Here is a 115,343-nt window from a genome sequence, read left to right on the forward strand (position 1 = left end):
CGTTCTCACGGCCGCGACTGCCATGGCGCAATTGCTGTCCAAAAACAGCGGATAGCAGCACGAACACAAAACACAGTTAGGTAAAGAAAACATGGAAGTCATCGCAGGAATCGATGTCGGCGGCACATTCACAGACGTGGTGCTGCACGACACCAAAGAAAACCGTCTCCGCATAGCCAAGGTCTTCTCGACCACGGGGCAGCAGGCAGAAGGGCTCGTGGCGGGTCTGGAGCAACTTCCGGTACCCGTCGCCGGGATGGACGCAGTCGTCCACGGCACGACCGTGGCTACCAACGCCGTTCTCGAACGAAAGGGAGACCGCTGTGCGCTGGTGACCACAAAAGGATTCCGGGACGTCCTCGAGCTGCGCCGAAGGGACCGGCCCGCCACCTACGGGCTGACAACTGGCTACACACCGATAATTCCCCGGAGCCGATCCATCGAAGTCGATGAGCGCATTGACTCTCAGGGACGTATCCTGACGGTGTTGTCCGATGATGCCATTATTCGCGTGGCGGACAAACTCCGGAACCTGGACATCGAGAGCGTCGCTGTCTGTCTGATCAACAGCTACGCGAATCCGGCCCATGAACAGCTCCTCATTGAGAGGCTCACCGCCCTGCTCCCCGGTGTCAGTTTCAGCGCTTCACATGAACTGTGCCCCGAGTCAGGGGAGTTCGAGCGAGCAAACACAACCGCAGTCAATGCCTTCGTCAGCGCCACAATGGGCCGCTACCTGCACAGCGTCCAAGACCGGCTTGAAGCAAAAGGTTTCCAGCATGAGGTCCAGGTGATGCAGTCCAACGGCGGGCTCATCCCCGCCCGGCGCGCAGGACGGCTGGGAGCACGAACCCTGCTGTCCGGGCCCGCTGCCGGAACGGTAGCGGCAGCCGACTTCGGTGCGGCAGCCGGCCTCGCCGACGTCATCTCCTGCGACATGGGCGGTACCAGCTTCGACGTCGCACTGATACCCTCCGGCGCCCCCTCCATCACTTCCGAAAAGAACATCGACTACGGCATGCCCATCAAACTGCCAATGATCGATATCACCACCATCGCTGCCGGCGGCGGCTCGCTGGCCTCCCTCGACCGGGCAGGAATCCTCCAGGTAGGACCCGAGAGTGCCGGCTCAACACCGGGACCCGCCTGCTACGCCCGAGGTGGCACCAAACCCACAGTCACCGACGCCAATGCTGTCCTGGGCCGCATAGCCCCAGACCAGCAACTAGGAACCGAAGCCGGATTCACCATCGACGTCGACGCCGCCAGGAACGCCATCCAAACGGAAATCGCCGATCCCCTGGGCCTCAGCATCGAGGCCGCAGCCTTGGCCATCATCCGCATAGCCAACGAAAAGATGGCCGGCGCCATCCGCAGCGTCAGCGTGGACAAAGGCCACGACCCCAGAAGATTTGCCCTGGTTGGCTACGGTGGTGCCGGACCAATGCACATCGCCGAACTGGCAAGGACGGTCGGAGCGACCACCGTCCTCATTCCACCGTACCCAGGGGCCCTTAGCGCCTACGGATGCCTCATCGCCGATGCCAAGTACGACTACGTAAGCGCCCTCAACATCAACGTTGAAGGCCCGGAGCTAAGCCACAAGGTCCAGGACATCCTGAGCCAGCACACCTCCGAGGGCACAGGCCTGCTCACCTCAGACGGTTTCACGTCCGAAACCATCGTTGTGGAACACTTCGCCGACATGAGTTTCAGCAAACAACGCTACACGCTGCGCATCCCGCTCGGGGACCGGCAGCAGGGATGGACCTCCGACGAGCTCGCCGATGCCTTCCTGCGCGAACACGCCAAAACTTACGGCGGCCGGCACCCGGCACGAAACATCAAGCTGATCAACCTGCGGACCGTCACTACCGGACGACGATCCCTTTCGCCGCTGGCACCAACCCAGGCCAAAAAGACGCAGCAGCAAAGCAAACGGAGCATCAACTTCACCGGCGAACCACAAATGGTCGATGTCCTGTCTCGGGACTCCCTGATAGCCGGTCAATCACTGGAAGGACCCCTCGTGATCGAACAAATCGATACCACCATCATCCTGCCCCCGGGAACCCGGTCCACCGTCCATGACACCGGCTCGATCATCGTGGAGGTGGCACGATGAGCCGGGTTGAGGTTGATCCGCTGTCCTTGGCCGTGATCCGCGGACGTCTCGAACAGATCGCCGACGAGATGGACACAGTATTCGAACGGATGGCCTTCTCCCCCGTCATTTCGGACGCTTGGGATCGCGCTGACGGAATCTACTCGGCTACGGACGGATCCATGATCGTCCAAGGCGTCAGGGGTCTGCCCATATTCGTGGGCACCATGCAGTACACGGTCGCCAGCGTCCTGAACATCGTGAAGGAACCACGACCCGGAGATACCTACCTCGTCAACGACCCCTTTGCCGGCGGTACCCACATCATGGACACCAAGCTCGTCAGGCCCTACTTCTACAAGGGAAAACTGTTCGCCATGCTGGCCAACACCGGACATTGGACCGACCTTGGCGGCCGCGTCCCCGGTGGCTTCGCTGCCCAGGCAAGCGATTGCTACCAGGAGGGCCTGCGGATCCCGCCCGTTCGCCTCTTCACCCAAGACACCCTGAACACCGACATCCTGGCGATACTGCAAACCAATTCCCGGCTCCCCGACGACATCATGGGCGACGTCGAAGCCCAGTCCACTGCACTGCGCGTCGGCGATGAACGCCTTACGGAGCTGCTCGACGAATACGGACCAGAACTCGTCTCCAGTGTCATTGACCTCCTCCGGGAACGCTCCGCTCTCCAAATGCGCAGCTATATCGGTGACATACCGGATGGCTCGTACAGCTTCACCGAGCGCATGGACAACGACGGTATCAACGACGCCCTCCTGGACGTAGCGGTCCGCCTCACCATCAGCGGCGACGAAATGACCATCGATTTCAGCGAGTCCTCCCCACCGTGCGAAGGGCCAATGAACTCCGTCTACGCGGCTACTGTCTCGAGTGCCATCGTGGCCATAAAGCACGTCTTCCCGGACATCCCCATCAACTCGGGGATTTTCGAGCCCCTGTCCTTCATCATCCCAGAGTCCGTCTTCCTCAATGCCAAGCCACCACGTCCGGTCGCAGGCTGCGCAGCAGAAACCAGCCAACGCATCATCACTGCCGTCATGGGTGCCCTCGCTGGTGCATTGCCGGACCGCGTCCCGGCCGGGTCCTCCGCCACTTCCAACAATCTGTCCATCGGCGGCGTCGACGAGGACGGCGAGCAGTTCGTCATGTACACCTTCCTCGGTGGAGGATACGGCGGACACCAATCCGGCGATGGTTTGTCCAACGGCTGTTCCCTGATGAGTATCGGTCTGATCCAGTCGGTTGAAACGCTGGAGCAGCGCTACCCCATCCTCGTACGCCAATACTCCCTCAGGGACGGATCTGCGGGCACCGGCACTTTCCGAGGCGGGCTTGGCGTCCACTTCGAATTTGAGTACCTCGGCAAGCACGGCCGGGCCAGCCTTCTCGGCGACCAGTCCAAGACAGCACCTGTGGGCCGCATGGGCGGCCAACCCGGCGCGGCATCTGCCCCCTGGTTCCGGCTGCAGGGAGAAAAGATCACCCTGCCCATGGTCAGCAAGGGCGAAAACGTCCGGATCACACAGGGTGACCTCATCTGCATGCTCACCCCGGGTGGGGGTGGCTACGGGGACCCGGCGCAACGATCCAAACAGGCCATCGCCGAAGACATCGAAGCCGGTTACGCCACCTCCGACTGAACAAGTCCACCCGACAACACCAAACAACTCATGCACTTCGGATCCACTATGGAGGCACCATGCCTAGCACCGAGCAACACAACCTGGGGGAAACAAAAGCACTTCGACGGGCCATCACGGGAAGTCTCGTGGGGACGTCACTGGAATGGTATGACTTCTTTCTGTACGGCACGGCCGCGGCACTGGTATTCGGAGAGGTCTTTTTTCCGTCCTATGAGCGGCTGACCGGAACGCTGCTGTCCTTTATCACCTTTGCCGTGGGCTTCGCAGCACGGCCTGTCGGCGCCGCCATCGCGGGACACTTCGGGGACAGAATCGGACGCAAGAAGGTCCTCCTTGCAACGATTATGCTGATGGGAACCTCCACAATTGCCATCGGGCTATTGCCCAGCTATGCCACAGCAGGCATCCTCGCCCCGATCTTGCTGGTCATTATCCGGCTTATCCAAGGGCTCGCCCTGGGCGGAGAATGGGCCGGCGGCGCGCTGATGATCGCCGAGCGAGCACCTGCGACCCGTCGCGGCTTCCTGACAAGCTTTGTCCAGGTCGGAGCCTCCATTGGAAACCTTCTCAGCACAGGCATCCTGCTCCTCATGTCCGCGCAGCTCAGCCGTGAAGAGTTCGTGGCCTGGGGCTGGCGGGTGCCGTTCCTGCTCTCTGCGATCGTCGTAATAGTCGGCATCTACATCCGCCTGAAAGTCACCGAAACCCCGACCTTCAACGCCCTTCAGCAAGAGGGGAAAGTCAGCCGCTCCCCTGTCCTGGAACTGTTCCGGCGTCAACCGCTCGACATCCTGCGCGTCATTGGGATCCGGGCCGGCGCCGACATCATGTTCTACCTCCTGATTACATTCCTGCTCACATATCTGTCGCAGACCCTGAGCCTGCCAAGCAGCATCGGTCTCACCGCAGCAATGCTCGGCGCCGGCATGCAGCTGATCACCTACCCCCTCTCAGCAGCGCTGAGCGACAAATTTGGCCGCAGGCCAATCACCATCATCGGCGCCATTGGGGCGACCATCTGGATGCTGTTCTTCTTCTTCCCGCTGGTTGACACCAAATCAGTGGCGCTCATCATCGCAGCGGTCCTCGTCGGCCTCGTGTTCCACTCAGCGATGTATGGAGTCCAGGCCGTCTGGATCTGCGAACTCTTCGACGCCAAACACCGTTACAGCGGCGCATCCCTTGGCTACCAGCTCGCCGGCATCGTCGGAGGCAGCCTCGCACCAACCATCGCCATCGCACTGCTTCAAATCTTCGGAACAACCAGCTCCATCACCGTCTATGCGGCCGCTGCCCTGGCGATCGTCGCAATCACCGCGGCCCTAACCCGTGAAACACGCGGAATCAAGATGAACGAAGCCGACGCCGACCACGAAACGGCATCCGTACACACCTAACGACGTTGGGGGCTCCCAAACGAGCCCCCAACCAACAAAGGAAACTACATGAGCACCAGCTACCTCGACGCGCTCGAAGTCCAATGGCTTGAAACCTACAACCAACGCAACGTACGTTCCCTCGTCGCCAACCAAACCGCCCAACAGCTCATCGCCAAGGGCCAGCGCACCCGCTTCAACTCAGGCATGCCCTACCCCATCTACGTCGCCTCCGGAAGCGGATCCCGCTTCACGGACCTGGACGGAAACTCCGTCCTGGACTGCAATGCGGGATGGAACGCAAGCTTCGTTGGCAGGGCCCACCCCGCCGTAACTGCAGCCGTCCACACGGCGATGAGCACCATCGGGGCGCCCGGCGGCGCCATGCACCCATCCCCTATCCGCGACGAATTCGCCCAGCTGCTGTGCGCACGGATCCCCGGAGCTGAAAGGATCGTGTTCGCCCCCTCAGGTTCCGAAGCCAACACTTATGCACTGCGATTGGCGCGGGCTTTCACCGGGAATCAGATAATCATCCGGGTGGCAGGAGGATTCCACGGCCAGCACGACGCTTTGCTTGGCGAGCAATCCTCGAAAATCGGGCTCTCCCCAACAGCCCACGACAACGTCATCACGGTGCCTTACAACGACTTGTCCGCAGTCCGGGATGTTCTGCAGAGTCGCCATGATTCAGTCGCGGCCGTCATAGCTGAGCCTATGATGACCATCCCCGGAGCCATCCATCAACGCGACGGCTATATCCAGGGCCTACGGGACGAAACCCACAAACATGGGGTCCTGCTGATTCTGGATGAAGTCATCACAGGCTGCCGCTTCGCGGTCGGCGGAGCAACCGAGTACTACGGGTTATCTGCTGCCCCGGACCTCATCGTCATGGGCAAGATGCTTGGCGGCGGCCTTCCAGTAGCCGTCGTCACCGGTCGGGCCGACATCGTAGAACAGCAGATCAGCGCCTCCAATACGCACGCGCAAAACCCCGTAGCCCTGGCAGCAGCCGTCGCAACCATGAAGGCCACCACCCCCGCCGACTTCGCCGGTGCTGCTGCCATGGGCGAAAAGCTACGCCAAAGACTCCGGGAAATCGCCGAACGGCTCGAGTTCTCCCTTGCAGTGACCGGGGACGGCCCCTGCGCCGGGGTCCACTTCTCCAGTGAGGAAATCGTGGACTACGCGAGTGCAGAACGCGCCGATCACAGGCTCTGGCGCCTCATGTGCCTCGGGTTGACAAACCAAGGGCTGGGCTTGACCAGCCGGACTTTCGGCCCGACCGCTGCCTGGACCGACGATGATCTCAACACCGCCATCGGCGGCTTTGAGGCGACCCTGTCAGCCATGGCCAAAGCGCACCAACTCGACCATGAGAGGGCAACGGCATGACAATCACGGACGCCATCAGAACGGAGATAACCAGCGCATCCGTCCCAGCCCCCCGCGGGCACTTCTCCCATGCCGTCACGGCAGGACAGTTCGTCTACGTCTCCGGCCTCCTCGCCTTGGATGGCAGCGGAGCAGTCCAGCACCCAGGCGACATCGAAGCACAGACAACCACCATCCTTGAAGCGTTGGAATCAATCCTCAACGCCGCCGGGTCATCGCCGGCGGACCTCATCAAGCTGACCGTCTTCGTCACCGACATCAAACAACGCGCAGCAGTCAGCACGCTGAGGGCCCGACGATGGCCCGACATCAGGCCAGCAAGCACGCTTGTCGAAGTGAGCGCTCTGGCTGCCGACGGAGCAGTCATCGAAATCGACGCAGTAGCCCTCCGCTAAAGCCGATGATGCTGGCGCCGCATGCAGGGGCCAGCACATCCGCCGACCTACAAAGAAATGAAACAAAAATGCCAACCACCTCTGCCGAAAAAACACCACTAGCGCTGAGAGCCTCAAAAGTCATGCCCGGCGGCAACACCAGATCAACGGTCCATGTCCCTCCCCATCCCCCATACGCCGCCTTAGGGCACGGCGCTGTGGTGGTCGATGCAAACGGGCATTCCGTTATCGACTGCAACAACAACTACACTTCACTGATCCACGGGCACGCCAACGCAGAGATACTCGACGCAGCTTTTGGCGCAGCCCGCCAAGGAACGGCCTTTGGCTTGCCCACCCGGTACGAAGTGGACATGGCCGAATGTCTGGCAGAACGGACCGGGATCCAGCAATGGCGCTTCTGCAATTCCGGAACAGAAGCCGTACTCATGATGCTGCGCGCAGCCAGAGCCCATACAGGCCGGGACCTCATCATCCGGTTCGAAGGCAGTTACCACGGCACCGGCGACGAAGTCTCCGATCAACATTCCCTCGGACTGGCCGTCTCAACCCGGCAGTCCGTCATCGTGCTACCCCAAGGAGACATTGAGGCACTAACTGACACCATGCGCCGCGTGGGAGATAAGACGGCCGCCATCCTGATCGACCTGATGCCCAACAGGGCAGGACTGCGGCCGGCCGAGCCTGAATTTGTCAACGAACTCCGCAAGCTTGCTGATCAGCACGGCGCCCTCCTGGCCGTTGACGAGGTCATCAGCCTCCGGCTCCACTGGGGAGGTTTCCACAAACACTATGACGTGGAACCGGACTTGATATCAGCCGGCAAGATTATCGGCGGAGGCTTCCCCGCAGGAGCCATCGGCGGCAGCTCCGCGATCCTGAAAAGCTTCCGACCAGGCGACGACCGAAGTGTCATGTGGGGCGGCACCTTCACGGCAAACCCCGTCACCATGGCAGCTGGCCTCACTGCGATGCGACTCTATGACAAGGCCTCAGTGGCGGCCCTGAACGCCGCCGGCGATCGTCTCCGAGGAGAGCTCCAGTCCGCTGGGGTAGCTGTCAACGGTTTCGGCTCCCTCCTGCGGATATCAACCACAGGCATGCCGTCACTGTGGTGGAAGCTCTACAACCAAGGTGTACTCGCAGGAACCAACGGCCTGCTGGCACTTTCAACCGCAATGTCCGAGGAACACCTTTCAAGGATCCAGGACACCGTCGTCAAAAGTATGACGCAGATACATGACGAATAGCGTTGCGAGAGCTTTCGGGGCCGCCGTCGCGGCACTTTACCGCGACGGCGACCCCCCGTGTAAGGGCTAGGCCGCTGTGTAGGCTCCGTCTACGACGACTTCGCTGCCACTCATGTACGAGGACTCATCCGAGGCGAGGAATAGCACGGCTGAGGCGATCTCCTCCGGTTTGGCCCACCTCCCTAAGGGGAAGCTTTCGGGAGGGAGGGCTGTGCCGGGTTCACTGCTATTTAGAAGCATGGGTGTTTCGGTCTCACCGGGGCAAACAGCGTTGACCCGGATGCCATCGGCAGCCAGTTCCAGGGCTGCAGCCTTGGTCATCCCCCGCACTGCCCATTTGGAGGCGACGTAGGCGAAGTTGTCTTCGAAAGCCACCAGCCCGGAGGTGGAGCAAATGTTGATGATCGAACCTCCGCCGGCGTAGCGCATCGCTGCGATGAACGACCTTGGTTCCCTCGCACTGTTCCTTATAGCTGCGGCGAAGAGGTCCGCGAGTGATTCTGCAGTCGCCTCTAGCTCGTCACTGAAGCTCGTACGGGCCAAGACGCGACGGACTAGACCCGCCGGAAGGTTCGGGAAAAGAACGCCTACGTAGTCCAAAGGAACGGCGAGTTCGTCGTGTCGCAGGACCATGTGGCCGAGCTCGTGAAGCACGAATTGCTGCCGGTGCAAGCCGGACGGGCTCACTGCGTGCAGGATCACTTCGACTTCATCTGTGGCAAGCCACAGACCGCACACAGACCCGCCACTCAGGAACCCGGCGGCTTCGATCGCAATGGGACGTCGCCGCAGACCTTCGATCACACTGACCAAGCGTTCCAGGCTCAGGTGAGTTGGCAGCGTCAAGGAATTGAAGGCAACCGCGGCGCGCTCCCCCGGCGTTGGCCCTTTTAAATATAGGCCTGTGTCCATGGGGTATCCCTAGTAGTACGTACCCTCAGGTTGGCACTCCGGTCGCGGCCCAACCCCAAAACTATTGAACCCCTGCACTCTGGACATGTCCAGAGTGCAGGGGTTCAATAACCTGCTTGGCACCAAAAACTTCAAGTCAAAGCAGATAAATCCAAGGGCGGCAACGAGAGAGGAGGGCGCTGTGCTATGCCTCGATTCTGTGCCGTCAACCATCATCGACGGCGTCTTCAAACAAACCAACAGCCCAGCGACGCTCCGCGACCCAGATCACGTGCGCTAACCTGGCAGCTCGAAAGGGATTCAGAGGAGTGAGGCGAGACAGTCAAATCGCCTCACCGAAACCGCCAGGTGAGCGTACTCCAACGCGTGGCAGAATCCTTTACACCCTAGGCTGTCGTGCTGCCCAGACGAACCTGGTGGCAGCACAGGCGAAAATCCTAAACTAATCCGGGAAGCCCACCAGGAAAGTTGACGAGGCATCAACCTTCAGGTATGCATAAGGCCAAACCCGCTAATACGAGGTTCTAATTATCTTCTTGATCCCTGCGTTGCGTAATCGTCAATGGCCTTTTTCCGGACTTTCGATTTCGGGCCTCAGCGCGATGAATACTAGCAAGCGCGACCTTCCGATCCGGCAGGGGCTCATTGATCTCCGGAACCGTTGATGGTCGCTTCTTCTTGAGAATACCCGGGTAGTACCATCCAGCATCAAGTACGACAGGACGCAAGTTATCGTCAAGCGACTCGTACTTTTCTACTCTAGCCATGAGCAACTCTCCGTTTAGATTACTGAATAAATATTGTACCAGATGAATCTTTGGCAATCAATCATAATTGCTAAAGCCCATCGACAAACTTTCGCTGCAGATAGGATCTATACATCCAAGAGAGGCTAATACCCACCGCATTGAGTGAGGCAATGGAAGCTAGAAATATCCAGATATCCAAGTTAGATAGGCGAAAGAACCATACATCGACTAATTCAATATGAGAGATATTATGCCAAGCCGCAAAAGTTGAGATAACAATGGTGAAAAGGATAGTTACTCTCGATATGAGGACCCCTTCGGAGAGGGTTTTACTCTGCTCCATGCCGGTCCACAATGCAATTGCAGAAGGGAAAGCAAGCACTAAAGCCGCAAACTCCCAGCTTGGAATCAACGCCGAATTCGCATCATCGACGGAAGCCAGGCTGGCGAAAAACCCGAGCCAGATTAGGGTAGCAGCCGAAAGTGCGGACATGCTTGCTCTTCCGATCGACCCAGGCATGCGCTCATAGAATCGAGCCCTGAAAAACGAGCCGTCCGGAACGTCGCCCCCGCGAACATAGATGTGGGCATGGCGTTGACCAAGCCTTGATTGCGCGATTGCGCTCGTTTTGCGAAGCTGCGCGTACTCGCCGGACGTCGTTGTCGTGAGGAGTTCTTGGCGAGCCAAGTACGTGTATTCGGGGCCAACGACCTGCATATGATAACTGGATGTCATCTGCGTGGACTCGAGCGGGATCATAAAGCTCAGGGGTCGGATCCCGAACGAATGCCTCACAACGCTCTCGACTTTTTTCCAGAAGGTCAGCTTCACGGTCTGATCGTTGTAGTCAAAAATGACACGCTCCCTGAGGCTGAGACGCGCTGAAATCTCTTCTCGCTCGTCTTCTTCCTTCCTCCGACGAATGCCCCTTGATTGCTCTTTCACCGAGCCCTTCAGCTCAACACAAACTGGGTACTTTTCAGCGCATAGGGACACAAGCCTCCCAACGTAACTCCGAACCCAGCGATCATCTTGATTTGATAAGGGCAGAGACAGGATCTCTGCTTGCACCTGAGTCACTTCATTTTCGTCATTGGAACCGCTGCGGAGGAGTATGTTCGCAACACGGGACTCTATATTATCAACGTAATATTGGATTGCTGAATAGCCACACAGTTCGACACCAACCCGTATAACGGCCATAAGCTCAGCGATAGTTCTTCGTCGAGAAACAGACGAAATTCTTCGCCCCTCTGAGTCAGTCAGACGAAGTCCGTTCATTATTTCTTGTCCCGACTGCAGCTTGAGTGGAAGAATTATGGAGTTATTCGTCCGCACCGAAACAGAAACCGTGTAAGTCCTGGTAATAGAAACCGATCGCGTTAGCGGCTCAACAGTCTCACTGATCCTTTCGAAGAAAACTTTGGGCTCAAAGAAGAAGCGCATATACTGGTCAAAGTCATCGCCATTTAGTTGTGACCACCGCGCTTCGGCCATAGAAGTCAGTTGACGTGGATTAATATCGGTGCCGTCAATTCCGAATGTCGTTGGAGTACTGGTGTGCTCCTTATATGACAGTCGAAAATACACACACAGCCCGACGGCTAGGAAACCCACGAACGCAGCCCATCCAGGTATCGACGGAAGTTCGGCGCCCTTCAAAGACACCGAAATGGCGAACACGATACTGAGTGTGGCTAGGATCAGGAGCGTCACCCTGCGTAGTGATCTCACGTCGCGCTTGCCTCTTGTTGGATAGATCCGCTCATAGGCAAATAATAAAAGGGAAGCTATCAAGGCTGCTGAAATTATGAAGAGTTACGCTAAGCGTGTCGGACTGTGGCGCCTTTCCGGCTGCTTCGGACCCCAACTCGGACCGGATTCTGGCTGCCCAGGTGATTGGCCAATCCTTGCGGCCGCGCTGTATTGAGCCGCTAACTCATCGGCGGCCCTCCAGACGCTACATCGTCAGAACCGCCCTCAAAGCCGTGGAGCGACTTGGATCATGTTCTACTTGGTGACGCCATGCATGAAGAACCAAGGCATAAACGACACTGAGCAGACGGACATGGATTTGGAATTCTTTGAACCCGCAGAGGCTGCAGCCCTAATGCGCTGCAGCGAAGGGTGGCTGCGTGACGGCGCAGCGGCCGGCCGGTTCCCACACGCGTGCTGGGGAAAGGGCAAGATCGTCTTTACGTCTGAGCACATCGCAGAAATAGCGAGGCTCAGCGAAATCCTGCCAACGTCGCATAAGTCACCCGCGGTACCTGGCGCGAGCCCAGCCAGCACCCGCCTCATCGGCACACGTGCACGCAGCCGCCTGGTCTCCTGATAGACCGAGATCTCTCGTCACCGCATGAACGCGGCGACCTGACGCTCGGTCGCATCGGCACCGACCTGAAGAGCCTCGGGCATGAGGTGGCCGTAGACCTGCTCAGTCGTCTTTATGGAAGCGTGCCCCAAACGCCGTGAGATCGTGAAGATCGGCACGCCATCCTGAATCAGCCAGGAGGCATGCGTATGCCGCAGGTCGTGGATACGGGGATCTTTGCGCAGCCCACGGAGCTGAGCAGCCTTCACGGCAGGCACCCAATAGTGATGCCAGTACAGTTTGTGCACGATCCTCTCGCCCTTGGGCGTCGCAAACAGAAGATCGCCGCTCGGCCGCCCAGCCACCAGTGGGACCAACAGATCAACCAACGCCGGATTCAACCCGATGGTCCGCTTCCCCGCACCCGTCTTCGTCGGCCCAATGTAGAACTGATTCTGCCCATCCCGCTTCCATGCCTTGTTGATTCGGGCAGTGGCCGGCCTACCCAACAAATCAATGTCCGCCACCGTCAGCGCCGTGGCTTCCCCAAAGCGCGTCCCTGTCATCACCAGGAAGTTCGTGAAATCGCGATACCGCTCCCCCATGCCCTCCATGATCAGCCCGAACTCAGCATGCGTGAGGAACATCATCTCGTCCTCGGCCTTTTCAACGCTCGGCAGCTGCACCCCGCGGCAAGGATTGCGTGTGATGTACCCCAGCATCTCCGCGGTATTCATCGACGCCGAGATCAAGCCGTGCACATTCTTGATCGTCTTGGGCGCCGGTCCCTTGGCCATCATCGATTTCACCCAGTACGCGATCATCCGGTAGTCCAGCTTGTCTACAGGCACGTGGCCGATGACCTTCTGCACATGGAGATCGAGCATGGTTTGGTACGTCTTCACGGTCCCGCTCGACGGCCGGACCAGCAGGTCGATGTGTTCCTGAATCACTTCGCCAACAGTCGGAATTTTCGCCCTGTTGTCCAGCAGAGCTTGCTGCGCGATTTCGAAAGATTGGCCATTCGCATCGAGCAACCGTTTCAGAGTTTCGGCCTCGTGCTCGGAGTCGACAGTGATGCCCTGCTGCTTCCGGATCTTGGGGTCGCGCCAGACCACCATGAAGGACGAAGAGCCGTCCTTTTTGACGCGTTTCCGGATACTAGCCACATAAAGATGCTAGATCCGTGTCAACAGATTTGGGGGTTTTGTCAACAGTCAGGGGCCATATAGGCCCCTGACCTGCGACAATACAGTGCCCGAGGTGGGACTCGAACCCACACACCTTTCGATACTGCATTTTGAGTGCAGCGCGTCTGCCAATTCCGCCACTCGGGCGCGGATTACCGGGAAGTTAAATCTCGCTGACCGCTCCCATCTCTGTGAGCAACGCGATCCTTTCCCAGCACGCGAAATTACTATACATGCAGATAGGCTGATTCAAAGAACCGGGCGCGCTGATGCAACAAAAACCAGCCATCAAAGAGTCCACACTAAGATGGACATGAACCCGCCGAACCTTTTCAAGGAGATCCCGTGACCGAACAGACGGAGTCCACGTCCACAAGCCAGCCGGCCCGCCGCGTTGTCGTAGCCGAGGATGAGACCCTCATCCGCTTGGACATTATCGAGATCCTGAAGGGCGAAGGGTACGACGTCGTCGGCGAGGCAGACAACGGCGAAAAGGCCGTGCAGTTGGCTGAGGAGCTCAAGCCTGACTTGGTCCTCATGGACGTCAAGATGCCCGTGATGGACGGCATCTCGGCTGCCGAGAAGATCGTCAAGGCACGCATCGCCCCTGTGGTGTTGCTGACGGCTTTCAGCCAGAAGGAACTGGTGGAGCGTGCACGCGACGCCGGTGCCATGGCGTACGTCGTGAAGCCGTTCTCCCCCGCGGACCTCATCCCCGCCATCGAGATTGCCTTGAGCCGCCATGAGGAGATCAAGGCGCTTGAGAACGAGGTATCCGACCTCCAGGAGCAGTTCGCGACGCGCAAGCTTGTAGAGCGCGCCAAGAGCCTCTTGACCACCAAGATGGGCCTGACGGAGCCGGAAGCTTTCCGTTGGATCCAGAAGACCTCCATGGACCGTCGCCTCAGCATGCGTGAGGTTGCCGAGACCATCATCAACCAGGTCAACTAGCGCCACACCAGCAGCAAAACAACGACGTCGGCCGCGCACCCCACAAAGGTGCGCGGCCGCTGTCGTACCCGCCAAAAAGCAAAACAAAAGCGGGCCCCGCCAAACGGCGGGGCCCACTTTCACAACCGAGGAACTATGCCTTGGCTTTGGACTTCTTTTCGGGCCACGGGCCAACGGGTTCCTTGCGTGAACCTTCGTCGGTCTTGGACGTGTCAGCGAGGTCGCCTACCTTGTGGACCTTCAGCGAGTTGGTGGAACCGGCCTGTCCTGGAGGGGAACCTGCTGCGATGACAACCAGGTCGCCTTCGTCAACGAGCTCCATTTCCAGCAGGCTCTTGTCCACCTGTGCGGTCATCTCGTCGGTGTGACCCACGGACGGGACCAACACCGGCTGGATGCCCCACGTGAGGGCGAGCTGGTTCCAGACGTGCTCAACGGGTGTGAACGCGAAGACCGGCTTGACGGGCCGCAGGCGCGAGAGGCGTCGTGCCGAGTCGCCAGACTGGGTGAACGTACAGATGTACTTTGCGTCCAGCTGGTCGGCGATTTCGACGGCGGCACGGGTGATGGCGCCACCGCGGGTCTTGGGCTTGGTGCCCAGCGGGGGGACGCGCTCGAGGCCGTGAACTTCGGTGGACTCGATGATCCGTGCCATGACCTTGACGGTTTCGATGGGGTACTGGCCCACGGAAGTTTCACCGGAGAGCATCACTGCGTCGGCGCCGTCGAGAACTGCGTTGGCGCAGTCGGAAGCCTCGGCGCGCGTCGGGCGCGGGTTGTCGATCATGGATTCGAGGACCTGGGTGGCCACGATGACCGGCTTGGCCCAACGGCGTGCCAGTTCGATGGCGCGCTTCTGGACAATCGGCACCTCTTCGAGCGGCAGCTCGACGCCGAGGTCTCCGCGGGCAACCATGATGGCATCGAAGGCGTCGATGATTTCGTGGAGCTGGTCCACGGCCTGCGGCTTTTCGATCTTGGCGATCACCGGCACGCGGCGGCCTTCTTCGTCCATGATCTCGTGGACGCGGGTGATGTCCGAAGCATCACGCACGAACGAGAGTGCGATCAGGTCCGCGCCGCGCTTGAGTGCCCAACGGAGGTCGTCCTCGTCCTTTTCGCTCAGCGCGGGAACGTTGACCGCAACACCGGGAAGGTTGATGCCCTTGTTGTTGGAGACCTTGCCGCCAACGGTAACGGTGGTGACGACCTTGACGTCGTCAACCTCGATGGCGCGCAGCGCCACCTTGCCGTCGTCGATGAGGAGGGAGTCGCCTACGTTGACGTCCTCGGTGAGGCTCTTGAGCGTGGTGGAGCAGATGTCCTTGGTGCCGGGAACATCTTCGGTGGTGATGGTGAAGGTGTCACCGACGGCCAGCTCGTGGGGGCCATCAACAAAGCGACCCAGACGGATCTTGGGTCCCTGGAGGTCGGCCATGATGGCCACGGGCTTGTGCAGCTGCGCCGCAGCCTTGCGGACGTTTTCGTAGGTGTTGTCGTGAACGGAGTAGTCGCCGTGGCTCATGTTCATGCGGGCAACGTCAACGCCGGCTTCCAGCACCGCGAGGGTGTTGTCGAAGCTGGAGATAGCCGGGCCGAAAGTTGCCACAATTTTCGCGCGTCTCATATACCTACCCTAAGTAGTTCATGCTGATTGAGTAAAAGAAACGTTCCTGCCGGCGCTATAAGACCGCTATCGCCCGGTCGGTGGGGGCGACCGGTGCCGGGAGAATGGTGCTTCCCATCAGGAACTTGTCCACTGCGGCCGCGCATGCACGGCCTTCCGCAATGGCCCACACAATCAGTGACTGGCCACGTCCGGCATCGCCGGCGACGAACACACCTTCGGTGTTCGTCATGTAGTAGCCGTCGCGGGCAACGTTGCCCCGACCGTCGAACTCTGCGCTGACCTGTTCTGTGATCCCTGCCGGCTCAGCACCGGTAAAGCCAAGGCTCAAGAACACAAGATCAGCAGGAATAACCCGCTCAGTACCGGCCTTGGGCAGGCGTTTGCCGTCCACGAACTCGGTTTCAGCAACCTTGACGCCGGTGAGTTTGCCGTTTTCTCCGACAAATTCAACGGTGGATGCAAGGTAAGTACGTTCGCCGCCCTCTTCGTGGGCGCTGGCGACCTCGAACAGGGTGGGGAATGTTGGCCAAGGCTGGTGGCTGGCACGTTCCGACGGCGGCTGCTTGCCGATCGCGAGCGTGGTCACCGATGCCGCCTGGTGGCGGTGGGCGGTACCGATGCAGTCAGCACCAGTGTCGCCACCACCGAGGATCACCACGTGCTTGCCGCGTGCGTCAATGTGGTTCTCGGGGGTCTCCCCCGCAACCGCACGGTTCGACGGGACAAGGTAATCCATGGCGAAGTGCACGCCGTCAAGGTCACGGCCGGGGATGGGAAGATCCCGCGGAACGGTCGCGCCGGTTGCAACAACCACCGCGTCGTAACGGCGGCGCAGCTGCTCCCAGGTGACATCGGTGCCAACTGCGACTCCGGTACGGAAACGGGTTCCCTCTGCCTTCATCTGCTCCAGGCGGCGGTCAACCTGTTCCTTCTCCATCTTGAAGTCGGGAATGCCGTAGCGAAGCAGGCCACCGATTTTGTCATCGCGCTCATAAACGGCAACCGTGTGGCCCACGCGGGTCAGCTGCTGTGCAACTGCCAGGCCGGCAGGACCCGAGCCAACCACGGCCACCGTCTTACCGGTGAGGCGCGTCGGCGGAAGGGGCTGGACCCAGTCGTTCTCGAAGGCCTGGTCGATGATCGAAACCTCAACCTGCTTGATGGTGACGGCGGGCTGGTTGATCCCCAGCACGCACGAGGCCTCGCAGGGTGCCGGACACAGGCGGCCAGTGAACTCCGGGAAGTTGTTCGTGGCGTGGAGGCGCTCAATCGCTTCTTCACCCTTGTCACGCCACACGAGGTCGTTCCACTCGGGAATGAGGTTACCCAAGGGACAGCCCTGGTGGCAGAACGGAACGCCGCAATCCATGCAACGGCCGGCCTGGCTCTTCAGGACACCCTTTTCCTGGGCCTCGTACACTTCTTTCCAGTCCATGATGCGGACGGGAACGGGACGGCGTGGCTGCGTTTCGCGCTGCCGGACTTTCAGAAATCCGCGTGGATCAGCCACCGGTTACCTCCAGGATTCGGGACCATACTTCTTCGCCATCGGGGTCAAGGCCCTCTTCAATGGCGTCGAGACGGGTCTGCAGGACTGCGGCGTAGTCGCGCGGCAGTACTTTGGTGATGCGGGCGGCGGTGTCGTCGAAGTTCTCGAGCAGACGGCCGGCCAGGACGGATTCGGTTTCCTCGACGTGCTTGGTGAGCAGGCCGTGGACAATGTCGCGGTCCTCGGCGTCGAGCTCCAGGAGTTGGAGTTCGCCGGTGTCGAGGGCCAGCTTGTTGACGCGCTCAGGCTGGAGGTCCAGGACATAAGCGGTACCACCGGACATGCCGGCACCGAAGTTACGGCCGGTGCGGCCGATGATCAGCGTCTGGCCACCGGTCATGTACTCGCAACCGTGGTCGCCAATACCCTCGACGACGGCGGTCGCGCCGGAGTTGCGGACCAGGAAGCGTTCGCCCACCTGGCCACGCAGGAACATTTCGCCGCTGGTGGCACCGTAGCCGATGACGTTGCCGGCAATGACGTTGCGCTCAGCCTGGAACACGTTGGTGCGGTCCGGACGGACGATGATGCGTCCACCCGAAAGGCCCTTGCCAACGTAGTCATTGGAATCGCCGAACATGCGCAGCGTGATTCCGGCAGGCAGGAATGCGCCGAGGGACTGGCCCGCGGTGCCGTTGAGCGTGATGTCGATCGTGTCCGTTGCCAGCACATCGACGCCGAAGGTCTTGGTCACTACGTGGCCCAGCATCGTGCCCACGGAACGGTCCGTGTTGATGACGTCCAAGGTGATCTTGACGGGCATGCGGTCGCTGAGCGCTTCCTGGGCCATGGTGATCAGGCGCTGGTCAAAGTGCTTGTCCAGCTCATGGTTCTGGCCGGTCATGTTGCGCAGCGGCACGTCGTCGTCGAACTCGAGGCCGTGCAGGATCGGTTCCAGGTCCAGTCCTTCGGCCTTCCAGTGGTTGATCGCTTCCCGGGTATCCAGGACCTCGGCGTGGCCGATTGCCTCTTCAAGGCTGCGGAAACCAAGCTCGGCGAGGATTTCGCGGACTTCTTCTGCGAGGAACTCGAAGAAGTTGACCACGAACTCGGGCTTGCCGTTGAACCTGGAGCGAAGCTCGGGGTTCTGCGTGGCAACGCCCACCGGGCAGGTATCGAGGTGGCAGACGCGCATCATGATGCAGCCCGAAACCACCAGCGGAGCGGTTGCGAAGCCGTACTCCTCGCCACCGAGAAGGGCGGCAATGACGACGTCGCGCCCTGTCTTGAGCTGGCCATCGACCTGGACCACTACGCGATCACGGAGACCGTTGAGCATGAGGGTCTGCTGGGTCTCGGCCAGGCCGAGTTCCCACGGCACACCCGCGTGCTTGAGCGAGTTCAGCGGTGAGGCGCCCGTACCGCCGTCGTGACCTGAAACAAGCACGACGTCGGCCTTCGCCTTGGTGACGCCGGACGCCACCGTGCCGATCCCGACTTCCGAGACAAGCTTCACGTGTACACGGGCCGAAGGATTCGCGCGCTTGGCATCGTAGATGAGCTGCGCGAGGTCTTCGATCGAGTAGATGTCGTGGTGCGGGGGCGGGGAAATGAGCCCCACGCCGGGAGTGGAGTGACGGGTCCGGGCTACCCAGGGGTAGACCTTCTGTGCCATCAGCTGGCCACCTTCGCCGGGCTTGGCGCCTTGGGCCATCTTGATCTGGATGTCCTCGGCGTTGGTCAGGTAGAGGCTGGTCACGCCGAAGCGGCCTGATGCGATCTGCTTGATCGCCGAACGACGTTCCGGATCGAGCAGGCGGTCAACGTCCTCGCCGCCTTCACCCGTGTTGGACTTACCGCCCAGACGGTTCATGGCGATGGCCAGGGTCTCGTGCGCTTCCTTGGAGATGGAGCCGTAGCTCATGGCCCCGGTGGAGAAACGCTTGACGATGCTGGAGACCGGCTCGACTTCTTCGAGCGGGACCGCCGGACGGACGCCGTCCTTGAACTTGAGGAGCCCGCGAAGGGTCATCAGGTTTTCGGACTGGTCATCGATGCCCTTGGTGTAGGACTTGAAGATGTCGTAGCGGCGTTCGCGGGTTGCGTGCTGCAGGCGGAACACCGTCTCGGGGTTGAACAGGTGCGGTTCGCCGTCGCGGCGCCACTGGTATTCGCCGCCGCCAAGCAGCGGCTGGTGCGGGTGTTCGATGCCGCCCTCCGGGTACGCCATCTGGTGGCGTGCCGAAACTTCGGCGGCGATAACGTCCAGGCCAACACCACCGAGCTGGGAGTGCGTGCCGGAGAAGAACTCATCCACCAGTTCCTGGGACAGGCCCAGGGCCTCAAAGGTTTGTGCGCCCGTGTAGGAAGCCACCGTGGAGATGCCCATCTTGGACATGATCTTCAGGACACCCTTGCCGAGGCCCTTGATGAGGTTGTAGACGCCGTCTTCAGGCGTGACGCCAACGACGTCGCCGTTGGAGATCAGCTGTTCCACCGATTCCATGGCCAGGTACGGGTTCACGGCCGACGCGCCGTAGCCGATCAGCACAGCCACGTGGTGCGTCTCGCGGACGTCGCCGGCCTCGACCACCAGGGCGGTCTTGGTGCGGTTGGCGCTGCGAAGCAGGTGGTGGTGGACAGCGCTGACAAGGAGCAGCGACGGAATCGGCGCCCACTGGGCGTTCGAGTCACGGTCGGACAGCACGACGTACTGCACGCCGCGGTTGATCGCACCGGAAACCTGCTCGCAGATTTCGGTCAGGCGGGCACGCAGGGCCGCTTCCCCGCCCTCGGGGCGGTACAGGCCGCGGACCTTCATGGCGATGCGGTCGCCGTCGGGCGTTTCAATGTTGGCGATCTTGGCGAGCTGATCGTTATTGATCACCGGGAACGGCAGCGAAATCTGCGGCTGGCGGACCTGCTTGCCATCCAACAGGTTGCCGTTCGGGCCGATGGCACACTTCAGTGAGGTGACCAGTTCCTCGCGGATGGCGTCCAGCGGCGGGTTGGTGACCTGGGCGAACGACTGCACAAAGTAGTCGAACAACAGCCGCGGTCGCTTGGAGAGCACGGCGACGGGCGTGTCCGAACCCATGGCACCAAGCGGCTCGGCACCAGTGCGGGCCATCGGACCAAGCAGAATCTTCAGCTCTTCGGTGGTGTAGCCAAAGGTGCGCTGGCGGATGTTCACCGATGCCGCGGTGTGGAGCACATGCTCGCGCTCGGGGAGCTCGTTGATGTCGATCAAGTTGTCCTTGAGCCACTCGGCCCACGGATTGGCTGCGGCAACCTCGGCCTTGACCTCGGCGTCGTCGATGATGCGGCCGGCTTCGGTGTCCACCAGGAACATCTTGCCGGGAGCAACACGGCCCTTCTTGACCACGTTGGAAGGCTCAACCTCGATCACGCCAACCTCGGAAGCGAAGATGACCAAGCCATCTTCGGTGATCCAGTAACGTCCCGGGCGCAGCCCGTTGCGGTCAAGGGTGGCCCCGACCAGGCTACCGTCGGTGAACGACACGGCTGCCGGACCGTCCCACGGCTCCATGAGCAGGGAGTGGTACTCGTAGAAAGCACGGCGGGCCGGATCCATGGTGGCGTGGTTCTCCCAGGCCTCCGGGATCATCATCATGATCGAGTGCGTGATGGGGCGGCCGGAAAGCCAAAGGAGCTCAGCCACTTCATCGAAGGAGGCCGAGTCCGAGGCGCCCGGGGTACAGATCGGGTACAGCTCTTCAGGCACGGAGCCCAACAGGGGGCTGGCCAGCTGTGACTGGCGGGCACGCATCCAGTTGCGGTTGCCCTTGACCGTGTTGATTTCGCCATTGTGGGCGATGGTGCGGAAGGGCTGCGCCAAAGGCCACGAAGGGAACGTGTTGGTGGAGAAGCGCGAGTGCACGATCGCAAGCTTGGTCTTGAAGCGCTTGTCCGAAAGGTCCGGGTAGAACGGCTCAAGTTGCGCGGTGGTGAGCATGCCCTTGTAAACGATGGTGCGCGAGGACAGCGAGGGGAAGTAGACGCCGAACTTGTTCTGCGCCCGCTTACGGATACGCCAGGCACGGGAATCCAGCTCATTGTGATCGAGCTGTTCACCGTTGGCAGAGGCGAAGAACGGTTGTGAGAAGTACGGCATGCACGCACGAGCCATGGCACCGACGAGGTCGGCGACAACGGGAACCTCGCGCCAGCCGAGAACCGTCAGGCCCTCGTCAGCGGCAAGTGCTTCGATTCCGGCCTTCGCGTTGTCGGCTTCGCGTGATTCAGCGGGGAGGAAAGCGGTGCCCACCACGTATTGGCCGGGGGCGGGCAGCTCGAATTCTGCAACTGCCCGGAAGAACTCGTCCGGGACCTGCATGAGCAGTCCGGCGCCGTCTCCGGTGCCTTCATCGGCGCCAACAGCGCCGCGGTGTTCGAGATTGCGGAGGGCGGTCAGTGCCGCTTCCACGATGTCGTATCCCGGTTCCCCGCGGAGCGTGGCAATAATTGCCAGGCCGCAGGCGTCCTTCTCCTTGTCAGGGTTGTAAAGACCCTGGGCCTCCGGGAGCGCAGCAAAGCGCTTGAACGGAGACATGGCACCCTGAGGTTCGATATTTTCGGACCAACCGGGGTTATGAAGATGGGTCATGGGAGACGTCCTTCCTCGAGATCGTGCGTATGGAAGGGACAACGTTGGCCCCACCTTGCCTACCCTGTGACGGGCATAACAAAGCGCTAGTACTTGGAATTGTAGGCCAGCCGATCCAGCGCAACGAACAGTTACGCAGACCACTGGCCCCGGCTTGACCAGCGAACATCGGTATGCTGCGGTCCGGTTTCCGGGGTGCCACGACGCTGTGGACTGGGCCCTACGAGCGGTGACTCTGTTGCCCCTGTACCGACGGCGACTACTTGGTGTCGTCTGCCTTCGGCGAGGATCCGGGGGCCTTCCTTACGGCAGTTGCGGCAGGTGTCGCATCCGCGGCGGACATGGTGTCCTTGGCGGCGTGCCCTGCAGCATCCTGCGGCTCGTCAACGTGGCCCGGATCGCTTTGGTTATCACGGAGATTATCACGCGAACCAGTATCTGAGACAGATGCGTCCACATCATGACTGGTGACGCTCGTCACCGCGGCCGGTTCCTTTTCGACGCTTTTTTCCGGCTCCCGGCCCTTCAAATACGGCGAGTCCGGCACCGGACGAGCCCGTCGTCCGAGGGCGACGAAGATCAGCAGCGCCGCGATGAAGACAAAAATACTGGTCCAGACATTGAGCCTGGTGGTAATGCCAAAGAGGGTGATCTGTTCGGCATCGTCAATCCGGAGGGCTTCGATCCACACCCGGCCGAGGGTGTAGTAGACGGCGTAAAGCCAGAACAGGCGGCCCCAGCGGAATTGGAACTTCTTGTCGAGGAGCAGCAGGATGCCGACGCCGGCGAGGTTCCACAGCAGTTCGTAGAGGAATGTTGGGTGGAACAGGGTGTCCGCAGGCATGCCAGCCGGGAAGTTGGCGTTTGCGGGATCAATCTGGAGACCCCACGGGAGCGTGGTCGGGGCCCCGAAGAGCTCCTGGTTGAACCAGTTGCCCAGGCGGCCGATGGCCTGGGCCAGGAGGAGACCGGGAGCTGCAGCGTCCAGGAAGGCCGTGAGTTTCACCCCGGCGCGACGGCAGCCGATCCAAGCACCCACAACACCGAGAATCACGGCACCCCAGATCCCCAAACCGCCCCGTTGGATCTGCGGAATCAAGGAAAGGTCGCCAGTGCCGTCAAAACCAGGGCCGAAGTATGCATCCGGCGACGAGAACACATGGTAGAGGCGGCCACCGATGATACCGAAGGGGATCGCCCAGATGGCAATATCCCACAGGCTTCCCTCCGGAGCACCCCGCCGCTTCCAGCGCACCGACGTCAGCCAGAGGCCAACGATGATGCCCGCAAGGATGCACAGGGCGTACGCGTGGATACGCAGCGTCCCCCACGGCAGCGGAATGTCGAATCCGGACCACGAAGGGCTCGGGATACTCAGGGGGACTATTGCCGCTGCGTGGAGGACGGTCTGCATTCGGTTCGCTGTTTCCTTTTCCTAGGCTTCTGCAGCCGCGCGGCCCAGGCCGGCGCTGAGGTTCTTGGTAAGTTGGCCGACGGCGTCAACTCCGCCGTCGCGCAGTGCCGCCACCAACGCGGTACCGACGATCACACCGTCCGCGTAGGCGGCGATCTCGCGTACGTGATCCGGATTGGAGACTCCGAGACCAACGCAGACCCGCTCGGCTCCGGCGGCGTGGGCCCGGGCCACCACGTCCTCGGCACTGCTGCTGACCGAGGTGCGCGTTCCAGTGACACCCATGATCGAGACAGCGTAGACAAAGCCCCGGCTTGCCTTGACAGTCATGTCCAGGCGTTCCGGCGTGGATGAAGGTGCCACAAGGAACACCCGGTCGAGGCCGTACTTGTCGGAGGCTTCGAACCACTCATGAGCCTCGTCCGGGACGAGGTCCGGCGTGATAAGCCCCGCTCCCCCGGCTTCCGCCAGGCGACGCGAGAATTCATCTACGCCCATGCGCATGACGGGGTTCCAGTACGTCATCACCAGGACGGCCGCATCGGTGGCAGCGGTAATGCCGGCCACGACGTCGAAGACGTTGGCTACACGGAATCCGTTGGAAATCGCCTCGGTGGTGGCGGCCTGGATGACCGGGCCGTCCATCACGGGATCAGAGTAAGGGATGCCGATTTCGATCAGGTCGGCGCCGTTGCGGGCCAGGGCGATGCCGGCCTCAATGCTCTCCTGCACGGTCGGGTAGCCCGCCGGAAGGTAGCCTACCAAGGCCGCACGGCCCTCAGCTTTGGCGCGGTCAATGGCTTCAGCCGATTTGCTGGCGAATTGTTCAGTCATTACTTCTGGTCCTCGTTTCCGTCCGCATCAGCTTCGGCGGCCCGTTCGCTGGGCCCCTTCGGCTTACGTGTGGACAGGGTGGTGCCCTTGACATGCCCTTCCTCGTCCAACATGTTGAACCAGGCAGCGGCGGTCTCCACGTCCTTGTCACCACGGCCGGAAAGGTTGACGATCACGGTCACCTCGGACGGGTTGTCCTTGCCCTCGGTGAGCCGGTGGCCAATCTTGATGGCGCCAGCCAAGGCATGCGAGGACTCAATGGCAGGGATGATGCCTTCGGTCCGGCACAGAAGGCTGAACGCGTCCATGGCTTCGGTGTCGGTGATGGCTTCGTAGGTAACGCGCCCGATGTCAGCAAGGTAAGAGTGCTCCGGACCCACGCTGGGGTAATCCAGGCCCGCCGAGATGGAGTGGGACTCGATGGTCTGGCCGTCCTCGTCCTGCATGAGGTAGGACCGGGCACCGTGCAGCACGCCGGGACGTCCCAGGGAGATGGCAGCCGCGTGACGGCCGGTTTCGACACCTTCTCCGCCTGCTTCAAAGCCATAGATCTTCACGGATGAATCATCCAGGAAAGCGTGGAACAAACCGATCGCGTTGGAGCCGCCGCCGATACAGGCAGCAATGGCATCCGGCAGCTTGCCGGTCTGCTCAAGGATCTGGCTGCGGGCCTCTTCACCGATGACTTCATGGAAGTAGCGGACCATGGCAGGGAACGGGTGCGCACCGGCAGCGGTACCCAGCAAGTAGTGGGTGTGTTCCACGTTCGAAACCCAGTCACGGAGGGCGTCGTTAATGGCGTCCTTCAGCGTCTGGGATCCGTTGGTCACGGGCACCACAGTGGCACCGAGCAACTGCATGCGGGCCACATTGAGCGCCTGGCGGCGGCAGTCCTCAGCCCCCATGTACACAACGCATTCAAGTCCCAGCAGGGCCGCGGCTGTAGCGCTGGCTACGCCGTGCTGTCCGGCACCCGTCTCTGCGATGACACGGGTCTTGCCCATGCGCTTGGCAAGCAGGGCCTGGCCCAGGACGTTGTTGATCTTGTGGGAGCCCGTGTGGTTGAGGTCCTCGCGCTTCAGGAAAATCCGCGCGCCGCCTGCATGCTCGGAGAAGCGCTTGGCCTCGGTCAGCAGCGACGGGCGGCCGGAGTAGTTCTTGTTGAGGTCCTTCAGCTCCGCGATGAAGTCGGGATCAGCCTTGGCCTTCTCAAAGGTGTCCTGGACTTCATCGAGGGCGGCGATGAGAGACTCGGGCATCCAGCGTCCGCCGTAGCTGCCAAAGTAGGGCCCCGATGCGTTGCGCAGCGAAGGGCCACCTTGCAGGAATGCGTCAGCCACATTCTCTTCTGAGCCGGCTGTTGGCGCGTCGACCATCAGTCTCACCGTCCTGTTCCAGTTAGTTCATTGGGTAGTTCTACTTGCCACAAGGCAGCCGCAGGCACATGCCCGGGCTGCCCTATGACTGTTCGCCGTGATTCAGTGACTGCCTCAGTTCCTGACGGCGATGGCGGCAGCTCCCGCTGCCTTGAATTCAGTAATGCGTTCGCGCGGCGTGGAGTCGCTGACCAGCGCCTCCCCCACCAGGATGGCGTTGGCTCCACCCGCTGCGTAGTGCGATACGTCATCGGCGCCTCTGACACCTGACTCGGCGACAATGACGGACTCAGCCGGAATCAGACCGGCCAGCGATCCGAAAACCGAGCGGTCGACGTCGAGCGTCTTAAGGTTGCGGACGTTGATGCCAATAATCCTGGCCTGTGCCGCAACAGCACGCTCAATTTCTTCCTCGGTGTGCGTTTCCACCAGCACGTTCATGCCAAGCTCGTGGCTCAACGCACTGAACTCTGCGAGTTCGGAGTCGGACAGGGCTGCAACGATGAGCAGGATGAGGTCGGCGCCATGGGCACGGGCTTCCCAAATCTGGTACTCGTCAACGGTAAAGTCCTTGCGCAGCAAGGGTGTCCCGACGGCCGCACGCACGGAATCGAGGTCGGCCAGCGAACCGCCGAAGCGGCGCTGTTCGGTCAGGACGCTGATAACGGAAGCTCCGCCGTCGGCATACTGGACCGCGAGGGACGCCGGGTCCGCAATGGGCGCAAGATCGCCTTTTGAAGGGCTGCGGCGCTTGATTTCAGCGATGACTTTGAGGTCGTTGCGAACAGATGAGGTACCGCCGAGGGCAGCCCACGCGTCACGTGCCGGAGCTGCGTCGGCAGCACGTTCCTTCAGCTCCACAAGGGATACGTGACGGCGACGGCCGTCCATGTCCTCCTTGACGCCAACAATGATGTCATCAAGAACGGTCACGGTTAGTGGCCGTTGTTCTGCAGCTTGCTGCCACCAACTCCATAGCCCGCGCGGCGCATTACCAGGCCCACGATGAGGCCAATGACCATGACGACCAGGCCGCCGACGAAGATCGGGGTGCTGGCAATCACGAAAGCGATGGAGGAAACCAGGGCACCAACCAGCATCACAATCACGCAGGTCCAGGCAGCCGGGCTATTACCGTGGCCGATGGCGTCAGCGTGGCTCGCCATCTTGGATTCAGCTTGGTGTGCGGACACTGTGGTTTTGCTCATGTGAAATCTCCTCAGGATGAATACTGCTTACATTCTGCCATTTATTGACGGCGGCCGGGACATCGTCCGACGCCATGACGCGCTACGTGGGATCTTCACCCCGCGAGAGGCTGTCCCAGCTGTCGATCTCGTCCACCGGTCCGCTACCGCCTTGCTGACCGCCAGTACGGGTGTCGTACTTGGTCCGCGACTTCCAATGGCGCCCGGCAACGGGCAGCACTACAGCGCAGACCGCCAGGAGCGCCCCCGCCACGACAGCCAGGATGGGGAATGCCGTGGTGGTGACACTGGCCTGCCCGCCGGAGATGCCTGTTGCTGCAGCGATCGAACCCTGCGCCGCACCGAGCGGATCCACCGCCACCGTAATAGCGGCCAGGATGATGCCCACTGCGGACAGCCCGATGATTGCGGCAATCACCAGTCGCGCGATCTTCCCGGCGATGGAAGCAGCCAAGCCGCCCGCCAAGGCCACCAGGGCCAATGCCGTCACGGCAGTAGCCGCTTTGTTTCCTTGGACGTGGAGGTTGCTGTTGGATGCTCCGTTAGGGTCCAGCCGGACCTCAACCCAGGTCTGGGTGGTGGCCCCAAAGACCAGGAGGGCGAGCACCGTCATGGCCAGGACCAAGGTTGCCTTTCGCGCCCAACGGGGTGTCGTCGCCGTGCTCATGGTGCGGTTGTCCCGCCGTCGACCTTGTCAGTGTCGAGCACCGAGTCACCGGAGATATTGTGCAGCGAGCCGGCTGTGTGGACGGCCCGCAGGGGTGCTGCTGCCTTGTTCACTGTTTCCAGCGCTTCTGAGGGTTTGTGCGAATCCGCCACGATCCCGCCGCCGGCCTGCACGTAGGCGCGTCCTTCGCGCAGCAGGGCGGAACGGATAGCGATGGCCATATCCATGTCACCGGCAAAGTCCAGGTAGCCTACGACGCCACCGTAGATGCCGCGCCGGTGTGGTTCAAGCTCGTCCAGGAGGCGCAATGCACGCGGCTTGGGGGCGCCGGAGAGCGTACCCGCCGGGAACGTGGCCTTGAGGACGTCGTATGCCTTGGCGTGCGGAGCAAGCTCACCCACCACCGTGGACACCAGGTGCATGATGTGGCTGAACCGCTCCACTTCCATGAACTGCGTGACGTCCACTGTGCCTGCGACGCACACCTTTGAGAGGTCGTTCCGCGAAAGGTCAACCAGCATCAGGTGCTCGGAGCGTTCCTTCTCGTCGGCCAACAGTTCAGCAGCCAGGGCCTTGTCGGCCTCAACCGTCTTGCCACGGGGGCGTGAGCCGGCGATCGGGTGGGTGATGACTTCCTCAACGGTTACCGTCACCAGGGCCTCGGGCGAAGAACCCACAATCGAGTACTCACGGCCGTCGGCATCCTCAAGGCTGAAGAGGTACATGTACGGGCTGGGGTTGGTATTGCGCAGGACCCGGTAGACGTCCAGGGGGTCGGCCGCGCAGTCCATTTCGAAGCGCCGCGAGATCACCACCTGGAAAACTTCACCGTCGACGATCGCTTCCTTGCCGCGATCAATCGCTTCAAGGTACCGGGCTTCGTCCCACCGTTCCTGCACGCTCGAGCCGAAGTCCAGGGCTGCTTTTTCCAGCACGGAGACGGGCTGGGCCACCGGAGTGCTGATCTGGTCAAGCAGCCCCTTCACCCGCGCTACGGCGTCGTGCCAGGCGTCGTCCACGCGCTCGGAGCTGTCGTCAAAGTTGATGGCGTTGGCGATCAGGAGGACTGTCCCATCCACGTTGTCGTGGACTGCCATGTCGGTAACGAGGTTCAGGGCCATCTCGGGCAGCTGCAGGTCGTCCTCCGGCGGGGAGGTCAGCCGCTCCCAGTGGCGCACTGCCTCCCAGCCCAGGAAACCAACCAGGCCGGACGTGAACGGAGGCAAGCCATCAAAACGGTCCGTCTGGAGCGCAGCGATGGTGTCCCGGACGGCTTCAACCGGGTTACCGGTGACCGGCACGCCGACGGGTGGTTCGCCGATCCAGTGGGCCTGGCCGTCCTTGGTGGTCAGCGTGGCCCGGGATTTGGACCCAATAAAGGAGTAACGGGACCATGCCCCGCCTACTGCTGCCGATTCCAAAAGGAATGTTCCGGGCTGCCCCTTGGCAAGCTTTCGGTACAAACCAATAGGGGTCTCGGCGTCGGCCAGGACTTTGAGTCGGACGGGTATGACACGGCTGTGGACGGCGAGTTCGCGGAACTCTTCCAGGCCCGGGCTGATGATTCCAAGGTCCTGCATGGCTATTTTCTCCGCCTTTTGGTCTGAGATAGTGCGTCAGTGGAAAGTGGTGGGTGCCTTAGTCGCGGTGGCCCGTAACGACGCTGAAGTCGCGGCCGTCGAAGCACGTCCGGGTACCGGTGTGGCAGGCTGCGCCGATCTGGTCCACGCGGATCAGGAGGGCATCGCCGTCGCAGTCAAGGGCGACTGACTTCACGAACTGAACGTGTCCGGAAGTGTCGCCCTTGCGCCAGTACTCCTGCCGGGAACGGGAGTAGAAGGTGACGCGTCCGGAGGTCATGGTGCGGTGCAGCGCTTCGTCATCCATCCAACCGAGCATGAGGACCTCGTGGGTGTCGTGCTGCTGGATGATGGCGGCTACCAGGCCAGCGGGATCGCGCTTGAGGGCGCGTGCTATCTCCTGGGGCAAGGGGCCCGTGGGGTCGCTGGAAAGCTCCGCGGCGGGAGAGGGGCTGGGGGCGGACTGCTCTGACATCAGATCAAGTCTAGTGCCTTTGGCGGGACCCGGATTCTACGGCGGTTCCACTGCGCAAGAGCGCCCTGATCGTGCTAGTTTCACAAGTGATGCATTTCGTCGATCCTTCCCGAGAAGTACTGGCCGAGACCCTGCTTGCGGCCGGCCCTGACTCCCCCACGCTCTGCGAAGGGTGGCAGACACGGGATCTTGCTGCGCATTTGTATCTGCGCGAGCGGAAGATCGCCGTAGGACTGGGGCTGTTGATCCCCAGCCTTGGCAAGGCCTCCGAGAAGGCAACATCCACTTTGGCCGCCAAGCTGAAGGACTCCGACGCGTATGCGGAACTTGTGAAGACGTTTCGGGCGGGTCCGCCGGCCCTCTCCCCTTTGAGGATCAAGGCGCTGGATGAGACGTCAAACCTCATCGAATACTTCGTCCACACCGAGGACATCCGCCGCGCCAGTGACCGCTGGGCTCCCCGCGCACTCGACGAAGCCTACTCTGACGCACTTTGGGACGAGCTGATCAAACGCGCCGCCTTCCTTTATCGCGGCGTGGACCTTGGAATCGTCCTGGTCCGGCCCACCGGACCCCGACACGTGGCCAAGCGCGCGCCTGTTTCCGTTGCCATTGTTGGCGACCCCGGCGAACTCCTGATGCACGCCCACGGACGCACCAGCCAGGCCCTGGTCACCTACGAGGGCCAGCCGGACGCCGTCGCGCTTTTGCAGTCAGCGGACATCGGCCTTTAAGCAACAACGCGGGGTCACTTCCGGCCCATCCTCAAGGGGATCATGGGCCGGAAGTGACCCCGCGTTCGTGTCTGGAGAAGCTAGCGGACCTCGAAACCGGCCTCGCGGATGGCGGCTTTCACCTGGGCAATCATGTCGTCCGGGCCAAAGTGGAACACCGAAGCCGCCAGGACAGCGTCCGCGCCTGCTTCCACCGCAGGCGGGAAGTGTGCGGGTTTTCCCGCGCCGCCGGAAGCGATGATCGGAATGTTCACCGCTGAGCGGACCAAGCGGATCAGTTCGAGATCGAATCCGTCCTTGGTGCCGTCAGCATCGATGGAGTTGAGCAGGATCTCCCCGACGCCCCGGTCGGCCGCTTCCTTTGCCCAGGCAATCGCGTCGATGCCGGTCCCCGTGCGGCCACCGTGGGTGGTGACTTCAAAACCGGACGACGTCGGGACGTCGCCTTCCCGGGTCCGGCGGGCGTCCACGGAGAGCACCAGGACCTGCGAACCGAAGTGCCGGGTGATCTCATCGATGACGTCGGGCCGCGCAACGGCAGCGGTGTTGATGGAGGCTTTATCCGCACCAAAGCGCAGGAGCTTGTCCACCTCCGCAACGCCACGGACCCCGCCGCCCACGGTGAGGGGAATGAAGACTTCCTCGGCGGTCCGGCGGACCACGTCAAAGGTGGTCTCGCGGTTGCCCGATGAGGCCGTGACGTCGAGGAACGTGAGTTCGTCTGCTCCGCCATTGTCATAGCGGTGTGCCAGTTCCACGGGATCACCGGCATCCCGGAGGCCTTCGAAGTTGACGCCCTTCACGACGCGACCGGCGTCGACGTCCAGGCAGGGAATGACGCGTACGGCTACAGCCATGTGCTGCTCCTCAATTCTGCTGGGTCTGCTCGATGAATGCGGTGATCAGATCCGGCAGGCGTGGATGCTGCTGACCAGGATGGCGCGGGCCCCGAGGTCGTAGAGCTCGTCCATGATGCGGTTGGTTTCCTTCTTGGGAACCATGGACCGCACCGCAACCCACTCGGAGTCACGCAACGGCGATACCGTGGGCGATTCAAGCCCCGGGGTCAGCGCGGCAGCGTCTTCCACCAGATCCTTGCGGATGTCGTAGTCCATCAGCACGTACTGGCGTGCCACGAGGACACCCTGCAGGCGGCGGATGAGGATGTCGATTTCCTTGGCGGTCCCGTTGGCGGCACCACCCGAACCGGAGCGGCGGATCAGGACGGCTTCGGACTTCAGGATAGGGTCCCCGAAGATCTCCATGCCGGCAGCTTTGAGGGTGTTGCCCGTTTCAACGACGTCGGCAATGGCGTCGGCGACGCCGAGGCGCACCGACGATTCCACAGCACCATCGAGGCGGACAACCGTGGCGTTTACGCCGCGCTCGGCGAGGTAGTCGCGCAAGAGGCCGTCGTAGCTGGTGGCCAGGCGTTTGCCTTCAAGCTGTTCGACGCCGGTGAAGTCACCGACAGGGCCGGCGAACCGGAAAGTGGACGGCGCAAAGCCCAAAGGAAGCAATTCTTCGGCTTCGACCTTGGCGTCGAGCAGGAGGTCCCTGCCGGTGATGCCAACGTCCAAGGTTCCCTGGCCGACGTAAACAGCAATGTCGCGGGGACGGAGGAAGAAGAACTCGATGTCATTGTCGGGGTCCACCATGACCAGTTCGCGGGAATCGCGGCGCTGGCGGTAACCGGCCTCGGACAGCATTGCCGAGGCGGCTTCGGACAGGGATCCCTTGTTGGGGACTGCTACACGGAGCATTGGGGAGACTTTCTTTTGGAATGGAGGTTTCAGGCACATCGGCCACGCAGCTGACTCCGCGACTGGGTCGCGGAGTGGCGTGGCTAGAGATGCTTGTAAACGTCTTCCAGGCTGAGGCCCTTGGCGAGCATGAGGACCTGCAGGTGGTACAGCAACTGGGAGATTTCCTCAGCGGCGGCTTCGTCCGATTCGTACTCCGCGGCCATCCACACTTCGGCGGCCTCTTCGACCACTTTCTTGCCGATTCCGTGGATTCCGGAGTCCAGTTCGGCAACCGTGCGCGAACCTGCCGGGCGGGTCGCTGCTTTCTCACTCAGTTCTGCGAACAGCGTCTCGAAATTCTTCACGCCCTCCAGACTACTTGCTCTGAGGCGGCCACCGCTTGTTGGGGCGTTGCATGACGAAGGGGATGTGAGTGAAGACACACCCACATCCCCTCCAGTCCGCGGTTCTAGCTGAACTGCTTCAGCGTCACTGCCGTTGCGAGGGCAGCAGTTACTGCTTCGTGCCCCTTGTCCTCCTGCGAACCCGGCAGGCCGGCCCGGTCCAGGCCCTGCTGCTCGGTGTCACAGGTGAGGACGCCGAAGCCCACAGGCACTCCGGTGCGGACACTGACGTCGGTAAGTCCCGACGTCGCTGCCTGGCAGACGTAGTCGAAGTGCGGGGTTCCGCCGCGGATGACCACGCCCAGCGCCACTACAGCGTCAAAGTGCGGAGCGAGCCTGGCCGCTGCGACGGGAAGCTCGAAACTGCCCGGAACGCGCACCAGGGTGGGCTCTGCGATGCCGGCTTCCTTGGCGGCGCGGAGGGCACCGTCCACCAGGCCGTCCATGATCTGGGTGTGCCAGCTGGCCGCGACAATGGCGAGCCTGAGCTGCGAGGTTTCCTCGGGGTTGAGGGTGGTGAGGTCGATAGTGGGCGCGCCGTGTCCGCTCATGGTGTTCCGTGGATCCGTTCAGTCGTGGTTCTTGTCAATGGGGCGTGCTGCCGGGGTTTTACCGTTGCTGACGGGCTCTACATCAAGGGCCAGCAGGTGGTCCATCCGGTCTTTCTTGGTCTGCAGGTACCGCAGGTTCTGTTCGCGGGATGGAACCTCGGTGGGAACCATCTCCACAACTGACACTCCGGCCTGGGCAAGGCGGTTTTGCTTGTCGGGGTTGTTGCTCAGCAAGCGGACCTCGTGCAGGCCCATCTCGGCCAGGATCTGGCCTGCCGCACTGTAGGAGCGTGCATCCACCGGGAGGCCGAGCTGCTCGTTGGCCTCGACGGTATCGAAACCGGCTTCCTGAAGGGCATAGGCCTTGATCTTGTTGGCCAGCCCAATCCCGCGGCCTTCCTGCCCGCGCAGGTACAGCAGGGTTCCACCCTCGGCGTGGATGAGCTCCAAAGCGAAGGCGAGTTGCTCACCGCAGTCGCAACGGTAGGATCCGAACACGTCTCCGGTGAGGCACTCGGAATGAAGGCGCACCAGGGGCGCCTTGCCGCCCTTGGGCGGGTTCGGTGAGCTCACGGCCAGGTGTTCATGACCCGTCTCATGATCGGTCCAGGCCTGGGCGATGAACTCGCCGAAAGCCGTAGGCAGCTGCACGATTGGCCCGCCGCTTACAGAAGGCGGAACGGGGTCCGTGTGGTCGCTGCTGCGTGTTGTCGATGCGGTCATCGCTTCTCCTCGTCTGCCTGTGAATGATGTGCCGTGCCGGACTCCGCCTTCCCAACATATGACACCAGGTCCTCAATGGAGATGAGGGGGCATCCATGTTCGGAGGCGAAGTCGCGCAAGCTGTCCAAGCGCATCATTTCACCGTCGTCATGTACCAACTCTGCGATCACACCCACCGGGGCAAGCCCGGCGAGACGACATAAGTCCACGGCAGCTTCCGTATGTCCCGGACGTTCACGCACTCCTCCCTTAACGGCCCGCAGCGGGAAAATATGCCCGGGCCGGGTGATGGAGGCCGGGGAACTGCCCGGGTCAGCCAGGATCCTGGCGGTAAGGGCGCGGTCGGTCGCCGAAATGCCCGTGCTGACACCGATGGCGGCGTCACACGAAACGGTGTAGGCGGTGCCTTTGGCGTCTTCGTTGATTTCCACCATGGGCGGCAGGATCAAGGCATCAGCCCGTTCGCCTTCCAAGGGGACGCAAATGACGCCCGACGAATACCTGATGGTCCAGCCCATCAGCGCTGGCGTGGCGTGTTGGGCAGCGAAGATGATGTCGCCCTCGTTCTCGCGGTCTTCGTTGTCCACCACAATGACCGCCTTGCCTGCGGCCATGGCAGCGACAGCGGCCTCCACCGGATCGAGGCCGGTACGACGGTTCGCCGGGGTTTCGGAGTGCGTGGGGACGCTCATCGCGCACTCCCCTGCTGGGGCGCGAAAGACAACAGGCGTTCGGTGTACTTGGCGAGCACGTCCACTTCCAGGTTGACGCGGCCACCCACGGGCTTGGCCCCCAGTCCGGTCTCCTCCAACGTGGTGGGGATGAGTCCCACCTCGAACCATGGCGCGGTCTCTGCCGCCGCGCTGACGGCGGTCACCGTCAGTGAAACACCGTCGACGGCGATCGACCCCTTCTCCGCGATGTACCGTGCCAGCGGGGCAGGTACGCCGAAGCGGAGGCGGTCCCAGTTGCCCAATGCTTCACGTTCGACGAGCTCGCCCACCCCATCCACATGGCCTTGCACCACATGGCCGTCGAGGCGGCCGCCGGCGGGAACGCAGCGTTCCAGGTTGACCGTGTCTCCCGGTGCCAGCTCACCAATGGTGGTGCGGACGAGGGTCTCGCCCATGACGTCGACGCTGAAATCCTGGCCGTCGATCCGGGTGGCGGTCAGGCACACCCCGTTGACGGCAATGGAACCGCCCAAGGCGAGGCCGTCGGTGGTGGTGGGTGCCTTCAAGCGAAGGGTCGCGCTGGCATCGCCTTCATGCTCAATGCCCAGCACAGTGCCTTGTTCGGCAACGATTCCGGTAAACATCAGTGTCCTCCTGTGACATATTCCGCAGCTTCCCTGCGCGGAACTGAATTCTTGGTGGTGACGGCCCGGGTGGGCCGCAGGTGAAGGCGAAGATCATTGCCCAGGGTTCGGACGGCTCCGCCGCCGGCGTCGTCCCACGACCACTGCTGGGCGTCGGCCAAGGTGGTGATCCCCAGGTCATTCAGCGCGGCCGTTCCGGAACCCAGCAGTGTCGGCGCAAGGTAGATGATCAATTCATCCACCAGGCCGGCAGCCAGGAAGGTGCTGAGGATGCTCGAGCCACCCTCCACCATCACGTGCCGGGCGCCGTCAGCGAAGAGCCGGTCAAGGGCCTCGGCTGGATCCCTGGTGGGCAGGTGCACGAATCGTCCGTCGCTTCCCCGTACTGCGGCGTCCTCGGGAACATCCCTCAGTCCCATGACTGCCCGCAAAGGCTGGTGCTGCGACAACTCCCCGTCCGGTGCGCGCGCCGTGAGCCGCGGGTTATCAATCAGCACCGTTCCGGTGCCCACCAGGATCGCGTCAATCAACTCCCGGAGGCCGTGGTTGTCCGCCAGTGATTCGGGGCTGGAGATCCATTGGCTGGTGCCGTCCACGGCGGCGATCCGGCTGTCCAGGGTCTGCGCAATATGCAAGGTGACGAAGGGACGCTTGGCGGCAACGGCGTCGAACCATTCGCGGTTCAGGTCCCGCGCCCGCTCGGCCGCCAGACCTGAGTGGACCTCAACGCCGGCGGCGCGCAACGTCCGGGCGCCGCCCGCGGCGGGGTCGTGGGGATCGTCGACGGCGTAAATCACCTTGGCGATTCCGGCGGCGATGATGGCCTGCGCGCAGGGGCCGGTGCGGCCTTCGTGGTTGCACGGCTCGAGGGTCACCACCATGGTGGTCCCGGCCGTGTCGATGCCCTGCCGGCGGGCTTCGGAGATGGCGTCGGCTTCGGCATGCGCCGTCCCGGCGCCACGATGGTAGCCGGTAGCCAGGTGCTCGCCTTCCGGGCTGAGGATCACTGCACCCACCAGCGGGTTCGCTCCCCTTGGGCCGCGAAGCGCGGCGGCCAGTGCGGCCTCCATGGCCTCCTGCCCGGCGGCGTTTTTGAGCATGTCCGCGTGGTTCATCGGGCCGCTCCCACCGGGGCAGCCCCGGGTTGAAGGAGTGTACGTTCGCGCTTCTCGGCACGCCACCACACGAAGAATCCGGTAAGGGTGAAGAATCCGTAAAAGAGGTACATGACCGCGCTGGCGTAGTAACCGGCACTAAACAGAAGCGGTACGCCCACGATGTCCACGGCCACCCAGATAAGCCAGAATTCGGTCCACCCCTTGGCCATGCCGTAGGTAGCCAGCAGCGAGCCCATGAAGGTCCACGCGTCGGCCCACACCGGCGGGTAGGAACCCAGGGAATCGAACAGCGGTGTCAGGGCCGCGGTTCCGGCGATCATCGCGGCCACCAGAGAGAGGCGGACCTTGTTGCTGGCCCACCCGGGAACTACGGCACGCCCCATGCTGCTGGACTGCCGACCCTGCCTCCACCGCTGCCAGCCGTAGATGGCCACGGCAATGAACATGATTTGACGCCCCGCCTGTCCCCACAAGGTCGCGGGCGCAGCGGCACCAAAGACATTGCCCAGGAAGACCGTCAGCAAAAGAAGGTTGCCGATAATGCCGATCGGCCAGGCCCAGACTTTCCGGCGCATTCCGCCGAGGGCGCTGAGCAGCCCAAAGATGTTTCCAAGCACTTCGCGTAAGACAAGAGCAGATCCTCCAACGGGGATCTGAGCTTCGAAGAGCCATCGCAGTAAGTCCATGCCGTTCCTTCCCAGTAGGCCGCGATGACTCCGGGGGTGTACGACAGCGCAATGCCGGGCGTTCACGGATGGAACGCCCAAGGCATGACTGTACGTGCTTCTCCCATCCAGACTTTAACTGTCGGTACCGGAATTTCACCGATTCAACCGTTCGCCTCCAAGGCCCAACAATCTGGGCCGTGACGGCTTGCGGGTCGCGGACTATAACCGCCGGTTCGGACTTACACCGACCCCGGAGCACGTATGTGTGTTGTTATTCTGCCACAACTACGAAGAAGCCCAGGCTATTCCCAGCCATCTTCGTAACATCCGTGACAGGTGTCAGATGCTCACTGCAGCGGCCTGGCCGGCAGCCCGGAGACGGTCAATGGCTTCCGCCGGATCCTGGTGTCCGTAGACGGCGGATCCCGCTACGAAGACGTTCGCGCCGGCCTCAGCCGCGCGGACGATGGTCTCTTCGGTGATTCCGCCATCCACCTGGATGGCCACGCCAATGCCCGATCCCTCAATCGCCGCCCGGGCGCGCCGGATCTTGGGCAACGTGATGTCGAGGAACGACTGACCCCCAAATCCCGGCTCCACCGTCATGATCAACAGCATGTCCAGCTCACTGAGCATGTCCAGATAAGGCTCCACCGGGGTGGCCGGGCGCAACGCCATCCCCGCCTTCGCCCCACGGGCGCGCAGCTCGCGCGCCAGCTTGACCGGCGCCATCGCCGCTTCTGCGTGGAAAGTCACTGAGGCGACGCCTGCATCAGCGTAGGCAGGGGCCCAGCGGTCGGCGTCGGAGATCATGAGGTGGGCATCCAGCGGAACCGGGCTGACTGCCTGGATCCTCTCAACCACGGGCAAACCCAGAGTCAGGTTGGGCACGAAATGGTTGTCCATGACGTCGACGTGAACGGCGTCGGCGTTGCTGATGCGCTTCAGCTCCGACTCAAGGTTGACGAAGTCCGCGGACAGGATGCTCGGGTTGATACAGCACTGGGACAAGGCAGGCCCTTCGGGTAGATGGTGAACGGGCTGCCGCAACGGAGACATCGTCCGTCGCGGCTGCATGTATGCGACTAGGCTTTCTTGCGGATAACCGCCATGAACATCGCATCCGTCTGGTGGATATGCGGCCACAGTTGGGCCGTCTGTTCGTGGCCGGCCCCGAGGCTGCCGGTGAGGCTGACATGGTCGAGGGCCAGTCCGGCGTCGAGCAGTTCAAGATCCTCCCGCTTGCCCAGCACATCGCCCACAACAGCGGTTGTTTCCGCCGGGTGCGGCGAGCATGTCACATAAGCCACCACACCGCCGGGCCTGACCGCGTCAATTGCCGACTTTAAGAGGTCGCGCTGCAGCGGGCCGAGGTCGCCGATGTCCTTCGGTGAACGGCGCCAGCGCGATTCCGGCCGCCGTCGCAATGCTCCCAATCCACTGCAGGGAACGTCCACCAGGACACGGTCGAAGGCCTCGGGCTGCTCCGTACCGACCTCCCGCCCATCGCCGGTCCGCACAGTCCAGCTCTCACCGGGGACGGCTGAGAGCGCTTGTTGGACAAGCTTCGCGCGGTGCGGTGCGGGTTCATTAGCCAGAAGGGTGGCGCCGTCACGGTGGGCCAAGGCGGCAAGCAGCGCAGCCTTGCCTCCGGGGCCGGCACACAAGTCCAGCCACCGTTCCCCGCCCTGCGGAGCACCGTCGAGGTCTACGCCGGCCAAGGCGCGGGCAACCAACTGCGAGCCGACGTCCTGGACACGGGTGGTGCCGCGGCGGACAGACTCGAAGCGGCCCAGGTCGCCACCGGCCGAGAGGGCAGAACCTTCCACCAGCTCGCCTGCAGTGGCACCGTTTTCAAATGCTTCGTCCAGGTCTCCCAGTCCGGGCAGCGCCACCAAATTGACCACGGGCGCCGCATTGTCGGCCTCAAGGAGTGCGTCAATCTCGGACTTTGGACGTCCATGGTTCACCAAGGACTGGCGCAGCGCACGCACAATCCACTCCGGGTGTGCATGGCGCAGGGCGGCGATCCGCGTCTCATCCGTTTCCTGGTCGAGGAGCGTATCCAGCCATTCATCCCAAGTGTGTGCCGTGACCTTGCGGAGCACGGCATTGATAAGCGCCGACGGACCGGCACCGATGACCGCACGGGCCAAACCAACTGTCTGGTCCAGAGCTGCGTGGGCAGGCACCCGCATGGACAACAGTTGGTGCGCGCCAATTCGCAACGCGTCCAGGATGGCCGGATCAAGCTGTTCTAGTGGCCGGTCCACGCAGCGGGCCAGGATGGCGTCATACGTACCCTGGCCTCGTAGCGCCCCGTAGCTTAGCTCGGTAGCGAAACCGGCATCACGCCGATCCAGGCGGTGCTCGCGGATACGGGCAGGGAGGACAAGATTCGCATAGGCGTCCTCGGAAGCAACAGCTCGAAGGACTTCGAATGCCACCAGGCGGGCGGGATCAGCGCGGCGCGTGCGCTGCGCAGGAGCACTGGTGGAGAACCCGCGCTGCGGGCCCCTGTTCCGCTCCCTGCCCTGGGCATTGCGCTTACTCCCCTGCCCACCCCGGTTGCCTTGCCCTCCACGGTCGCTTTGTCCGCCACCGTCCCGGCTCCCGCTGTTGTTGGGGCCTCGCCGGCCGGACTCGCTCATTCGAATACCACTCTCTCAGGTGCTGCCAAGCCGCGGGCCCAATCGGCCGGCGACATCATTTTCTTACCGGCCGGCTGAATGCGGCCAAGCTGGACGGCGTGGGATCCGGTTCCCACCAGTACGGATTGGGCTTCCACGCGGATGGTTCCCGGCGCAAGGTCCTTCACGTCGGGCCTTGGCAGCACGGGTTCAAGTTTGACCCGCTGGCCGTCCAAGATGGTCCAGGCCCCCGGTTCCGGTGTGACACCCCTGGCCCTTCGATTGAGGGCAAGGGCGGGCTGGCTCCAGTCCAGACGCCCATCATCCAATGTCAGTTTGGGAGCCAACGACACTTCACCGGTCTGCGGTTGAGCCACGGCCTGCCCGGCTTCAATCGCGGAAAGCGTCTGGCTGAGCAATACGGCACCGCTCACGGAGAGCCGGTCCAAAAGGTCGCCGGCGGTGTCTTCCGGGCGGACGGTTTCAGTGAGCGTCCCGAAGACGGGGCCGGTATCCAGCCCTTCCTCGAGTTGGAATGTCGCCGCCCCGGTGATGTCGTCGCCGGCAATGATGGAACGCTGTACAGGTGCGGCACCGCGCCACGCAGGCAGCAAGGAGAAGTGCAGGTTTATCCAACCGTGGGTGGGTACGCCCAACGCTGCGCGGGGGACGATTCCACCGTAGGCCACAATGGCGGCCACATCGGGAGAAAATTCCGCGATGCGGGCCGTTGTATCTGCGTCTACCTTCGCCGCCTTGATGACGTCCAGTCCCAGTTCCGCGGCACGGGCCGCCACCGGTGATGGAGTCAGGATGCGTTTGCGGCCCACCGGCGCGTCGGGTCGCGTCAGGACTGCCACGACATCGAACCCGGCTTTGATAAGTGAATCCAATGACGGGACGGCTACAGCGGGCGTGCCCGCGAAAAGAACCCTCACTCGGAGACCCCGAAGCTGCCGCCACCAAAACTGGAACCAACCGAGTTGGCACGCTTGGACGTGGTTTGCTCCGTGATGGCGTGGTAGTTGGCGTTACGGATGGCCCTGAGGGCCGCTTTCCGGTCTTCGCCCTCCAGCCGGTCGGTGTACAAGATACCGTCCAGGTGATCGGTTTCATGCTGGAAGCACCGGGCCAACATACCTTCGGCTTCCACCGAAACGGGGTTGCCATTCAGGTCCACGCCGGTTGCCCGGGTGGTCCGGTACCGACGCACCGGGAAGCCCAAACCGGGGATGGAGAGGCACCCTTCAACTTCGTCGGGCTGGAAATCCTCGCTGTTTTCCAGGACGGGGTTGATGATGTGGCCCTCCACGCCACCGATGCGGTACGTGAAAACGCGCTGACTAACGCCAACCTGGGGTGCGGCCAGGCCTGCGCCCTCAACATCCTCCATGGTTTCGGTCATGTCTGCTACCAGCTTGGCGAGCTCCGGACCGAATTCAGTAACGGGATCAGCTACGGTGCGCAACACCGGATCCCCAATGATTCGGATACTCATAATTGCCATGTGCTGTCAGTCCTCACGTTTGTCAAACCCGGCTCCGGGTGATGCGGAGCCTAAGCCAGTTTAGTTGAGGTCACCGTGCCGCTGCTGTTTCCTGCCCTGCTCCGGCCGTCGCGAACACAGGCGGGGCGACGGGCAGCAACGCCTGTCCGGCGTCAGCAACTTCCGCCGACATCTCCCACACCCGGCGCAAAGCGCAGAACTTCCACCAGTGGTGCTTGAGAATCTCAGGGTTGGCCCGTTGCGGCCGCACTTCAGTTTCGCCCACTGCGACAGCGAGCAACATGGGATTGTCACCATACTTCCAGGGCTCCCATTGTCCGGTCACGGGGTCCACCAGGCTTTCTTCGGCCTTCATTCCGGCCGTGAGCTGCATGACCACCTTGTCGTCAAGGGCTTTGACAGTTCCATCACGGGTTGTCCCCTTGGTCTTGTAGTCGATGAGGCAAATGCGCCCATTGATCCGGGCAACAAGGTCCAAAGTCCCCGCGTAGCCCACGGTCGAGTTCCATACCGTAATCTCGGGAGCCAGCGGCTCAACCTGGTAGAGATCCCACCACTCGTCGAACCGGGCCGCGAAGGCCTGTTCGCCGTGTGCTGCCAGGTCTTCCCGGCATTCCTCCATGCGATGCGGCCGCCCCATCGCCCTCAACGCCACCTGCTCGCAGTATGTATGCACCCTGTCACCGCGGGCAGCGGCCTGGTCGCGGTAAAGCTCTGCAGACTTCGATGCCTTGTTGATCGCTTGCCGGATTTTGGCCGGACTTCCGAGTATGGCGGGAAGCTCAGGGTCGGCAGCCAGGCTGCTTGCGCCCATGTAACTGAACCATCCGTCCAAGGTGTGGGCCTGTTGGCCGATCACTGTGGTGATGGATGGCACGGAGAATTGCCCGGTGGTTGAGCGGGCGTACATCCGGCCGTAGTCAGTAGCGTGGGCAAGCAGTGGAGCAGTCATATAAAGACTGTGTCATAAAGGACCGACATTCTCCGAGGGGAAGAGAATGGCGAGCTGCTCCGGCGGCAGTCGCCGCAGCTTTGCGGCAAGGATCGGGGCAGTCAGGGCCAGGTCGCCCAGGCATAGGGAAGACTCTGGATCTGGGTGGGACTCATCGGGTACTTCTTGTATGCGCACGTTGGGGAAGTGCTTCCGGCGCGTATTTCGTGACGCAGCTGTCCGGACTACAAAGAGACCCAAGACAGAAAGAAACCCCCCGGACAAAAGTCCAGGGGGTTTCTCTTGGTGGGCGATACTGGGTTCGAACCAGTGACCTCTTCGGTGTGAACGAAGCGCGCTACCACTGCGCCAATCGCCCGGGTGCATAGAAAACACTAACGGACCAGCGCCGGAATGCAAAACGGGTCCGGCATTCGCCGCCCCACCCTAACTACAGCCGTGGAATTACAGCGGTGAAACTTGTCAGTATCCGCGTAGTTGCAGGGATCCGGCCACCTCCGAACCCGAAAGCGAGCAATCGATTTGGAGTTTGCAGGAACCTCCTATAGAGTTTTTACTCGTCGGAAAGCGACGGAATGCCTGAAGGGCTGCCCGCCGAAACGACACTGCGGACGTAGCTCAGCTGGTAGAGCACCACCTTGCCAAGGTGGATGTCGCGAGTTCGAATCTCGTCGTCCGCTCGCAAGGCACTGTCAAGGCAAGAATTCCCCGGAATCCTGCTTACACGGTGGGTTGGCCGAGAGGCGAGGCAGCGGCCTGCAAAGCCGTATACACGGGTTCGAATCCCGTACCCACCTCGGTGAAAACCATGTCTTCCGGCTTTTGTCGGATGCATGGGCGATTGGCGCAGCGGTAGCGCGCTTCCCTGACACGGAAGAGGTCACTGGTTCGATCCCAGTATCGCCCACCAGAACAAGGCAACTTGTTTGTTGTTGAAAGCCACGCATCAGCATGGCAGGCAACATGTGCGGACGTAGCTCAGCTGGTAGAGCACCACCTTGCCAAGGTGGATGTCGCGAGTTCGAATCTCGTCGTCCGCTCTCCTTCAATGAAGGACCCGGTAACGGGCGATTGGCGCAGCGGTAGCGCGCTTCCCTGACACGGAAGAGGTCACTGGTTCGATCCCAGTATCGCCCACCAGAACAAGGCAACTTGTTTGTTGTTGAAAGCCACGCATCAGCATGGCAGGCAACATGTGCGGACGTAGCTCAGCTGGTAGAGCACCACCTTGCCAAGGTGGATGTCGCGAGTTCGAATCTCGTCGTCCGCTCCACATAAAGAAGCAGCTCTTCGGAGCTGCTTTTTTTGTGCCAATTTTTCGTTGAATTCCCATTCATCATTTGAAGTAACCGATACACCTCAGAAGAAGTCGCTTTATCTAATGTGATTGGGCTCGCATAATGTACTGCGAGCTCATCACCGTTCCACGCCAACCGGCAGGAGTACCCCCATGAACCAACTGACGGCATCCAAGTCCGTCCTGAGGCGCAAGCCCATTGACGATATCGAAGAAGAAAGCAAGCACAGCGGACTCTTTAAAAGTCTCGGCCTCTGGCAACTGACTGCCATCGGCGTCGGCGGAATTATCGGCGTCGGGATTTTCTCCCTGGCGGGCCTGGTGGCCCACGGCAGCGAGGGAAACCCGGGTGTCGGTCCTGCCGTCCTCTTTTCCTTCCTGATCGCCGGGCTGGCCTCGGGAGCGGCAGCGCTCTCCTACGCCGAATTCGCCGGCATGATTCCCCGCGCAGGCTCGGCCTACACGTACGGGTATGTAGCCCTCGGGGAGATCATCGGCTGGTTCATTGGCTGGGATCTTTTGCTTGAATACATTGCCATTGTGGCCGTTGTGGCCATCGGCATTTCCGGCTACTTCGACGCCTTCCTTTCGGGCATCGGAATCCACATGCCCACGTGGATGACCTCCACCGCAGACGAAGGCAAGGGCGGAATCATCAACCTGCCGGCCATCCTCGTCTGCCTCCTCGTCACCTGGATCCTGAGCCGGGGAACCAAGGCGTTCGGCAGGTTCGAGCTCGTGGCGGTCGCCATCAAGGTGATCCTGATCCTGTTCATCATCGGCCTGGGCATCTTCTACGTGAACACCGAGAACTACAACCCGTTCATGCCCAGTGGCTTCGGACCTGTCGTTGCGGGCGCCGCGACCGTCTTCTTCGCGGTGTTCGGCTACGACGCCATGAGTACCGCCGCTGAGGAGGCCAAGGACGGCAAGAAGCACATGCCCAAGGCCATCATCCTGTCCCTGATCATCGCCATGCTGCTGTACGTGGCCGCAACCCTGGTCCTCACGGGCATGCAGAACTACAAGGACATCAACCCCACGGCCGGCTTTGCCTCCGCCTTCACCGGCGTGGGACTTCCGGTCATCGCAACCATCATCTCGGTGTTCGCTGTCCTGTCAATCCTGACCGTGATGCTGACCTTCCTCCTTGGCGTCACCCGCGTGTGGTTCTCCATGAGCCGCGACGGACTGCTGCCCGGATGGTTCGCCAAGACCGACCGGAACGGCACTCCCCAGCGTGTTACCTGGATTGCCGGCATCGCCTCGGCATTCCTGGCTGGCGTCTTCCCCATCAAGGAAGTCGCCGACCTCACCAACATCGGCATCCTGGCCGCCTTCGTGGTGGTCTGCGTTTCGGTGATCGTGTTCCGCTACACCAAGCCGAATGCACCCCGTACGTTCCGTCTGCCGCTGATGCCCCTCGTCCCGGCATTCGGCGTCCTGGCTTCGGCCTTCCTGATGTTCCAGCTCCACTGGGAAACCTGGGTTCGGTTTGGGGTGTGGCTGGTCATCGGCTTGGTGATCTACTTCTCCTACGGCCGTAAGCACTCACTCATGAACCCGGACAGCCCCCGCCACAAGACGGTAACTACGCCCTCGGCGTAGTTTGTCCACAGGCCTGCGTTGAAGCCTTGGCACCTCTGTCAACTGGTGTTAGGGTCGGACGCGGAGGAGCGAACTGGCTCCGCGAAGGAAGGGAGGTGCCCGTGGGTTTAATTGACGACCTGAAGGGCAAGGCTCAGGGTCTCATTCAAGGCAACGAGGAAGCCATCAAGAATGGCATCGAGAAAGCCGGGGACTTCATCGACGAGAAGACAGGCGGCAAGTTCGCCGGTCAGGTCGATTCGGTCCAGAATGCCGCTTCCGACTTCGTGGCTAAAAATGACGGCGAGCCACAGGCTCCCGTCGCGGATGAGCCGAAGCAGCCGTAGCTGCCTGAGCCGCCGTACCAGATACGTCAAGGGGGCACCGGTCCCGCCGAGAGGCGCCACCGGTGCCCTTGGCGTTTAACAACTCCGATGGTCGGGTATTTTTGTGCCTATGCCTTCCCCTTCCCCGTCGACCACCGAACGCCTCGTCCGCAAGGAGGCCCTCGGTCCGCCCGTGACCGCAGGAATCGTGACGGCACTGGTTGGTTTCACCTCATCATTTGCCGTCGTCCTGGCAGGGTTGAAAGCCGTCGGCGCCAACCAGGGGCAAGCGTCCAGTGGCCTGCTGGCGCTGACACTGACTTTCGGACTCGGTATCCTGTGGCTCTCCTGGCGGTCCAAAATGCCGGTCACCCTGGCCTGGTCCACGCCCGGAGCAGCGCTTCTCGCCTCCGCTGGGATGGTCGACGGCGGCTGGCCGGCAGCCGTGGGAGCGTTCCTGCTGGTGGGGGTGCTGATCCTCCTGACCGGACTGCTCCCAGTCCTTGGCAGGACCATGGCAAAGATCCCCACGGCTCTGGCACAGGCCATGCTGGCCGGCGTTCTACTTCCCCTCTGCGTGGCCCCTTTCAAGTCCTTGGGCTCGGCGCCGCTGCTGGTCGCCCCGGTGCTCCTGTGCTGGATCGTCCTGATGAAGTTTGCACCCCGCTGGTCTGTTCCAGGGTCGCTGCTGGTGGCCTTGGCCGTCATCGGCATCCACATCGCCTCCAGCGGTGCCAACATCCCCGCTGAGGGCCTCCTCCCCCGGCTTCAGTGGACAACGCCCGCGTTTACCGTGGAAGCTGCCGTGGGGCTGGCCCTGCCACTCTTCATCGTGACCATGGCCTCACAGAACATCCCGGGGGTGGCCGTCCTGAAATCGTTCGGCTACACCACGCCGTGGCGGCCGTCCATGCTGGTGACGGGGGCCGGAACCGTTATTGGAGCCCCTTTCGGTGGCCATGCCATCAACCTGGCAGCCCTCAGCGCAGCACTGGCAGCCGGCGAGGAAGCCGGAAAGGACCACGATCGGCGCTGGATCGCGGCCTTTGTCTCGGGACTGGCCTACCTGGCCCTGGCAGCTGGTTCCGCGGCACTCGTCACGATCGTCGCGGCGGCCCCGCCTGGATTGCTTGAAGCGGTGGCAGGGCTTGCGCTCCTGGGCACGCTTGCCTCCTCGATTTCTTCGGCACTGGCCGCAGCCGAGGAACGCATACCGGCGTGCATCACGTTCCTGCTCGCAGCGTCAGGCTTGAGTTTCGCGGGTGTGGGCGCCGCGTTCTGGGCACTGGCCGGTGGCATCCTGGTGCGGTGGATGCTGAAGAGCCGGACACGGCTTCCGAAGGACTGACTCAGGCAGGTTCGTGGTTTTGTGCCTCACGGGCCAGCGCCGTGAGCCTGGAGACCGCCCGGAAGTACTTCTTCATGTAACCGCCGGTCATCATCTCTTCGGTAAAGAGCTGATCGAACGGGACTCCGCTGGCGAGAATCGGAACATCCTTATCGTAGAGACGGTCCGCGAGCACCACGAACCGCAGTGCAACGGCCTGCTCCGTGATGGTTTCGACATCGCTCCACACCACTGCCTCCACCCCGGAAAGCAACTGGCGGTACCGGCTCGGGTGGACCGCGGCCAGGTGGTTGACCAGGGTGCGGAAATCGTCGACAGCCACTGTCTTGCCGTCGAATTCGGCACGCATGCGGTGCTTGAGCTCTTCGGTCTTCAGAGGAGCAGGTGCCGCAGGGAGGCCGCGGTGGCGGAAGTCCTCGCCGTCGATCCTGACGACGTCGAACTGGTCGGCGAGCACCTGGATTTCGCGCTGGAAGTCGACGGCGGCAAAACGGCCTTCACCCAGGGAACCGGGCAAGGTGTTCGACGTCGCGGCGAGCTTGACCCCGGCGTCCGCCAGTTCACGCATAAGGCGCGACATCAAGACAGTGTCGCCCGGATCGTCGAGTTCGAATTCGTCAATGCAGACAAGTTTGTAGCTGCTCAGCGCTTCCACGGTCTTGCGGAACGAAAGAGCGCCAACAAGGTTGGTGTACTCCACAAAGGTTCCGAAAGCCTTCGGCCCCGGTGAGCGGTGCCACAGCGACGCCAAGAGGTGTGTCTTGCCAACACCGAACCCGCCATCAAGGTAGATGCCCGCCCTGGTGGCAGGGGCCTTTTTGGCGAACAACTTCTTGAAAAGCCCGCCACTATCGTCCGAGCCCACGCCATCGGCGAAGGCGGACAGAAGTTTCACGGCGTTGGCTTGGCTCGGCTGCGAAGGGTCCGGCCGGTAGCTGTCGAACGATACCTCTCCGAATCGCGGAGAGGGGTAGAAACCCTTGAGGAGTTCCTCCACGGAGACTGCCGGTGTGCGGACAGCCAATTGTTCGATCTGTACCACTGTGATCCGTTCCTTCGGTTGTGGGTCCCCAGCAAGAATACCGGCATAAGGAACGGCAGAACGGCCACGTGACCAAAGCCATGTTTCACCATGTGACCGCTGGGGAAGCAATCGCACCGGGCCGTGGTTAGTGTTGGAAAGGCCGGGCGGCCACCTGATGAACCAAGGCCCGGCTCCGTCCGTTGTCAGTGAAAGGCCATCAAATGTCCTACCCCGTTGAACAGAATGAAAAGTTCGCCGCCTACGCGAACCCTGAACGCCTCGTCTCCACTGAATGGCTTGCGGCAGCACTTGCCGATGGCGCCGTCGCCGACGGCAAACTGGTAGTCGTGGAGTCTGATGAAGACGTCCTGCTGTACGAAACCGGACACATCCCGGGCGCAGTGAAGATCGACTGGCACACAGACCTGAATGATGAAGTCACCCGCGACTACGTCGACGGTGCCGCTTTCGCCGCCCTCGCCGCGTCCAAGGGCATCTCCCGCGACAGCACCGTTGTCATTTACGGTGACAAGTCCAACTGGTGGGCCGCCTACGCGCTGTGGGTCTTCACCCTTTTCGGCCACAGCGACGTCCGCCTCCTCGACGGCGGCCGTGACAAGTGGATCGCCGAGGGCCGCGAGCTGACCACCGATGCATCGCAGCCGGCCCCAGGCGAGTACCCCGAAGTCGAACGCAACGATGCTCCCATCCGCGCCTTCAAGGAAGACGTCCTGGCGCACCTGGGCAACCCGCTGATCGATGTCCGCTCCCCCGAGGAATACACCGGCCAGCGCACCCACATGCCCGCCTACCCGGAAGAGGGAGCCCTGCGCGGCGGCCACATTCCTACTGCTGCTTCGATTCCCTGGGCACGTGCCGCAGCCGAAGACGGCACCTACCGCAGCCGCGAAGAGCTCGAAGCACTTTACCTTGGCGAGGCCGGCCTTGAACCCGGTGACGACGTCGTGGCCTACTGCCGCATCGGCGAGCGGTCCAGCCACACCTGGTTCGCCCTGAAATACCTCCTGGGCTTCGACACCGTACGCAACTATGACGGCTCCTGGACTGAGTGGGGCAACGCCGTCCGCGTCCCCATCGCCAAAGGCTCCGAACGCGGTTCGGTTCCAGCGGCACTGGCCCGCAACTAGCGGCATCCCATGGCCCCCCGTAGTGTTCCGGCCGGCACGATGCATTTGCCGTTGTTGTGCGTAAGCTGGAAGGGATGAGTACCCATACCTTGCCCGCCGCGCTGGCGGAAATCGTCGATGACTTCCAGGCCCTGACGGAGCCTGACCGCCTGCAACTGCTCCTTGAGTTCTCCAGGGGTTTGCCGGAGCTTCCTGAGCGCCTGAAAGACCACCCGGAGCTGCTGGAGCAGGTAGTCGAGTGCCAGTCCCCCTTGTTCCTGACCATTGAGTCGGAGAAGAACGGGGAAAACCCTGGCGGCCCCCGCGCCTACCGGTTGTTCTTCAAGGCTCCCCAGGAAGCACCCACAACGCGCGGCTTCGCTGGCGTGCTCCATGAAGGCCTGGACGGACTGACGGCCGAGGAGATCCTTGCGGTTCCGGATGACATGCCGGAGCTTCTCGGGTTGACGCGGGCCATCACGCCCCTGCGCATGCGCGGAATGACTGCCATGCTCGGCCGGATCAAGCGGAAGGTCTCGGCGGCGCACCGCCTGGAACACTGAAAGGCACCCTCACACGGTATGGCCAAGAAAATGGCTTCACAGGGGACGCCGGCCACTGCAGCGCTTGCTGCGGCCGGCGTTCCTTTTGTCCTGCACCCGTACGCGCATGATCCGTCCGCCTCCAGTTATGGACTGGAAGCGGCCGAAGTCCTGGGGATCGATCCCGCACGTGTCTTCAAAACACTCATGGTGGAGGTCGAGGGGCGTTTGGCGGTCGCCATTGTCCCGGTGTCCGGAAACCTTGACCTGAAGTCCGTAGCCGCCTCCCTGGGCTCCAAGAAGGCAGCAATGGCGGACCCCAAAGCGGCCGAACGCCGCACAGGCTACGTTCTCGGCGGCATTTCGCCGTTGGGTCAGCGCCAGCCCTCCCCCACTGTCCTTGACGACTCAGCCTTGGCTTTCGAGACCATCCTGGTTTCAGGGGGCCGAAGGGGTTTGGACATCGAGCTTTCACCCGCTGACCTGGTCAGCCTGACCCAGGCCATTACCGCATCGATCGGCACGGGCAAGTAGCCGGGTTCAGTCGACCGGCCCTGGAACGGAGCCGTGCCCTGTTGAACCGCTCCGGCCGGGGTTGTTCCGGGGTGCCAGTTGCCGTCGCAGCCAGGACCGGACCAGGCGCTCCCAGCGTTCGGGATCAACGTTCCACTCCTTGGTGTGCCTGGCACCGTCAAAAGGCTCGAAGGTGACCATTTCCGGGTTCTTCTCGGCAAGGCTGGCTGATGGTCCGAAGGGAACGTAGTCGTCGTCGACGCTGTGGATGAGCAGGGTGGGCGTGCGCAGCTCAACGGCGCGTGCCTCCCAGTCCATCGCTTTCAGGTCCACCGGGGCCGCCAGTCCGGTGAGCCGGCGGCCGAGGGGGTGGGTCAACATCATCTGGCCGTAACGTCCCACGCTGTAGGGGATCCTGTTCATCTCGGCGTGGTGGGCCATCACATTAACCCAATTGATGACCGGTGCATCCAGCACCATCGCCCGGATAGCCAGGCGATGCTTGGACAGATCCGCGGTTTGCAGGCTGATGGCACCGCCCATGGACCAGCCGAACAAAACAATTTCACGTGCGCCGTTCTCCAGGGCATAGTCGATGGCGGCCTCCACATCGCGCCATTCCGTGGATCCCAGGCCATACCGTCCGTCCAGCGCCGAGGGAGCAAGCCCGTCGTTTCGATAGGAAATCACCAGGCTGTCCATTCCAAGTTCCCGTGCAACGGGCACCGCACGAAGTCCTTCAATGCGGGTGGCACCCCTGCCGTGGACCATGATGGCCCAGACCGGTGCCGGCGCCGAGGCTTCGGCGCGGATCAACCACGCAGGCGCCTTGCCGCCGTCGATCCCTATGTCCACATTTTCGGCCTCCAGGCCCATGGCAGCCGGGTCCGGATAGGTAGCACCGCTCCACCAGGCCCGGCGGGCTTCGGAAAGCTCGCCGCTGTAGACTTCCTCGACTTCTCGCAGCACGGTTTGTTCGGCGGGCGAATACGAGACGATCCGCCCAATCCTCGCGTGCCCTGCACCCCCTGAAAAGAAGAGGCTGTAGGTGCCGTCGATGATGCTGTCCGGGGTGGCCGCAAGGATGACTTGGGGCCCGTCGTCACCGCGGATGACGGCCAGGACTTCCTGGTCTTCGTGACGGGCTGCGGGGGTAATGACTCGACGGGCAAAGTAGACGGCGAGCGCCGAGGAGCCTGCCCCCAGCAAGCCAGCAACGGTCCCGCCTGCCAGGAAGCCGCCAATGGCCCATTTGGTGCGGGGGGACAGTTTCTTCTCTGCAGCGTCGCTCGCTGACCGGGATGTCGATGCCATGGTTCCATTGTTGCCTTTTCAGGGCACCGTCCAGTGCAGGCAAGGACCGCGCGGCGTCCTGTTCGGGATGTTGGGCGCCGAAAGCCTGCGGGTCAGGTTGCCCGGGACTACGCTGTAGCCATGAGCGATCCCATAGTCATCCTGACGGAAGAGCCCCTTGGCCTCGAAGACCGTGTAAATATTTCCAAACTGCTCGACGGCGGTGACTCGCCATTGGTTGTCTTGGTCCCTTCCAATACCGAACGGCATCTCCTGGTGGACTTCCTGGAGAACCTCTCGTTGCTTGATATCGCCAAGGCGTTCCGCGACCTCACTGCGCAGTCGCCTGACCCCGAGGTGGAGCGGGCGGAGGCTTCGGAGACATTAGCGGCCTCTCTGGCGGCCTTGGCCGGCTTGGGCGGTGGCGTGACCGGGGAGGTAGTCGACGGCGATGCCGTGGCCGGCTTGGTGTCGAAGGTGCGTTCGGTGAACGCTGCCCAGGCCGTTGTCGTGACGCGTCCGCATGCCATTGCGGACACCTTCCACACGGACTGGGCCAACAAAGCACAGGATCAGCTGGGCCTCCCCGTATTGCACCTGTACGCAGGTTCGGGATTTATCGGCGACTCGTGAGCGTTGGAGAAGACATGAACACTCCTGAGAACACCAGCAAGACATCATCTGCGGCCGTGGAGAAGACCGACGCCCAGTGGCGTGAGGAGTTGACGCCGGAGGAATTCCGGGTCCTGCGGCAGGCAGGTACCGAACGCCCCTACACCGGCGAGTACTGGGATACGCATACCGAAGGCGTCTATCAGTGCCGGGCGTGTGGCAGCCAGTTGTTTACCAGCAAGGAAAAGTTCGATTCCCACTGTGGCTGGCCGTCCTTCTGGGCCCCGTTGGCTGAGGGCACTGTCCGGTATCTCCATGATCGGACCATGGGGATGGACCGGGTGGAAGTACGCTGCGCCACGTGCGATTCCCATTTGGGGCACGTTTTCGATGGCGAGGGTTACGACACCCCTACGGACCAGCGCTTCTGCATCAACTCCATCTCGCTCCGCCTGGTAAATCCGGAAGAGAGCTGACCGGGCTCCGGACGGATCGCCGCGGCGGTCCGTCCGGAACTTCACTGGCCGGTTTCAACTGTTGTGTCCTTGATCTCAAATGCCTTTCACTGATGCCATGACCAAGAGTTTCTTACGCTCAGCCCATTTTTGAATTAGCAATACTTTTCGCTTGCTACGCTCGGCCTAGAAGCAATTACTACTTCGAAAGGGCCGAGTTCCATGACGATTACCGCCACCCCCACCCTCCCGCGTGTCACCGCCGACAACGCCGAGTGGACTTCACTCAAGGCTGCGGCCACCGCCCTGCAGGCGCACCAGGAACAGGACGGCTCCATTGCCGATCCTGCAGCCCACGGCGAAGCCGGCCGCCTCGTAGCCACGATCTCGGAGGCCATCACCGCACTGGCCCCACACTTTCCCCATGACGCCCGATACCTCCAACTGCTGGTCGAAGACTTCGGCCGGTGGGCAGCCGAAGGTTTCGGCGTACCGGACTTCCTGGACTCACTCCAGGCCTTCCAGCCGCAGGAGCAGCGCGTTGACGGCCTGCAGCACCTGGTGGTCTTCCCCATGTACACGCAGAACGGCAGCACCAACCGGCTGGTCGAAGCAGTCCTGATCGAGGTCATTTGGCCGGAGTTCATTGGTGGCCTGGAAGCAGGCGACTACTCGAACAAGCTCTTCGTCCCCATCCGCTTCGTGGACTTCACCCCGGGCTACGACACCAACTCGGCGGTCCTCTTCCCCGAGACCGTCGCCGTCCGCGAGACGCCCACCTTCACATGGGGGGCCATTTTCGCCGACCGCGAGGCCGCCCGCTTCCGCCGCGTGCTCAAAGCCGCTGCCGAGACCACGTCCCTGGAATTGCCGGCTGACGCAGCCCAGCTGATCTCCGACCAGGAGCTCACCCAGCGGACGTTCGTGATGTGGGACCTGATCCACGACCGCACGCACATGCGCGGCGACCTGCCCTTCGACCCGTTCATGATCAAGCAGCGGATGCCTTTCTTCCTCTACTCGCTCGAGGAACTGCGCTGCGACCTCACCGCGTTCCGGGAATCCGTCCGCATCGAAAAGGACGAGACCGCCGATCCCGATGCCCGCAAGCACGCAAAGCTGGTCCAGTACGCCGTGATTTTCGACCGGATCTTCCGCTTCGCCATCACCGGCAGCCGTGTACGCAATTACGACGGACTCGGCGGCCAGCTCCTGTTTGCCTGGATGCACCAGCACCGGGTCCTGCACTGGACGGACAGCAAGCTCAGCATTGACTGGGACGAAGCAGCCGCCGTCGTAGTGGAGCTTGGCGCACAGATCGAGGAACTATACTGGCGTTCCATTGACCGTCCCAAGGCAGCGCACTGGCTGGCCGCTTACGAGCTCATTTCGAGCACCGTGACCCCGCACCCGGCGTCCGTTTGGGCGAAGGGCCCGGACGCCCTTCCCCTTGATGGACCGCCGCGTGGCCTCACGGACCAGGTCCTGGACGATGAATTCCCGCTGTCCATGTTCTACGAAGCACTGGAGAAGAAAATGCGCCCCGTGATCGAATCCACCACCGGCATCACCGGTTCGACGGCGGCCTGATGACCGCATTGACCATTTTGGTGACGGGCGGCAGCAGCGCTTCGGGCGTTGCCGCCGCCCGTGCGCTGGCTGCAGCAGGGCACCGTGTCATCACGGTGGGATCGGATGAAGCCCGCATCAAGGCCGCCGCGGCTGAAACCGGCCAGGACGTCACCCCCTTGGTGTGCGACCTCGCCAGCCTTGAGGCGGTTCGCGAACTGAACTCCGATATCGAAAAGCTGCACATTGGGGGCGTCGACGGAGTGATCCACCTCGTCGGCGGTTGGCGCGGCGCAAAGGGTATCGAGGATCAAAGCGACGACGACTGGGACACGATGGAACGCAATGCCGTCACGACCCTGCGCAACGTCTCCAGGGTCTTCTACGGCCAACTCGAAGCATCTGCGCACGGACGGCTTGCAATGGTGTCATCCACAAGCGCCTCGGCCCCAACCGCTTCAGCCGCCAGCTACGCTGCCGCGAAAGCTGCAGCGGAAGCCTGGACCCTGGCGGTAGCCGATGGTTTCCGCCGCGAACAGTCGGGCAACAAGGACGCTCCCACCGAGCAACACAGCGCCGCGGTGGTCTTCGTGGTGAAGGCCCTCGTCGACGCCGGCATGCGGGAGGCGCATCCCGAACGGCGATTCCCCGGTTACACGGACGTCGAAGACCTGGCTGCTGCCGCCGTCGGCCTTTTTGAACAAGCTGCCAGCGAACTGAACGGCCAGCGCATCCTGCTGGCCAAATAGACTTGAAAGCGTGAACGAACCAGTGACAAGCACAACAGAGGCAATCCTCAGCGCGCCCGGCACGGCCGGGCCGGTACAACTGCACGATCCGGCGGTCCGTGGATTTGCATCGGATAACTATTCCGGCGTGCACCCCGAAATTCTTGCTGCCTTGGCCGCCGCCAATGGCGGACACCAGGTTTCCTACGGCGAGGACGTGTACACGGCCAGGCTCCAGGAGGTCCTGGAGCAGCAGTTCGGGCCTGGTATCGAGAGCTTCCCCGTCTTCAACGGCACGGGCGCCAACGTCCTGTCCCTGCAGTCCCTGCTCCCACGGTGGGGCGCTGTTATCTGTGCATCCACCGCGCACATCAACATGGATGAGAATGGGGCGCCGGAGCGCATCGGTGGAATCAAGCTCCTTCAGGTGCCTACGGACGACGGCAAGCTCACTCCTGAGCTGATTGACCGCGAAGCATGGGGCTGGGGCGATGAGCACCGCGCCCAGCCCCTGGTCGTCTCCATCACCCAAACCACTGAGCTGGGTACCTGCTATACGCCCGAGGAAGTACGCGCCATTGCCGACCACGCCCACTCCAAGGGCATGAAATTGCATATGGATGGAGCCCGGCTGGCCAACGCAGCGGCTCACCTTGGGGTGCCCCTGCGCGCATTCACCCGCGACGCCGGCGTGGACATCCTCTCCTTTGGTGGCACCAAGAACGGGCTGCTCTTCGGTGAGGTCGTGGTGGCATTGAACCCCGAGGCAGCGGACGGCCTGAAGTTCCTGCGCAAGATGAACATGCAACTCGCATCCAAGATGCGGTTCATCTCCGCCCAGTTCATCGCCTTGCTCGAAGATGGACTCTGGCTGCGCTCCGCTGAACACGCCAATGCCATGGCGGCCCGCCTCCGCGCCGCCGTGGAAGAGATCGACGGCGTTGAACCCACCCAGGCGACGCAGTCCAACGGGGTCTTCGCCATCCTCCCCGAGGGCGTAGCCGACCGGCTTCGGAAGTCATTCGCGTTTTATGACTGGGACGCCGCCCGGCGCGAAGTCCGGTGGATGTGCTCCTTCGACACCACGCCAGAGGACATCGATGCCTTCGTTGAAGGGATCCGGCGCGAGCTTGGGTCCAAGTAACCCTTGCGCTTCGGGGCGGCGAGCCTGCACAGAATCGCCGCCCCGGACGCATAATCTGCGAGGGTGAACGCCCTCGCACAGGTTCCCGCGGATTTTCTCTTCGCCCTGGGAACGCTACGCAAAGCACAATGCCGCAGCGAATTGCGGCTTGAGGAGATCCCTGCCCCGGCCCGGCTGGCGCCCTATGCCGTGGCCTTGGGCGCGGAAGTGTTCAGTCCCACCGCGGCCACCCGGCAGGTTCCAGTCCACGGGCCAGCCGCCAAAGCTTTCGCCCAAAGCCACGCCAACAGTCCGTCCACGGACGACGACGACGAGCTCGCCACCGGCCGCTTCATCCTCCTGCACGACCCCGACGGGTCCGCAGTCTGGGAGGGCGAGTTCCGCATTGTCACGTACATCCGGGCCCAAATGGACGCCGAAATGGGCAATGATGCCATGCTGGGCTCCGTAGCGTGGACGTGGCTGGTGGATGCGCTCGAGAACCATGCGGCTCCCCATCGTGCGGCCGGAGGCACGGCCACCAGGATTCTTTCCGAGAGCTTTGGCACCTTGGCAGAACGACCGGACACCATCGATATCGAACTCCGCGCCTCCTGGACGCCGGCCAGCGCCGACGTCCAGGCCCATCTGGAAGCCTGGTCCGACATGGTCTGCACCTTCGCGGGACTGCCGCCCCTGCCCCCAGGGGTTACCGGACTACCCAACAGGAGGCTCAATTGACCCCGGAACATTCCACTGGCCACCTCACCGGCGCCCGCGAAGCATACCGTTGTGACGGGAATCGGTAAGCTTAAGCCACCATGACCCCTGAAAATCCGGAAAACACCACAGCCGGCGATCCGGCTGCTGAAACCACCACCCACATCAAGGTCGACGGCTTCGACAGCCACGTCCCCGAAATCATTGATCTTGACACCCCGCGCGAAGGCGTGCCCCTGGTCATCGACACCCCGGCGGGATTGGAGCGGTGCGCCGCTGCAATCGCCGCGGGCACTGGACCGGCAGGAGTGGACGCGGAGCGCGCCTCAGGCTTCCGCTACGGCCAGCGCGCCTTCCTGGTCCAGATCCGGCGTGAAGGCGCCGGTACCTGGCTGATCGACCCCGAGCCCTTTGACGACCTGGCGATCATCAACGACGCCCTCCGGGGCGTCGAATGGATCCTGCACGCTGCCACCCAGGACCTGCCCTGCCTGTCTGAGCTGGGCATGTGGCCTGACAAACTTTTTGACACAGAACTGGCTGCCCGCCTGGCAGGCCTCCCCCGCGTCGGGCTCGCCGCAGTGATCGAGCAACTCCTCGGGTTCGGCCTCGCCAAGGAGCACTCCGCTGCTGACTGGTCCACCCGCCCCTTGCCCGAACCGTGGCTGCGATACGCCGCCCTGGACGTCGAGGTCCTCGCCGAACTCCGCGAAGAACTGATCGAACTCCTCGAAGCGGACGGCAAGCTCGAGTACGCCGAACAGGAATTCGCCGGGATCCTCGCTGCCGGTATTTCCCCGCCGCGGGTCGACCCATGGCGCAAGACCTCCGGCCTCCACCAGATCCGGGACCGCCGCCAACTGGCCGCAGTCCGTGAACTCTGGCTGGAACGCGACCAGCTGGCCCGCAAGCGCGACGTCGCACCCGGCAGGCTGATCCCGGACTCCGCCCTCGTGGCCGCCGCCAAGGCCATGCCCACCACCGTCCCCCAACTGCTTGCCACCAAGGGATTCCATGGCCGCTCCGCCCAACGCGAGGCACCCCGCTGGCTGCGGTGCATCACCACCGCCAGGACCCTCACGGACCTCCCTCCCCTGCACCTGCCCACCAACGCACCCCCGCCCCCCAGGGTGTGGGTGGACCGGGATCCCGAGGCGGCCGCACGCTTGGCTACCGCGCGGCCCGCACTGCAGGCCCTGGCAGAGGAACTCAATCTTCCTGTCGAGAACCTCCTGACCCCCGACTACCTGCGCCGGATCACCTGGCGTCCACCGGCGGACGTTTCGCTCGAATCGGTCTCCTCTGAGTTGCGGACCCTTGGCGCACGGGAGTGGCAAATCTCCTTGACTGCCCCGATCCTTACCGCCGCGTGCTTGAATCCGGATCCGCTTCCAGCCAAGGAATCAAAACCCAAGGACGCCAGCTGATCGTGCCGCTGAAAGGCCCGCCACCCGAACCACCGTTCGGGTGGCGGGCCTTTCGTTTTCCGACCTATCTTCGAGCAGCCTTGCAAGCTAAGTTACCCACGAGTAACATTGCCATCAATGCCAACCGGATGTCCGCAGCGCGGGCTCCGGCGCCATGTCTCAACGAGGAGTTAATACATGAGTCCAGCACGCAGCGCCCAGAGGAACATCCGCGACGTCGTTTTCGTCGACGGAGTCCGCACCCCCTTCGGCAAGGCCGGGGACAAGGGCATCTATGCAGGAACCCGCGCCGATGACCTCGTGGTGAAATGCATCCGTGAACTGATGCGGCGCAATCCGTCGTTGCCCGCCGACCGTGTGGACGAGGTCGCCATAGCGGCAACCACCCAGACCGGGGACCAGGGACTTACCATCGGCCGCACTGCCGCCCTGCTGGCCGGACTCCCCCGCACAGTTCCCGGTTTTGCGATCGACCGCATGTGCGCGGGAGCCATGACAGCAGTCACGACGACGGCGAGTGGCATCGGCTTCGGTGCCTACGACGTCGTCATCGCAGGCGGCGTAGAACACATGGGAAACCACCCCATGGGGGCTGGGGCAGACCCCAATCCGCGGTTCATGTCCGAACGCCTCGTGGACCCGGCGGCCCTGAACATGGGAAACACTGCCGAGAACCTGCACGACCGCTTCCCCGCCATTACCAAGGAGCGGACCGACGCCTACGCCGCCGGATCCCAGGCGAAGCTCGCAGCCGCCTACTCCAACGGCCAAATCCAGCACGACCTGGTACCCGTCGCAACCATGAAACCCGGACAGGGCTGGGCCCTCCACACCACCGACGAGCCCCCGCGCCCCGGGACCACGGTTGAGGACCTTGCAGGGCTCCGCACACCATTCCGCGCGCATGGGCGGGTCACCGCAGGCAACGCCGCAGGGCTCAACGACGGCGCCACGGCCGCGGTGCTCGCCTCGGCCGATGCGGCCGAAGAACTGGGGCTCCCGGTCAAGATGCGCCTCGTCTCCTACGCCTTTGCCGGCGTCGAGCCTGAAGTCATGGGCATCGGCCCGGTTCCCGCAACGGAGAAAGCACTCCGGAACGCCGGCCTCGGCATCGAAGACATCGGATTGTTCGAAATCAACGAAGCGTTCGCCGTCCAGGTCCTGAGTTTCCTTGACCACTTCGGCATTGCCGACGACGATCCCCGGGTCAACCGCTACGGTGGCGCGATCGCCGTCGGCCATCCGCTGGCTTCCTCGGGCGTTCGGTTAATGAACCAGCTCGCACGCCAGTTCGAGGAAGACCCGTCGGTCCGCTACGGCATCACCACCATGTGCATCGGACTGGGCATGGGTGCCACCGTGATTTGGGAAAACCCGCACCACGCCGAGTACGAATCTTTTGCCACCGACCAGGCCACCACTGCCACCACCGAAGGAGCCGCAGCATGAGCGCCGCCGAATTCCAGAAGCTCGCCGCCCTCTTCCCCGACGAAGTCGTCACACATTCCTACGTCCAGGACATCGACCTCCCGGGCGGCGTGGGAACGTTCGCCCTGATCACCTTGGACAACGGGTTGGACCACTCCAAGCCCACCACTTTGGGCCCCAACACACTGGTTGAGCTCGGCGGCGTCCTGGACGGCCTCAAGGATCGGGCATCCAAGGGCGAAATCGTGGGCGTGGGCGTAACCGGCAAGCCATACTTCCTGGTGGCAGGTGCGGACCTTTCAGCTGTGAAGACGCTTAAGGAGCGCGAGCATGGACTATGGATGGCCCAGCTCGGCCACGCCGTCTACTCCACCCTCGCCGACCTCGGCGTTCCAAGCTTCGCCTTCATCAACGGCCTCGCCTTGGGCGGCGGGCTCGAGATCGCACTGCAGTCCACCTACCGCACAGTCTCCACCGGCGCTGGCGCCCTTGCCCTTCCTGAGGCCTTCATCGGACTGGTCCCCGGCTGGGGCGGCGTGTACATCCTCCCGCGCCTCATCGGTCCGGAGAACGCCGTCAAGGTGATGATCGAGAACCCCCTGAGCAACAACAAGACGCTCACCGGACCTCAGGCCTTCGAGCTCGGAGTTGCCGACGCTATCTTCGAACCTGCCGACTTCGTTGAACAGTCGCTGGCATGGGCGGCGCGCGTTATCTCCGGCGAGGTCACGCCTGAGCGGAAAAACTCGGTGGACGCCACCGAAGAAAGCGTTGCCACCCGGTGGGCGGCGTCGGTCGCAGCAGGACGTGCCTTCGTCGAGGCGAAGACCTCCAATGCCTCCCCCGCGCCGGCCAAGGTCCTGGACGTCATGGAAGCCAACCGCACCATGACGCAGGCCGAGTCCGCCGCACTCGAATGTGAGACACTCGCCGGACTCATGCAGACCGACGAGTTCCGTTCCACGGTGTACGCGTTCCTGGATCTGGTGCAGAAGCGCTCCAAGCGTCCTGCCGGTGCCCCGGACCGTAAGCTGGCCCGTCCTGTGACCAAGATCGGCGTGGTCGGTGCCGGACTGATGGCCAGCCAACTCGCATTGCTCTTCGCCCGGCAGCTCAAGGTGCCCGTGGTGATGACCGACATCGACCAGACCCGCGTGGACAAGGGCGTGGCGTACGTCCACGCCGAGGTCGACAAGATGCTGGCCAAGAAGCGCATCAAGCCCGACGCCGCCAACAGGACCAAGGCACTGGTGACCGGCTCCGTTTCCAAGGAAGCCTTCACCGACGCCGACTTCGTCATTGAAGCCGTTTTCGAAGAACTCCACATCAAGAAGCAGGTCTTCGCCGAGGTGGAGGAGATCGTCTCCCCCGAGTGCATCCTCGCCACGAACACGTCTTCTCTGTCCGTGACCGCCATGGCCGAAGACCTGAAGCACCCTGAGCGCCTGGTGGGCTTCCACTTCTTCAACCCCGTAGCCGTGATGCCGCTCCTGGAGATCGTGCGGGCACCCAAGACCGACGACGCCGTCCTGGCCACTGCTTTCGAACTCGCCAAGGGGCTGAAGAAGACCGCTGTCCTGGTCAAGGATGCTGCCGCTTTCGTGGTGAACCGGATCCTCCTGCGCCTCATGGGCGAGGTCATCGCGGCGTTCGACGAAGGAACCCCGGCAGAGGTGGCCGACACGGCGCTGCGGCCGATGGGCCTGCCCATGTCACCGTTCACCCTGAGCGCCATGGTGGGCCTGCCAGTGGCCCAGCACGTCCAGGAGTCCCTGCATGCCGCCTTCGGCGACCGTTTCCCCGTATCGCAGAACCTGCAGAAGCTCATCGACAACGGCGTGAAGTCCCTGTGGGTCACTGGCCCCGATGGAACCCCCTCCATCCCAGCCGAGACCCTCGCAATCATGTCCTTTGGAAACACCCCGTCCACGGGTGAAGAAGTCCTGCGACGTACCCAGGACGCCTTGGCCGAAGAGATCGGGCTCATGCTGGCAGAAGGTGTCGTCGCTGGCCCCGAGGACATTGACCTCTGCGTGATCATGGGCGCAGGTTGGCCGATGTTCCTGGGCGGGATCACCCCGTACCTGGACCGCGTTGGCGCCTCGGAGCGAGTCAACGGCAAGCGCTTCCTTGCTCCGGGAGTTGCTTCAGCCCCCGCCTAACCCCCGGCCCGGCTCTCTTCCCTCCCGCGGCTTGGACCAGAACGCTCTCTCAGATCCCGCCGCTTAAAACAGAACGCTCTCTCACTAAGGTGAGGGAGCGTTCTGCTTTTAGGGCTGTTTTGTGAGCGAGGGATGCAATATAGCGGGCAGGACGTGAGCGAGGGCTAGAAGAGGGCGACCTTCGGGGCCTTCGGGAAGATGTCGTCCAGTTCGGTCCGGTCTTCCTGAGTGGGGACCCAGCGTACGGCTTCGGCGTTCTGGCGGATCTGCTCGGGACGCGTGGCCCCGGCGATGACGCTGCTGACACCAGGCTGGGCGGCCAGCCAGGAGAATGCGAGCTGAAGTTCGGTGATGTCCCGCTCCTTGGCGAACTGGCCGAAGCGACCCAGCTGCTCCCAGTCCGCGTCGTGGACCAGATTGGTGCGGGTATGGCTCAGCCGCGAGCCTTCGGGTGCCTTCCCCGCCGAGTACTTTCCGGTGAGCAGCCCGTTGGCCAACGGGAAGTACGGCAGGACACCCAGGGAGAAAGCTCCGGCCGCGGGGAGGACTTCGAGCTCGGCACGCCGGTCCAGCAGGTTGTAGTGGTTCTGCGTGGAAATGAAGCGGGTTCCGCCGGCTTGGCGGGCAACATACTCTGCCTGGGCGATCTGCCAGCCGGCAAAGTTGGAATGGCCGATGTAACGGACCTTGCCGCTGGAAACCAGGTCATCCAAAGCAGCCAAGGTTTCGTCGATGGGGGTCCGGGGGTCCGGGGTGTGGAACTGGTAGAGGTCGATCCAATCCGTGCCCAGCCGGCGAAGCGATGCCTCGGCGGCCTTCACGATGTACCGGCGCGAACCGCGGGCGCCAAAATCGTTGCCGTTGGCTCCGCCCATGTCCATGCCGAACTTGGTGCCGATTACGACGTCGTCGCGGCGGCCCTTCAAAGCCCTGCCCAGCATGGCCTCGCTCAGTCCGGGCTCACGGCCGTACACGTCGGCAACATCGAAGAACGTCACCCCGGCGTCCAGGGCAGCATGGACGACCGTGTCCGTGCCTTCCTGCGTTTCCGTAGGTGTGTTGGCACGGCCCAGGTTGTTACACCCCAGCCCAACTACTGACACGGTCAATCCGGAATGGCCAAGGCGTCGGTATTCAGTCATGGGTTCAGCCTATATCGGTGATCCAAGCAGCTAGTAACCCCAGGCAACAAACACCCTGCCCCTTAGCTCCGGCCGTACGTGATTCCCGATTCCTCCATGGCGTCCTCGAGCTGGGCAATGGCCACGGGTCCCATTCCATGGAGTTTGGTGGCTTTCAACTCGCCGAATTCGGCCAGCTGCTCCAGTGTCTCGATCCCCTCGTGAGCCAGCGCACGTTTGGCCGGCGCCGCAAGGCCTTTGGGCAAGGGGGTATGGCCGGGCCAATTGCTTTTGGACGACATGGAGTGATCCCTTCTGGGCGCAATGGTGCTTACTTAGAGAGTAAAGCCCACACCTTGCTTCGGCGAGTGCTTAATCTTGAAAGCGCTCGGGTCACTGTGCGGGGCAGCAGCGATGGTGAGCTTGGTGAAGTCCAGGTCTTCACCGCGGACACAGATCTTGATGGCGTTCACGGCTTTGTTGACGTCCGGGCAGAGGCAGAAGATGTTCAGCCGGGAGTTGCCGATTTCCGAACGGTCCACCACACCAAGGCCCCGCCACGCCAGTTCGGCCGTCAGCGCAGTCTTGGCCTTGCGTTCGAGGTGGCGGTCCCGCTCGGTACCCTCCTTGGTCTTGAGGGCCAGCTGTGCCACCACCCAGAACTGTTCGGATTCGGGAATTTCCGCATAGCCGTCTTCTTCGCATTGCGCGGCAAAGGCCGCCATGAGACCTTCCACGGAGGAATCGTCGTCGACGGCGGTTTCATCGGTGCTGCTCTGGTGGCCGACCACTCCGTGATTGATGACGAATTGCTGGTCCTCGTCGTCGTACCAGGCTTCCCGGAAGTGAAGAACCCCGTCGTCGTCGCGCTTGTACGCGCGGATAATGCCGCTCATGCTCGTCCTTTCCTGAACCACTCTGCGCTGGTGCTGCCGGCACCGGCCATGTCGAAGGGGGCTTCCATTTGTTGTACTGCCTGGAAAAGGGCAGCGCACTCCGCCCGCATAGCCGCAACCGTGGTTTCCGGGTACGCCATGTCGGTCCGATGCTGTTCGAATTCGTCTTCGTCATCCACGAAAACGCCGTGCTTTGTGGAGCGGATGACGTCCAGGTCCATGTCGATCATATGAAACTCGGTCACGCCCGGTTTCAGTTGATTCCAGCCATGGGCAGTGGCGAGGTCCACGTAGATCCGGAAATCGCCAGGGTAGCTGTCGTCATAGAAGGTCGCCACGTACTCCCCCGTGCGGGGGATGAGCAGGACAGCGTCCGACGCCGTATAGAAGGCCGCGCCCGGACGGGAACAGAATTCCCCAGCCCCTTGGAAGACCCACCAGCCGTGGATGTCCTCGCCCAGGTAGGTTCCCGGGACCACCCAGTGGGCCTTGCCGTTCCATTTCCGGTTCCTCGACACCACGAGGTCGCCGGGCTGCAGTGAGCCCGGCCCGCGGTCCCCACTCACAGGGTGGGCATACTTCCGGTGGTGGGGTGCTCCTGGCCCGGCAACGGCCTGGCAAACGGGACCTTTGTCCCCAAAACCTGGGCTACGACGTCGTGGGTTATCTTCTGCGCAGTGAGTCCCACCCGCTCCAGGACCTGGCTCCGCGATCCATGCACCAGGAACTCGACAGGAAGCCCAACCTCGTTGAGGGCGGTATCCACGCCCGCGGCGCGCATTTCCTGGCGGATCCGGGAACCAACACCCCCGGCCCGTACGCCGTCTTCGATGCAGATGACCAGTCGGTGGCGGGCGGCCAAGGCAATGATGGACTTACGGACGGGCAGGACCCACCGGGGGTCGACCACCGTGGAACTGATACCTTGGGCTCCCAGGCGATCGGCGACGTCGAGAGCGATTTCCGACATGGCGCCAACGCTGACGATCAGGACGTCGTTCTCGGTTGAACCCTCGGGTCGTCGGGCCAGGACGTCCACGCCGTCATGCAGGCGCTCAATGGCCTCGACTTCAGAACCGACGCTGCCCTTGGAGAAACGGACCACGGTGGGCGCGTCGTTTATGGCCACGGCTTCGCGGAGTTCCTCACGGAGCCGGGAAGCGTCGCGCGGAGCAGCCAAGTGAAGTCCGGGCACTATCTGGACCATTGCCATATCCCACATGCCGTGATGGCTGGGGCCGTCCGGACCGGTGACCCCGGCCCGGTCCAGGACGATGGTGACGCCGGCTTTGTGCAGCGCCACGTCCATGAGGAGCTGGTCGAAGGCCCGGTTGAGGAAGGTGGCGTACACCGCCACGACGGGGTGGAGACCGCCAAAGGCCATGCCGGCGGCGGAAGTCAGTGCGTGCTGCTCCGCGATGCCGACGTCGATGACGCGTTCAGGGTGGCGCTCAGCGAACTTGTGCAGCCCCACCGGAATGAGCATGGCACCGGTGATTCCCACGATGTCGGGGCGTTCGTCGGCAATGTCCGCGATCTCCTCAGCGAACACCGACGTCCAGGACCTGGCACCGGGCATCTCAGTGGATTCGCCCGTTTCGGGGTCGATGATGCCCACCGCGTGGAATTGGTCAGCCTCGTTGGCGAGGGCCGGCGCGTAGCCGTGGCCCTTCTCCGTCATGGCGTGCACGATCACAGGACCACCGTAAGCCTTCGCCGTGCTGAGCGCGTGTTCCATGGCCTGGAGGTTGTGCCCGTCGACAGGACCGATGTATTTCATGCCCAGGTCTTCGAACATGCCTTGGGGGGCCCACCAGTCCTTGATGCCCTTTTTCATTGCATGCAGGCTCTTGTAGGTGAACTGGCCGGCTGGGCCGCCGTTCTGCAGCCTCTTCTTCCACCAATCGAGCATGCCCTCATAAGCCGGGGCTGTCCGCAGCGAATCGATGGTGGGGCGCAGGGACGCCAGGTAATCGGCAAAGCCACCGACAGTGGGGGCGTAGGAACGTCCGTTGTCGTTGACAACGATGACGACCCGACGCCGCTTGTCCGCGGCGATGTTGTTGATGGCTTCCCACGTCATGCCGCCGGTCAACGCGCCGTCACCGACCACCGCGACGACGAACCGGTCACCTTCGCCGGTCAGTTGGCGGGCGCGCGAAATACCATCAGCCCACGACAGAGACGAGGAAGCGTGCGAGCTCTCCACGATGTCGTGTTCGGATTCGGCGCGTTCCGGATAGCCCGAGAGTCCGCCTTGCTGGCGGAGCGTGCTGAAGTCCTGCCGGCCGGTGAGGAGCTTGTGCACATAGGACTGGTGACCGGTGTCAAAAACAATGCTGTCCCGCGGGGACTCAAAGATCCTGTGGATAGCGAGCGTCAGTTCCACAACGCCCAGGTTGGGTCCCAGGTGTCCACCTGTGGCGGCTACGTTGGTGATCAGGAATGCCCTGATTTCTCCGGCCAGTTGTTCCAGCTCGGTGCCGGACAGTTTGGCCAGGTCCTGTGGATCCTTGACGGCTTCCAAAAGTCCCAACGGCCCTCCTTAGGGTGTATGACGTGCTTGTTAACTTTAGCGCGTGCCCGGCTTCCGCGCGTTTCACGCGCAGGCGGCTCGCGGACAGGTGTGTTCCGGACGCCAACAGCCCCGGCTGGTCAGGCGACCGGCCGGGGCTGTCTGGCACTCGGAATCAGCTGGAAACCAGCGTGTTCCTTATGCGGAGATCTGGCGGAGGACGTACTGCAGGATGCCTCCGTTGCGGTAGTAGTCCGCTTCGCCCGGGGTATCGATACGCAGTACGGCATCGAAGGACTTGGCGGAACCATCTTCAGCCGTGGCCGTCACCTTGAGCGTCTTCGGCGTGGTGCCGTTGTTCAGCTCGGTGACGCCCTCGACGGAGAACCTTTCCGTACCGGTCAGGCCCAGCGTTGCTGCCGACTCGCCAGCGGGGAACTGGAGCGGGAGGACACCCATGCCGATCAGGTTGGAACGGTGGATGCGCTCGTAGCTTTCGGCGATGACAGCCTTGACACCCAGGAGCGCGGTACCCTTGGCTGCCCAGTCGCGGGACGAACCGGAGCCATATTCCTTACCTGCCAGCACTACCAGCGGAATGCCGGCTGCCTGGTAGTTCTGGGCTGCGTCGTAGACGTAGGCCTGCGGTGCGCCTTCCTGGCTGAAGTCGCGGGTGAAGCCACCCTCAACACCGTCCAGGAGCTGGTTCTTGATGCGGATGTTGGCGAACGTACCGCGGATCATGACCTCGTGGTTGCCACGGCGTGAGCCGTAGGAATTGAAGTCCTTGCGCTCCACGCCGTTGGCGAGCAGGTACTGACCAGCCGGGGTGTCCGACTTGAAGGAACCTGCCGGGGAGATGTGGTCCGTGGTGACGGAGTCGCCAAGCTTCAGGAGCACGCGGGCGCCCGAGATGTCCTGGACGGGATCCGGCTGAGCCTTCATGCCCTCGAAGTATGGGGGCTTCCGAACGTACGTGGAATCCTCGGCCCAGGCGAAGGTGTCACCGGCAGGGGTGTCCAGTGCCTTCCAACGGTCGTCGCCGTCGAAGACGCCTTCGTAACCCTTGGCGAACATGGCCTCGTCGATGGAGGAGTCGATGACTTCCTGCACCTCGGTGGGGTTCGGCCAGATGTCCTTGAGGAAGACCTCGTTGCCCTCGGAGTCGGTACCCAGGGAATCGGTGTCGAAGTCGAAGTCCATGGAACCGGCCAGGGCGTAGGCGATGACCAGCGGCGGCGAAGCCAGGTAGTTCATCTTTACGTCCGGGTTGATACGGCCTTCGAAGTTGCGGTTGCCCGAGAGCACTGCCGTAACGGAGAGGTCGTTGGCCTGGATGGCTTCGGAGATTTCCGGCTCCAACGGCCCGGAGTTACCGATGCAGGTGGCGCAGCCATAACCAACGATGTAGAAGCCGAGCTTCTCCAGGTACGGCGTGAGGCCGGACTTCTCGTAGTAGTCCGTGACGACCTTCGAGCCCGGGGCAACGGAGGTCTTTACCCACGGCTTGGACGTCAGGCCCTTGTCCACGGCGTTGCGGGCCAGGAGGGCAGCCGCAAGCATGACGGAAGGGTTGGACGTGTTGGTGCAGGATGTGATCGAAGCGATCGACACCGCACCGTGGTCCAGTTCGAACTCGCGGCCGTCTGCGGTGGTGACCTTGACGGGTGAGGACGGACGGCCATGCGCACCATTGGCTGCCGACGCTACGCGCGCCGTCTCCGTGGTGTGCGAATCGGCGTGCGTAAACGACGGTGCGTCCGATGCCGGGAAGGACTCGTCCAAGGACTCGTCAACACTGCCGTCCTCGATGGCGACGTAGTTGTGGATGTCCTTGCGGAACTGTTCCTTGGCATCCGTAAGCTCGATGCGGTCCTGGGGACGCTTGGGGCCCGAGATGGACGGAACCACGGTGGACAGGTCCAGTTCCAGGAACTCGGAGAAACGGAGTTCGCGGGAAGGATCGTGCCAGAGGCCCTGTTCCTTGGCGTATGCCTCCACGAGGGCGACGTTCTCTTCTGAGCGGCCGGTCAGGCGCAGGTAGTCCAGAGTGACGTCGTCGATCGGGAACATGGCAGCCGTGGAACCGAATTCCGGGCTCATGTTGCCAATGGTGGCGCGGTTGGCCAGCGGCACAGCTGCGACGCCTTCGCCGTAGAACTCGACGAACTTGCCCACGACGCCGTGCTTGCGCAGCATTTCGGTGATGGTCAGGACGACGTCAGTAGCCGTGGCGCCTGCGGGGATGCTGCCGTTGAGCTTGAAGCCTACAACGCGGGGAATCAGCATGGAGACGGGCTGGCCGAGCATCGCTGCCTCGGCTTCGATGCCGCCAACGCCCCAGCCCAGGATGCCCAGGCCGTTGACCATGGTGGTGTGCGAGTCCGTACCGACGCAGGTGTCGGGGTAGGCGCGGAGGACTCCGTCGACCTCACGGGTCATGACGGTGCGTGCCAAGTACTCGATGTTGACCTGGTGGACGATGCCGGTTCCAGGGGGAACGACCTTGAAGTCGTTGAACGCGGTCTGGCCCCAGCGAAGGAACTGGTAGCGCTCACCATTGCGCTGGTATTCGATCTCCATGTTGCGCTCCAGTGCGCCGGAGTTACCGAAGGCGTCGATCTGGACGGAGTGGTCGATGACCATTTCTGCGGGCGCCAGCGGGTTGACGCGCTTCGGATCCCCACCGAGCTCCTTGACGGCTTCGCGCATGGTGGCGAGGTCGACGATGCAGGGAACACCGGTGAAGTCCTGCATGATGACTCGTGCCGGGGTGAACTGGATTTCCGTGTCGGGCTCCGCATTGGGATCCCAACCGGCCAGGGCGCGGACATGGTCGGCCGTAATGTTGGCCCCATCCTCAGTCCGCAGGAGGTTTTCAAGCAATACCTTAAGGCTGAACGGAAGGCTGTCAGCGCCCTCTACGGAGTTCAACCGGAAAATTTCATAATCGGTGCCGGCTACATTCAGTACGCCTTTGGAACCGAAGCTGTCCACAGTGCTCATGGCAGGACTCCTCTCGCAACAGTTTCATCTTTGTCGCGTGGTTGGCCGCTAGCCAGTTAGGCGGACCTTACTTAGCCGGGCGGCATCATTGTTGGTCATCCCGGTCCGCCGCCGTGTTTCCAGCGGAGCGGGACTACTATGCCCATCGTAGTGGCATAAATCCCGGGAGGAGCAGGTGCCCGGACAAAGCCGGTTCCGCCCGCGCTGATCCAGCAGGCGGGCGGCATCCGGGCTTACTGTGCAGGAACGATAAGTCCCACGGTCTCCAGGTGGTGGGTGTTGGGATAGAGGTCAAAGGCCCGCAACGACTCGAGCCGCCACCCACCTTGCTGGAAGTAACCCAGATCACGCGCAAAGGAGGCTGGATCGCAGGACACATAGGCGATCGCACGGGGTCCGGAGGCCATGAGTTGCTTGACCACGGCTTTGCCGGCTCCGGCGCGGGGCGGATCCAGCACCAGGGAATCGAAACTGCGTGGACGCTGGTGCAGCACCCGCTCTACCCGCCCCTGGACGATCTCCACCTGCGGTTGGCCATGCAGGTTCTTTCGGGCGTCGCGGCTTGTTCCGGGCGATCCTTCCACCGAGAGTACCGATCCGGTGACCCCGACGGCGTCGGCCAGCGGGGCGGTAAACAGCCCTGCACCGGCATAGAGGTCTGCAACGGTGGAGCCAGGTTGCAGGTATCCTCCGCCGGAGAGGAAGTCCGTCACAGCACCTACCAGGGTCTCCGGAGCGTCCTTGTGGATCTGCCAGAAACCCTCGCCGGATACCCGGTACTCGTGACCTGCCGCGCTTTCCTGCACCCACGTCCGCCCCCGCAACTGCAGGACATCGCCCTTGCCGGGATCGAAACTGGCGACCGAGACGTCGTGGGGCAACTGCGAAATGATGCTGTGCAGCCGCTTGGGACCAGTTCCCTCCTCCGGGGCAAGGAGGATCAGGGGCCGCGACCCGTTGGCAGGCACCGCGACTTCGACGCGGGCGATGCCTGACAAGTCCACATCCCACAGCCGGAGTTCGTTGATTCCGTGAAGAGCCAGCGGCATCTCCTTGACGGGGACCACCACATCGGAGCGGTGCGCATGCATGCCCAACCGTCCTTTGGAGGTCACCGCAAAGCCGGCGCGCGTACGCCAGCCGAGTCCGCCGTCGTCGTTCCGGCCGACCGCCTCCACCTCGGTGGTGATGTCCATACCGGCCAGCCGCTTGAGCTGTTCGGCCAGCACCTCCGATTTAAGTGCGCGCTGCCGCGGAAGCGAGATATGGCCCAGTTCGGCGCCACCCACGGGAGGACCGCCCCGCCGCCAGGAACCCAGGGAATCGGCCGGCTTCCAGAAGTGCGGAACGCGGTCCGGCGAAGCCTCCAGGACCTCGACGACGTCGGCGCGCCAGAAGCGCGACGAGTCGCCGGAGTCGGTCAGCCGGATCCGGACTTTCTCGCCGGGGATCCCGTGGCGGACAAAGATGACACGACCTTCGTGGCGCGCAATGAAGTGGCCGCCGTGGGCGATGGGGCCCACGTCCACCACGAGTTCAGGTCCGGGCCCTGCCTGTTCCTTGCTGTCCTGGTCATGGGGGGAATTGCTGTGGGACGTCATTTAGGTATCCTGCAGTGCCTTTGCTTCTTCGGACGACTTCAGCTGCCACGGAACGCTGGCAACCATGACTCCAGGTTCAAAGTGGAGCCGCGTCTTGATTCTGAGTGCTGTCTGGTTATGGACCAGTTGTTCCCACCATTTACCCACGACGTACTCCGGGATGTAGACCACGATCAGGTCCCGGGGCGAATCGCGGCGCATGTTCTTGATGTAGTCCATGATGGGGGTCACGGTTTCACGGTAGGGGCTCGCGAGAACGGTCAGTGGAACCGGAATTTCAAGCTTCTCCCAGTCCCGGACCGTGTGTTCCGTCTCCTCGGAGTTGATGTCAACGGTGATGGCGTCCAGGCGCGATGGCCGTGACGCGCGGGCGTACGCCAATGCACGCAGCACCGGCTTGCGCACATGCGAGACGAGGAGGACAGCGTGCACCCTGGTGGGAAGCGCCCGTGGTGAGGAGTCTTCGTCCACCGCGAGTTCCTTGGCCACATTGTCGTAGTGGGCCCTGATGCTCCACATGATCAGGAACAGGATGAACATGGCGAGCAGCGCGATCCAGGCGCCCTGTTCGAATTTGGTGATCAGGACGATCACCAGCACCAAACCCGTCATGCCGAAGCCCACCATGTTAATGGTGCGGGACTTGATGATGCGGCGGCGGATGGCCTTGTCGCGGGCAAGTTTGAGCTCGCGCCCCCAGTGCCGGATCATGCCAAGCTGGCTGGCAGTGAAGGAGATGAAGACCCCGACGATATACAGCTGGATCAGCTTGGTGACATCTGCGTTGAAGGAAAGAATCAGCACCAGCGCTCCGGCAGCCAGGGCCAGGACACCGTTGCTGAACGCGAGCCTGTCGCCGCGGGTCCGGAGTTGGCGGGGAAGATAGCCATCCTGCGCCAGGATGGAGCCAAGTACAGGAAAGCCGTTGAACGCCGTGTTGGAGGCGAAAACCAGGATCACGCCGGTGGCAGCAACCACGATGTAGAACGGAATGGAGCCGGCACCAAAAATGGTGTCCGCGATCTGGCTGATGGCAGGATTCTGGATGTATCCCTCCGGCAGCGGCTTGCCATCAAACAGGAACTCGGTGGCGGGGTCCAACACAATGTGGACCTTGGTGGCGTTGGCCAGGAAAAGGATGCCGGCAAGCATCGCCGCCGCGATGGCACCGAGCAGCAGCAAGGTAGTGGCTGCGTTCTTGCTCTTGGGCTTCTGGAAGTTGGGCACGCCGTTGCTGATGGCCTCGACGCCGGTCAAGGCTGCGGCGCCCGAGGAAAACGCCCTCAGCAGGAGGAAGGCTCCGGCCAGGCCCACCAGGCCTTCGTCAAAGCCGGATTGCGGGACGATGGTGAAGTTCGCTGACTGCGCTTCTCCCAACTGCCCTGTAGCAAACTGGAAAATGCCCACGGCTGTCATGCCCAGGATTGAGGCCATGAAGATATAGGTGGGGACGGCGAAAACCGAGCCGGCTTCCTTGATTCCCCGCAGGTTGACCAACGCCAGGATGACCACGCCCACGGTCGCGATGAGGGCTTGCTGGCCGTGCAACGAGGGGATGGCGGTGGTGACATAGGCGGCGGCGGATGACATGGACACCGCCACAGTCAGGACATAGTCCACCAGCAGCGCCGAAGCCACCGTCAGTCCCGCATACTTGCCAAGGTTGACGTTGGCGATTTCGTAGTCGCCGCCACCTGAAGGGTAGGCGTGGACATTTTGGCGGTAGGACGCCACCACTGTGAGCAAAACCACCATGACGGCGAGGCCCACCAGCGGGGAAAACGCTACTGCGCTGACCCCGGCAAGGGCCAGCGTCAGCAGGATTTCATCCGGGGCGTAAGCCACCGAGGACAAGGCGTCCGAGGCGAAGATCGGCAAAGCAATGCGTTTGGGCAACAAGGTGTGGGACAGTCGATCGTTCCGGACCGGCCTGCCCACCAACACCCGCTTCGCGGCATTCAAAATTGTCAGCACTCCGCAAAGCTACTCTGAATCCCCAGGGATGTCATGACGGTCGTAGCGGGCTTAGCCCCGTCTCGGCGGTAAAGTCATACCGAGCGGCACGGACAAAACACATAAGGAGACATGGTGGCTCACTTCGTGATCATGGGTTGCGGGCGTGTTGGCGCAACCCTGGCACATACTTTGGAGGATGCCGGCCACTCAGTGGCCATCATCGATCAGGATGAGCGGGCCTTCCGCCGGTTGCGCCACACTTTCGGCGGCCGGAAGGTCACCGGCGTTGGCTTCGACCGGGACACACTCAAGCAGGCGGGCGTGGAAGACGCGTACGCTTTCGCAGCGGTTTCCAGCGGCGACAACTCGAACATCCTGGCTACCCGGGTGGCCAGGGAGACGTTCCATGTGGCCCACGTCGTGGCACGTATCTACGATCCCGGCCGCGCCGAAATCTACCAGCGGCTGGGCATCCCCACGGTTGCTGCCGTGCGCTGGAGCGCGGACCAGGTGTTGCGCCGGATACTTCCCGAGCAGCACTTGGCCGGCGACTACCGCGAACCGTCCGGCCGGCTCATCCTGGCCGAAGTGGACCTGCACGAGGCCTGGATCGGACACAGCCTGTCCTCCATCGAGGCCGCTTCGGGAATCCGCATCGCCTTCCTGACGCGCTTTGGCGAAGGCCTCCTCCCCCACCCAGGTACGGCTTACCAGGAAGGCGACACCGTCCACGCCATGGTGAGCCTGGACCGAACATCCGAGATCACCCGGATCCTCGCCAAAGCACCCGCCAAGGAGTCTTAGTGAAAGTTGTCATTGTTGGCGCAGGCAGCGTCGGCTCATCCATTGCCCGTGAGCTCCTGTCCCACAAGCACCAGATCCTGCTCATTGACCTCAAGCCCGAGGTTATCGGCCGCAGCGGGCTCCGGGGTGCGCGTTGGCTGGTGGGTGATGCTTGCGAACTCAGCACGTTGCAGGACGCCAAACTGGAGGATGCCGACGTCGTGGTTTCCGCCACGGGTGACGACAAAGTGAACCTGGTGGTCTCCTTGCTCGCCAAGACCGAATTCGGCGTCGGGCGGACAGTGGGACGGGTTAACAACCCGAAGAACGACTGGATGTTCAACGATTCCTGGGGCGTCGACGTCGCAGTGAACACCCCGCAACTGATGACCGCACTGGTGGAAGAAGCGGTGGAGATCGGCGACATCGTGCGCCTGCTGACCCTCCAGACCGGCGTTGCGTCGATCGTCGAGTTCACCGTTCCGCATGACTCCCACGTCATTGGAAGCACCGTGGGCGACATCGACTGGCCGGATGACTCCACTTTGGTGGCCATCCTGCGCGACCAGGCCCCCATCACACCCACCCGCGACGACGTCCTTGACGGCGGCGACGAACTGTTCTTCGTCACCACCATCGCTGCGGAGGATGGCCTGCGCGCCCTCCTGTCACCGGGCTCGGAGCTCGGCGGCCAGGACGGCAACGGCGTGCTGGATCAGTCCGCCGACGACGACGGCTTCGACGGCTGAGTTGCCGGCTTGGTGACCAGCCAGGCTACCCAAAGGCCGAGGATATACAGCGGCGCACCCATCAGGAGCCTCGTGGTGGCCAATGCCGTCAAGCCTGCTTCGCCCATGAAGTAGAGGGGCACCTGGACCACGAGGCGCAGTGCGAGCACTGCTGCCACGATCCAGGTTCCCAGTTTGTAGGCGCGAAGCCGTTCCGGGTCCTTGCGCCAGTCCAGGCCCTCGTTGCGCACGAAGCCGAAGAGCAGGCCAGCCACGGGCCACTTGATGGCGATCGACACCACCATGGCCGCAATGTAGGCGATGTTGGTGAAGAAACCAAGAACGTAGAAGTCTTCAGCTTTGCCGGTGGTGTTGGCCAGCCAGGCCGAAATACCGACGCCGACGATGCCGGCAACGGCCTGCGTCAGGGGGCGCCGTTGAACCAGCCGAACCACGGTGAAAATCGCTGCCGACGCCAGGGCGGCCATGAGGGAAGGACCCAGGTCCCGCGTGATGGTGAACACCACCAGGAAGACCAGTCCGGGCAGAATGCTCTCGGCGATCCCTTGGATTCCTCCGGCGGACTTGAGCATGTCCACGTGGCCCGCACTGTTTCGCTGGAGGCCCGCTTTTCCCGCGTAGCCTGCAGCGAGGTCGGCCATGCTGGGCCGGTTGTCGGGGGTCACGGCCGGCGTTTCATCGCCGCGCGGCGTCGCCCCTGCGTTGTCCTTCGGCTCTGAACCATTGGCCACGGTCATAGGTGCTCCTGACGGGAGAGAATTTCGTAGCGTGGATTGAACATTGCCGGCAGGCCGTCGAGCTGGGTCACCATGCCGTTCAGGCGAAGCCGTACACCGGCCTCGATCCCGGGAACACGCGTCCTGCCCAACCAGATGACCCGGAGCCGGTCAAACGGCCTCCGGGCGCCCTTGGACAGGAGCAGGGACTCGCTTCCATGCTCCAGTGCGTCCACGACCACTGCGGAGAAGAAGGGCTGTTCGCTGGGTGGCTGGTGCGTAACCGACTCGATGTAACCCGTACAGGTTGCCCTGCCGCGGGTGGGCAGGTCCCGCACGCCCTCCCCCAGCGGCGATCGATCTGCAAACCCGTTTCGGGCGGGCTTGTCAGCCAATCTGGGTAATCTCCGGACCACGTTCGGGTTGCTGCAGGCCGGGTGCGCCCTGCGGAGCCCCGGGCTGCCCGGCAGCGGTTGCGTCCTTGGGCAGGCGAAGCTGCAGCAACTCACGTGGGGGCATCGGGTTGTCGCCCCGGACTACCACAACACGCCGGAAAAGCTCTTCAAGGCCAGCCGCTGCGTCGCGGTCCAGGGCCGCTTCTCCCCCGAGCACTCCCCGGAGGAACCAGCGGGGTCCGTCGACTCCCATGAAACGGGCCGCCCGGAACCCGTGGCTGCCGTCAGTGGCTTGCGCCGGAAGCTTCGCGACCAGTTCCGTGCCGAACGCACCGGAGATCTCCTCGGTTTCGCCGCCCTGGCTGACGACGGATTGGGTGATCTGCTCACGGATTTCATCCCACAGGCCCTCTGACCGCGGGGCGGCAAAAGCCTGGAGCTGCAGGCTGGACCCGGCAAGGTCCATGGTGACGGCGACGACGCGCTGGGTGGCTTCTTCCACCTCGAGCCGCAGCTGCAGCCCTTCGGCAGGGGCGATCAGCAACGCGCCCAGGTCCACATAACCGTCACGGTCCTCGATTTCATCGATATCCAATGGACCCTTGCTGAGCCGGAAGTCGCCGGGGGTGCCAGGCTCCGCGCTTTCTTCTGCCGTACCGGATTCATCGACGGCGGCAGCGGATTCCGCTTGCTCGTCCTTGGACTTCTTGCCGCGCCCAAAAAGCATGGGGTTTTCTCCTTAGTAGTGGTCTATCCCCAAGTAAACCGCAACCACGTAAAACAACTGCAATGCGGCGGGATTCAGATGCCAGCGCTTGCCAGGGTCAGTGGTTTGCAGGGGTGGTCGGTGCGTTGAAGCCGCCGGTGGATCCGAAACCGCCGGTACCCCGAACGGAATCAGAGAGCTGGTCGACAGCCACGAACCGCGCATATTCGACGCGTTGAATCACCATTTGTGCAATTCTATCGCCGCGTTTGAGGTCGATGGCGTGGTTCTGGTCGGTATTGAGCAGGGTCACGGCGATTTCGCCGCGGTAGCCCGCGTCCACCGTTCCAGGAGCGTTAACGACTGTCAGTCCGTGCTTGGTGGCGAGGCCCGAGCGCGGGTGGATAAGGGCCACGAATCCGTCCGGCAGCGCAATGGACACGCCCGTCGGCACAAGCTTCCGCTCACCGGGGGCCAAGTGCACGTCCTCGCGGGACCGCAGGTCGGCTCCCGCGTCTCCGGGGTGGGCGTACGAGGGTGCTTCCAACCCGGCGTCGAGCATTTTAAGCTGCACCTCCAAAGTGGGGGCGCCGTAGGACGGGGCGGTGTTGCCGCTGTCCGCGTTGACGGAGGCGGCGTCTGAACTGAATACTGCGGTCTCGTTGCTCACAGTCGTCCATTCTACGGGGACCGGGCCCGGCGGGAAGGTCCCCGTCCATGGCCACCGTTGCCTGTGAACCCGCTGGGAGTCGATCGCCCGATAAGCTGATCCCATGCCTACACCTGACCAGTCTTCACCCGTGCCTGCCCGGAACACCCCCTCATCTTCCGGGGTCCTGTACAGCGAAAAGCTGTGGCCGTCACCGTGGATCTGGATTGTCGTTGTTGGCCTTTCCAGCGCAGGCCTTCTCATGTTCGGCCCCATCAGCGTGGCGACCGGAATCATCGCAGCGATCGCACTCCTGGCCATCATGACCGTGATGCTGGTGCTCTCGACCCCCACCATCACCGTTACCGCGGACACCGTGCGCGTAGGCCGGGCAAGCATCGACCGCAGGTTCGTCGGCACCGTGGAGGCCTTCAGGAAGGGCGAAGCGACGGCGGAACGCGGCCCGCGCCTCAACGGCCTGGCGTACATGTGCTTCCGCGGCTGGATCGACCCCGTGGTCAAGATCGAGATCACGGATCCCGCAGACCGCACCCCCTACTGGCTCGCATCGTCCCGCAGGCCGGAGGAACTGGTTTCTGCCCTCACGGCGCGCCAGTCCTGAGAAACGGGAGGCCGGTCCCTCAGCTTTCGCACTCCGTGCAGTAAAGGTGGCCGCCCCGTTCTGCGGCGATTTGCGACCTGTGCTTGACCAGGAAGCAGTTGAAGCACGTAAATTCGTCAGCCTGGGGAGGCATGACCTGAATCAGGAGCTCCTCCCCCGACAGATCGGCTCCCGGGAGCTCGAAGCCATCGGCGAGCTCGGCCTCGTCGACGTCGACCGCTGAGGATTGCTTCCCTGACTGGCGCGTCTTGAGCTCCTCAAGGGAGTCCTCGCTGGCGTCTTCCTCGGTCTTGCGAGGGGCATCATAATCCGTTGCCATGGTCCTGCTTCATCCTCCGTACCTGCTCCGGTTGGGTTCCCGGTCGGGCGGATCAGTCCCCGCCGCCGGTAACGATGCAACGCCGGACGCCTGGGTTTTGTGCCCGATATCGGGCAGATTTTCCTCCCCCCACCACTGAATGTCCAGAGGTCCGGCCTTGGGCCAACCTCATCGCCGGGGCTGATTCAAGGGAATATCACGGCACGCCCTTTGTCCTAGTAGGAAAAGAGCGTGACGGGTGGCAGAGTTTCGAATGTCAGTTATGCCATGTGGTGGAGGGTGTTATGCAGGATCTACGACTGGTAGGAGTCCACGACGACGGCGGGCATCTCCTGCTCAGCGGCCCCGGTGGGGCGATGTTCCAGCTTCCGATCGACGAGGCCCTCCGGGCCGCGGCGAGCCGGACCCCTGCCCAGGTGGCGGCGCGGGCCTCGAATACTCCCATTGCCATGTCCCCCCGGGATATCCAGGCCAGGATCCGGAGCGGGGCCACGGCAGCGGAGGTCGCCGAACTCTCCGGGCTCCCCCTGGCGAACGTACAGCGTTACGAAGGCCCCGTCCTTGCAGAGCGTGAGTACGTGGTCCGCCAGGCACGCGGAATCGAAGTCGCTTCGCCCGCCCCCGGTCACGACATGTACCGTTCGGTCTTTGGCGACCAACCGGCCACCCTTGGCGACATGGTGGATCACCGGCTGTCCGCCCACGGCATTGACTCGGCCACGGTCGAATGGGACTCCTGGCGCCGTCCGGATGGTTCCTGGACCGTCGTCGCGCGTTTCGAAACGGTCCCTGGAACCCACGGAAACATCGGCGAAGAGCCGCCCGCCATGTGGACCTTCAGCCCCCAACGCAAGTCACTCCAGAACGCCAACCGTTGGGCCCAGCAGCTCAGCGAGCTTGAGCCCCTGGACGGACCGGTTCCTGCCCGGCGCCTGGCCGCGGTTTCGGACCGGCCCTTCGATTTTGAGAACGACGCCGATTCGGCAGCGCGTGCCTCCGCCAAGGAATCAGACAGCCTGCTGGAGATGCTCCGCTCACGCCGTGGGCAGCGATTGGGCGTGGACGAAGACGGCGATGACGCCCTCGCAGTCCTCCTGAGCAATGTTCCGGCGGCCCACCCGCGGCCAGGCGAAGAAGTTGAGGAAGTCCTCGCAGAAGCCGCCGAAGATGCCCCTGAACCGGTCCCTGCAACCCCGGAAGAACCTGCCCGCAAGGACGGCCGCCCTTCCATGCTTTCCCGTCTGAGCCTGGCGCCACGGCATGCTGGTTCCGAGGATGACGACGATGTCTTGAAGCTCCACCAGGGCGTCAGCACTGATACCCGTGAGATCACGGTTGTGGCCAGTCCCCTGCGCCCTGTCACGTCCTTGACGGCACGCAAGCCCGCTGGGCTGGATGAACTGTTGGGCGGCAGCACCCAGGCCCCTTCAAGGAGCGATGAGGGGTCCACCGGCGATGAGGCGGAAGGCAGCCTTGTGCAGCCGGCACCGGCTGACGACGCCAAGGACCGTGAGGGCGGCAAGGACGTTGAGGCTCCTGCTGAACGCCAGCCGTCACGACCCAAGAGGTCCAGCATCCCGAGTTGGGACGAGATCGTCTTTGGAGCCCGGGGAGACTGACTGCTCACGCGTCTACGGCCGCGGAAGCTCCCCGGCCCCGGGCCACAGGCAGGCGTCGACGTCGAACGGAAGCGGCTGGTCCCCTCCCGCCATCAGGTTGGCACCGTGCGCTGTGACGCGCCTCATGTAGTGGCGGCGGCACAAGGTTTCATAGCCCACGACGCCCGCGAAAGGTGCATCGTCAGCGGCAGCAACGTCACCCACCATCACCTGCTCACCTTCGACCACCATGATGCCGTTCACGGTGCGTGCGTTTTGGGTTGCCCGGCGGCCGCACCAGCACAACGCTTCGACCTGCAGGACCTGCACTTTGTCGGCAAGCTCTATGAGCCGCTGTGAACCGGGAAACAAGCGCGTGCGGAAGTCGGATGTGATTCCGAAAGCGAAAACGTCCACATCCATCTCGTCAACAACGCGCGCCAGTTGCTCAACCTGGGAGGGTGAGTAGAACTGCGCCTCGTCACAGATGAGGTAGTCGACGCGGAGTCCGCTGGTACGCCGGACCACCACTTCGTCCCAAAAATCCGTAGCGCTTTCCACCTCCACGGCATCGGTACGCAGTCCCAGGCGGCTGGAAATCGTGGAGTCCCCGGCACGGTCATTGCAGCTGAAGCGAATGCCGCCCCGGCCGCGTGCGCGGTGGTTGTGATCCATTTGCAGTGCGAGCGTTGACTTTCCACAGTCCATGGTTCCCGAGAAGAAGACCAGCTCAGCCACGCTTGCCCTTCCTGCCGGCGGCGGTAAAGCACAGCAGTGGCACTTCCCGCTCCGTTTTGGTCAGCGATCCATGCTGGCCTACGACTTCGAGGGACGCGGGGCGGACTCTGCGGGTGTCGTACAGGGCCAGGGTGTCGCGGGCCGCGATCATCACATCACCGATGCGGGGAGCGACGTCCGGACGCACTGCACCGAACAAACCGGCATCCACTGCCTGTTCCCTGGTGAAAGCCCAGATACGCTCGCCAAACCGCTTCCGCCAGGCGGCAAGGAGCGCGTCCCGGTGGGCTTCGGTGGCGTCGGGTTCGAGGTAGAGATGCACCATGCGGGGTTCACCGGCTGTGTGCCGGACACCAGCCACCAGCGACTCGTCGGCAGAGTAGTCGATCCGTTGGGATTCGGGAACGTCCAGCATGCCGTGGTCACCGGTGAGCAGGATGGTGGTACCTGCAGGAAGAGTTGCGGAGAGCCTTTTCACGGTGGAGTCGAGTTCTTCGAGCTGATGCTCCCAGCGGTCCGACTGGCAACCATAGCGGTGTCCGGCCTTGTCGAGCTCGTTGAGGTAGAAGTACATCAACGACTTTCCACCTCCGGCCATGGCTTCCGCCGCGGCGGCAGTCCGGGCATGCAGGGTGGTGCCGCCCACGAAGCGGCTGCCACGGAGTGCCGCCTGGGTCATGGGAGAATTGCCGAACTGTGGCAGGCTGACGGTCACGACGTCCAGCTCGGACGCCACGCGCTCAAAAACGGTGGGGTTGGGCTGCCACTGCCCCGGATCCACCTGGGCATCCCAATTGCCCAGGAGATTGACCACTTTGTCCTGTGCGGGGTCAAGGACGTCGTAGCCCACCATCCCGTGCTGACCCGCGGGCAACCCTGTACCAAGGCTCGCCAGGGAGGCCGCCGTGGTACTGGGGAACGCGGAGTCGATCCATTGCGGGACATTGCGCTGGCCCCCGGCAATGACGGACCGGAGAAAGGGAGTGTGGGAGGCCTTCTGCTTCAACAGGCTCCGGCCCAATCCGTCGGCGAGGACGACGCAGACCCGCTGTGAGGCCGGCAATTGAAGCTGGTTGGTGAAGCCCGACAAGCCAAGCGCAGCGGCGGAACTGGTGAGAACCTCGGCTATCGACTTGGTCCCGAACAAGGGGGGTGCGGGAATGTCGATGGATCGGCCTGTCTGTGCCCTTTCGCTCAACGCTGGTGTCCGCGGCTCAAGCGGTTGCTGAAGACCCCTGAACGGGGCCTCGGAGCGGGGATGGTGGCGTGCTGGACGGGAGCAGGGTTGCCGGTGTTCACTGCGCGCAGGGCACGGGCAAAGAGCTTGGCGTCCTGGACTGCCTGCAGGCCATCGGCTTCGGCGCTGATGCGCAGGACGATGTCCTCCTGGGCGATGGTTCCGCTGTAGCCGTGATCAGCCTCGCACTGTGGATCCCCGCAGCTGGCGGGTCCCATGTCGAGCCTTTGTCCGCCTGACCAGGCAATGGAGACGGTCAGTTCACGGACGGGGTCCGAGGACTTGTAGTTCTGCGGCTGGGAGTACATGTAACTGAGGACCACAGAGCGGATCTGGGCTACGGGCACGGACTCGGTGGAGATCTGGGCTACGATCTGCTCCCCCGCTTCGTCCAGTTGCTGATCGTCAACATGTGTGATGACCAGCATGTCCTCGGTCAGCACCAGGACGGTGATGTGGCGGCGGACCTCGGCCCGGTCGAAGTGAGTTTCCAGGTGAACCAGATGGGACAGGCACTCACGGCCGTCCAGGGCGTCATCAACGACGTCGGCCACCAACCGCGGATAGAACCCCGCCTGCTGCAACGCCTGGTCCAGGCTTTGTCCCTGCGTGGCGTGGTTGTGCGCGGCAGGGTTCCCGGTGGTGGACGGGCGGGATTGAGGCGTCGGAGACTGGGTGCTCATACCCCCATTTTCACAGATCGCCGGGTGACTTCCTAACCGCGATGGCCGTCCCTGTGGCTAACCCCGCATGGCCCGCCGGGCACTGTCCGTGCGCTGGGCCGCGTTGCCTATCCACACATCGGCAGCCAGGATCGTGGCCCCTGACGGCCCGGCCAGCACCGGATTGAACTCAACCAGCGCAATGCCCGGGTGGTCGTCCTTGAGCTTGGCCAGGCGGGCGGCAACGTCCTCCAACGCTTCAACGTCCACTGCCGGCAGCCCCTGGTAACCGAAGAGTTTCCGGGACGCGCGTGGTGAACGGATCACGTCATGCAGGTCCGCCGCGGAAAGAGGTGGGACCCTGTGTGCCCAATCGTCAAGCAGGTTCACGGCATCACCGGCCAGCCCAAAGGAGAGCACCGGGCCAAGCAGGGGGTCTTCCATGGCACGGAAAGTGCACGCCTGCCCCACCGGTGCCATGGCCTGCACTTCCAGCGCCGGTGAGCCGTAGGGTTCGAGCGCGCGACGCATCTGGGCAATGTTTTGCCGCAGCGATTCAGGGTCCTGGATGTCAAGCCGGACGCCGCCCAGGTCCAGCCGATGCCGCAGGGCTGGATCCGTGGTCTTCAGGACCACAGGCCATCCGGCCTTGTCCGCTGCGGCCACGGCCTCGTCCGGCGTACCGAAACCGAAGGTGGGGACCACCTTGATGCCGTAGCCGCCCAGCAGCGCCGCGGCAGCACCGGCGTCGAGCTTCCGCAGTTTCTCGCCGGTCACTCCGGCGAGCATCGATGCGAGGGTCTCGCGCGTGCCATCCACGTCGCAGCCAACAGGTTCGACGAAAAGCCCCTGGTCACGGTCACGCCATTGCGCATACCGGACGATAGCGGCCAAGGCAGCGACGGCGGCGCCGGCATTGGAGAAGCACGGCAGCGCCGGTTTCCCCGACAAGCCCACCATGCCCTCCACATGGACCGAAAAATCCAGGATCCCCGTGAAGGCCGCTACCACGGGCTTGCCCGCCTCGGCGCTGCATTCGGCCAGCACCCCCGCCAAGGCCTCCACTGTGAGGCCACGGGCCGGGAGGAGGGCTGCAACCACTGCGTGGACGGACTCGTCAGCCAAGCTCTCCTGGAGGCTGGCCCGCAGGGCCGGCAACGCCAGCGACATGCCGGCGTCAAGATCGACGTCGGTCACCAGGCGGTTGACGTCCAGTCCGAGCGGAACCGCGGTGTCGGCCACCACTTTGCCGAGCGCCACGGAATTCGAATACACAGCAAGTCCCGGCCCTTTGGGCAGCGCCTGCGTGGACACGATCTGGGCGATGTCCATGAGCTGCTCGATGGTCTCGACGCGTATGACGCCCGCCTGCCGCATCATGGCGTCCACCGCCGCTCCCGGGGCCTGCGTGGTCCGGACCTCGTGGCCCGGCGGCAAGCTGAGCCCGGTGACGTCGGACTTGGCCACGATGACCGGTTTGCTGCGGGACAGGCGCCGTGCCAGGCGGGAGAACTTGCGGGGGTTGCCGATCGATTCAAGGTAGAGGCCCACAGCGGAGGTATCGGCGTCGTCTTCCCAATATTGCATGGCGTCGTTGCCCGAAACGTCCGCGCGGTTGCCGGCGGAGAGGAAGGAGGACAACCCGAGCCGACGGCGGCTGGCGGCAGCGTAGACCGCCACTCCGACCGCTGCCGATTGGCTGAACAAGCCCAGGCTGCCCCGGGGCGGCATGGTTGGGGCCATGGAAGCGTTCAGCGACACGGACGGGTGGGTGTTCAGGATCCCCAGGGACTCCGGACCGATGACGCGCATGCCATTGGCCCGGGCGCGCCGGACCAACTCGTGCTGGCGGAGGAGCCCGCGCTCACCGTCATCGGCATAGCCGGCCGTTGCCACCACAATGCCCTTCACGCCCGCTGCGGCGCAGTCGTCCACCACCTTGGGTACCTCGTCATAGGGAACGGCGATGATGGCCAGCTGCACCGGGTCGGGGATCTCGGACAACTTGGCATAGGACATCATGCCGGCCAGTTCCAGCGCTTCCGGGTTAACGGCGTACACCGGCCCCGTGAAGCCCCCTTCGATGATGTGTTCAAGCAGCTGGTAGCCCACCGTCCCCCACTTGCGGCTGGCACCAATAACTGCAACCGACGACGGCGACAAAAGGTCGCGCACGCTGCGCGCCTCGGCGCGGTGCTCACGGGCCTCCATGACGGCGCGGGATTTCTCCGTGGGGTCGATGTTGAATTCAACGCTGACCACGCCGTCGTCGAATTGCCTCTTGAGGTCGTAGCCGGCGTCCGCGAACACCATGAGCATCTTCCGGTTGTCCGGGAGGACCTCGGCGGTGAAGCGGCGGATGCCGTTTTCGCGGGCGGCTACGGCCAGGTGTTCCAGGAGGATCGAGCCAATGCCCCGGCCCTGGTGTGCGTCGGAAATGTTGAAGGCGACTTCGGCTTCCAGCGGATCGTCCAGCCGGTCGTACCGGCCAATGCCCATGATTTCGCCACCGATGGTGATCACGAATGCCACCCGGTTGATGTGGTCCACTTCGGTGAACCGCCGCACTTCCTTGCCGGAGAGCCTGGGCTTGAAGGAAAAGAACCGCATGTAGATGGACGCCTGGGACTGGCCGGCGTGAAAGGCCTGCAGGGCATCGGCGTCCTCGGGGCGTATCGGCCGCAGATGCGCCGTACCGCCGTCGCGCAGGACGACATCGGCCTCCCAATATTCCGGATAAATGCCGACGCCGGGCTGATCCACCATAGGCTTAGCCTAGCTAAAACATCCGCAGTACGACTTTCAAGGATCCACCAACCACATGGCCCGCAGCCAAACTCCCGCACGCAAAGGCGAGCCCCTCGGCGATTTCACCGAGAACATCGTCGATATCGACGTCACTTCCGAGATGGAAGGCTCCTTCCTGGAGTATGCCTACTCGGTGATTTATTCGCGCGCCCTCCCTGACGCACGCGACGGATTGAAGCCTGTTCAACGGCGCATCCTGTACATGATGGCGGACATGGGTTTGCGCCCTGACCGCGGGCACGTCAAGAGCGCACGCGTGGTGGGCGAAGTCATGGGTAAGCTCCACCCGCACGGCGACGCAGCGATCTACGACGCCATGGTGCGCATGGCACAGGACTTTTCCCTGCGCCTGCCGCTGATCGATGGTCACGGCAACTTCGGCTCGCTCGACGACGGTCCAGCCGCCCCGCGTTACACGGAGGCCCGGCTCGCGGCCGCTGCGCTGACCATGACCGACCACCTCGACGAAGACGTGGTGGACTTCGTCCCCAACTACGACAACCAGTTGACGCAGCCGGACGTCCTCCCGGCAGCGTTCCCCAACCTGCTGGTCAACGGCACCACCGGTATCGCTGTAGGCATGGCCACCAACATGGCTCCCCACAACCTGGTGGAGGTCATCGCCGCTGCGCGTCACCTGATTGCCAATCCCGATGCCACGCTCGAGGACATCATGCGTTTCGTCCCCGGACCTGACCTCCCCACGGGCGGCCGGATCGTGGGCCTGGACGGAATCCGTGACGCCTACGCAACGGGGCGGGGTTCCTTCAAGACCCGCGCCAAGGTGGAAGTGGAACAGCTCTCCGCCCGCCGCACCGGGCTTGTGGTCACCGAGCTCCCGTACATGGTGGGCCCGGAAAAGGTCATCGAGAAGATCAAGGACGCCGTCAACGCCAAGAAGTTGACTGGTATCAGCGATGTGGTGGACCTGACGGACCGGAACCATGGGCTCCGCCTGGTCATCGAGTTGAAGAACGGCTTCAACCCCAACGCCGTCCTCCAGCAGCTGTACCGCTATTCGCCCATGGAAGATTCCTTCGGCATCAACAATGTGACCCTGGTGGACGGCCAGCCGCAGACGCTTGGCCTGCTGCAGTTGCTCCAGGTGTACGTTGAGCACCGCCTGAATGTGGTGCGCCGCCGGACCTCGTTCCGCCTGGGCAAGAAGAAGGACCGCCTCCACCTGGTGGAGGGCCTGTTGATCGCGATCGTGGACATCGACGAGGTCATCCAGATCATCCGTTCCTCCGACGAGGCCTCGGCTGCGCGCGAGCGGCTGATGTCCATCTACGACCTCACCGAAATCCAGGCGAACTACATCCTGGAACTTCGCCTGCGTCAGCTGACCAAGTACTCACGGCTGGAACTGGAGAAGGAACAGGACGAACTGCGCCGCGAAATCGAAGCACTCGAGGCCATCCTCGCCTCCGACGAGCTGCTCAGGGACCTTGTGTCCGGCGAGCTCGGAGTGATCGCCGAGAAGTACGGCACTCCCCGGCGCACCGTACTCCTTGAATCCGAAGCTGTCTCGCCCACAGTGGCCGCCGCACTCGCGGCCACGGCACCGGGACCCAAGGGCAAGGGCGCGGCACTTCCACTGGAGATCCCGGATGACCCCTGCTGGGCTTTGCTCAGTGTCTCCGGCCAGATCGCCAGGACTTCCAACCAGGAACCGTTGGCGGAGGCCGGACCACGGGCGAAGCACGATGTGTTCCGTTCGGTCGTGAAGACCACCGCCCGCGGTGAAATAGGTGCCGTCACTTCCCAGGGCCGGATGCTCCGGCTGCAGGTGATGGACATGCCTGCCCTGCCGCCGGTCTCCGGCCTGCCCAACCTGGCGGGGGGCGTACCGGCAAAGGACTTCATCACCTTGACCAAGGGCGAGACCTTGGTTGCGTTTGTGCCCTTGGACTCCGTCCTTGCGATCGGAACGGTCCAGGGCGTCGTCAAGCGCGTACAGCCCGATTACCCGCTTAACCGCGAGGATTGGGAAATCATCGCGCTGAAGGAAAAAGACTCGGTACTTGCCGTGGAGCCTGCGCAGGAGGACGACGTCGATCTCGTCTTCGTGACCAGGCAAGCCCAATTGCTGCGGTTCAGTGCCTCCAACGTCCGCCCGCAGGGAAGGACGGCAGGGGGCATGGCAGGTATCAAGCTCGCACCGGGCGACCAGGTCATCCACTTCGGTACTGTGCGCGCCAACGATCCTGCCGCCGTCGTGGTGACCATTGCCGGCACTACTGGCGCCCTTCCCGGAACGGCACCGGGAACTGCCAAGGTGACGGCGTTCGAAGAGTATCCCGCGAAGGGCCGCGCCACCGGCGGCGTCCGTGTCCACCGCTTCCTCAAGGGGGAAGACACACTGCTGCTGGCCTGGGCTGGCCATGGCCCGGCCAAGGCGTCCTCCGCTGCCGGTGTAGCCAGGGCACTGCCCCACGAACATGGGCGCAGGGACGGTTCGGGAGTTCCTTTGTCACAGCCTGTGGAAGCAATCGGGCCGAGCATGGCTTGGCCGGAAGAAGGCAGCACAGAGGCATAAACAAGGGCCGGCGGTGACTAACCGCCGGCCCTCATTTATCTGCCAAGCTAACCGTTTCCACCCATTTGGTTCAGGCTCAGTATGTTCCCCTCGGTGTCCAGGAACCACGCGGCGGCGCTTCCGTCGGGCATGGTGGCGATGCCGTTTTCCGTCTTGAGGCCAGGGAAGTCGTAGTCTTCGAAGGCCACTCCCTTCCCGCGCAGCTCCTCGACGGTGGCTGCGACGTCATCGACCATCCAACCCATTTGGGTATTCCGTGCGGTCCCCGCGTTCGGGGTCTCGTACAGAAGGAACCCGGTGCCATCACCGCACCTGTACTGGAGGTTGTCATCCGCGTCCGGATTCTCTGGCTCGAGTCCGAGTTTCTCACTGTAGAACCCGCGGGCCCGCTTCAGATCCTGCGCCGGTAAAACGGCAGCCACTTGCTGATCTTTGAGCATGATTCTCTCTTTCCGGCTCTCCTCCCGGAACGAACTTTACTCCTGGCCGTGACGGGAAGTAATTGGAAACCGACCCCGTTTTTTGCTTTTGGCCGGGACGTCCGCGCGGTTCAGCTTAGACTGGCGACATGCCGATCATCCCTGATGAAAAAGACTGGACCTGGGTGCTCTCAGAGCCCTGCAATGAGTGCGGTTTCGATCCCGCTACGGTGACCCCGTCGACAGTGCCGGGCACCGTCCTGAACATGCTGCCGAGGTGGAGGGCTGTGCTGCGCCGCGAGGACGTTGCGGTACGTCCCAACGACCACACGTGGTCCACCTTGGAATATGCGTGCCATGTGCGCGATGTTTTTAGCCTGTTTGACCAGCGGTTGAACCTGATGCTGAGCGAGGACGACGCACAGTTCGCCAATTGGAACCAGGACCAGGCAGCCATCGACGGCGAGTACGGCTCCGCGGACCCCCGGACGGTGGCCGACGAACTGGAAGCCGAGGGCGCCACCATCGCCGAGTCCTTTGCCCGGGTCCGGGAGGAAGACTGGGAGCGGACAGGGACGCGCAGCAACGGCTCGGCCTTCACCGTGCTGACGTTCTCGCAGTACTTCCTGCATGACGTCGTCCACCACCTGCACGACGTGGACGGCTAGAGCATTTTCTCCCACGTCATGCTGCGGTTGACCGGCTCGTAGCCCATGCCAAGATAGAGCTCCAAGGCGCCGGTCGGGTTGGCCGAGTCAACGTCAAGGGAGGCGACATCCATACCGGCCAGCGAGTATCGCCGCATGGCGTCTGCCAGCAGGGCCTGGGCGATTCCCCTGCCCCGGTAGGCTCGTCGAACCCCCAGGAGTTCGGTGTAGCCCTCCTTGAAACCGCGGTCACGTGCCGCGTCCGGGTCGTGGCTGGCCAGTTGGTAACCCACAACGTCACCCGTGGCCTGGTCGAGCACCACGGTGCTCAGATCATGCCTGGCGGTGGGTTCTTCGATAGTGAACCTCCATGCTTCCTTGTCCCTGGGTTCGCTCCCCCAATGGTCACGGAAAGCATCGTTGTGGGCCTGCCGCACCGATTCGAACAGGGGTGGTTCGAGCGTCCGCAGTTCGAGCCCGCTTCCCAGGGGAGCATGTGGCAGTTCAGTTGCCAACGTCCGGTGCATCTCATTGAACCAGCGCACCGCTCCATAGCCGTGCCCCATCAGCAGAGCGGCTTGGTGTTCGTGTTGCTCTTCAGTGCGGATGCGAAGCCTTGGCGGCGCCGTCGTGTGCCCCGCCTCCTGGTCCTCGTGGAAGCGCTGGCGTACTTGCGCTTCCTGCCACAGCAGGATGGTGGAGCCTATGCCGCGCTGCTGCCAGCCCGGGTCAACGCACGCCATTCCCGTGGCTTTGTCGCCCTCCGGGTTCTTGGTGATGCGCCCGTAAGCCCGCGCCACGCCGCCGGCGTCGAAGCCCAGCAGCGTGCTGGCTTGCGGAGGATTCTTGCTGGACTCGAGGACATGGACCAGGTCGCCGCGCTTTTCATACCAGGCGGGACGTTCGACGGCGGCCGTCCTGGCGATCAGTCCGGCCCAATTGTCCAGGTTCCCCATGGACGCCGGCCGCCACTGGAGGCCCGTCACGACGGCGTCGGGCATGGCTTGGCGTGCTGCTTCGAAAGGCATGCCAACAGGCTACTGAGGGGTAGTCCTTCCCACCAGCTCCGCCGCGCCCGCGCCGGGGCCCACAGCAGGACCCACGGCAACTACCGACGAGCCCAGCTCCAGGCGTGCGTCCGTGGGATCGATATCGTCGGGATTGTGGGTAACAAGGACTACCGTGACGTCCTTGAGTCCTGCCCGGAGGATCGCCATCATTTCGCGGGCTGCGCCGGCATCCAGGTGCGCCGTTGGCTCGTCCAGAAGCAAAATGGAGGCCCCGGTCAGCAAAGTCCTTGCCATCGCGAGCCGCTGCCGTTCGCCGCCGCTGAGGAAGGACCCTTCGGGTCCTATCCGTGCGTCGAGCCCGCCGGGCATGGTCTCCACCAAAACGTCCAGCCCAACATCGGCCAGCGCCTTGTGCATGTCCGCCTCCGTCGGTTTCGCCGCCGCGGGCCGGCTCAGCAGGAGGTTCCCACGGATGGTGGAATCGAAAAGGTGCGCCTCCTGCGGGCACCAGGCCGCCGTCCCCGTCATTTTGGCCGTTCCCTGCGTGAGTGGCAGGAAGCCCAGCAGCACCGACAGGAGGGTGGATTTTCCTGCCCCGGAAGGCCCTGTCACGGAGAGCCAGCGGCCGGGTCCGGCTTCCACCGTGAGGCCAGCGAACACGTTCGGACCCCCGGGCCATGCTGCGGCCGCGTCCCTCAATTCCAGTCCCGCTTGGCCGTCGCGTTCAGTCAGCGGCCGCGGGCCGCCGTCGGGGTCTTCCGAAGCGGTCCCGGATGCGGCGTCCAGGGCCCCGGACGCGGCAACGCGGCCCAGGACGGCTGCGAGCGCCGGGGCTTGGCGCACCGAGGAGACGATGCCCCCGAAGGGTTCAACCAGCGCCAGCAACATCAGGACGATCACGGCTACGAGTTCGGGTGCTGCGGAGCCGTCGGCGACAGAGGGAGCGCCGAGGACACCCGCCCACAGGGCTGCCAGCGAGCAGGCCAGGACGATCACAGCTTGCCCGAGCCCCTCGGCCCACGCCGAACGCTGGGCGGAGACGGTGGCTGCGCGGTCCTTGTTGCGGAGCTCCCGAAGGACGGGCCCACCCACTCCGTTGGCAGCGAGGTCTGCCCGTGCGTCCAATGCCGCAGCGACTCCCTTCAGTACCACGGAGCGCATCTGCTGTTCTGATGTTGCGGCGTTCCTGTCGGCCAGGACGGCGAGGAACGGAGCAATTGCCAGGCCGATGACAGACGCCAGCACCACGGCGGGAACTGCTGCGGGCATGACCAGCGCAGTGGCGATGATGGCTGCTCCGCTTACGCCCACTGCGGTGACCGGAGGCAGTGCAACGCGGGGCAGGAGGTCGCGGAGGGTGTCGACGTCGTCCACCACCGACCCCAGGACGTTCCCGCCTTGAAGGAGTCGGCGAAGGGACAGCGCCCTCCGGCTCAGTGTTGCCCACAGTGCGCCCCGGAGGCGGGTCATGGCAGCGAAAACGGCGTCGTGGGTCAGCAGGCGCTCGCAGTACCGCAGGACTGCCCTGCCAATACCGAAGAACCGGACACCCACTATTGCGCCGAGCAGGTAGAGGATGGGCGGCTGTTCGCTGGCCCTGATGATCAACCATCCTGACAACCCGGAAAGGGCTACGGCGAATAAAGCGGCAAGGACTGCTACGGCACCCGCGGCGGCGAACTTCCAGCGGACGGGCTTCAGGACCCCCAGCAGGCGTCGCAGGCTTCCGGTCCGGTGCATGGCCGGAACGATGCCGTCCGGGCGTGCGGAAGTATCCGCGACGGTTGCAAGCATGGATTCCGCGTGGCTGCCAACGGCGGCGGGGCGCACGGGGCCATCCCCCGCCCGTGGCGCTGGCAAGGGGTGCTTGCGCCCAACGGACACCACGTGGTCGGCGAGCGCCCGGGTGGCGGCGTCGTGGGCCACCAGGATCACCGTGACCGAGCCGCGGAGTGATTCCATGGCGTTTCGCACCACGCTGGCAGAGTAGTGGTCCAGGTGTGCGGTGGGTTCGTCGAGCAGCAGCACGGTGGCTCCGGCTTCCACGCGCGCGAGTCCGCGGGCGAGTGCCACACGGCGCAGTTCGCCGGGGCTCAGCTCACCGGGGTGCTTGGCTGCCAGGTGGTCTGCTGAGGTCTTTTCCAGGACACGTGCGGCAGCTTCGGCAGTGTTGCCGTCGTATCCGTCCAGGTAGAGCTCAATTTCCTGCTGGACCGTTTCAGCTGCCATGACAGGATGCTGTGGCACCCATGCCACAGTCCCTTGTCCTGCTCCCCTGATGTGCCCAGTGACTGCGGTACCCGCCCCCGGACCGACCAGCCCGGCCAGGACAGCCAGGACTGTGCTCTTCCCGGTCCCGCTGTCCCCGTCCAGCGCGGTGATCCTGCCTTGGGTTGCAATGAAGCTGAGGGGTCCGACGGCGGCCGCTGACCTGCCGCTGTACGTCACCGAAAGATCGGTCACCACGGTGTCTTCCGGCCCGGGAAGGGCGGGAGTTTCCTGCAGTCGCTGGTGCGCGGGTGCTTCCAGCACGGCCTGGGTGGTTTCGAGAGCGGCACGGCCGTCGTCGCTGGCGTGGTGGGCCGTACCCAGTTCCCGGAGCGGCAGGTAGCAGTCGGGGGCAAGGATCAATGCCAACAAGCCTGCTTCCAATGCCATGTCCCCGGCCACAAGCCTGACACCGATGAACACGGCCACAACGGCTACGGAGATCGTGGCTATAAGTTCCAGGGCAAGTGCCGAAAGGAAGGCTGTGCGGAGGGTTCCCATGGTGCGGCTGCGGTATTGCTCGGAGATATCCTCCAAGGCTGCGCGTTGCTCACTGGCGCGGCCCAGGCCCACCAGGACCGGCAGGCCTTTGGCGAGTTCAAGAATGTGCCCGGACAGTTTCCGCAGGGTGGTCTGCGCGTCGCGGACACTGTCCTCGGTGTGCCGGCCAATCAGCACCATGAACAGTGGAACCAGGGGCACGGTCAGGACGATCACCAGTGCGCTGACCCAGTCGGCGAACAGGATACGGGCGCCGATCAACAAAGGCACCGTTGCGCAGTTCACCAACGCCGGCAGGTATTGCGTGTAGTAATCGTCCAGGGCGTCCAGTCCCCGCGTCGTGAGGATCGCCAGGCCGCCGTCGTTCATTCCCTCCACCGGCGAGGCGGCGCCGTCTCCCAGTGATCGCCGCAGCAGGCTGGCGCGCAGCTCCTCTTTGACGCCCAAGGCGGCCCGGCGGGAGGCAATGCCCTGCCCCCACACCGTCAGCGAGCGAAGGACAGCTCCCACGGCGCCCCAGATGACTCCGCTGTTCCAATCCCCGGACCCGGAAGCCAGGCCTGCCAGCATCACCGCCACGGCCTGCGCCATCAGCACCAAGGACAGGGCCTTGAGGGCGGACAGCAGCCCGATCGCGTAGAGGGCGGATCGGGTAACCGGGCCGGAAGGGAACACGGGCTTCATCGGCGTTCAGACTCCCGGGTGGGTTGGCTTGCCGGACGGGGTACCGTCCGAACCCGGTTCCTTGGAAACCAGGACTTTTGCGGCGATCGCAGGCAAGAACCCGTGCGCCTCGGGGATGTGCGCTGCACTGACGCGACGCCGGAATACCCAGTACGTCCAGGATTGGTAGGCAATGACCAGCGGCAGCCCTACGGCGGCAACAATACTCATCAGGCCCAACGTGTAGTCCGAAGACGAGGCGTTGGAAATGGTCAGGTTGAAGGCGGGATCGATCGTGGAAGGAATGACCACCGGGAACGCCGCACCGAAGATCGAGGCCGTGGCGCAGACAATGAAAGCGCCGAGGGCACCGAATGCCCGCCCCTCGGATCCTGCCCGGGCCAACTGCCAGGCCAGGACTACGGCCACCACCGCGGCTGCCACCAAGGCCCAGGTCCACGGCTTCCCGCTCAGGAACTGCACCGCCAGCATCCAGCCGAACATCGGCAGCACGGCAACCGGGACCAGCCGCACAAACCAGCGGCGCGCACGGTGCCGCACATCGCCGTCGGTCTTCAGCGCCAGGAAGGCCAGGGCGTGAACCAGGGCGAACGCCACAACACCGAACCCGCCGAGGAGCGCATACCCGCTGAACCAGGACATGGGGCCACCCACGCGGTCCCCGTTGGCGTTCAACGGCAGGCCCGTTGTTGTCAGCGCCAAGGCGGCGCCGATCCCAAAGGCGGCAACGAAGGAGCCGACGGCGATGGCCCAGTCCCAGCGGTTGCGCCAACGGACGGAGTCAACCTTGCCCCGGTACTCGAAGGCGACCGCACGGAAGATCAGAGCCGCGAGGACGCACAGCAACGGCAGGTACAACGCCGAGAACAAGGATGCGTACCAGAGGGGGAATGCAGCGAAGGTTGCACCTGCCGCAGTGAGCAGCCACACCTCATTGCCGTCCCACACCGGACCAATCGTGTTCAACAGAACGCGGCGGTCGGTGTTGTTGCGTGCGAACAGCTTCATGAGCATGCCGACGCCGAGGTCAAAGCCCTCCAGGAAGAGGTAGCTGGTCCACAGAACGGCGATGGCCACGAACCAGATAGTTGGCAACAGTTCCATTGTCAGTTTCCCTTGGCTTCTAGTAGGCGAATGCCAGGACGTCGTCGCCGGACTTGTCCGGGCCGTCGTCGCTCTTGTCGTGCTTGTCTGTCTCCTTGGCATGGGCAAGTTCAGGCATCGCCGACGCCACTCCGCCGCGGATGTACTTGACCAGCAGCTTCACTTCAACCACCAGAAGCACGGCGTAGATGGCGGTGAGGACCACCAGCGAGGTCATGAGCTCACCCGCACTGACCCCCGGAGAGACAGCTGCCGCTGTAAACATGAAGACCTGGTCGATCCCGTTCATGTCAGGATTCGGGGCCACCACGAACGGCTGGCGTCCCATCTCCGTGAAGATCCACCCGGCCGCATTGGCACCGAAGGGAGCAAGAATCCCGAAGACCGCCAGGCGCATGAGCCACCTGGACTGGGGCACCACACCCTTGCGGGTGACCCACAGGGCCAGCAGGGCCGCGAGGGCTGCGATGCCACCAAAGCCGATCATCATGCGGAAGCCCCAGTACGTCACTTCCATCACGGGAACATAGTGGATCTCCTGGCCGGCGCGCTCGCCGTACAGCGGGTTGTCGGGCAGGTGGGTGCCGTACTTTTCCTTGTATTCACCGAGCAGGCTGTTGACGCCCTTGACCTCGGTGGTGAAATCGCCCTTGGCCAGGAAGGACAGGATCCCCGGGACTTCGATGACCGCCACAATGTCATCGCAGTTCGAAGCACCGAGGTTGCCCACGCTGAGCACCGAGAAGCCAGTGCCATCGTGGCAGGCGGCTTCCGCAGCGGCCATCTTCATGGGCTGCTGTTCAAACATCAGCTTGCCTTGGAGGTCGCCAGTAATGGCGGTCCCCGCGAAGGAAATCATGGCCACTACGGCACCGATCCTCAGTGATCTCATCCATACCGTGTAATCAGCCTTGTCGCGGCCTGGAATTGCAGCCTCACCCGGAATCAGCTTGCCATCGGCACCCACCACGTCTATCCCGTCGTGGCGCCTGCGCCACAGGTGGTACCAGGCGATTCCCAGCAGGAAGGCACCCGCAACGGCCAGTGCGCCGAACAGGGTGTGCGGCACTGCGACCAATGCTGTGTTGTTGGTAAAGACTGCCCACGCATCTGTCATAACGGGACGGCCATCCACCATCTCCACACCAACAGGGTGCTGCATCCAGGAGTTCGCCACGATGATGAAGTAGGCGGAAAAGACCGATCCGATCACTGCGATCCATAGGCAGGCCAGGTGCACGCCACGCTTGAGCTGCTTCCAGCCGAAGATCCACAGTCCCAGGAACGTGGACTCCACGAAGAAGGCAAGCAGCGCCTCAAGGGCCAGCGGAGCGCCGAAGACGTCGCCCACGAACCGGCTGTACTCACTCCAGGCCATCCCGAACTGGAATTCCTGCACGATTCCGGTTGCCACGCCCATGATGAAGTTGATGAGGAACAGCTTTCCCCAGAACTTGGTCATGCGCAGGTACTCGGCCTTACCCGTGCGGTACCAAAGGGTCTGGATGATGGCTACCACCAGGCCAAGGCCAATAGTGAGCGGCACCATCATGAAGTGGTAGACGGTAGTGATGCCGAATTGCCAGCGTGCGATTTCCAAAGCGTCCATGGCTGTCCTTTGTGCGGTGGACCGAAGTGCAATGACGGTACTTCTACGTTCTGTAGAAAACGTGTCTTCTACACAGTGTAGAACAAATGGCGGCAGACCAAACCCATTCTTCAAGTGGCGTTACGCACGCGCAAGGCCCTCCTCCGGCCCGCGGCGCGCCGATAGTTCTACCTGACGTAGAATGGAGAGTTGAAAAGCGGTAAATTAGTGAATGAATGTTGGATCGTCGCACCGGGCGGCAGAAGTGCTGTTGTTGGGATGCGGAAGGTAGGGACGTATTGATGGCAAGTCTTGGGGAACTGGAACGGGCAGTCATGGATCTGCTCTGGGCAGGCCAGGAGGCTGCAACTGCCAACACCCTGCGCGATCTCCTCGCGCAGGATTCCGAAGCCGGCGATGGCTCGGCAGGGCACCAGGGCAAGGACCTGGCCGTGACCACGGTTCTTACTGTCCTCTCCCGGTTGGAAAAGAAGGGCCTTGTGGAGCGTGAGCGCGGAACCCGCCCGCACCGCTACCAGGCCGTTTCCAGCCGCGCAGACCACACCGCCGAGCTCATGCACGAAGTCCTTGGCTCCGCTCCGGACCGGGAAGCCGTCCTCGCCCGATTCATTGGCTCCGTCACTGAAAGCGAAGCCGCAACACTGCGCAAACTGCTCGGCTACAATTAGCCACTATGTTCTGGACCTCATACCTGCTTGCGGTCCTGGCATTGATCCTGGCATGGCCCGTGCCCGTTCTGCTGTCGCGAGCACAGTGGCCTGCACGCTCCCCCTTCACAGCCATGGTGCTGTGGCAGGCGATCGCCCTGGCCGGTGGGCTTTCCATGATTGGCGCCATGCTTGTGTATGGCCTGGAACCCGTGGGCGACAACCTCCTCGCCGGCCTCCGGAGCCTGGCAGGAATGGTCTTCTACAACGAACCCACCACAGCGCTGGGATTCTGGCATCTCTTCGCCCTGTCGGCAGCTGCCCTGCTGACAGCCCACTTGGTCTTCACTCTCCTGCTGACCTACTACAAGATTGAACGCCAGCGGCGCCGGCACCGCGAACTACTGGCCCTGCTGGCATCACCCTCCGACGACGGACCGGGAACCGTGGTAATCAACCATGACTCGCCAGTGGCGTACTGCCTGCCCGGCGGCGCCCGCTCAGTGACCGTGCTCTCCGATGGCCTCATGGCAGCCCTTGAACCCGCCGAACTCAGGGCCGTCCTCATTCACGAGAATGCACACCTTTCCCAACGCCACGACCTTCTGCTGTGGGCCTTCGCCGCCTGGCGGCAGGCCTTACCGTGGTTTCCCACCACCCGGCTCGCCCAGACCGCCGTGAACTCCCTGATCGAGATGCTGGCCGACGACGTCGCCCTCCGAACGGAAAGCAAAGGGACACTCATCAAGGCAATCGCCATTGTCGCCAGCGGTTCGTCCCAGCCGACCATTGGAACCCACGCCTTCACCACAGGAGGCGCGGTGGTGGAGGGCAATTCAGTCAGCGCTACCGGCGGCGCCGATTCTCCACGTACGACGGCGTCCCGCGTCAGCCGCCTCCTCTCGCCGCTGCCTCCGCTCACCAGAGGCCTGCGGATCCTGGTCCTCGCGGCCTCAATCCTCCTGCTGGCCGTACCGACAGCCCTGCTGATCGTTCCCGGACTCCTGGGCTAGTGTCGGGACCGGCACGTGGCTACTGCTGCAGTGTGACTTCATAGACCCTTGAGGCATAGCGCTCAAGGGCGGTCCCGCACCGCGCAAGATGGTCGGCTGCTTCTCCCGCCTGTGGAAGATGCAGGACATCGCGGGACTTCAATTCGCGGAACCAGCGCCTCAGGCGTTCCAGGCTCTGTTCCTCCTCCTCCAGCTCGGCGAACGTAAACTTTTCGTGGGCAACTTCCTTCACGATTTCCTGTTCGAACTTGCCACAGTCCGCCATGAACTCGGACCACTCCTCCAGTCGGGCAGCTTCATACGCACTCCGGAAGGTGTCCACGCCCTGGTTACGGGGAGAGGCGTCCACCAACGTCCAGGAGCCACCGCCGTTGGCAACCAGTTCTTCGGCCCGGGCCAATCCGGCGTCGAAGGACGGATGGACGGGAAGCAACCAGGTCCCCGGCGACAGCGGTACCGCGCCAATCCGGCGAAGTTCACGCCAGACCGCCACCCTGTGCCTGGACGGCTGCGAAGGTACCTGGACGAGGATCAGTAGCCAACGTTGATCAATCACAATTCTGAATGTAGCAGCTGTTACATTTGTTCCGTGAATGCCTCAGAACCCTCCGACTCAGCGCGCCTGGTCGCGGCCCAACGATGGCCCCTCTATGCAGCAGGATTTACCACCGCGTTCGGAGCCCACGCCGTCGCCGCAGGGCTGGGGGCCGAAAGCGCGGACATCGGGCTCAGCCTCCTGGGGCTGGGCATCCTGCTGGCCCTTTACGACATCGCAGAGGTGTTCCTCAAACCGGTTTTTGGCGCCCTCAGCGACCGCATCGGCCCCAAGCCGGTGATCGTGGGCGGTCTGGTTGCTTTCTCCGCCGCTTCCCTTATTGGCCTCTGGGCAGATCAACCGGCAATGCTTGCCGCAGCCCGCCTGGGACAGGGAATGGCAGCGTCGGCGTTCTCCCCCGCATCATCCGCTGGCGTTGCCCGGCTGGCCGGGGGAAAGACCGGTCGCTACTTTGGCCGCTACGGCTCGTGGAAAGGACTGGGCTATGCCATAGGGCCACTCCTGGGGGCCCTGGCCATCGTGGCCGGCGGCTTCGCCTTGCTGTTCCTTGTCCTGTCGGCCCTTGGCCTGGTGGTGGCAGCGTGGGCTGCATTCTCCGTTCCACCGCTGGCACCGCTTCCCCGGCCCAGGTACACCATCGTCGATGTGTGGCGCCAAAGCACGGAGCGCTCGTTCCTGGGACCAACGCTGGTCCTTGCCGCCGCGACGGGAGCCCTGGGTGCCGCCGTCGGATTCCTCCCGGCTCTTGCTGCCCGCGAAGGCCTAGGCACAACCGGCAGTGTTGCCGTGGTGACGGTGCTCGCCGTTGCTTCATCCCTGGTGCAGCCACGCATCGGCAGCCTGCGGGACCGGGGCCGGCTTGCCGATAGGCCCGGCATGATGGCCGGACTGGCTGCCACTGCCGTCGGCACGCTCGTAGCCGCGCTCCTTCCCGGCGCCGGCTGGACTTACGGCGCCGCTGTCCTGATCGGGCTCGGAATAGGCGTCGCGACGCCGCTGGCTTTTGCCCATCTCGCCGACTCGACCCCTCCGGAGCGCCTGGGCCGGACCATGGGGTCGGCGGAGCTCGGACGCGAGCTTGGCGACGCAGGCGGCCCGTTGCTGGTGGGCGGAGTTGCCGTCGCCGCCGGGCTGCCATGGGGACTGTGTGCGTTGGCCCTGGCCGTGGGAGCAACAGCACTGTCGGCCCCCGCGGGCCGCACCGCAAAGGACAACACCGCGCCGACTACGCCCAGCGCCTAAGCGTCGATACGTTCCCTGTCGAGTGTCGCTGCTCCGGCAATAATGAACTCCTTGCGCGGCGCAACGTCCGAACCCATCAAGAGGTCGAACACTTCTTCTGCCCGCTGCGCGCTGTCGATGCCTACCTTCCGGAGGGTCCTGTGCCGCGGATCCATGGTGGTCTCGGCCAGTTGTTGAGCATCCATTTCACCAAGGCCCTTGTACCGCTGGATGGGCTCTTTGTAGCGCTTGCCCTCCTTGGCGAGGTTGTTGAGGAGCACGTGAAGCTCGGCCTCGGAGTAGGTGTAGATCATCTCGTTGGCCTTCTGGCCCGGGTTGATAACCTCAACCCGGTGCAATGGCGGGACGGCGGCAAATACCCGGCCGGCTTCAACCATGGGACGCATGTAGCGGAAAAACAGCGTCAGCAGGAGGGTGCGGATGTGCGCGCCATCGACGTCGGCGTCGGTCATGAGTATGACCTTGCCATACCTGGCAGCGTCAATATCGAAACTGCGGCCCGAGCCTGCCCCCACCACCTGGATCAGTGCCGCGCACTCGGCATTGGAGAGCATGTCCCCCACCGAGGCCTTTTGCACGTTGAGGATTTTGCCTCGAATCGGAAGCAGCGCCTGGAAGTCGGATGAGCGCGCAAGCTTAGCTGTACCCAGCGCGGAGTCGCCCTCAACGATGAACAGTTCCGAGCGGGCAACGTCGTCGGTGCGGCAATCAGCGAGCTTCGTGGGCATTGACGACGTTTCCAGGGCGTTCTTGCGACGCTGGGTTTCCTTATGGACACGGGCCGAGATGCGTGACTTCATCTCGCTGACCATCTTCTCCAGAAGGAGCGCCGACTGGGCCTTGTCGTTGCGGTTGGCCGAATTCAGCCGGGAAGTGATTTCCTTTTCAACGACCTTCGCCACAATCGCCCTGACCGCGGAGGTGCCGAGAATTTCCTTGGTCTGCCCCTCGAACTGGGGCTCCGCCAGGCGTACCGTCAACACGGCGGTCAGCCCGGCGAGGATGTCATCTTTCTCGATCTTGTCGTTGCCGGCTTTGAGCTTGCGGGCATTCGTCTCCACAGCCTTGCGGAAGGTCTTCAGCAGGGCAGCCTCAAACCCCGACTGGTGGGTTCCGCCTTTGGGGGTGGCGATGATGTTAACGAAGCTGCGCATGGTGGTCTCGTACCCGATACCCCAGCGCAGGGCAATATCCACCTCGCAGTCGCGCTCGACTTCCGCGATCTTGCTGTGGCCGTTTTCGTCCAGGACGGGCACGGTTTCCTTGAACTTTCCTGAACCATGAAGGCGCCAGACGTCAGTCACACCGGAATCGGCTGCAAGGAATTCGACAAACTCGGAGATCCCACCGTCGTGGTGGAATACCTCTTCGTGGGCACCGTTCTCGCCCGGCGTCCCGGCCAGCTTTCGTTCATCACGGACCGTAATTTTCAGGCCCGGAACCAGGAAAGACGTCTGGCGGGCACGCGCCGCCAGGTCGTCATAGGAGAACTTTGCGTCAGGAGTAAAAATCTGGCGGTCTGCCCAATACCGGATGCGGGTACCGGTCACGCCACGCTTGGCCTTGCCCACGACGTCCAGCACGGACTTCTCCACAAAGGGCTCAAACGGGGCGTCGGGCCCGGGCTTGGAACCTGGGTCCACGAACCGGCCGGGCTCGCCGCGGCGGAACGACATCTGGTAGGTCTTGCTCCCCCGGTCCACCTGGACGTCCAGCCGGCTCGACAAGGCGTTGACCACTGACGCACCCACGCCATGCAGGCCACCGGAAGCAGTGTACGAACCGCCGCCGAACTTGCCACCTGCGTGCAGTTTGGTAAAGACAACCTCGACGCCGGAGAGTCCGGTTTTTGGCTCGACGTCCACGGGGATGCCACGGCCGTCGTCGTGAATTTCGACAGAATTGTCGGCATGCAGGATCACCTTGATGTCGTGTCCGAAACCTGCCAACGCCTCGTCCACCGAGTTGTCAATGATCTCCCACAAACAGTGCATGAGGCCGCGGGAGTCGGTGGACCCGATGTACATGCCCGGACGCTTTCGAACGGCTTCCAGGCCTTCAAGGACAGACAGGTGCCGGGCGTTGTATTCAGAACTCGGTGCCACTCGCGGTGTGCTCCTTCAGAGGTATATCTCAGGGTGTTTCCCAGCCGTGATATCGCTGGTAATTCAAGGCAAACACTGCCAATACTAGGCTAGCTGCGGCCACCGACAGGTACGGGTTGCCACTCCCGGGCCAGGGCAACCCGGAAGGTTACGTTACGCACATGTGATACGCGGACAGCGAAAGTGACCCATCCTTGCCATGGATCTGCGTCGAATGCTGGTTATATGGATGTACAGAACTACTAAGGAGGCCGACATGACAACAGCAGTTGCAGACCGCACGCTGAACGCAGCTGACCGGTGCGATCGTTGCGGAGCCCAGGCGTATGTCCGCGTTGTACTCGAGTCCTCCGGTGGTGAGCTTCTTTTCTGCGGCCACCACGCACGTGCAGTTGAAGCTACGCTTCGGCCCATGACTTCGGACTGGCACGATGAGACCGAGCGCCTCAATGAGAAGGCTCCCGTCCCCGTCGACTAAGGCAGGGCACACCGGCAAAGTCCGGAAAACCGTTTGAGCGCACAGGGCTCCTCCCGATCGGGAGGAGCCCTTTTGCGTTGTCCCCGCCATGTTCAGACGCCAGGTGTGTTGCGGACAAGAAAGCGGCCCAGCCGGAGATCCGACTGGGCCGCCCACTGGGTGCCTCGAACTGTTTAGTCCAGGTAGTCCCGGAGGACCTGTGAACGGGAGGGGTGCCGCAACTTGGACATGGTCTTCGATTCGATCTGACGGATACGCTCGCGCGTCACTCCATAGACCTTGCCGATTTCGTCTAAAGTCTTCGGCTGGCCGTCGGTCAGGCCGAAGCGCATAGCCACGACGCCGGCTTCACGCTCGGACAGGGTGTCCAGGACGGAATGCAGCTGCTCCTGGAGGAGGGTAAAGCTGACCGCGTCCGCGGGAACAACAGCTTCCGAGTCCTCGATCAGGTCACCGAACTCCGAGTCGCCGTCCTCACCCAACGGGGTGTGCAGGGAAATAGGCTCACGGCCGTACTTCTGGACTTCGACGACCTTCTCGGGCGTCATGTCCAGCTCCAACGCCAATTCTTCCGGCGTAGGTTCGCGGCCGAGGTCCTGGAGCATCTGCCGCTGGACACGGGCCAGCTTGTTGATGACTTCCACCATGTGCACCGGGATACGGATGGTGCGGGCCTGGTCAGCCATCGCGCGGGTGATGGCCTGGCGGATCCACCAGGTGGCGTAGGTGGAGAACTTGAAGCCCTTGGTGTAGTCGAACTTCTCCACGGCGCGGATGAGGCCCAGGTTGCCTTCCTGGATCAGGTCGAGGAAGAGCATGCCACGCCCGGTGTAGCGCTTGGCCAGCGAAACAACGAGCCGCAGGTTGGCCTCAAGGAGGTGGTTCTTGGCGCGCTTGCCGTCGTGGATCACGAATTCCAGTTCGCGCTTGAGCTTCGGGTCCATGGATCCGTCGTCAGCGTTGATCTTTTCTTCGGCGAAGAGTCCGGCTTCAATGCGGAGGGCGAGGTCGACTTCCTGCTCGGCATTCAGCAGGGCGACCTTACCGATCTGCTTCAGGTAGTCCTTGACGGGGTCGGCCGTAGCGCCGGCCGACATGACCTGCTGCACGGGAGCATCGTCATCATCGGCATCAGAGTAAACGAACCCGGAACCGGACGGAGCTGCCTTTTCCTTGGGGGCAGCGGCATCCTCTGCGTCGTCATCTCCGACTTCAACCTCTTCCGCTGCAGCGGGATCGAAGTCTTCGTCTTCGGCGTTGGCGTCCTCGGCGTCTGAGGACTGGTTCGCGGCTTCAGCGGCGGCCTTCGCGCCGGGCTTGGGTCCGCGCTTCTTGGGTGCAGGCTTGTCAGAGCCAACCTCTGAGGCTTTGTTGGCAGCACGCGTAGCGGCGCGCTTTGCCGATGTGGCCGCCTTCTTTTCCTCAGCGGACAGTTCGGCCAGGTCGGCGGGTTCCTTCTCGACGGAAGACGGGGTCACAGAAAACCTTTCTAGCGGCGGTCTGTGGAATCACCATACGGGCAACACCACTATGACCCTGTCAAGTCCGCGATCAATTTCAAATGTGATCGCCGCCTGCAGAGTCCTTATGTAGAACTCCCGACGACGCTGTTATGTTCCCGATCTCCGGGACACTTCAGGCATTCGAACGCGGACCCAACCGGGTCTCGGCATCCATTGTCTCACGATTTTGGAAAACCCACGCCTGATAAATGGTCAAGCACTACACAGAAAGGTCACGCCGCCCCCGCCAGGCCGATTCAGGGCGTCGCGCCCACTCGCAAATGGCACCCTGCGCCAGAACGTCACTGAGCAGTTCTGCCAACCGGTAGCCGGGACACGCTGACTCTGCGAGCTCCAGGCTGGCATGGGCTATTGAGCCCCTGCCTTTGCACCAGGAAATCCAGCCTTGGATGGTCAAGGCTGCCGCAGCCACGGCACCGTTTTCCTCTTCGACGCACAGAGTCGACATAACCTGTTGCAGGGCGTGGAGCTGAGGCCAAAGGGGCACCTCTGGCCGCATTCCCAGAAGCACGTCGCCGTAGGTGTACACGTCCACCGCGCTCCACGACCCGGCCGACGACGCTTCGGACGCAACGGCTGGCACCCCCACCTCGCACGGATCGAAGACGGGGTCTTCCCCGCCTTCATCATCAAAGAACCCGTATGCCGCGGCTCCGGACTTTGCCGACTCGATTCCGGCGGCTGCCATGACGATGACAGCGTCCCGCCATGCCGGGACCTTCAGTGTCATCCGCAGGAATCCTACGAGCGCGGCATCCTGTCCCGGGTGTAACGGAGCGCGTTCCCCCCTGGTCGTGATGACGTGCTGCCAAACGGCCAGGACCGCGTCCAAGCACCGCTCGCTGCGCCACAGGCTGAGCATCCGCTCACCGTAGTGCGTTTCCGCCTCGAGAACTCCCGCATCAAGGCTCCCGGGCCGGGCGAGGGACGACGTGCCTGGGCCCGCTCCCGGTGGTGGACCGACCATACTCCCCTGGTACACCAACTCTGCGCTCAGCCTGCTGTCCCTAATGCTGTCGACGGAGCGGCCGGGCACCGGGCAACAACCTATATCAGTGCAGTAAGCACTGCGCCAATAGTCCTTTCCCACCAACCACGCGTCCCGAACAGATAAATCCACCTCGTCCAGGCATTGACGCAGCTCCTCGAGTAGCGGAACCATGGTGCGGACCACGGCACCGTCTGCCCAACCGGAATCGGAGTAGAGGGCCAGGAGAACGCCATCCGCTTCTTCGTCAGCGATCAGGTAGCTGCGGACCCGGTCGGCGAAACCGGCAAGCACCTGCGGCGCATGTCGGGCGGGAAGATCGACGCGCAGTGTCGCGCCGAGAACCTTCCCCTGCATGGTGATCGCTACGAGGCTGTCTTCAGGCCAGTAGCCCAACATATGCGGAATGTAGCCGAGGACGTCTTCGGGTTGGCGGATGCTCAGGATCTTGTTTGTTGTCATGGCTCCAGCCTGCGCAGGCCGCGTCGGCACCACCAGAAACCATTCGCCGTATGTGGAAAAGCTGCGGTCGTTCTTCCCCTAGGCGCCGTTCGGCCCGTTGCCCACGGCCCGCTGGTTGCGACGACGCTCTATCCGTTCCCGGCGCTGCTTGGCGAGCGTAGCCACCAAGGGAGGCACGTGGATTCCCTGGGCAGCCATCTGCCGGCGGACCTTGCGCCGTGTCATCAGGATCAGGACCGTTCCAAGCCCAAGGAGCACGAACTGAACGCTGAGGGCAATGCGGAAGGACGCCAGGCCGTACAACTCACCACCGGAGAAGCCACTTGCATTGAGCAGGTCCAGGACAAGGCCAATGAGGTAGATCGCGACAAGCGCCGCGATGAAGCCCCCGACGTTGACGATCCCTGTTGCCGTGCCGATCCGATGGGAAGGGTTGAAGGTGCGGGCGAAGTCGAATCCAATCATGGATCCAGGGCCACCAATGGCCAGCACAACCACGAGGATCACCAGGAGCCATAGGGGGGCACGTTCAGGCAAGGCCAGGACCGCAGCCCAGGCCAGGGCCGTGGCGAGCGTGATCAGCAGGACCAGCGCAGATCGTCGCATGGGATGCTTGGCGACGAAGCGTCCGAAGCCTGGACCTGCCACGATGGCCGTACCCACAAAGAGCGCCATCAACGCCGAAACCGTGCCAGCGTCCAGGCCTTGGGCGGAGAGCAGGAATGGGTAGCCCCAGGTCATCGCAAAGAGGTTTCCACTGAATTGCACGGTGAAGTGGCTCCAGAGCCCGAGCCGGGTGCCGGGCTGCTTCCAGGCACGCGACAGCGAGACGCCGGTAGCCCGGAGCCCTTGACCCTCAGCCCGCGGCGGGTGCCCTGGAGGCGCGTCCCGCAGTAGTGCAAGCACCAGGACGACGGCGAGCACCGACATTGCGGCCAGCGTCAGGAACGCCGGCGTCCAACCGGCGGAATGCAGGAGCAGCGCGAAGGGAACGACGCTGAAGAGTTGTCCCAGTTGGCCGCACATCCCCGTGAGCTGGGTAACCAGCGGCACCTTGGCCGGGGCAAACCATAAGGGGACCAGGCGGATCACGGAGATGAAGGTCATGGCATCGCCTGCCCCTACCAGGACCCGACCCAGGACCCCGCCGGGAACACTCTCAGCGAAAGCCAACTGCAACTGTCCCAAGCCCATGAGGACGGCACCACCGGCCACCATGGCACGGGAACCGAAGCGGTCCACCAGGACACCCACCGGGATCTGCAGGCCAGCGTAAACCAGCAACTGCAGCACGGTGAAGAAAGAGATCGCAGCAGCACTGGCGTCAAAACGTTCGGTGGCTTCCAGGCCTGCGACACCAAAGGATGTACGCTGCGCGACTGCCACCAGGTAGGCGAACACGCCGATTGTCCAGATGAGCCAGGCGCGGGGAGCATTCACCCCCCAATTATGCCTCCCGGGACTTCAAAGCTGATTTATTGCGGCGAGTCTTTACGGGCCAGGTATGCCTCAACTGCTGCGCCGATGTCCTCGGCGTTGGGCAGCTCGTCATTCTCGTCGGCCAGCAACGAACGGCGCACAATGCCTTCGGATTTCTCGTCGTACCGGGTCTCCAGGTTGGAAACCACGGCTTGAACCTCTTCGGAGGCCTGGATCTGCTCGGCGATCTGGCGGCCCACTTCGCGTCCCGCTTCACGAAGCCGGTCGGTGGGCAGCATCAAGGATGTTGCGGCCCCCAGGTACTCCAACCCTGCCACGGCGGCTGGCGGGTACTCGGCTTCGGCAAGGTAGTGCGGGACGTGGATGACGTAGCCTGCCACGTTTCGCTCCGCTTCAGTGAGCCGAAGCTCAAGGATGTGGCCAATGGCGGCGGGCACCTCGACGGTGGGCTTCCAGCTGGAGATGCCATCGATCAGTTCGGGCCGGTTTCCGTGCACCGTGACGCCAACCGGCCGCGTGTGCGGTACCGGCATGGGGATGGAATGAATCCACGTCACCAGGTTCACGTCCAGCTTCTCGACGATTCCGACGACGGCCCGGGAGAATCGCTCCCACTGGAGGTCCGGTTCAAAACCGGCCAGCAGGAGGAAGGGCTGGCCGAGGCCGTCGTTCAGCTTGTACAAGCCGAGCTTCGGGGCCTGGTAGTCCTCGAGGTGGTCTTCGACGAAGCTGATGTGCGGCCGCCGCGAACGGTAGTCGATGAGCTGGTCGGCGTCGAACATGGCAACGACCTGGACGTCGTCTCCGTCCAATAGCTCTGCGTTGATCTGCCGGACCACGTGACCGGCGTCGGCGAAGCCCGTGAAGCCCATGACCATGTCCAGGCCCCGCAGTTCAGGACTGTGGAACGTCTCGATGTTGCTCGCATAGAGCGACTCGGGGTCCAGGAGGGAGCCGGATATCCGTTCAAACACGGCATGTTCCTTTCACGAAGACAATCTTCAGGACGAAGACAAATTTCAGGGTGGCCAGCTGTTGCCGGAGGTTGGAACCAGGGACTCCCCCCGCCCGGCAGCGGCACTCTTCTCTAGTTGTACAACGCACCGCTTCGACCGGGCATTCCTGCCCCCGTTGTGCTGCAGCTCTCATTTAATTGCTGTCCAAAGCACCCGAGAGACTACGATCGAAACGGACCGGCGCCTGTGCGGCGCCGGTCCTGAACTCCAAGGCCGCCGTCGCAAGATGACGTGGGGCGACAACCGGGGCAGGCCGCCAAACATGCGGCCCCGCCATGCAATGCAGAGAGAAGTGAGGACAGATCCTCGTGGTCAAGACTACTGACATCATCCTGGGCATCATCGCCAAAGACCTGAAAAAGTCCCCCAGCGACGCCCTTGTGCTTGGCGTTGCGCAGGGAACGGACGGGCCCGTCCTGCTGTCGAACCCGTTGAGCGCAAAGGCGGCCGAATCGGTAGCCGGCTCCCTTAAGCTGCTGGGGATCACGGGCGCGGCGGATCAGGTTCACCGGCTCCCGGGGCTGCCGGAAACGGGTTCGGAGATCCTGGTCCTGGCGGGCGTGGGCAAACTGCCCGACGGCGGCAGCCTCACCGAAGAGGCTCTGCGCCGCGCAGCAGGATCTGCCGTCCGACAGCTCGCAGGCGTCTCATCGGTCACCCTCGCATTCCCAACGACGAGCGTCGACGACGTCGCAGCAGTCGCCGAAGGTGCGGCCCTGGGTGCCTACTCCTACACGGAGCACCGCTCCAGCAAGGACGGCCTGAAGGCTCCGGTCGCCAAGGCCCTGATTTTCTCGGATGTAAACGCCAAGGACGCACAGCCCGCATTGGACCGGGCAATCGTTCTCGCACGCGCAGTCAATGCCACCCGGACGCTGGTCAACCAGCCGCCCAGTCACTTGTACCCCGAGTCGTTTGCCGAGTCCGCCAAGGAACTCGCCAAGGGCCTCCCTGTGAAGGTAACGGTCTGGGACGAGAAGCGACTCGAAAAGGAAGGTTTCGGGGGCATCATGGGCGTCGGCAAGGGTTCAACCCGCCAGCCCCGCCTGGTCAAGGTCGAATACGCCCCTGCCAAGGCCACCAAGAAAATCGCCCTCGTCGGCAAGGGCATCACGTTCGACACCGGCGGCATCTCGATCAAACCGGCGCTGGGGATGGGCGACATGAAGAGCGACATGGCCGGTGCCGCCGTCGTACTTAACGCGGTCCTGGCCATCGCCTCCCTTGGCCTTCCCATTAAGGCGACCGCGTGGCTGTGCATTGCCGAGAACATGCCGTCCGGTGCCGCGCAGCGGCCCGCCGACGTGCTGACGGTCTACGGCGGCAAGACGGTCGAAGTCCTAAACACTGACGCCGAGGGCCGCCTCGTTATGGCAGACGGCATCGTCGCGGCCAGCTTGGAGAAGCCGGACGCCATCATTGACGTTGCCACCCTCACGGGCGCCCAACTGATTGCTTTGGGCCTGCGTACAGCCGGGGTCATGGGCTCCGACTCCGTCACTGCTGCCCTGAAGTCAGCCGCGGACAGGGCCGGCGAGCTGGTGTGGCCCATGCCCCTGCCCGAAGAACTGCGGCCGAGCCTCGACTCGCAGGTTGCGGACCTGGCCAACATCGGTGAGCGCAACGGTGGCATGATGACCGCTGCGGTCTTCCTGCGCGAGTTCGTGGGCAAGAACGGCGACGGCCAGCAGATCCCGTGGGCCCACGTGGACATTGCCGGGCCGTCGTTCAACAACGGCAGCCCGTACGGCTACACCCCCAAGCAGGGCACCGGCTGCACCGTGCGGACCTTGGTTGCCTACGCCGAGGACCTCCTGGCGGTATCCGCCTAGCATCATTCCCTGCCCTCCAAGGGCGTGCGGGCCCCTGCGCATCCATGCAACGGGGCCCGCACAACCCCGGAATTATGCGGCGTGTAGGGCTGTGTCACAAGTGAACGTGAGTCTCGACACAAGCGCACCACAAACGCCCGCGGAGGGTGGAGCATGGGTAGGTGGTTCGCTAAGGTGAACTCGGTAGTCACAAATGCAAGAGAACTTAGGTGCTGGCATAATCACGGCAGAACAAGTTCCAAAGACCAGATGGCACGCAGTCCCGTGTCATCACTCACGCGAGGGAGCGTTTTAGTGGCCGATCAGGCAACTGCGCAAGAATTCGACATCCTGGTACTCGGTGGCGGCAGCGGCGGCTACGCCACCGCCCTGCGGGCCGTGCAGCTTGGGTTCACCGTTGGCCTTGTGGAAAAGGCAAAGCTCGGCGGGACCTGCCTGCACAACGGCTGTATTCCCACCAAGGCCCTCCTGCACTCGGCCGAACTGGCCGACCATGCACGCGATTCCGCCAAGTACGGCGTTAACGTCACGCTGGACAGCATCGACATGCCGGCCGTAAACGCCTACAAGGACGGCATCATTGCCGGAAAGTACAAGGGCCTCCAAGGACTCATCAAGTCCAAGGGCATCACCGTCATCGAAGGTGAAGGCAAGCTCCAAGGCAACAACACCGTCGTCGTGAACGGCACGTCCTACACGGGCAAGAACATCGTCCTTGCCACGGGTTCCTACTCCCGTTCGCTGCCTGGCCTCGAAATCGGCGGCAAGGTCATCACCTCGGACCAAGCCCTCACCATGGATTACATCCCCAAGAGCGCCATCGTCCTGGGCGGCGGTGTTATCGGCGTCGAGTTCGCTTCCGTATGGAAGTCCTTCGGCGTTGACGTCACCATCATCGAAGGCCTTCCCTCCTTGGTTCCCAACGAGGACGCCTCGATCGTCAAGAACCTCGAGCGCGCCTTCAAGAAGCGTGGCATCAAGTTCACCACCGGGATCTTCTTCCAGGGCGTCGAGCAGAACGACGACGGCGTCAAGGTCACCTTGGTCGACGGCCAGACGTTCGAAGCCGATCTCCTGCTCGTAGCAGTCGGCCGCGGTCCTGTGACCGCAAATCTGGGCTACGAAGAAGCCGGCATCACGATCGACCGTGGTTTCGTCATCACCAACGAGCGTCTCCACACCGGCGTTGGCAACATCTACGCCGTGGGCGACATCGTCCCGGGCGTCCAGCTTGCACACCGCGGCTACCAGCAGGGCATCTTTGTCGCCGAGGAAATCGCCGGCCTCAACCCGGCCATCGTCGAGGACATCAACATCCCCAAGGTCACCTACTGCGAGCCTGAAATCGCCACCGTCGGTTACACCGAAAAGGCCGCCAAGGCCAAGTTCGGCGACGACCAGGTGCAGACCCAGGAATACAACCTTGCAGGCAACGGCAAGAGCTCCATCCTTGGTACCGGTGGCATCGTCAAGCTCGTCCGCCAGAAGGACGGCCCCGTAGTTGGCATCCACATGATCGGTTCGCGCATCGGTGAGCAGATCGGTGAGGCCCAGCTGATCGTGAACTGGGAAGCCTACCCGGAGGATGTGGCCCAGTTGGTCCATGCCCACCCCACCCAGAACGAAGCACTGGGCGAAGCCCACCTCGCCCTCGCGGGCAAGCCGCTCCACGGCTAAGTCTTTACCCAAGACAAACGGGTCGGGTGCATGCGGCGGAATCAGCCGGATGCACCCGACCCGGACCAGCAGAATTCATCCGCACAAAGATCAATAAGGAGAACGGGGACGACATGTCTGAATCCGTTAACTTGCCCGCCCTCGGTGAGAGTGTCACCGAAGGAACCGTCACCCGCTGGCTCAAGCAGGTTGGTGACCGGGTGGAGATCGACGAGCCGTTGCTCGAGGTTTCAACCGACAAAGTAGACACCGAAATCCCTTCTCCGATCTCAGGCGTCATCGAAGAAATCCTCGTCGCTGAAGACGAGACGGCCGAAGTTGGCGCCCCCTTGGTCCGCATCGGCGACGGCTCAGGCTCTGCTGCCGACGCCGCGCCGGCCCAGGAGGCTCCGGCTGCGCCCGCAGAGGAAGCACCCGCTGCACCTGCACCCGCGGAAGAGGCTCCCGCAGCACCTGCTGCCGACGCTCCCGCAGCCTCCGGCGGCGAAGGCCACGAAGTAACCCTCCCAGCACTCGGCGAGAGTGTCACCGAAGGAACTGTGACGCGCTGGCTCAAGGCCGTGGGCGACACCGTTGAAGTTGACGAACCGCTCCTCGAGGTTTCCACCGACAAGGTCGACACCGAGATCCCCTCCCCCGTTGCCGGTACCCTTCAGGAGATCCGCGTCAACGAAGACGAGACTGCTGAAGTTGGCTCTGTCCTGGCCGTCATCGGCTCGGGCGCGGCACCTGCGGCGGCTCCGGCCGCGGCACCTGCGCCTGCTGCCGAGAAGCCCGCTGAGGCACCGGCTGCGCCTGCCGCTGCGCCTGCACCTGCTGCCCCCGCGGCTGCACCGGCTCCCGCGGCCCCCGCCGCTGCGCCTGCACCTGCTGCCCCGGCTCCCGCTGCCCCGGCCGCCGCACCCGCCAGTGACGCGTCTGCCTCGGAGTCCGGCTACGTCACTCCCCTGGTCCGCAAGCTTGCCAACCAGCACGGCGTAGACATCACCTCCGTTGCCGGCACCGGCGTCGGTGGCCGCATCCGCAAGCAGGACGTCCTTGCTGCCGCTGAAGCCAAGCAGGCTGCAGCTGCACCGGCAGCCCCGGCCCCCGCTGCAGCGCCCGCTTCCAAGTCGGCTGCGCCGGTCGTGGCTTCGTCCCTGCGTGGCACCACGGAGAAGGCCCCGCGTATCCGCCAGGTCATCGCCCGCCGCATGCGCGAGTCCCTTGAGGTCTCCACCCAGCTGACCCAGGTGCACGAGGTCGACATGACCAAGATCGCCAAGCTCCGCCTCAAGGCCAAGAACTCGTTCCAGGCCCAGAACGGTGTCAAGCTGACCTTCCTGCCGTTCATCGCCAAGGCAGTTGCCGAGGCCCTGAAGCAGCACCCCAAGCTGAACGCTGCGTACGATGAGTCCAAGCAGGAAATCACGTACCACAACGCCGAGCACCTGGCGATCGCCGTCGACACTGACAAGGGCCTCCTGGTCCCCGTCATTTCCGACGCAGGCAACCTCAACCTTGCTGGCCTGGCCGGCAAGATTGCCGACGTCGCGGGCCGTACCCGTGATGGCAAGATCGGTCCGGACGAACTGTCCGGCGGTACGTTCAGCATCACCAACATCGGTTCCGTTGGTGCACTGTTCGACACCCCGATCATCAACCAGCCGCAGGTTGGCATCCTGGGCACCGGCGCCATCGTCAAGCGCGCCGTTGTGGTTGCCGATGAGAACGGCGACGACTCGATTGCCATCCGCTCCATGATGTACCTGTCGTTGACGTACGACCACCGTCTGGTGGACGGTGCCGACGCCGGCCGCTTCCTGCAGACCCTCAAGGCCCGCCTTGAGGAAGGTGCTTTCGAAGCAGACCTGGGTCTCTAGGATCACGAACCCGTAAGCACTGCGGAACTGAAAGGGCAGGTTGCCGGATATCCGGCAACCTGCCCTTTTGCTTTAACCACCTGCGCGTGGCTTTGCTACGCGACGTAGAACCCTCTGGATAAGCTGGAGCCATGAGTATTCTGTTCAGCATTCTGGTGTTCTTCCACATCGTCGGCGCAGCCATGATCGTGGGTTACTGGATCGCGACCCTCCGGGAGCCCACGGTCCACCCCCGCCAGCGCGACGGCGCGTTCCTCCAGCTCCTGACGGGCATTGCCATGATGGGTGTCCTGCCGATGCTTCCCAACGCCGATCCCAACTACTTCAAGCTGGGCGTCAAGTTCGCCATCGCAGTGGCTGTAGCGGTCCTCGCCGTCATTGGCTCCCGCAAGGTCAAGAACGGCGAACCGGTGTCCACCGGCCTGGCACACAGCGTGGGTGGCCTCGCCCTGGTGAACATCGCCATCGCCACTCTCTGGAACTGAACCGGATTCGATCCGCGGTAGCTTTCCCGTAGAAAGCACTGCCGTCCCGTCCTGCAAGCCTGCAGGGCGGGACGGCTTCTGCGTTAAGAGGTAGGGACGCTGACGCAGCCACGCTGGTTACCCGCGCTGGCTACTCCTGGGCAATGCAGAACTCATTACCCTCGGGGTCACGCATCACGTCCCAATGGAAATCTGCAATATCGTGGCCCTCGACAAAAGTAGCCCCCAGCGACTCGGCCTTCACCCGCAAAGCCGCGGCGTCGGCGTCGTGCAGGTCCAGGTGGAGGCGACGTCGGCCTTCCGTTGGTGCTGCGACTTGTTGAAAAGCCAACCGCGGCAGGCCGGGCTCCGCGGAGCGCAACCAAATGAATCCCTCATGCTCCGCGGCTATGGGCATCTCCAACAGGTCCGACCAAAAAGCGGCAAGGCGGGAAGGGTCCACCGCGTTAACCATGATCGAAGCTATTCTCGGGGCACGGCGTTGGGCGCCGGATGATTTTTCCTGTGTGTCCATTCGGCCAGTCTAGGGGTCACAATCCACTGTCAGCAGAATGGCCGTGCAGTCCTGCCGCCAAATCCCTAGGATTGATCCCGGTGGCACCGGCCCATGCTGGTTGCCGACTCACAACGACCCCAAGGAGTGGACATGGCAGCAACACGTACCGCACACACGGTTTGGAACGGCACCCTCATCGAAGGCGCCGGCAACACCACGCTGGACAGCTCAGGCCTGGGCACCTTCGATGTCACCTGGAAGGCACGCACCGAGCAGTCCGGCGGCAAGACCAGCCCTGAAGAACTCATCGCCGCAGCCCACTCCGCTTGCTTCTCCATGGCTTTCAGCCACGCCTTGGCCGGAGAGGGATTCACCGCGGAAGAGGTCAACACCAAGGCTGATGTAACTTTCGTCCCGGGTACCGGTATCACCGGAAGCCACCTCACCATGACGGCAAAGGTTCCCGGCCTCTCGGAAGAGGACTTCCGCCGCATCTCCGAAGACGCAAAGACCGGCTGCCCCGTATCCGGCGCTCTGGCAAGCATCGAGATCACCTTGGATGCCACCCTCGCCGCTTAGGCTTCCCCTCAGCATCAGATACATCAAAGAGCCCCGCCGCTTCCTTGCGAAGCGGCGGGGCTCTTCCATGCTCGGGGATGCGCGCTAGCTTTGCGGACGCGACGGCAACGGCGCCGGACGCACCTTCCGGTAACCTTCACGCAGCGGAGGCCGATCGGTGGGCAATTCCTGGATCATTTCCTTGAGCGCCCCGATGCCGTATTCCAGCTGCGGATCCGTACCGGCCGCGTAGGCGTGCGGCGGGAAGAGGACCTCAATGTCAGGCTCCACTCCGCGGTTCTCCACGTCCCACCCGATGCCCCCGTTGAACCACGTGGCGTACCGCGGCTGCGTGACGCCCGTTCCGTCTGCCAAGGCGAACCGGTTGTCAATGCCCACGACGCCGCCCCAGGTCCGGGTGCCGATAACAGGGCCAATGCCGCGCAGCTTCGAGACCTGCGTGATGATGTCGCCATCGGACCCGGCAAATTCGTCGGCAAGGATGATGACCGGTCCCCGCGGGGCGTGGTCCGGGTAGGTCCGGGGCTTTTCACCTCGTGGCATGCTCCATCCCGTCACCTTGCGGCCAATGAGTTCGGCCACCAGCTGAGAGGTGTGGCCGCCACGGTTGCGCCTCACGTCCACGATCAGGCCGTCCAACGCGGTTTCGGTATCAAGGTCCCGGTGGAGTTGCGCCCAGCCATTGGCCATCATGTCCGGGACGTGAAGATAGCCGAACTTACCGTCGGATGCCTCCCGGACGGTCCGCCGGTTGGCTCGGACCCAGTCCTGGTAGCGCAGCCTTTCCTCGTCGCGCACAGGAACCACCGCTACCCGACGCTGCTGTCCGGCTGCTTCGCCGTGGCCAGTGCCGTTCAACAGCGTCAGTTCCACGGTTCGGCCCGCTGCACCTACCAACTGCATTGCTGGAGTCAGCGCAGCGGAAAGTTCGACGCCGTCGATCGCCAAGAGCACGTCGCCCACCTTCGCGTCCGCACCGGGGCGCGTCAGCGGCGAAGTTGCCAGGGGATCGGAGGACTCCCCTGCAAGGATCCTGGTAATCTCCCAACCCTTCTTGCCGAGCTGCAATTCGGCACCCAGCCTGCCCTGTCCATTCCGTCCGGCCTCCGTGACCGCTGCCGGCTTCACGTAGGCGTGGGACGTGCCGAGCTCACCATGGATCTCCCACAACAGATCGACAAGGTCGTCGTGGGTACCGAGCCGGTCCACGATCGGGCGGTAAAGCTTGTACACCGAATCCCAATCCTGCCCGGCCATGTCTGCGGTCCAGAAGAAATCGCGCTGCAACCGCCAGGCCTCCTCAAATGCCTGGCCCCAGGCAGCAACGGGGTCCAGGATGACGCGGATCCTGTTGAGCTCCACCTTGACCAGCTCGGCGGAATCGTCGTCCACTTTGCTGTCCGCAGGCACTGATGTGACCTGCTTGTCCAGGACATAGACGATGCGGCTCAAGTCCCCCGACAAGCGGTAGCTGTCCACTGCCTTGACGAGGGTGGCCTGCTTACGCTTGCCGAGGTCGTAACGCACCAGGGACGGCGCCGTCTTCTTGTCCTGCAGTGTTCCCTTGCCCTCACCGGTGACACCCGTGAGCTCAGTGTCCAACCACAACAGTGCACCGTCCGCGGCGGAAAGGTCCGAATAGTTGCCCTGCGGAACCGGGACGGTGATAACGCGGTGCGCCAGCCCGTCGGCGTCGACGCGAACGGTGGCGACAGCGCCGTCGTCGGACTTCTCCGGGCTGGGGACCTCATCCTCAAGCGTGTCAATCGAGGGTCCAAACGGCGACGGCGTGTCTGCCGCCAGCGCCACCAGGTACGGCTTGATGGGGCTCGGGAAGGACAAATCG

At 63.2% G+C, this 115,343-nt stretch carries 100 protein-coding genes, 8 tRNA genes and 1 riboswitch (2 of these 109 cut by a window edge); of the genes, 46 read left to right on the forward strand and 62 right to left on the reverse strand.

The window, feature by feature from the left end:
• The 7 genes from NEK97_RS02655 to NEK97_RS02685 all read left to right on the forward strand — a co-directional run.
• Positions 1-55 carry the 3' portion of an IclR family transcriptional regulator gene (locus NEK97_RS02655; protein ID WP_257368315.1) on the forward strand. 713 nt of this gene lie to the left of the window's left edge, so the window shows 55 of its 768 coding nt (coding positions 714-768); the start codon falls outside the window, past its left edge; the stop codon is at positions 53-55.
• A gap of 36 nt (positions 56-91) precedes the next feature.
• Positions 92-2,125, forward strand: a complete 2,034-nt coding sequence (locus NEK97_RS02660; protein WP_257368316.1) for a hydantoinase/oxoprolinase family protein — start codon at positions 92-94, stop codon at positions 2,123-2,125.
• Positions 2,122-3,768: a hydantoinase B/oxoprolinase family protein gene (locus NEK97_RS02665; protein WP_257368317.1), complete on the forward strand. Its 1,647-nt coding sequence runs from the start codon at positions 2,122-2,124 to the stop codon at positions 3,766-3,768. The genes NEK97_RS02660 and NEK97_RS02665 overlap by 4 nt, the downstream gene beginning before the upstream one ends.
• A gap of 59 nt (positions 3,769-3,827) precedes the next feature.
• Positions 3,828-5,168 carry an MFS transporter gene (locus NEK97_RS02670; RefSeq protein WP_257368318.1) on the forward strand — a complete coding sequence of 447 codons (1,341 nt, stop codon included), beginning with the start codon at positions 3,828-3,830 and terminating at the stop codon, positions 5,166-5,168.
• 48 nt (positions 5,169-5,216) lie between these two features.
• Positions 5,217-6,545, forward strand: coding sequence for an aspartate aminotransferase family protein (locus NEK97_RS02675; protein ID WP_257368319.1), 1,329 nt, complete (start codon positions 5,217-5,219; stop codon positions 6,543-6,545).
• Positions 6,542-6,940, forward strand: a complete 399-nt coding sequence (locus NEK97_RS02680; protein WP_257368320.1) for a RidA family protein — start codon at positions 6,542-6,544, stop codon at positions 6,938-6,940. Before NEK97_RS02675 ends, NEK97_RS02680 begins: the two co-directional genes overlap by 4 nt.
• Positions 6,941-7,137: 197 nt before the next feature.
• The gene (locus NEK97_RS02685) at positions 7,138-8,190 is read left to right on the forward strand and encodes an aminotransferase class III-fold pyridoxal phosphate-dependent enzyme (protein WP_257368321.1); all 1,053 of its coding nucleotides are present in this window, start codon (positions 7,138-7,140) and stop codon (positions 8,188-8,190) included.
• A 66-nt stretch (positions 8,191-8,256) separates the two neighbouring features.
• On the opposite strand, the gene NEK97_RS02690 is transcribed toward NEK97_RS02685, so the two are convergent.
• Together NEK97_RS02690 and NEK97_RS02695 are read right to left on the reverse strand one after the other, a co-directional pair.
• A complete protein-coding gene (locus tag NEK97_RS02690; protein WP_257368322.1) occupies positions 8,257-9,102 on the reverse strand; it encodes an SDR family NAD(P)-dependent oxidoreductase in 846 nt (281 codons plus the stop codon).
• Positions 9,103-9,939: 837 nt separating this feature from the next.
• On the reverse strand, positions 9,940-11,535 hold the full coding sequence (locus NEK97_RS02695; RefSeq protein WP_257368323.1) for a hypothetical protein: 1,596 nt from the start codon (positions 11,533-11,535) through the stop codon (positions 9,940-9,942).
• A 385-nt stretch (positions 11,536-11,920) separates the two neighbouring features.
• Between NEK97_RS02695 and NEK97_RS02700 the strand changes: the two genes are divergently transcribed.
• Positions 11,921-12,187 carry a hypothetical protein gene (locus NEK97_RS02700; protein WP_257368324.1) on the forward strand — a complete coding sequence of 89 codons (267 nt, stop codon included), beginning with the start codon at positions 11,921-11,923 and terminating at the stop codon, positions 12,185-12,187.
• Positions 12,188-12,204: 17 nt separating this feature from the next.
• Here the strand turns inward: NEK97_RS02700 and NEK97_RS02705 are convergent, their stop codons facing one another.
• Both NEK97_RS02705 and NEK97_RS02710 read right to left on the reverse strand, forming a co-directional pair.
• On the reverse strand, positions 12,205-13,335 hold the full coding sequence (locus NEK97_RS02705; protein ID WP_257368325.1) for a site-specific integrase: 1,131 nt from the start codon (positions 13,333-13,335) through the stop codon (positions 12,205-12,207).
• A gap of 86 nt (positions 13,336-13,421) precedes the next feature.
• A tRNA-Leu gene (locus NEK97_RS02710) sits at positions 13,422-13,503 on the reverse strand.
• A 198-nt stretch (positions 13,504-13,701) separates the two neighbouring features.
• On the opposite strand from NEK97_RS02710, the gene NEK97_RS02715 reads away from it, so the two are divergent.
• Entirely contained in the window at positions 13,702-14,307 is a 606-nt protein-coding gene (locus tag NEK97_RS02715) for an ANTAR domain-containing response regulator (RefSeq protein ID WP_141282080.1), read from the forward strand.
• Between the two features lie 133 nt (positions 14,308-14,440).
• Here the strand turns inward: NEK97_RS02715 and pyk are convergent, their stop codons facing one another.
• From pyk to hisI, 11 genes are all read right to left on the reverse strand, one after another.
• Positions 14,441-15,934: a pyruvate kinase gene (gene pyk / locus NEK97_RS02720; protein ID WP_257368326.1), complete on the reverse strand. Its 1,494-nt coding sequence runs from the start codon at positions 15,932-15,934 to the stop codon at positions 14,441-14,443.
• 55 nt (positions 15,935-15,989) lie between these two features.
• Entirely contained in the window at positions 15,990-17,447 is a 1,458-nt protein-coding gene (locus tag NEK97_RS02725) for a glutamate synthase subunit beta (RefSeq protein WP_257368327.1), read from the reverse strand.
• Positions 17,440-22,053, reverse strand: a complete 4,614-nt coding sequence (gene gltB, locus NEK97_RS02730; protein ID WP_257368328.1) for a glutamate synthase large subunit — start codon at positions 22,051-22,053, stop codon at positions 17,440-17,442. The genes NEK97_RS02725 and gltB overlap by 8 nt, the downstream gene beginning before the upstream one ends.
• A 259-nt stretch (positions 22,054-22,312) precedes the next feature.
• On the reverse strand, positions 22,313-23,467 hold the full coding sequence (gene lgt, locus NEK97_RS02735; protein ID WP_257368329.1) for a prolipoprotein diacylglyceryl transferase: 1,155 nt from the start codon (positions 23,465-23,467) through the stop codon (positions 22,313-22,315).
• 21 nt (positions 23,468-23,488) lie between these two features.
• Complete coding sequence (trpA, locus tag NEK97_RS02740) at positions 23,489-24,301, reverse strand: tryptophan synthase subunit alpha (protein ID WP_235520539.1); 813 nt, start codon at positions 24,299-24,301, stop codon at positions 23,489-23,491.
• Positions 24,301-25,677: a tryptophan synthase subunit beta gene (gene trpB / locus NEK97_RS02745; RefSeq protein WP_235520538.1), complete on the reverse strand. Its 1,377-nt coding sequence runs from the start codon at positions 25,675-25,677 to the stop codon at positions 24,301-24,303. The genes trpA and trpB overlap by 1 nt, the downstream gene beginning before the upstream one ends.
• Before the next feature lie 114 nt (positions 25,678-25,791).
• Positions 25,792-26,610, reverse strand: coding sequence for an indole-3-glycerol phosphate synthase TrpC (gene trpC / locus NEK97_RS02750; RefSeq protein WP_257368330.1), 819 nt, complete (start codon positions 26,608-26,610; stop codon positions 25,792-25,794).
• Between the two features lie 2 nt (positions 26,611-26,612).
• Complete coding sequence (locus NEK97_RS02755) at positions 26,613-26,885, reverse strand: HGxxPAAW family protein (RefSeq protein ID WP_257368331.1); 273 nt, start codon at positions 26,883-26,885, stop codon at positions 26,613-26,615.
• Positions 26,886-26,967: 82 nt separating this feature from the next.
• Complete coding sequence (locus tag NEK97_RS02760; RefSeq protein WP_257368332.1) at positions 26,968-27,552, reverse strand: Trp biosynthesis-associated membrane protein; 585 nt, start codon at positions 27,550-27,552, stop codon at positions 26,968-26,970.
• Entirely contained in the window at positions 27,549-29,132 is a 1,584-nt protein-coding gene (locus NEK97_RS02765; protein ID WP_257368333.1) for an anthranilate synthase component I, read from the reverse strand. The genes NEK97_RS02760 and NEK97_RS02765 overlap by 4 nt, the downstream gene beginning before the upstream one ends.
• A 58-nt stretch (positions 29,133-29,190) precedes the next feature.
• Positions 29,191-29,607: a phosphoribosyl-AMP cyclohydrolase gene (hisI, locus tag NEK97_RS02770; protein ID WP_257368334.1), complete on the reverse strand. Its 417-nt coding sequence runs from the start codon at positions 29,605-29,607 to the stop codon at positions 29,191-29,193.
• 89 nt (positions 29,608-29,696) lie between these two features.
• On the opposite strand from hisI, the gene NEK97_RS02775 reads away from it, so the two are divergent.
• A complete protein-coding gene (locus NEK97_RS02775; protein ID WP_257368335.1) occupies positions 29,697-30,341 on the forward strand; it encodes a TIGR03085 family metal-binding protein in 645 nt (214 codons plus the stop codon).
• Positions 30,342-30,421: 80 nt separating this feature from the next.
• On the opposite strand, the gene hisF is transcribed toward NEK97_RS02775, so the two are convergent.
• The 15 genes from hisF to NEK97_RS02850 all read right to left on the reverse strand — a co-directional run bounded on the left by hisF (position 30,422) and on the right by NEK97_RS02850 (position 42,315).
• Positions 30,422-31,198 carry an imidazole glycerol phosphate synthase subunit HisF gene (gene hisF, locus NEK97_RS02780; protein ID WP_235520532.1) on the reverse strand — a complete coding sequence of 259 codons (777 nt, stop codon included), beginning with the start codon at positions 31,196-31,198 and terminating at the stop codon, positions 30,422-30,424.
• Between the two features lie 45 nt (positions 31,199-31,243).
• Positions 31,244-32,104 (reverse strand): ATP phosphoribosyltransferase, encoded by an 861-nt coding sequence (gene hisG, locus NEK97_RS02785; RefSeq protein ID WP_235520531.1) that lies wholly within the window; start codon positions 32,102-32,104, stop codon positions 31,244-31,246.
• An 83-nt stretch (positions 32,105-32,187) separates the two neighbouring features.
• A complete protein-coding gene (locus NEK97_RS02790) occupies positions 32,188-32,451 on the reverse strand; it encodes a phosphoribosyl-ATP diphosphatase (protein ID WP_018778638.1) in 264 nt (87 codons plus the stop codon).
• Positions 32,452-32,555: 104 nt separating this feature from the next.
• Positions 32,556-33,041: a 6,7-dimethyl-8-ribityllumazine synthase gene (ribH, locus tag NEK97_RS02795; RefSeq protein ID WP_257368336.1), complete on the reverse strand. Its 486-nt coding sequence runs from the start codon at positions 33,039-33,041 to the stop codon at positions 32,556-32,558.
• Between the two features lie 18 nt (positions 33,042-33,059).
• The gene (gene ribA, locus NEK97_RS02800) at positions 33,060-33,764 is read right to left on the reverse strand and encodes a GTP cyclohydrolase II (RefSeq protein ID WP_211714119.1); all 705 of its coding nucleotides are present in this window, start codon (positions 33,762-33,764) and stop codon (positions 33,060-33,062) included.
• A complete protein-coding gene (ribB, locus tag NEK97_RS02805; protein ID WP_235520530.1) occupies positions 33,761-34,456 on the reverse strand; it encodes a 3,4-dihydroxy-2-butanone-4-phosphate synthase in 696 nt (231 codons plus the stop codon). Before ribB ends, ribA begins: the two co-directional genes overlap by 4 nt.
• Positions 34,453-35,082, reverse strand: a complete 630-nt coding sequence (locus tag NEK97_RS02810; RefSeq protein ID WP_235520529.1) for a riboflavin synthase — start codon at positions 35,080-35,082, stop codon at positions 34,453-34,455. Before NEK97_RS02810 ends, ribB begins: the two co-directional genes overlap by 4 nt.
• A complete protein-coding gene (gene ribD, locus NEK97_RS02815) occupies positions 35,082-36,197 on the reverse strand; it encodes a bifunctional diaminohydroxyphosphoribosylaminopyrimidine deaminase/5-amino-6-(5-phosphoribosylamino)uracil reductase RibD (RefSeq protein ID WP_257368337.1) in 1,116 nt (371 codons plus the stop codon). Before ribD ends, NEK97_RS02810 begins: the two co-directional genes overlap by 1 nt.
• On the reverse strand, positions 36,194-36,886 hold the full coding sequence (gene pnuC, locus NEK97_RS02820; protein WP_257368338.1) for a nicotinamide riboside transporter PnuC: 693 nt from the start codon (positions 36,884-36,886) through the stop codon (positions 36,194-36,196). Before pnuC ends, ribD begins: the two co-directional genes overlap by 4 nt.
• A 90-nt stretch (positions 36,887-36,976) precedes the next feature.
• Positions 36,977-37,131, reverse strand: a riboswitch (FMN riboswitch).
• A gap of 76 nt (positions 37,132-37,207) precedes the next feature.
• Positions 37,208-37,879, reverse strand: coding sequence for a ribulose-phosphate 3-epimerase (gene rpe, locus NEK97_RS02825; RefSeq protein WP_257368339.1), 672 nt, complete (start codon positions 37,877-37,879; stop codon positions 37,208-37,210).
• 74 nt (positions 37,880-37,953) lie between these two features.
• Positions 37,954-39,519: an RsmB/NOP family class I SAM-dependent RNA methyltransferase gene (locus tag NEK97_RS02830; protein ID WP_257368340.1), complete on the reverse strand. Its 1,566-nt coding sequence runs from the start codon at positions 39,517-39,519 to the stop codon at positions 37,954-37,956.
• Positions 39,516-40,436 carry a methionyl-tRNA formyltransferase gene (gene fmt, locus NEK97_RS02835; protein WP_257368342.1) on the reverse strand — a complete coding sequence of 307 codons (921 nt, stop codon included), beginning with the start codon at positions 40,434-40,436 and terminating at the stop codon, positions 39,516-39,518. Before fmt ends, NEK97_RS02830 begins: the two co-directional genes overlap by 4 nt.
• Entirely contained in the window at positions 40,433-41,005 is a 573-nt protein-coding gene (def, locus tag NEK97_RS02840; protein WP_257368343.1) for a peptide deformylase, read from the reverse strand. Before def ends, fmt begins: the two co-directional genes overlap by 4 nt.
• 70 nt (positions 41,006-41,075) lie before the next feature.
• The gene (locus tag NEK97_RS02845) at positions 41,076-41,957 is read right to left on the reverse strand and encodes a cytochrome (protein ID WP_257368344.1); all 882 of its coding nucleotides are present in this window, start codon (positions 41,955-41,957) and stop codon (positions 41,076-41,078) included.
• A gap of 283 nt (positions 41,958-42,240) precedes the next feature.
• A tRNA-Val gene (locus tag NEK97_RS02850) sits at positions 42,241-42,315 on the reverse strand.
• A 249-nt stretch (positions 42,316-42,564) separates the two neighbouring features.
• Here NEK97_RS02850 and NEK97_RS02855 point away from each other — a divergent pair.
• The 9 genes from NEK97_RS02855 (at position 42,565) to NEK97_RS02895 (ending at position 46,515) form a co-directional block, all read left to right on the forward strand.
• A tRNA-Gly gene (locus tag NEK97_RS02855) sits at positions 42,565-42,637 on the forward strand.
• 46 nt (positions 42,638-42,683) lie between these two features.
• A tRNA-Cys gene (locus tag NEK97_RS02860) sits at positions 42,684-42,754 on the forward strand.
• A gap of 38 nt (positions 42,755-42,792) precedes the next feature.
• Positions 42,793-42,867 (forward strand) — tRNA-Val (locus NEK97_RS02865).
• A 57-nt stretch (positions 42,868-42,924) separates the two neighbouring features.
• Positions 42,925-42,997, forward strand: a tRNA-Gly gene (locus NEK97_RS02870).
• A 25-nt stretch (positions 42,998-43,022) separates the two neighbouring features.
• Positions 43,023-43,097 (forward strand) — tRNA-Val (locus NEK97_RS02875).
• A gap of 57 nt (positions 43,098-43,154) precedes the next feature.
• Positions 43,155-43,230: transfer RNA gene (locus tag NEK97_RS02880), tRNA-Gly, on the forward strand.
• Positions 43,231-43,407: 177 nt separating this feature from the next.
• Positions 43,408-44,862, forward strand: coding sequence for an amino acid permease (locus tag NEK97_RS02885; protein WP_235520521.1), 1,455 nt, complete (start codon positions 43,408-43,410; stop codon positions 44,860-44,862).
• Between the two features lie 95 nt (positions 44,863-44,957).
• Positions 44,958-45,188 (forward strand): antitoxin, encoded by a 231-nt coding sequence (locus tag NEK97_RS02890; protein ID WP_257368346.1) that lies wholly within the window; start codon positions 44,958-44,960, stop codon positions 45,186-45,188.
• Positions 45,189-45,297: 109 nt separating this feature from the next.
• A complete protein-coding gene (locus NEK97_RS02895) occupies positions 45,298-46,515 on the forward strand; it encodes a benzoate/H(+) symporter BenE family transporter (RefSeq protein WP_257368347.1) in 1,218 nt (405 codons plus the stop codon).
• 1 nt (position 46,516) lies between these two features.
• Here the strand turns inward: NEK97_RS02895 and zapE are convergent, their stop codons facing one another.
• Positions 46,517-47,557 carry a cell division protein ZapE gene (gene zapE, locus NEK97_RS02900; RefSeq protein ID WP_257368348.1) on the reverse strand — a complete coding sequence of 347 codons (1,041 nt, stop codon included), beginning with the start codon at positions 47,555-47,557 and terminating at the stop codon, positions 46,517-46,519.
• A 203-nt stretch (positions 47,558-47,760) separates the two neighbouring features.
• On the opposite strand from zapE, the gene NEK97_RS02905 reads away from it, so the two are divergent.
• The 3 genes from NEK97_RS02905 (at position 47,761) to ybaK (ending at position 49,742) form a co-directional block, all read left to right on the forward strand.
• The gene (locus tag NEK97_RS02905) at positions 47,761-48,687 is read left to right on the forward strand and encodes a sulfurtransferase (RefSeq protein ID WP_257368349.1); all 927 of its coding nucleotides are present in this window, start codon (positions 47,761-47,763) and stop codon (positions 48,685-48,687) included.
• 74 nt (positions 48,688-48,761) lie between these two features.
• A complete protein-coding gene (locus NEK97_RS02910; RefSeq protein WP_235520516.1) occupies positions 48,762-49,229 on the forward strand; it encodes a SufE family protein in 468 nt (155 codons plus the stop codon).
• An 18-nt stretch (positions 49,230-49,247) separates the two neighbouring features.
• Complete coding sequence (ybaK, locus tag NEK97_RS02915; RefSeq protein WP_257368351.1) at positions 49,248-49,742, forward strand: Cys-tRNA(Pro) deacylase; 495 nt, start codon at positions 49,248-49,250, stop codon at positions 49,740-49,742.
• Between the two features lie 6 nt (positions 49,743-49,748).
• On the opposite strand, the gene NEK97_RS02920 is transcribed toward ybaK, so the two are convergent.
• A complete protein-coding gene (locus NEK97_RS02920) occupies positions 49,749-51,035 on the reverse strand; it encodes a S9 family peptidase (protein WP_257368352.1) in 1,287 nt (428 codons plus the stop codon).
• A 120-nt stretch (positions 51,036-51,155) separates the two neighbouring features.
• On the opposite strand from NEK97_RS02920, the gene NEK97_RS02925 reads away from it, so the two are divergent.
• The 9 genes from NEK97_RS02925 to NEK97_RS02965 all read left to right on the forward strand — a co-directional run bounded on the left by NEK97_RS02925 (position 51,156) and on the right by NEK97_RS02965 (position 61,238).
• Entirely contained in the window at positions 51,156-51,647 is a 492-nt protein-coding gene (locus NEK97_RS02925; protein WP_257368353.1) for a hypothetical protein, read from the forward strand.
• Between the two features lie 14 nt (positions 51,648-51,661).
• Entirely contained in the window at positions 51,662-52,102 is a 441-nt protein-coding gene (gene msrB, locus NEK97_RS02930) for a peptide-methionine (R)-S-oxide reductase MsrB (protein ID WP_257368355.1), read from the forward strand.
• 201 nt (positions 52,103-52,303) lie between these two features.
• Positions 52,304-53,671, forward strand: coding sequence for a DUF6421 family protein (locus NEK97_RS02935; RefSeq protein ID WP_257368357.1), 1,368 nt, complete (start codon positions 52,304-52,306; stop codon positions 53,669-53,671).
• The gene (locus NEK97_RS02940; RefSeq protein ID WP_257368359.1) at positions 53,671-54,399 is read left to right on the forward strand and encodes an SDR family NAD(P)-dependent oxidoreductase; all 729 of its coding nucleotides are present in this window, start codon (positions 53,671-53,673) and stop codon (positions 54,397-54,399) included. Before NEK97_RS02935 ends, NEK97_RS02940 begins: the two co-directional genes overlap by 1 nt.
• 10 nt (positions 54,400-54,409) lie before the next feature.
• Positions 54,410-55,522, forward strand: coding sequence for a low specificity L-threonine aldolase (locus NEK97_RS02945; protein WP_374111504.1), 1,113 nt, complete (start codon positions 54,410-54,412; stop codon positions 55,520-55,522).
• A 63-nt stretch (positions 55,523-55,585) separates the two neighbouring features.
• The gene (locus tag NEK97_RS02950; protein ID WP_211714097.1) at positions 55,586-56,242 is read left to right on the forward strand and encodes a DUF3000 domain-containing protein; all 657 of its coding nucleotides are present in this window, start codon (positions 55,586-55,588) and stop codon (positions 56,240-56,242) included.
• A gap of 80 nt (positions 56,243-56,322) precedes the next feature.
• A complete protein-coding gene (locus NEK97_RS02955; RefSeq protein WP_257368363.1) occupies positions 56,323-57,648 on the forward strand; it encodes an HRDC domain-containing protein in 1,326 nt (441 codons plus the stop codon).
• 177 nt (positions 57,649-57,825) lie between these two features.
• Positions 57,826-59,097 carry an acetyl-CoA C-acyltransferase gene (locus tag NEK97_RS02960; protein WP_257368365.1) on the forward strand — a complete coding sequence of 424 codons (1,272 nt, stop codon included), beginning with the start codon at positions 57,826-57,828 and terminating at the stop codon, positions 59,095-59,097.
• Positions 59,094-61,238, forward strand: coding sequence for a 3-hydroxyacyl-CoA dehydrogenase NAD-binding domain-containing protein (locus NEK97_RS02965; protein ID WP_257368366.1), 2,145 nt, complete (start codon positions 59,094-59,096; stop codon positions 61,236-61,238). The genes NEK97_RS02960 and NEK97_RS02965 overlap by 4 nt, the downstream gene beginning before the upstream one ends.
• A gap of 164 nt (positions 61,239-61,402) precedes the next feature.
• Here the strand turns inward: NEK97_RS02965 and NEK97_RS02970 are convergent, their stop codons facing one another.
• From NEK97_RS02970 to NEK97_RS03005, 8 genes are all read right to left on the reverse strand, one after another.
• A complete protein-coding gene (locus tag NEK97_RS02970) occupies positions 61,403-62,380 on the reverse strand; it encodes an aldo/keto reductase (protein WP_257368367.1) in 978 nt (325 codons plus the stop codon).
• Positions 62,381-62,442: 62 nt separating this feature from the next.
• Positions 62,443-62,661, reverse strand: a complete 219-nt coding sequence (locus NEK97_RS02975; RefSeq protein ID WP_211714092.1) for a hypothetical protein — start codon at positions 62,659-62,661, stop codon at positions 62,443-62,445.
• Between the two features lie 33 nt (positions 62,662-62,694).
• Positions 62,695-63,255: a hypothetical protein gene (locus tag NEK97_RS02980; RefSeq protein WP_257368368.1), complete on the reverse strand. Its 561-nt coding sequence runs from the start codon at positions 63,253-63,255 to the stop codon at positions 62,695-62,697.
• Positions 63,252-63,821: a DUF402 domain-containing protein gene (locus NEK97_RS02985; RefSeq protein WP_235520504.1), complete on the reverse strand. Its 570-nt coding sequence runs from the start codon at positions 63,819-63,821 to the stop codon at positions 63,252-63,254. The genes NEK97_RS02980 and NEK97_RS02985 overlap by 4 nt, the downstream gene beginning before the upstream one ends.
• Positions 63,818-65,791, reverse strand: a complete 1,974-nt coding sequence (gene dxs / locus NEK97_RS02990) for a 1-deoxy-D-xylulose-5-phosphate synthase (protein WP_257368369.1) — start codon at positions 65,789-65,791, stop codon at positions 63,818-63,820. Before dxs ends, NEK97_RS02985 begins: the two co-directional genes overlap by 4 nt.
• Positions 65,792-65,968: 177 nt before the next feature.
• Positions 65,969-68,776 carry an aconitate hydratase AcnA gene (gene acnA / locus NEK97_RS02995; RefSeq protein WP_257368371.1) on the reverse strand — a complete coding sequence of 936 codons (2,808 nt, stop codon included), beginning with the start codon at positions 68,774-68,776 and terminating at the stop codon, positions 65,969-65,971.
• A gap of 233 nt (positions 68,777-69,009) precedes the next feature.
• Positions 69,010-70,377 (reverse strand): class I SAM-dependent RNA methyltransferase, encoded by a 1,368-nt coding sequence (locus NEK97_RS03000; protein ID WP_257368372.1) that lies wholly within the window; start codon positions 70,375-70,377, stop codon positions 69,010-69,012.
• A complete protein-coding gene (locus NEK97_RS03005) occupies positions 70,378-72,351 on the reverse strand; it encodes an APC family permease (RefSeq protein ID WP_257368374.1) in 1,974 nt (657 codons plus the stop codon).
• Between the two features lie 114 nt (positions 72,352-72,465).
• Here NEK97_RS03005 and NEK97_RS03010 point away from each other — a divergent pair, with 114 nt between their 5' ends.
• The gene (locus tag NEK97_RS03010; protein WP_235520547.1) at positions 72,466-73,137 is read left to right on the forward strand and encodes a TrkA family potassium uptake protein; all 672 of its coding nucleotides are present in this window, start codon (positions 72,466-72,468) and stop codon (positions 73,135-73,137) included.
• Complete coding sequence (locus NEK97_RS03015; protein WP_257368375.1) at positions 73,137-73,865, forward strand: TrkA family potassium uptake protein; 729 nt, start codon at positions 73,137-73,139, stop codon at positions 73,863-73,865. The genes NEK97_RS03010 and NEK97_RS03015 overlap by 1 nt, the downstream gene beginning before the upstream one ends.
• On the opposite strand, the gene NEK97_RS03020 is transcribed toward NEK97_RS03015, so the two are convergent.
• The 4 genes from NEK97_RS03020 to dut all read right to left on the reverse strand — a co-directional run bounded on the left by NEK97_RS03020 (position 73,832) and on the right by dut (position 76,352).
• Positions 73,832-74,602, reverse strand: coding sequence for a DUF3159 domain-containing protein (locus tag NEK97_RS03020; protein WP_257368377.1), 771 nt, complete (start codon positions 74,600-74,602; stop codon positions 73,832-73,834). The two genes, NEK97_RS03015 and NEK97_RS03020, sit on opposite strands and share 34 nt — an antisense overlap.
• Positions 74,599-74,976 (reverse strand): hypothetical protein, encoded by a 378-nt coding sequence (locus NEK97_RS03025; RefSeq protein ID WP_257368378.1) that lies wholly within the window; start codon positions 74,974-74,976, stop codon positions 74,599-74,601. Before NEK97_RS03025 ends, NEK97_RS03020 begins: the two co-directional genes overlap by 4 nt.
• Positions 74,969-75,703, reverse strand: a complete 735-nt coding sequence (locus NEK97_RS03030) for a DUF3710 domain-containing protein (RefSeq protein ID WP_257368379.1) — start codon at positions 75,701-75,703, stop codon at positions 74,969-74,971. The genes NEK97_RS03025 and NEK97_RS03030 overlap by 8 nt, the downstream gene beginning before the upstream one ends.
• 97 nt (positions 75,704-75,800) lie before the next feature.
• A complete protein-coding gene (gene dut, locus NEK97_RS03035) occupies positions 75,801-76,352 on the reverse strand; it encodes a dUTP diphosphatase (protein ID WP_257368380.1) in 552 nt (183 codons plus the stop codon).
• A gap of 103 nt (positions 76,353-76,455) precedes the next feature.
• Here dut and NEK97_RS03040 point away from each other — a divergent pair, with 103 nt between their 5' ends.
• On the forward strand, positions 76,456-76,953 hold the full coding sequence (locus NEK97_RS03040; protein WP_257368382.1) for a DUF3093 domain-containing protein: 498 nt from the start codon (positions 76,456-76,458) through the stop codon (positions 76,951-76,953).
• Between the two features lie 19 nt (positions 76,954-76,972).
• On the opposite strand, the gene NEK97_RS03045 is transcribed toward NEK97_RS03040, so the two are convergent.
• Positions 76,973-77,272: a DUF4193 domain-containing protein gene (locus NEK97_RS03045; RefSeq protein ID WP_235520493.1), complete on the reverse strand. Its 300-nt coding sequence runs from the start codon at positions 77,270-77,272 to the stop codon at positions 76,973-76,975.
• Between the two features lie 284 nt (positions 77,273-77,556).
• Here NEK97_RS03045 and sepH point away from each other — a divergent pair, with 284 nt between their 5' ends.
• Positions 77,557-78,891 (forward strand): septation protein SepH, encoded by a 1,335-nt coding sequence (gene sepH / locus NEK97_RS03050; RefSeq protein WP_257368384.1) that lies wholly within the window; start codon positions 77,557-77,559, stop codon positions 78,889-78,891.
• A 12-nt stretch (positions 78,892-78,903) separates the two neighbouring features.
• Here the strand turns inward: sepH and NEK97_RS03055 are convergent, their stop codons facing one another.
• From NEK97_RS03055 to NEK97_RS03070, 4 genes are read right to left on the reverse strand one after another with little or no spacing between them, the layout of a single operon-like run.
• Positions 78,904-79,608 (reverse strand): thymidine kinase, encoded by a 705-nt coding sequence (locus NEK97_RS03055; protein WP_235520491.1) that lies wholly within the window; start codon positions 79,606-79,608, stop codon positions 78,904-78,906.
• Positions 79,601-80,806, reverse strand: coding sequence for an alkaline phosphatase family protein (locus tag NEK97_RS03060; protein WP_257368386.1), 1,206 nt, complete (start codon positions 80,804-80,806; stop codon positions 79,601-79,603). The genes NEK97_RS03055 and NEK97_RS03060 overlap by 8 nt, the downstream gene beginning before the upstream one ends.
• Positions 80,803-81,528: a DUF5998 family protein gene (locus NEK97_RS03065; protein WP_235520489.1), complete on the reverse strand. Its 726-nt coding sequence runs from the start codon at positions 81,526-81,528 to the stop codon at positions 80,803-80,805. Before NEK97_RS03065 ends, NEK97_RS03060 begins: the two co-directional genes overlap by 4 nt.
• 57 nt (positions 81,529-81,585) lie before the next feature.
• Positions 81,586-84,273: a bifunctional GNAT family N-acetyltransferase/acetate--CoA ligase family protein gene (locus NEK97_RS03070; RefSeq protein WP_257368388.1), complete on the reverse strand. Its 2,688-nt coding sequence runs from the start codon at positions 84,271-84,273 to the stop codon at positions 81,586-81,588.
• A gap of 55 nt (positions 84,274-84,328) precedes the next feature.
• Here NEK97_RS03070 and NEK97_RS03075 point away from each other — a divergent pair, with 55 nt between their 5' ends.
• Complete coding sequence (locus NEK97_RS03075; RefSeq protein WP_257368389.1) at positions 84,329-86,854, forward strand: DNA topoisomerase (ATP-hydrolyzing) subunit A; 2,526 nt, start codon at positions 84,329-84,331, stop codon at positions 86,852-86,854.
• A 47-nt stretch (positions 86,855-86,901) separates the two neighbouring features.
• Here the strand turns inward: NEK97_RS03075 and NEK97_RS03080 are convergent, their stop codons facing one another.
• Positions 86,902-87,294, reverse strand: coding sequence for a VOC family protein (locus NEK97_RS03080; protein ID WP_257368390.1), 393 nt, complete (start codon positions 87,292-87,294; stop codon positions 86,902-86,904).
• Positions 87,295-87,422: 128 nt separating this feature from the next.
• Between NEK97_RS03080 and NEK97_RS03085 the strand changes: the two genes are divergently transcribed.
• Positions 87,423-87,941: a DinB family protein gene (locus tag NEK97_RS03085; protein ID WP_257368392.1), complete on the forward strand. Its 519-nt coding sequence runs from the start codon at positions 87,423-87,425 to the stop codon at positions 87,939-87,941.
• On the opposite strand, the gene NEK97_RS03090 is transcribed toward NEK97_RS03085, so the two are convergent.
• The 4 genes from NEK97_RS03090 to NEK97_RS03105 are packed head-to-tail and all read right to left on the reverse strand — an operon-like array spanning position 87,938 to position 95,096.
• On the reverse strand, positions 87,938-88,948 hold the full coding sequence (locus tag NEK97_RS03090; protein WP_257368393.1) for a GNAT family N-acetyltransferase: 1,011 nt from the start codon (positions 88,946-88,948) through the stop codon (positions 87,938-87,940). The genes NEK97_RS03085 and NEK97_RS03090 overlap by 4 nt on opposite strands.
• A gap of 9 nt (positions 88,949-88,957) precedes the next feature.
• Positions 88,958-92,383 (reverse strand): thiol reductant ABC exporter subunit CydD, encoded by a 3,426-nt coding sequence (gene cydD, locus NEK97_RS03095; RefSeq protein WP_257368394.1) that lies wholly within the window; start codon positions 92,381-92,383, stop codon positions 88,958-88,960.
• A gap of 6 nt (positions 92,384-92,389) precedes the next feature.
• The gene (gene cydB, locus NEK97_RS03100; RefSeq protein WP_257368395.1) at positions 92,390-93,487 is read right to left on the reverse strand and encodes a cytochrome d ubiquinol oxidase subunit II; all 1,098 of its coding nucleotides are present in this window, start codon (positions 93,485-93,487) and stop codon (positions 92,390-92,392) included.
• A gap of 19 nt (positions 93,488-93,506) precedes the next feature.
• Complete coding sequence (locus NEK97_RS03105; RefSeq protein WP_257368397.1) at positions 93,507-95,096, reverse strand: cytochrome ubiquinol oxidase subunit I; 1,590 nt, start codon at positions 95,094-95,096, stop codon at positions 93,507-93,509.
• A gap of 281 nt (positions 95,097-95,377) precedes the next feature.
• On the opposite strand from NEK97_RS03105, the gene NEK97_RS03110 reads away from it, so the two are divergent.
• Positions 95,378-95,764 carry a BlaI/MecI/CopY family transcriptional regulator gene (locus tag NEK97_RS03110; RefSeq protein ID WP_211714067.1) on the forward strand — a complete coding sequence of 129 codons (387 nt, stop codon included), beginning with the start codon at positions 95,378-95,380 and terminating at the stop codon, positions 95,762-95,764.
• A gap of 5 nt (positions 95,765-95,769) precedes the next feature.
• A complete protein-coding gene (locus NEK97_RS03115) occupies positions 95,770-96,756 on the forward strand; it encodes a M56 family metallopeptidase (protein ID WP_257368398.1) in 987 nt (328 codons plus the stop codon).
• A 19-nt stretch (positions 96,757-96,775) separates the two neighbouring features.
• On the opposite strand, the gene NEK97_RS03120 is transcribed toward NEK97_RS03115, so the two are convergent.
• Positions 96,776-97,312, reverse strand: a complete 537-nt coding sequence (locus tag NEK97_RS03120; RefSeq protein WP_257368399.1) for a Chromate resistance protein ChrB — start codon at positions 97,310-97,312, stop codon at positions 96,776-96,778.
• 33 nt (positions 97,313-97,345) lie between these two features.
• Here NEK97_RS03120 and NEK97_RS03125 point away from each other — a divergent pair, with 33 nt between their 5' ends.
• On the forward strand, positions 97,346-98,554 hold the full coding sequence (locus NEK97_RS03125; protein WP_257368401.1) for an MFS transporter: 1,209 nt from the start codon (positions 97,346-97,348) through the stop codon (positions 98,552-98,554).
• Here NEK97_RS03125 and NEK97_RS03130 read toward each other — a convergent pair.
• The gene (locus NEK97_RS03130) at positions 98,551-100,659 is read right to left on the reverse strand and encodes a type IIA DNA topoisomerase subunit B (protein ID WP_235520477.1); all 2,109 of its coding nucleotides are present in this window, start codon (positions 100,657-100,659) and stop codon (positions 98,551-98,553) included. The genes NEK97_RS03125 and NEK97_RS03130 overlap by 4 nt on opposite strands.
• Positions 100,660-100,915: 256 nt before the next feature.
• Between NEK97_RS03130 and NEK97_RS03135 the strand changes: the two genes are divergently transcribed.
• On the forward strand, positions 100,916-101,137 hold the full coding sequence (locus tag NEK97_RS03135) for a hypothetical protein (RefSeq protein ID WP_018778705.1): 222 nt from the start codon (positions 100,916-100,918) through the stop codon (positions 101,135-101,137).
• A gap of 173 nt (positions 101,138-101,310) precedes the next feature.
• On the opposite strand, the gene NEK97_RS03140 is transcribed toward NEK97_RS03135, so the two are convergent.
• The 4 genes from NEK97_RS03140 to NEK97_RS03155 all read right to left on the reverse strand — a co-directional run bounded on the left by NEK97_RS03140 (position 101,311) and on the right by NEK97_RS03155 (position 106,524).
• The gene (locus NEK97_RS03140; RefSeq protein WP_235520476.1) at positions 101,311-102,615 is read right to left on the reverse strand and encodes an RNA polymerase sigma factor; all 1,305 of its coding nucleotides are present in this window, start codon (positions 102,613-102,615) and stop codon (positions 101,311-101,313) included.
• 244 nt (positions 102,616-102,859) lie between these two features.
• Positions 102,860-104,110 carry a DUF4192 domain-containing protein gene (locus NEK97_RS03145; RefSeq protein WP_257368407.1) on the reverse strand — a complete coding sequence of 417 codons (1,251 nt, stop codon included), beginning with the start codon at positions 104,108-104,110 and terminating at the stop codon, positions 102,860-102,862.
• A 78-nt stretch (positions 104,111-104,188) separates the two neighbouring features.
• Positions 104,189-105,550: a nitrate/nitrite transporter gene (locus NEK97_RS03150; protein ID WP_257368408.1), complete on the reverse strand. Its 1,362-nt coding sequence runs from the start codon at positions 105,548-105,550 to the stop codon at positions 104,189-104,191.
• A 35-nt stretch (positions 105,551-105,585) separates the two neighbouring features.
• A complete protein-coding gene (locus NEK97_RS03155; protein WP_257368409.1) occupies positions 105,586-106,524 on the reverse strand; it encodes a proteasome assembly chaperone family protein in 939 nt (312 codons plus the stop codon).
• Positions 106,525-106,874: 350 nt separating this feature from the next.
• On the opposite strand from NEK97_RS03155, the gene NEK97_RS03160 reads away from it, so the two are divergent.
• The 4 genes from NEK97_RS03160 to NEK97_RS03175 all read left to right on the forward strand — a co-directional run bounded on the left by NEK97_RS03160 (position 106,875) and on the right by NEK97_RS03175 (position 112,422).
• Positions 106,875-108,398 (forward strand): leucyl aminopeptidase, encoded by a 1,524-nt coding sequence (locus tag NEK97_RS03160; RefSeq protein WP_257368410.1) that lies wholly within the window; start codon positions 106,875-106,877, stop codon positions 108,396-108,398.
• Between the two features lie 294 nt (positions 108,399-108,692).
• The gene (gene lpdA, locus NEK97_RS03165) at positions 108,693-110,075 is read left to right on the forward strand and encodes a dihydrolipoyl dehydrogenase (RefSeq protein ID WP_235520471.1); all 1,383 of its coding nucleotides are present in this window, start codon (positions 108,693-108,695) and stop codon (positions 110,073-110,075) included.
• Positions 110,076-110,188: 113 nt separating this feature from the next.
• Positions 110,189-111,937 (forward strand): 2-oxoglutarate dehydrogenase, E2 component, dihydrolipoamide succinyltransferase, encoded by a 1,749-nt coding sequence (sucB, locus tag NEK97_RS03170; RefSeq protein WP_257368412.1) that lies wholly within the window; start codon positions 110,189-110,191, stop codon positions 111,935-111,937.
• Between the two features lie 131 nt (positions 111,938-112,068).
• Entirely contained in the window at positions 112,069-112,422 is a 354-nt protein-coding gene (locus tag NEK97_RS03175) for a hypothetical protein (RefSeq protein WP_235520469.1), read from the forward strand.
• A gap of 130 nt (positions 112,423-112,552) precedes the next feature.
• Here the strand turns inward: NEK97_RS03175 and NEK97_RS03180 are convergent, their stop codons facing one another.
• Positions 112,553-112,936: a VOC family protein gene (locus NEK97_RS03180; RefSeq protein ID WP_257368414.1), complete on the reverse strand. Its 384-nt coding sequence runs from the start codon at positions 112,934-112,936 to the stop codon at positions 112,553-112,555.
• A 132-nt stretch (positions 112,937-113,068) separates the two neighbouring features.
• On the opposite strand from NEK97_RS03180, the gene NEK97_RS03185 reads away from it, so the two are divergent.
• Positions 113,069-113,497 carry an OsmC family protein gene (locus NEK97_RS03185; protein WP_235520467.1) on the forward strand — a complete coding sequence of 143 codons (429 nt, stop codon included), beginning with the start codon at positions 113,069-113,071 and terminating at the stop codon, positions 113,495-113,497.
• Between the two features lie 84 nt (positions 113,498-113,581).
• Here the strand turns inward: NEK97_RS03185 and NEK97_RS03190 are convergent, their stop codons facing one another.
• Positions 113,582-115,343, reverse strand: the 3' portion of a protein-coding gene (locus NEK97_RS03190) for a S41 family peptidase (RefSeq protein ID WP_257368416.1). The gene runs 1,751 nt beyond the window's last position; 1,762 of the gene's 3,513 nt are visible here — the last part of the coding sequence; its start codon lies off the right edge, out of view; the stop codon is at positions 113,582-113,584.

The sequence above is a fragment of the Paenarthrobacter sp. UW852 genome, from assembly GCF_024608385.1.
Taxonomy (GTDB): domain Bacteria; phylum Actinomycetota; class Actinomycetes; order Actinomycetales; family Micrococcaceae; genus Arthrobacter.

Bases quoted from the DNA above. Each gene is read 5' to 3' on its own strand.
- ribB (WP_235520530.1), bottom strand. From the start codon at position 34,456: ATGAGCGTCCCCACGCACTCCGAAACCCCGGCGAACCGTCGTACCGGC.
- NEK97_RS03145 (WP_257368407.1), bottom strand. From the start codon at position 104,110: ATGACAACAAACAAGATCCTGAGCATCCGCCAACCCGAAGACGTCCTC.
- NEK97_RS02665 (WP_257368317.1), top strand. From the start codon at position 2,122: ATGAGCCGGGTTGAGGTTGATCCGCTGTCCTTGGCCGTGATCCGCGGA.
- NEK97_RS02905 (WP_257368349.1), top strand. From the start codon at position 47,761: ATGTCCTACCCCGTTGAACAGAATGAAAAGTTCGCCGCCTACGCGAAC.
- NEK97_RS02700 (WP_257368324.1), top strand. From the start codon at position 11,921: ATGGATTTGGAATTCTTTGAACCCGCAGAGGCTGCAGCCCTAATGCGC.
- NEK97_RS03110 (WP_211714067.1), top strand. From the start codon at position 95,378: ATGGCAAGTCTTGGGGAACTGGAACGGGCAGTCATGGATCTGCTCTGG.
- NEK97_RS03030 (WP_257368379.1), bottom strand. From the start codon at position 75,703: ATGCTTTTTGGGCGCGGCAAGAAGTCCAAGGACGAGCAAGCGGAATCC.
- ribH (WP_257368336.1), bottom strand. From the start codon at position 33,041: ATGAGCGGACACGGCGCGCCCACTATCGACCTCACCACCCTCAACCCC.
- NEK97_RS02940 (WP_257368359.1), top strand. From the start codon at position 53,671: ATGACCGCATTGACCATTTTGGTGACGGGCGGCAGCAGCGCTTCGGGC.
- NEK97_RS03090 (WP_257368393.1), bottom strand. From the start codon at position 88,948: ATGCCTTTCGAAGCAGCACGCCAAGCCATGCCCGACGCCGTCGTGACG.
- sucB (WP_257368412.1), top strand. From the start codon at position 110,189: ATGTCTGAATCCGTTAACTTGCCCGCCCTCGGTGAGAGTGTCACCGAA.
- NEK97_RS03135 (WP_018778705.1), top strand. From the start codon at position 100,916: ATGACAACAGCAGTTGCAGACCGCACGCTGAACGCAGCTGACCGGTGC.
- ribD (WP_257368337.1), bottom strand. From the start codon at position 36,197: ATGAACCACGCGGACATGCTCAAAAACGCCGCCGGGCAGGAGGCCATG.
- NEK97_RS02980 (WP_257368368.1), bottom strand. From the start codon at position 63,255: ATGAGCGGCATTATCCGCGCGTACAAGCGCGACGACGACGGGGTTCTT.
- NEK97_RS03045 (WP_235520493.1), bottom strand. From the start codon at position 77,272: ATGGCAACGGATTATGATGCCCCTCGCAAGACCGAGGAAGACGCCAGC.
- NEK97_RS02680 (WP_257368320.1), top strand. From the start codon at position 6,542: ATGACAATCACGGACGCCATCAGAACGGAGATAACCAGCGCATCCGTC.
- NEK97_RS02760 (WP_257368332.1), bottom strand. From the start codon at position 27,552: ATGAGCACGGCGACGACACCCCGTTGGGCGCGAAAGGCAACCTTGGTC.
- NEK97_RS02920 (WP_257368352.1), bottom strand. From the start codon at position 51,035: ATGGCATCGACATCCCGGTCAGCGAGCGACGCTGCAGAGAAGAAACTG.
- NEK97_RS03175 (WP_235520469.1), top strand. From the start codon at position 112,069: ATGAGTATTCTGTTCAGCATTCTGGTGTTCTTCCACATCGTCGGCGCA.
- NEK97_RS02670 (WP_257368318.1), top strand. From the start codon at position 3,828: ATGCCTAGCACCGAGCAACACAACCTGGGGGAAACAAAAGCACTTCGA.
- NEK97_RS03080 (WP_257368390.1), bottom strand. From the start codon at position 87,294: ATGCTCAAAGATCAGCAAGTGGCTGCCGTTTTACCGGCGCAGGATCTG.
- NEK97_RS02755 (WP_257368331.1), bottom strand. From the start codon at position 26,885: ATGAGCAAAACCACAGTGTCCGCACACCAAGCTGAATCCAAGATGGCG.
- NEK97_RS02970 (WP_257368367.1), bottom strand. From the start codon at position 62,380: ATGACTGAATACCGACGCCTTGGCCATTCCGGATTGACCGTGTCAGTA.
- def (WP_257368343.1), bottom strand. From the start codon at position 41,005: ATGGCAATTATGAGTATCCGAATCATTGGGGATCCGGTGTTGCGCACC.
- NEK97_RS02885 (WP_235520521.1), top strand. From the start codon at position 43,408: ATGAACCAACTGACGGCATCCAAGTCCGTCCTGAGGCGCAAGCCCATT.
- msrB (WP_257368355.1), top strand. From the start codon at position 51,662: ATGAACACTCCTGAGAACACCAGCAAGACATCATCTGCGGCCGTGGAG.
- NEK97_RS03020 (WP_257368377.1), bottom strand. From the start codon at position 74,602: ATGACCGTGGCCAATGGTTCAGAGCCGAAGGACAACGCAGGGGCGACG.
- NEK97_RS02830 (WP_257368340.1), bottom strand. From the start codon at position 39,519: ATGAGCGAGTCCGGCCGGCGAGGCCCCAACAACAGCGGGAGCCGGGAC.
- NEK97_RS02965 (WP_257368366.1), top strand. From the start codon at position 59,094: ATGAGCGCCGCCGAATTCCAGAAGCTCGCCGCCCTCTTCCCCGACGAA.
- NEK97_RS02690 (WP_257368322.1), bottom strand. From the start codon at position 9,102: ATGGACACAGGCCTATATTTAAAAGGGCCAACGCCGGGGGAGCGCGCC.
- ybaK (WP_257368351.1), top strand. From the start codon at position 49,248: ATGGCCAAGAAAATGGCTTCACAGGGGACGCCGGCCACTGCAGCGCTT.
- NEK97_RS03180 (WP_257368414.1), bottom strand. From the start codon at position 112,936: ATGGACACACAGGAAAAATCATCCGGCGCCCAACGCCGTGCCCCGAGA.
- NEK97_RS02955 (WP_257368363.1), top strand. From the start codon at position 56,323: ATGACCCCTGAAAATCCGGAAAACACCACAGCCGGCGATCCGGCTGCT.
- NEK97_RS02910 (WP_235520516.1), top strand. From the start codon at position 48,762: ATGAGTACCCATACCTTGCCCGCCGCGCTGGCGGAAATCGTCGATGAC.
- NEK97_RS03070 (WP_257368388.1), bottom strand. From the start codon at position 84,273: ATGGTGGATCAGCCCGGCGTCGGCATTTATCCGGAATATTGGGAGGCC.
- NEK97_RS03065 (WP_235520489.1), bottom strand. From the start codon at position 81,528: ATGAGCACCCAGTCTCCGACGCCTCAATCCCGCCCGTCCACCACCGGG.
- NEK97_RS02845 (WP_257368344.1), bottom strand. From the start codon at position 41,957: ATGACTGCTCCACTGCTTGCCCACGCTACTGACTACGGCCGGATGTAC.
- cydB (WP_257368395.1), bottom strand. From the start codon at position 93,487: ATGGAACTGTTGCCAACTATCTGGTTCGTGGCCATCGCCGTTCTGTGG.
- NEK97_RS02810 (WP_235520529.1), bottom strand. From the start codon at position 35,082: ATGTTTACCGGAATCGTTGCCGAACAAGGCACTGTGCTGGGCATTGAG.
- NEK97_RS02775 (WP_257368335.1), top strand. From the start codon at position 29,697: ATGCATTTCGTCGATCCTTCCCGAGAAGTACTGGCCGAGACCCTGCTT.
- sepH (WP_257368384.1), top strand. From the start codon at position 77,557: ATGCAGGATCTACGACTGGTAGGAGTCCACGACGACGGCGGGCATCTC.
- NEK97_RS03085 (WP_257368392.1), top strand. From the start codon at position 87,423: ATGCCGATCATCCCTGATGAAAAAGACTGGACCTGGGTGCTCTCAGAG.
- NEK97_RS03040 (WP_257368382.1), top strand. From the start codon at position 76,456: ATGCCTACACCTGACCAGTCTTCACCCGTGCCTGCCCGGAACACCCCC.
- cydD (WP_257368394.1), bottom strand. From the start codon at position 92,383: ATGAAGCCCGTGTTCCCTTCCGGCCCGGTTACCCGATCCGCCCTCTAC.
- NEK97_RS02895 (WP_257368347.1), top strand. From the start codon at position 45,298: ATGCCTTCCCCTTCCCCGTCGACCACCGAACGCCTCGTCCGCAAGGAG.
- hisG (WP_235520531.1), bottom strand. From the start codon at position 32,104: ATGCTCCGTGTAGCAGTCCCCAACAAGGGATCCCTGTCCGAAGCCGCC.
- acnA (WP_257368371.1), bottom strand. From the start codon at position 68,776: ATGAGCACTGTGGACAGCTTCGGTTCCAAAGGCGTACTGAATGTAGCC.
- NEK97_RS02660 (WP_257368316.1), top strand. From the start codon at position 92: ATGGAAGTCATCGCAGGAATCGATGTCGGCGGCACATTCACAGACGTG.
- gltB (WP_257368328.1), bottom strand. From the start codon at position 22,053: ATGACCCATCTTCATAACCCCGGTTGGTCCGAAAATATCGAACCTCAG.
- NEK97_RS03185 (WP_235520467.1), top strand. From the start codon at position 113,069: ATGGCAGCAACACGTACCGCACACACGGTTTGGAACGGCACCCTCATC.
- trpB (WP_235520538.1), bottom strand. From the start codon at position 25,677: ATGGTCGACGCGCCAACAGCCGGCTCAGAAGAGAATGTGGCTGACGCA.
- NEK97_RS03075 (WP_257368389.1), top strand. From the start codon at position 84,329: ATGGCCCGCAGCCAAACTCCCGCACGCAAAGGCGAGCCCCTCGGCGAT.
- NEK97_RS03115 (WP_257368398.1), top strand. From the start codon at position 95,770: ATGTTCTGGACCTCATACCTGCTTGCGGTCCTGGCATTGATCCTGGCA.
- trpA (WP_235520539.1), bottom strand. From the start codon at position 24,301: ATGACTGAACAATTCGCCAGCAAATCGGCTGAAGCCATTGACCGCGCC.
- NEK97_RS03000 (WP_257368372.1), bottom strand. From the start codon at position 70,377: ATGACGTCCCACAGCAATTCCCCCCATGACCAGGACAGCAAGGAACAG.
- NEK97_RS02925 (WP_257368353.1), top strand. From the start codon at position 51,156: ATGAGCGATCCCATAGTCATCCTGACGGAAGAGCCCCTTGGCCTCGAA.
- hisF (WP_235520532.1), bottom strand. From the start codon at position 31,198: ATGGCTGTAGCCGTACGCGTCATTCCCTGCCTGGACGTCGACGCCGGT.
- pnuC (WP_257368338.1), bottom strand. From the start codon at position 36,886: ATGGACTTACTGCGATGGCTCTTCGAAGCTCAGATCCCCGTTGGAGGA.
- NEK97_RS03105 (WP_257368397.1), bottom strand. From the start codon at position 95,096: ATGGACGCTTTGGAAATCGCACGCTGGCAATTCGGCATCACTACCGTC.
- ribA (WP_211714119.1), bottom strand. From the start codon at position 33,764: ATGACCGCATCGACAACACGCAGCAGCGACCACACGGACCCCGTTCCG.
- lgt (WP_257368329.1), bottom strand. From the start codon at position 23,467: ATGCAGACCGTCCTCCACGCAGCGGCAATAGTCCCCCTGAGTATCCCG.
- hisI (WP_257368334.1), bottom strand. From the start codon at position 29,607: ATGTCAGAGCAGTCCGCCCCCAGCCCCTCTCCCGCCGCGGAGCTTTCC.
- NEK97_RS02960 (WP_257368365.1), top strand. From the start codon at position 57,826: ATGAGTCCAGCACGCAGCGCCCAGAGGAACATCCGCGACGTCGTTTTC.
- NEK97_RS02675 (WP_257368319.1), top strand. From the start codon at position 5,217: ATGAGCACCAGCTACCTCGACGCGCTCGAAGTCCAATGGCTTGAAACC.
- pyk (WP_257368326.1), bottom strand. From the start codon at position 15,934: ATGAGACGCGCGAAAATTGTGGCAACTTTCGGCCCGGCTATCTCCAGC.
- NEK97_RS02975 (WP_211714092.1), bottom strand. From the start codon at position 62,661: ATGTCGTCCAAAAGCAATTGGCCCGGCCATACCCCCTTGCCCAAAGGC.
- NEK97_RS02935 (WP_257368357.1), top strand. From the start codon at position 52,304: ATGACGATTACCGCCACCCCCACCCTCCCGCGTGTCACCGCCGACAAC.
- NEK97_RS02765 (WP_257368333.1), bottom strand. From the start codon at position 29,132: ATGCAGGACCTTGGAATCATCAGCCCGGGCCTGGAAGAGTTCCGCGAA.